This is a genomic window from Candidatus Pelagibacter sp. FZCC0015, from assembly GCF_007833635.1.
GTDB lineage: Bacteria > Pseudomonadota > Alphaproteobacteria > Pelagibacterales > Pelagibacteraceae > Pelagibacter.
On sequence record NZ_CP031125.1, the window covers coordinates 573742 to 689084 of the forward strand.

General features: G+C 30.2%; 118 protein-coding genes (2 of these 118 only partly in view). 83 read left to right on the forward strand and 35 right to left on the reverse strand.

All coding sequences use genetic code 11. The features are described 5' to 3' along the window. The 4 genes in view from DT059_RS03030 to DT059_RS03045 are tightly spaced (at most 5 nt apart) and all read left to right on the forward strand, a layout consistent with a single transcriptional unit that may run on beyond the window. Nucleotides 1–120, forward strand: partial view of a cryptochrome/photolyase family protein gene (locus DT059_RS03030; RefSeq protein WP_145596658.1) — the 3' portion only. Its footprint begins 1371 nt before the window's first position; the window shows 120 of its 1491 coding nt (coding positions 1372–1491); its start codon lies off the left edge, out of view; the stop codon is at nucleotides 118–120. Continuing rightward, nucleotides 120–248, forward strand: coding sequence for a DUF2256 domain-containing protein (locus DT059_RS03035; protein WP_145596660.1), 129 nt, complete (start codon nucleotides 120–122; stop codon nucleotides 246–248). The genes DT059_RS03030 and DT059_RS03035 overlap by 1 nt, the downstream gene beginning before the upstream one ends. A gap of 5 nt (nucleotides 249–253) precedes the next feature. Then, nucleotides 254–973, forward strand: coding sequence for a type 1 glutamine amidotransferase (locus DT059_RS03040; protein WP_145596662.1), 720 nt, complete (start codon nucleotides 254–256; stop codon nucleotides 971–973). Continuing rightward, nucleotides 970–1191 (forward strand): hypothetical protein, encoded by a 222-nt coding sequence (locus DT059_RS03045; RefSeq protein ID WP_023854586.1) that lies wholly within the window; start codon nucleotides 970–972, stop codon nucleotides 1189–1191. Before DT059_RS03040 ends, DT059_RS03045 begins: the two co-directional genes overlap by 4 nt. Here the strand turns inward: DT059_RS03045 and DT059_RS03050 are convergent. From DT059_RS03050 to DT059_RS03075, 6 genes are read right to left on the reverse strand one after another with little or no spacing between them, the layout of a single operon-like run. Beyond that, the gene (locus tag DT059_RS03050; protein ID WP_145596664.1) at nucleotides 1188–2327 is read right to left on the reverse strand and encodes an FAD-binding domain-containing protein; all 1140 of its coding nucleotides are present in this window, start codon (nucleotides 2325–2327) and stop codon (nucleotides 1188–1190) included. The genes DT059_RS03045 and DT059_RS03050 overlap by 4 nt on opposite strands. Nucleotides 2328–2333: 6 nt before the next feature. Continuing rightward, nucleotides 2334–2714, reverse strand: coding sequence for a phosphate-starvation-inducible PsiE family protein (locus tag DT059_RS03055; protein WP_023854588.1), 381 nt, complete (start codon nucleotides 2712–2714; stop codon nucleotides 2334–2336). Further along, a complete protein-coding gene (locus DT059_RS03060) occupies nucleotides 2714–3172 on the reverse strand; it encodes a hypothetical protein (RefSeq protein WP_145596666.1) in 459 nt (152 codons plus the stop codon). Before DT059_RS03060 ends, DT059_RS03055 begins: the two co-directional genes overlap by 1 nt. 57 nt (nucleotides 3173–3229) lie before the next feature. Next, entirely contained in the window at nucleotides 3230–4417 is a 1188-nt protein-coding gene (locus DT059_RS03065; protein ID WP_145596668.1) for an argininosuccinate synthase, read from the reverse strand. 4 nt (nucleotides 4418–4421) lie between these two features. Continuing rightward, nucleotides 4422–4934, reverse strand: a complete 513-nt coding sequence (locus DT059_RS03070; protein ID WP_145596670.1) for an invasion associated locus B family protein — start codon at nucleotides 4932–4934, stop codon at nucleotides 4422–4424. Then, on the reverse strand, nucleotides 4925–5959 hold the full coding sequence (locus DT059_RS03075; RefSeq protein ID WP_145596672.1) for an aldo/keto reductase: 1035 nt from the start codon (nucleotides 5957–5959) through the stop codon (nucleotides 4925–4927). The genes DT059_RS03070 and DT059_RS03075 overlap by 10 nt, the downstream gene beginning before the upstream one ends. A gap of 79 nt (nucleotides 5960–6038) precedes the next feature. Here DT059_RS03075 and DT059_RS03080 point away from each other — a divergent pair, with 79 nt between their 5' ends. Further along, nucleotides 6039–6800 (forward strand): Bax inhibitor-1/YccA family protein, encoded by a 762-nt coding sequence (locus tag DT059_RS03080; RefSeq protein ID WP_145596674.1) that lies wholly within the window; start codon nucleotides 6039–6041, stop codon nucleotides 6798–6800. Nucleotides 6801–6802: 2 nt separating this feature from the next. On the opposite strand, the gene DT059_RS03085 is transcribed toward DT059_RS03080, so the two are convergent. Together DT059_RS03085 and DT059_RS03090 are read right to left on the reverse strand one after the other, a co-directional pair. Continuing rightward, nucleotides 6803–7147 (reverse strand): DUF2794 domain-containing protein, encoded by a 345-nt coding sequence (locus DT059_RS03085; protein WP_145596676.1) that lies wholly within the window; start codon nucleotides 7145–7147, stop codon nucleotides 6803–6805. Continuing rightward, nucleotides 7140–7691 (reverse strand): septation protein A, encoded by a 552-nt coding sequence (locus DT059_RS03090; RefSeq protein WP_145596677.1) that lies wholly within the window; start codon nucleotides 7689–7691, stop codon nucleotides 7140–7142. The genes DT059_RS03085 and DT059_RS03090 overlap by 8 nt, the downstream gene beginning before the upstream one ends. Nucleotides 7692–7778: 87 nt before the next feature. On the opposite strand from DT059_RS03090, the gene hspQ reads away from it, so the two are divergent. The 15 genes from hspQ (at nucleotide 7779) to mmsB (ending at nucleotide 21235) form a co-directional block, all read left to right on the forward strand. Beyond that, nucleotides 7779–8099 (forward strand): heat shock protein HspQ, encoded by a 321-nt coding sequence (hspQ, locus tag DT059_RS03095; RefSeq protein WP_023854596.1) that lies wholly within the window; start codon nucleotides 7779–7781, stop codon nucleotides 8097–8099. A gap of 179 nt (nucleotides 8100–8278) precedes the next feature. Then, nucleotides 8279–8986, forward strand: coding sequence for a heme ABC transporter permease CcmC (gene ccmC / locus DT059_RS03100; protein WP_145596679.1), 708 nt, complete (start codon nucleotides 8279–8281; stop codon nucleotides 8984–8986). Further along, complete coding sequence (locus DT059_RS03105; protein ID WP_145596681.1) at nucleotides 8983–9210, forward strand: heme exporter protein CcmD; 228 nt, start codon at nucleotides 8983–8985, stop codon at nucleotides 9208–9210. The genes ccmC and DT059_RS03105 overlap by 4 nt, the downstream gene beginning before the upstream one ends. Before the next feature lie 10 nt (nucleotides 9211–9220). Next, nucleotides 9221–9640, forward strand: a complete 420-nt coding sequence (gene ccmE, locus DT059_RS03110) for a cytochrome c maturation protein CcmE (RefSeq protein WP_145596682.1) — start codon at nucleotides 9221–9223, stop codon at nucleotides 9638–9640. 1 nt (nucleotide 9641) lies between these two features. Continuing rightward, entirely contained in the window at nucleotides 9642–11516 is a 1875-nt protein-coding gene (locus DT059_RS03115) for a heme lyase CcmF/NrfE family subunit (protein ID WP_145596684.1), read from the forward strand. Next, nucleotides 11513–12031 (forward strand): DsbE family thiol:disulfide interchange protein, encoded by a 519-nt coding sequence (locus DT059_RS03120; protein WP_145596686.1) that lies wholly within the window; start codon nucleotides 11513–11515, stop codon nucleotides 12029–12031. The genes DT059_RS03115 and DT059_RS03120 overlap by 4 nt, the downstream gene beginning before the upstream one ends. Further along, nucleotides 12028–12390: a cytochrome c-type biogenesis protein gene (locus DT059_RS03125; protein ID WP_145596688.1), complete on the forward strand. Its 363-nt coding sequence runs from the start codon at nucleotides 12028–12030 to the stop codon at nucleotides 12388–12390. The genes DT059_RS03120 and DT059_RS03125 overlap by 4 nt, the downstream gene beginning before the upstream one ends. Before the next feature lie 44 nt (nucleotides 12391–12434). After that, entirely contained in the window at nucleotides 12435–12914 is a 480-nt protein-coding gene (locus DT059_RS03130) for an acyloxyacyl hydrolase (RefSeq protein WP_240704621.1), read from the forward strand. 12 nt (nucleotides 12915–12926) lie between these two features. Then, nucleotides 12927–14078, forward strand: a complete 1152-nt coding sequence (locus tag DT059_RS03135) for an alpha-hydroxy acid oxidase (RefSeq protein WP_145596691.1) — start codon at nucleotides 12927–12929, stop codon at nucleotides 14076–14078. Nucleotides 14079–14182: 104 nt separating this feature from the next. Then, nucleotides 14183–15346: a pyridoxal phosphate-dependent aminotransferase gene (locus DT059_RS03140; protein ID WP_145596693.1), complete on the forward strand. Its 1164-nt coding sequence runs from the start codon at nucleotides 14183–14185 to the stop codon at nucleotides 15344–15346. A gap of 3 nt (nucleotides 15347–15349) precedes the next feature. Continuing rightward, a complete protein-coding gene (locus DT059_RS03145) occupies nucleotides 15350–16846 on the forward strand; it encodes an FAD-linked oxidase C-terminal domain-containing protein (RefSeq protein WP_145596694.1) in 1497 nt (498 codons plus the stop codon). Continuing rightward, a complete protein-coding gene (locus DT059_RS03150) occupies nucleotides 16800–18071 on the forward strand; it encodes an FAD-binding protein (protein ID WP_145596696.1) in 1272 nt (423 codons plus the stop codon). The genes DT059_RS03145 and DT059_RS03150 overlap by 47 nt, the downstream gene beginning before the upstream one ends. Then, nucleotides 18071–19360, forward strand: a complete 1290-nt coding sequence (glcF, locus tag DT059_RS03155; protein WP_145596698.1) for a glycolate oxidase subunit GlcF — start codon at nucleotides 18071–18073, stop codon at nucleotides 19358–19360. Before DT059_RS03150 ends, glcF begins: the two co-directional genes overlap by 1 nt. Before the next feature lie 5 nt (nucleotides 19361–19365). Further along, on the forward strand, nucleotides 19366–20319 hold the full coding sequence (locus DT059_RS03160) for a 2-hydroxyacid dehydrogenase (RefSeq protein WP_145596700.1): 954 nt from the start codon (nucleotides 19366–19368) through the stop codon (nucleotides 20317–20319). A gap of 1 nt (nucleotide 20320) precedes the next feature. After that, nucleotides 20321–21235: a 3-hydroxyisobutyrate dehydrogenase gene (gene mmsB / locus DT059_RS03165; RefSeq protein ID WP_145596702.1), complete on the forward strand. Its 915-nt coding sequence runs from the start codon at nucleotides 20321–20323 to the stop codon at nucleotides 21233–21235. A 6-nt stretch (nucleotides 21236–21241) separates the two neighbouring features. Here the strand turns inward: mmsB and DT059_RS03170 are convergent, their stop codons facing one another. Continuing rightward, nucleotides 21242–22330: a sigma-54-dependent Fis family transcriptional regulator gene (locus tag DT059_RS03170; RefSeq protein ID WP_145596704.1), complete on the reverse strand. Its 1089-nt coding sequence runs from the start codon at nucleotides 22328–22330 to the stop codon at nucleotides 21242–21244. Between the two features lie 144 nt (nucleotides 22331–22474). Between DT059_RS03170 and DT059_RS03175 the strand changes: the two genes are divergently transcribed. The 17 genes from DT059_RS03175 (at nucleotide 22475) to DT059_RS03250 (ending at nucleotide 41462) form a co-directional block, all read left to right on the forward strand. Then, complete coding sequence (locus DT059_RS03175) at nucleotides 22475–23536, forward strand: NAD(P)-dependent alcohol dehydrogenase (RefSeq protein ID WP_023854612.1); 1062 nt, start codon at nucleotides 22475–22477, stop codon at nucleotides 23534–23536. A 35-nt stretch (nucleotides 23537–23571) separates the two neighbouring features. Then, the gene (locus tag DT059_RS03180) at nucleotides 23572–25101 is read left to right on the forward strand and encodes an extracellular solute-binding protein (RefSeq protein WP_240704622.1); all 1530 of its coding nucleotides are present in this window, start codon (nucleotides 23572–23574) and stop codon (nucleotides 25099–25101) included. Nucleotides 25102–25175: 74 nt separating this feature from the next. Beyond that, the gene (locus DT059_RS03185; RefSeq protein WP_075504876.1) at nucleotides 25176–26039 is read left to right on the forward strand and encodes a carbohydrate ABC transporter permease; all 864 of its coding nucleotides are present in this window, start codon (nucleotides 25176–25178) and stop codon (nucleotides 26037–26039) included. A gap of 3 nt (nucleotides 26040–26042) precedes the next feature. Then, entirely contained in the window at nucleotides 26043–26891 is an 849-nt protein-coding gene (locus tag DT059_RS03190; RefSeq protein ID WP_145596708.1) for a carbohydrate ABC transporter permease, read from the forward strand. Then, nucleotides 26891–27970: an ABC transporter ATP-binding protein gene (locus tag DT059_RS03195; RefSeq protein ID WP_145596710.1), complete on the forward strand. Its 1080-nt coding sequence runs from the start codon at nucleotides 26891–26893 to the stop codon at nucleotides 27968–27970. The genes DT059_RS03190 and DT059_RS03195 overlap by 1 nt, the downstream gene beginning before the upstream one ends. Then, nucleotides 27963–29036 (forward strand): ABC transporter ATP-binding protein, encoded by a 1074-nt coding sequence (locus tag DT059_RS03200; RefSeq protein WP_145596712.1) that lies wholly within the window; start codon nucleotides 27963–27965, stop codon nucleotides 29034–29036. The genes DT059_RS03195 and DT059_RS03200 overlap by 8 nt, the downstream gene beginning before the upstream one ends. 133 nt (nucleotides 29037–29169) lie before the next feature. Then, a complete protein-coding gene (locus DT059_RS03205; protein ID WP_145596713.1) occupies nucleotides 29170–30327 on the forward strand; it encodes a TRAP transporter substrate-binding protein in 1158 nt (385 codons plus the stop codon). 76 nt (nucleotides 30328–30403) lie between these two features. Next, nucleotides 30404–30988 carry a TRAP transporter small permease subunit gene (locus tag DT059_RS03210; protein WP_145596714.1) on the forward strand — a complete coding sequence of 195 codons (585 nt, stop codon included), beginning with the start codon at nucleotides 30404–30406 and terminating at the stop codon, nucleotides 30986–30988. Continuing rightward, a complete protein-coding gene (locus DT059_RS03215) occupies nucleotides 30978–32339 on the forward strand; it encodes a TRAP transporter large permease (protein WP_075504871.1) in 1362 nt (453 codons plus the stop codon). Before DT059_RS03210 ends, DT059_RS03215 begins: the two co-directional genes overlap by 11 nt. Then, nucleotides 32340–33668 (forward strand): amidase, encoded by a 1329-nt coding sequence (locus tag DT059_RS03220; protein WP_145596716.1) that lies wholly within the window; start codon nucleotides 32340–32342, stop codon nucleotides 33666–33668. Continuing rightward, nucleotides 33669–33845, forward strand: a complete 177-nt coding sequence (locus tag DT059_RS07285; protein ID WP_168189255.1) for a hypothetical protein — start codon at nucleotides 33669–33671, stop codon at nucleotides 33843–33845. 128 nt (nucleotides 33846–33973) lie between these two features. Continuing rightward, entirely contained in the window at nucleotides 33974–35098 is a 1125-nt protein-coding gene (locus tag DT059_RS03225) for a TRAP transporter substrate-binding protein (protein ID WP_075504869.1), read from the forward strand. Between the two features lie 69 nt (nucleotides 35099–35167). Continuing rightward, a complete protein-coding gene (locus DT059_RS03230) occupies nucleotides 35168–36151 on the forward strand; it encodes a TRAP transporter small permease subunit (RefSeq protein ID WP_199763732.1) in 984 nt (327 codons plus the stop codon). A gap of 3 nt (nucleotides 36152–36154) precedes the next feature. Continuing rightward, nucleotides 36155–38806 carry a TRAP transporter large permease gene (locus DT059_RS03235; RefSeq protein ID WP_145596717.1) on the forward strand — a complete coding sequence of 884 codons (2652 nt, stop codon included), beginning with the start codon at nucleotides 36155–36157 and terminating at the stop codon, nucleotides 38804–38806. A gap of 3 nt (nucleotides 38807–38809) precedes the next feature. Next, nucleotides 38810–40048 (forward strand): MFS transporter, encoded by a 1239-nt coding sequence (locus DT059_RS03240; RefSeq protein ID WP_145596719.1) that lies wholly within the window; start codon nucleotides 38810–38812, stop codon nucleotides 40046–40048. Next, complete coding sequence (locus tag DT059_RS03245) at nucleotides 40032–40850, forward strand: alpha/beta hydrolase (protein ID WP_240704623.1); 819 nt, start codon at nucleotides 40032–40034, stop codon at nucleotides 40848–40850. The genes DT059_RS03240 and DT059_RS03245 overlap by 17 nt, the downstream gene beginning before the upstream one ends. Before the next feature lie 48 nt (nucleotides 40851–40898). Continuing rightward, complete coding sequence (locus DT059_RS03250) at nucleotides 40899–41462, forward strand: hypothetical protein (RefSeq protein WP_145596720.1); 564 nt, start codon at nucleotides 40899–40901, stop codon at nucleotides 41460–41462. On the opposite strand, the gene ftsY is transcribed toward DT059_RS03250, so the two are convergent. Continuing rightward, entirely contained in the window at nucleotides 41455–42372 is a 918-nt protein-coding gene (ftsY, locus tag DT059_RS03255; RefSeq protein ID WP_145596721.1) for a signal recognition particle-docking protein FtsY, read from the reverse strand. The two genes, DT059_RS03250 and ftsY, sit on opposite strands and share 8 nt — an antisense overlap. Further along, nucleotides 42372–43196: a diaminopimelate epimerase gene (dapF, locus tag DT059_RS03260; protein WP_145596723.1), complete on the reverse strand. Its 825-nt coding sequence runs from the start codon at nucleotides 43194–43196 to the stop codon at nucleotides 42372–42374. Before dapF ends, ftsY begins: the two co-directional genes overlap by 1 nt. A gap of 160 nt (nucleotides 43197–43356) precedes the next feature. Here dapF and ffh point away from each other — a divergent pair, with 160 nt between their 5' ends. The 29 genes from ffh to atpC all read left to right on the forward strand — a co-directional run bounded on the left by ffh (nucleotide 43357) and on the right by atpC (nucleotide 76282). Beyond that, nucleotides 43357–44715: a signal recognition particle protein gene (gene ffh / locus DT059_RS03265; RefSeq protein WP_145596724.1), complete on the forward strand. Its 1359-nt coding sequence runs from the start codon at nucleotides 43357–43359 to the stop codon at nucleotides 44713–44715. 12 nt (nucleotides 44716–44727) lie between these two features. Further along, nucleotides 44728–45252, forward strand: a complete 525-nt coding sequence (gene rpsP / locus DT059_RS03270) for a 30S ribosomal protein S16 (RefSeq protein WP_145596725.1) — start codon at nucleotides 44728–44730, stop codon at nucleotides 45250–45252. A gap of 14 nt (nucleotides 45253–45266) precedes the next feature. After that, nucleotides 45267–45953, forward strand: a complete 687-nt coding sequence (gene trmD, locus DT059_RS03275; RefSeq protein ID WP_023854633.1) for a tRNA (guanosine(37)-N1)-methyltransferase TrmD — start codon at nucleotides 45267–45269, stop codon at nucleotides 45951–45953. Between the two features lie 16 nt (nucleotides 45954–45969). After that, entirely contained in the window at nucleotides 45970–46512 is a 543-nt protein-coding gene (gene rplS / locus DT059_RS03280) for a 50S ribosomal protein L19 (protein ID WP_145596727.1), read from the forward strand. An 11-nt stretch (nucleotides 46513–46523) separates the two neighbouring features. Then, complete coding sequence (gene leuC / locus DT059_RS03285; RefSeq protein WP_145596728.1) at nucleotides 46524–47927, forward strand: 3-isopropylmalate dehydratase large subunit; 1404 nt, start codon at nucleotides 46524–46526, stop codon at nucleotides 47925–47927. Beyond that, nucleotides 47928–48533 (forward strand): 3-isopropylmalate dehydratase small subunit, encoded by a 606-nt coding sequence (leuD, locus tag DT059_RS03290; RefSeq protein WP_145596729.1) that lies wholly within the window; start codon nucleotides 47928–47930, stop codon nucleotides 48531–48533. Continuing rightward, a complete protein-coding gene (gene leuB, locus DT059_RS03295; protein ID WP_145596731.1) occupies nucleotides 48526–49632 on the forward strand; it encodes a 3-isopropylmalate dehydrogenase in 1107 nt (368 codons plus the stop codon). Before leuD ends, leuB begins: the two co-directional genes overlap by 8 nt. 26 nt (nucleotides 49633–49658) lie before the next feature. After that, nucleotides 49659–51422, forward strand: coding sequence for an acyl-CoA dehydrogenase family protein (locus tag DT059_RS03300; protein ID WP_145596732.1), 1764 nt, complete (start codon nucleotides 49659–49661; stop codon nucleotides 51420–51422). Nucleotides 51423–51424: 2 nt separating this feature from the next. Further along, on the forward strand, nucleotides 51425–53041 hold the full coding sequence (locus DT059_RS03305) for an acyl-CoA synthetase (protein WP_145596734.1): 1617 nt from the start codon (nucleotides 51425–51427) through the stop codon (nucleotides 53039–53041). A gap of 7 nt (nucleotides 53042–53048) precedes the next feature. Then, nucleotides 53049–53825, forward strand: a complete 777-nt coding sequence (locus tag DT059_RS03310; RefSeq protein ID WP_145596736.1) for an alpha/beta fold hydrolase — start codon at nucleotides 53049–53051, stop codon at nucleotides 53823–53825. After that, nucleotides 53822–54931 carry a dimethylsulfoniopropionate demethylase gene (locus DT059_RS03315; protein WP_145596738.1) on the forward strand — a complete coding sequence of 370 codons (1110 nt, stop codon included), beginning with the start codon at nucleotides 53822–53824 and terminating at the stop codon, nucleotides 54929–54931. The genes DT059_RS03310 and DT059_RS03315 overlap by 4 nt, the downstream gene beginning before the upstream one ends. A gap of 15 nt (nucleotides 54932–54946) precedes the next feature. Beyond that, nucleotides 54947–55942 (forward strand): aspartate-semialdehyde dehydrogenase, encoded by a 996-nt coding sequence (locus tag DT059_RS03320; protein ID WP_145596740.1) that lies wholly within the window; start codon nucleotides 54947–54949, stop codon nucleotides 55940–55942. A 3-nt stretch (nucleotides 55943–55945) separates the two neighbouring features. Next, the gene (sdhC, locus tag DT059_RS03325) at nucleotides 55946–56326 is read left to right on the forward strand and encodes a succinate dehydrogenase, cytochrome b556 subunit (protein WP_075535934.1); all 381 of its coding nucleotides are present in this window, start codon (nucleotides 55946–55948) and stop codon (nucleotides 56324–56326) included. Then, a complete protein-coding gene (gene sdhD, locus DT059_RS03330; RefSeq protein WP_145596742.1) occupies nucleotides 56326–56655 on the forward strand; it encodes a succinate dehydrogenase, hydrophobic membrane anchor protein in 330 nt (109 codons plus the stop codon). The genes sdhC and sdhD overlap by 1 nt, the downstream gene beginning before the upstream one ends. Then, complete coding sequence (gene sdhA / locus DT059_RS03335; RefSeq protein ID WP_145596743.1) at nucleotides 56652–58427, forward strand: succinate dehydrogenase flavoprotein subunit; 1776 nt, start codon at nucleotides 56652–56654, stop codon at nucleotides 58425–58427. Before sdhD ends, sdhA begins: the two co-directional genes overlap by 4 nt. After that, the gene (locus DT059_RS03340) at nucleotides 58427–59206 is read left to right on the forward strand and encodes a succinate dehydrogenase iron-sulfur subunit (RefSeq protein WP_145596745.1); all 780 of its coding nucleotides are present in this window, start codon (nucleotides 58427–58429) and stop codon (nucleotides 59204–59206) included. Before sdhA ends, DT059_RS03340 begins: the two co-directional genes overlap by 1 nt. Nucleotides 59207–59245: 39 nt before the next feature. Next, complete coding sequence (locus DT059_RS03345; RefSeq protein ID WP_145596747.1) at nucleotides 59246–60739, forward strand: CoA-acylating methylmalonate-semialdehyde dehydrogenase; 1494 nt, start codon at nucleotides 59246–59248, stop codon at nucleotides 60737–60739. 9 nt (nucleotides 60740–60748) lie between these two features. Continuing rightward, nucleotides 60749–61711 (forward strand): malate dehydrogenase, encoded by a 963-nt coding sequence (gene mdh, locus DT059_RS03350; protein WP_145596749.1) that lies wholly within the window; start codon nucleotides 60749–60751, stop codon nucleotides 61709–61711. Between the two features lie 2 nt (nucleotides 61712–61713). Continuing rightward, nucleotides 61714–62874 carry an ADP-forming succinate--CoA ligase subunit beta gene (gene sucC / locus DT059_RS03355; RefSeq protein WP_145596751.1) on the forward strand — a complete coding sequence of 387 codons (1161 nt, stop codon included), beginning with the start codon at nucleotides 61714–61716 and terminating at the stop codon, nucleotides 62872–62874. Between the two features lies 1 nt (nucleotide 62875). Continuing rightward, nucleotides 62876–63751 (forward strand): succinate--CoA ligase subunit alpha, encoded by an 876-nt coding sequence (gene sucD, locus DT059_RS03360; RefSeq protein WP_145596753.1) that lies wholly within the window; start codon nucleotides 62876–62878, stop codon nucleotides 63749–63751. A 35-nt stretch (nucleotides 63752–63786) separates the two neighbouring features. Further along, nucleotides 63787–66705: a 2-oxoglutarate dehydrogenase E1 component gene (locus DT059_RS03365; protein WP_145596755.1), complete on the forward strand. Its 2919-nt coding sequence runs from the start codon at nucleotides 63787–63789 to the stop codon at nucleotides 66703–66705. A gap of 5 nt (nucleotides 66706–66710) precedes the next feature. Next, nucleotides 66711–68009 carry a 2-oxoglutarate dehydrogenase complex dihydrolipoyllysine-residue succinyltransferase gene (gene odhB / locus DT059_RS03370; protein ID WP_145596757.1) on the forward strand — a complete coding sequence of 433 codons (1299 nt, stop codon included), beginning with the start codon at nucleotides 66711–66713 and terminating at the stop codon, nucleotides 68007–68009. After that, nucleotides 68010–69410 (forward strand): dihydrolipoyl dehydrogenase, encoded by a 1401-nt coding sequence (gene lpdA, locus DT059_RS03375; RefSeq protein WP_145596759.1) that lies wholly within the window; start codon nucleotides 68010–68012, stop codon nucleotides 69408–69410. It begins immediately after the preceding gene. A 22-nt stretch (nucleotides 69411–69432) separates the two neighbouring features. After that, on the forward strand, nucleotides 69433–71388 hold the full coding sequence (gene priA, locus DT059_RS03380) for a replication restart helicase PriA (protein WP_145596761.1): 1956 nt from the start codon (nucleotides 69433–69435) through the stop codon (nucleotides 71386–71388). Nucleotides 71389–71496: 108 nt separating this feature from the next. Next, complete coding sequence (gene atpH / locus DT059_RS03385; protein WP_145596765.1) at nucleotides 71497–72054, forward strand: ATP synthase F1 subunit delta; 558 nt, start codon at nucleotides 71497–71499, stop codon at nucleotides 72052–72054. Continuing rightward, complete coding sequence (atpA, locus tag DT059_RS03390) at nucleotides 72055–73590, forward strand: F0F1 ATP synthase subunit alpha (protein ID WP_145596767.1); 1536 nt, start codon at nucleotides 72055–72057, stop codon at nucleotides 73588–73590. It abuts the gene before it with no gap. A 6-nt stretch (nucleotides 73591–73596) separates the two neighbouring features. Next, entirely contained in the window at nucleotides 73597–74469 is an 873-nt protein-coding gene (locus DT059_RS03395; RefSeq protein WP_145596770.1) for a F0F1 ATP synthase subunit gamma, read from the forward strand. A 2-nt stretch (nucleotides 74470–74471) separates the two neighbouring features. Continuing rightward, a complete protein-coding gene (gene atpD, locus DT059_RS03400) occupies nucleotides 74472–75890 on the forward strand; it encodes a F0F1 ATP synthase subunit beta (RefSeq protein ID WP_023854661.1) in 1419 nt (472 codons plus the stop codon). Continuing rightward, nucleotides 75890–76282 (forward strand): ATP synthase F1 subunit epsilon, encoded by a 393-nt coding sequence (gene atpC, locus DT059_RS03405; RefSeq protein ID WP_145596772.1) that lies wholly within the window; start codon nucleotides 75890–75892, stop codon nucleotides 76280–76282. Before atpD ends, atpC begins: the two co-directional genes overlap by 1 nt. On the opposite strand, the gene DT059_RS03410 is transcribed toward atpC, so the two are convergent. From DT059_RS03410 to metX, 12 genes are all read right to left on the reverse strand, one after another. Next, complete coding sequence (locus DT059_RS03410; protein WP_145596777.1) at nucleotides 76274–76747, reverse strand: RNA pyrophosphohydrolase; 474 nt, start codon at nucleotides 76745–76747, stop codon at nucleotides 76274–76276. The two genes, atpC and DT059_RS03410, sit on opposite strands and share 9 nt — an antisense overlap. 1 nt (nucleotide 76748) lies before the next feature. After that, nucleotides 76749–77888 carry a S41 family peptidase gene (locus tag DT059_RS03415; RefSeq protein WP_145596779.1) on the reverse strand — a complete coding sequence of 380 codons (1140 nt, stop codon included), beginning with the start codon at nucleotides 77886–77888 and terminating at the stop codon, nucleotides 76749–76751. Continuing rightward, nucleotides 77885–78235 (reverse strand): ribosome silencing factor, encoded by a 351-nt coding sequence (gene rsfS, locus DT059_RS03420; RefSeq protein WP_075484663.1) that lies wholly within the window; start codon nucleotides 78233–78235, stop codon nucleotides 77885–77887. The genes DT059_RS03415 and rsfS overlap by 4 nt, the downstream gene beginning before the upstream one ends. A gap of 17 nt (nucleotides 78236–78252) precedes the next feature. After that, a complete protein-coding gene (gene nadD / locus DT059_RS03425) occupies nucleotides 78253–78780 on the reverse strand; it encodes a nicotinate (nicotinamide) nucleotide adenylyltransferase (protein ID WP_240704627.1) in 528 nt (175 codons plus the stop codon). Then, nucleotides 78776–80026: a glutamate-5-semialdehyde dehydrogenase gene (locus tag DT059_RS03430; protein WP_145596783.1), complete on the reverse strand. Its 1251-nt coding sequence runs from the start codon at nucleotides 80024–80026 to the stop codon at nucleotides 78776–78778. Before DT059_RS03430 ends, nadD begins: the two co-directional genes overlap by 5 nt. Next, nucleotides 80027–81133, reverse strand: coding sequence for a glutamate 5-kinase (gene proB / locus DT059_RS03435; protein ID WP_145596785.1), 1107 nt, complete (start codon nucleotides 81131–81133; stop codon nucleotides 80027–80029). Then, the gene (gene cgtA / locus DT059_RS03440; protein ID WP_145596787.1) at nucleotides 81123–82106 is read right to left on the reverse strand and encodes an Obg family GTPase CgtA; all 984 of its coding nucleotides are present in this window, start codon (nucleotides 82104–82106) and stop codon (nucleotides 81123–81125) included. Before cgtA ends, proB begins: the two co-directional genes overlap by 11 nt. A 31-nt stretch (nucleotides 82107–82137) precedes the next feature. Next, complete coding sequence (gene rpmA / locus DT059_RS03445) at nucleotides 82138–82392, reverse strand: 50S ribosomal protein L27 (RefSeq protein WP_023854670.1); 255 nt, start codon at nucleotides 82390–82392, stop codon at nucleotides 82138–82140. A gap of 14 nt (nucleotides 82393–82406) precedes the next feature. Next, nucleotides 82407–82805 carry a 50S ribosomal protein L21 gene (gene rplU / locus DT059_RS03450; RefSeq protein WP_145596789.1) on the reverse strand — a complete coding sequence of 133 codons (399 nt, stop codon included), beginning with the start codon at nucleotides 82803–82805 and terminating at the stop codon, nucleotides 82407–82409. 64 nt (nucleotides 82806–82869) lie between these two features. Then, nucleotides 82870–83589: a hydroxyacylglutathione hydrolase gene (gene gloB / locus DT059_RS03455; protein ID WP_145596791.1), complete on the reverse strand. Its 720-nt coding sequence runs from the start codon at nucleotides 83587–83589 to the stop codon at nucleotides 82870–82872. A gap of 1 nt (nucleotide 83590) precedes the next feature. Next, the gene (gene metW / locus DT059_RS03460) at nucleotides 83591–84187 is read right to left on the reverse strand and encodes a methionine biosynthesis protein MetW (protein ID WP_023854673.1); all 597 of its coding nucleotides are present in this window, start codon (nucleotides 84185–84187) and stop codon (nucleotides 83591–83593) included. A 2-nt stretch (nucleotides 84188–84189) separates the two neighbouring features. Continuing rightward, nucleotides 84190–85305: a homoserine O-acetyltransferase MetX gene (metX, locus tag DT059_RS03465; protein ID WP_145596793.1), complete on the reverse strand. Its 1116-nt coding sequence runs from the start codon at nucleotides 85303–85305 to the stop codon at nucleotides 84190–84192. A 191-nt stretch (nucleotides 85306–85496) separates the two neighbouring features. Between metX and hisC the strand changes: the two genes are divergently transcribed. Beyond that, nucleotides 85497–86582 (forward strand): histidinol-phosphate transaminase, encoded by a 1086-nt coding sequence (gene hisC / locus DT059_RS03470; RefSeq protein ID WP_145596795.1) that lies wholly within the window; start codon nucleotides 85497–85499, stop codon nucleotides 86580–86582. Continuing rightward, nucleotides 86579–87475 (forward strand): prephenate dehydrogenase, encoded by an 897-nt coding sequence (locus tag DT059_RS03475; RefSeq protein ID WP_145596797.1) that lies wholly within the window; start codon nucleotides 86579–86581, stop codon nucleotides 87473–87475. The genes hisC and DT059_RS03475 overlap by 4 nt, the downstream gene beginning before the upstream one ends. Here DT059_RS03475 and DT059_RS03480 read toward each other — a convergent pair. Genes DT059_RS03480 through DT059_RS03490 form a run of 3 tightly spaced genes read right to left on the reverse strand, consistent with a single transcriptional unit; the run spans nucleotide 87472 to nucleotide 91056 of the window. Continuing rightward, nucleotides 87472–88215 carry a C40 family peptidase gene (locus DT059_RS03480; RefSeq protein WP_145596799.1) on the reverse strand — a complete coding sequence of 248 codons (744 nt, stop codon included), beginning with the start codon at nucleotides 88213–88215 and terminating at the stop codon, nucleotides 87472–87474. The two genes, DT059_RS03475 and DT059_RS03480, sit on opposite strands and share 4 nt — an antisense overlap. Then, entirely contained in the window at nucleotides 88205–89614 is a 1410-nt protein-coding gene (locus tag DT059_RS03485) for an AmpG family muropeptide MFS transporter (RefSeq protein WP_145596801.1), read from the reverse strand. Before DT059_RS03485 ends, DT059_RS03480 begins: the two co-directional genes overlap by 11 nt. 2 nt (nucleotides 89615–89616) lie before the next feature. After that, the gene (locus tag DT059_RS03490) at nucleotides 89617–91056 is read right to left on the reverse strand and encodes a TrkH family potassium uptake protein (protein WP_145596803.1); all 1440 of its coding nucleotides are present in this window, start codon (nucleotides 91054–91056) and stop codon (nucleotides 89617–89619) included. A gap of 91 nt (nucleotides 91057–91147) precedes the next feature. On the opposite strand from DT059_RS03490, the gene DT059_RS03495 reads away from it, so the two are divergent. The 4 genes from DT059_RS03495 to DT059_RS03510 are packed head-to-tail and all read left to right on the forward strand — an operon-like array spanning nucleotide 91148 to nucleotide 94680. Next, nucleotides 91148–92710, forward strand: coding sequence for a lysine--tRNA ligase (locus DT059_RS03495; RefSeq protein ID WP_145596805.1), 1563 nt, complete (start codon nucleotides 91148–91150; stop codon nucleotides 92708–92710). Further along, nucleotides 92710–93762, forward strand: a complete 1053-nt coding sequence (locus DT059_RS03500; protein ID WP_145596807.1) for a quinone-dependent dihydroorotate dehydrogenase — start codon at nucleotides 92710–92712, stop codon at nucleotides 93760–93762. The genes DT059_RS03495 and DT059_RS03500 overlap by 1 nt, the downstream gene beginning before the upstream one ends. Nucleotides 93763–93814: 52 nt before the next feature. Beyond that, the gene (rpmB, locus tag DT059_RS03505; RefSeq protein ID WP_023854682.1) at nucleotides 93815–94126 is read left to right on the forward strand and encodes a 50S ribosomal protein L28; all 312 of its coding nucleotides are present in this window, start codon (nucleotides 93815–93817) and stop codon (nucleotides 94124–94126) included. Further along, entirely contained in the window at nucleotides 94126–94680 is a 555-nt protein-coding gene (locus DT059_RS03510; RefSeq protein WP_145596809.1) for a queuosine precursor transporter, read from the forward strand. Before rpmB ends, DT059_RS03510 begins: the two co-directional genes overlap by 1 nt. Here DT059_RS03510 and speB read toward each other — a convergent pair. Genes speB through DT059_RS03525 form a run of 3 tightly spaced genes read right to left on the reverse strand, consistent with a single transcriptional unit; the run spans nucleotide 94677 to nucleotide 97782 of the window. Further along, complete coding sequence (speB, locus tag DT059_RS03515; protein ID WP_145596811.1) at nucleotides 94677–95552, reverse strand: agmatinase; 876 nt, start codon at nucleotides 95550–95552, stop codon at nucleotides 94677–94679. The genes DT059_RS03510 and speB overlap by 4 nt on opposite strands. A 2-nt stretch (nucleotides 95553–95554) precedes the next feature. Further along, nucleotides 95555–96598: a 1,9-bis(guanidino)-5-aza-nonane synthase gene (locus DT059_RS03520; protein ID WP_145596812.1), complete on the reverse strand. Its 1044-nt coding sequence runs from the start codon at nucleotides 96596–96598 to the stop codon at nucleotides 95555–95557. Further along, entirely contained in the window at nucleotides 96598–97782 is a 1185-nt protein-coding gene (locus tag DT059_RS03525; RefSeq protein WP_145596814.1) for a type III PLP-dependent enzyme, read from the reverse strand. The genes DT059_RS03520 and DT059_RS03525 overlap by 1 nt, the downstream gene beginning before the upstream one ends. Before the next feature lie 168 nt (nucleotides 97783–97950). Here DT059_RS03525 and DT059_RS03530 point away from each other — a divergent pair, with 168 nt between their 5' ends. After that, nucleotides 97951–98514, forward strand: a complete 564-nt coding sequence (locus tag DT059_RS03530; protein ID WP_145596816.1) for an ActR/PrrA/RegA family redox response regulator transcription factor — start codon at nucleotides 97951–97953, stop codon at nucleotides 98512–98514. Here DT059_RS03530 and DT059_RS03535 read toward each other — a convergent pair. Next, nucleotides 98507–99058, reverse strand: a complete 552-nt coding sequence (locus tag DT059_RS03535; RefSeq protein WP_145598039.1) for a biotin transporter BioY — start codon at nucleotides 99056–99058, stop codon at nucleotides 98507–98509. The two genes, DT059_RS03530 and DT059_RS03535, sit on opposite strands and share 8 nt — an antisense overlap. Nucleotides 99059–99172: 114 nt before the next feature. On the opposite strand from DT059_RS03535, the gene polA reads away from it, so the two are divergent. From polA to DT059_RS03570, 7 genes are read left to right on the forward strand one after another with little or no spacing between them, the layout of a single operon-like run. Continuing rightward, on the forward strand, nucleotides 99173–101947 hold the full coding sequence (gene polA, locus DT059_RS03540) for a DNA polymerase I (RefSeq protein ID WP_145596818.1): 2775 nt from the start codon (nucleotides 99173–99175) through the stop codon (nucleotides 101945–101947). A 50-nt stretch (nucleotides 101948–101997) separates the two neighbouring features. Then, nucleotides 101998–102705, forward strand: a complete 708-nt coding sequence (locus DT059_RS03545; RefSeq protein WP_145596820.1) for a response regulator transcription factor — start codon at nucleotides 101998–102000, stop codon at nucleotides 102703–102705. Further along, the gene (locus DT059_RS03550) at nucleotides 102705–104246 is read left to right on the forward strand and encodes a sensor histidine kinase (protein WP_145596822.1); all 1542 of its coding nucleotides are present in this window, start codon (nucleotides 102705–102707) and stop codon (nucleotides 104244–104246) included. Before DT059_RS03545 ends, DT059_RS03550 begins: the two co-directional genes overlap by 1 nt. 42 nt (nucleotides 104247–104288) lie before the next feature. Further along, nucleotides 104289–105575 (forward strand): adenosylhomocysteinase, encoded by a 1287-nt coding sequence (ahcY, locus tag DT059_RS03555; protein WP_145596824.1) that lies wholly within the window; start codon nucleotides 104289–104291, stop codon nucleotides 105573–105575. Further along, complete coding sequence (tsaE, locus tag DT059_RS03560) at nucleotides 105559–106008, forward strand: tRNA (adenosine(37)-N6)-threonylcarbamoyltransferase complex ATPase subunit type 1 TsaE (RefSeq protein ID WP_145596826.1); 450 nt, start codon at nucleotides 105559–105561, stop codon at nucleotides 106006–106008. Before ahcY ends, tsaE begins: the two co-directional genes overlap by 17 nt. Before the next feature lie 16 nt (nucleotides 106009–106024). Beyond that, nucleotides 106025–106969, forward strand: a complete 945-nt coding sequence (locus DT059_RS03565; protein ID WP_240704625.1) for a phosphotransferase — start codon at nucleotides 106025–106027, stop codon at nucleotides 106967–106969. A 4-nt stretch (nucleotides 106970–106973) separates the two neighbouring features. Then, a complete protein-coding gene (locus tag DT059_RS03570; RefSeq protein WP_145596829.1) occupies nucleotides 106974–107663 on the forward strand; it encodes a sugar phosphate nucleotidyltransferase in 690 nt (229 codons plus the stop codon). Here DT059_RS03570 and DT059_RS03575 read toward each other — a convergent pair. Beyond that, a complete protein-coding gene (locus DT059_RS03575) occupies nucleotides 107641–108348 on the reverse strand; it encodes a 2,3-bisphosphoglycerate-dependent phosphoglycerate mutase (protein WP_145596831.1) in 708 nt (235 codons plus the stop codon). The two genes, DT059_RS03570 and DT059_RS03575, sit on opposite strands and share 23 nt — an antisense overlap. A 45-nt stretch (nucleotides 108349–108393) precedes the next feature. Here DT059_RS03575 and DT059_RS03580 point away from each other — a divergent pair, with 45 nt between their 5' ends. Together DT059_RS03580 and DT059_RS03585 are read left to right on the forward strand one after the other, a co-directional pair. Further along, nucleotides 108394–108789, forward strand: a complete 396-nt coding sequence (locus tag DT059_RS03580) for a VanZ family protein (protein ID WP_145596833.1) — start codon at nucleotides 108394–108396, stop codon at nucleotides 108787–108789. Further along, nucleotides 108770–109369 carry a transglycosylase SLT domain-containing protein gene (locus DT059_RS03585; RefSeq protein WP_145596835.1) on the forward strand — a complete coding sequence of 200 codons (600 nt, stop codon included), beginning with the start codon at nucleotides 108770–108772 and terminating at the stop codon, nucleotides 109367–109369. Before DT059_RS03580 ends, DT059_RS03585 begins: the two co-directional genes overlap by 20 nt. On the opposite strand, the gene DT059_RS03590 is transcribed toward DT059_RS03585, so the two are convergent. Genes DT059_RS03590 through msrA form a run of 4 tightly spaced genes read right to left on the reverse strand, consistent with a single transcriptional unit; the run spans nucleotide 109366 to nucleotide 114748 of the window. After that, nucleotides 109366–112488: an efflux RND transporter permease subunit gene (locus DT059_RS03590; protein WP_145596837.1), complete on the reverse strand. Its 3123-nt coding sequence runs from the start codon at nucleotides 112486–112488 to the stop codon at nucleotides 109366–109368. The two genes, DT059_RS03585 and DT059_RS03590, sit on opposite strands and share 4 nt — an antisense overlap. A gap of 4 nt (nucleotides 112489–112492) precedes the next feature. Then, nucleotides 112493–113488, reverse strand: coding sequence for an efflux RND transporter periplasmic adaptor subunit (locus DT059_RS03595; protein WP_145596839.1), 996 nt, complete (start codon nucleotides 113486–113488; stop codon nucleotides 112493–112495). Continuing rightward, nucleotides 113485–114303 (reverse strand): sulfurtransferase, encoded by an 819-nt coding sequence (locus DT059_RS03600; protein ID WP_145596841.1) that lies wholly within the window; start codon nucleotides 114301–114303, stop codon nucleotides 113485–113487. Before DT059_RS03600 ends, DT059_RS03595 begins: the two co-directional genes overlap by 4 nt. Nucleotide 114304: 1 nt before the next feature. Beyond that, nucleotides 114305–114748: a peptide-methionine (S)-S-oxide reductase MsrA gene (gene msrA, locus DT059_RS03605; protein WP_145596843.1), complete on the reverse strand. Its 444-nt coding sequence runs from the start codon at nucleotides 114746–114748 to the stop codon at nucleotides 114305–114307. A gap of 34 nt (nucleotides 114749–114782) precedes the next feature. Between msrA and DT059_RS03610 the strand changes: the two genes are divergently transcribed. Next, nucleotides 114783–115343, forward strand: the 5' portion of a protein-coding gene (locus DT059_RS03610) for a DMT family transporter (protein WP_145596845.1). Its footprint extends 321 nt past the window's final position; only the first 561 of its 882 coding nucleotides appear in the window; it begins with the start codon at nucleotides 114783–114785; its stop codon lies off the right edge, out of view.

Consider the following 115343-nt stretch of genomic DNA (forward strand, 5'->3'; position numbering starts at 1 on the left):
TTTTTTTTAAAAAATCCTCGTTTGTCGATGATGGTGAGGATATTTGACAAAATGAAATCTGAAAGAAAAAAATTAATTTTATCAGAAGCTGATAAATTTATAAAACTAAATACAATTTGATGAAAAAAGAAAATTTACCAACAAAAATTTGTCCAGTTTGCAAAAGACCATTTACTTGGAGAAAAAAATGGAAGTTGAATTGGGATAAAGTAAAATATTGTTCCAAGAAGTGTTCTAAGCTAAGCTAAGCTTAGTGAATATAATAGCACTACAGCATATTAAAATAGAAGACCCAGGTTATATTAAAGATTTAATGTTAGCTGATGGGTTTAACTTAACTACCATAGAGTTAGATGAAGGTGAAAAAATACCAAACGATTTAAGTAAATTTGATGGAATGTTTTGCATGGGAGGTCCAATGGATACCTATATGGAACAAGAATATCCTTGGTTAATAGAAGAAAAGAAAAGAATTAAAGAATTTGTTGTGAATTTAAAAAAACCCTATTTAGGTTTTTGTTTAGGTTGTCAGCTTTTAGGAGAAGTAGTTGGTGGAAAAGTGGTTAAATCCAAACCAGCAGAAATAGGGATTATGGATATTAATTTCTCTAATGAAAAAGATGAAGATAAATTATTTTCAAAATTTCCTAATACGATTAAAAGTTTACAATGGCACTCTTATGAGGTTCAAGGTATTGAAAATAATAAAGATATAACTTTATTAGCTTCTTCCCCAATCACCAAGTATCAAATTTTTAAATATCAAAACCATGCTTATGGAATTCAATTTCATATAGAAATAAAAGATACCACAGTCAATGAGTGGGGATGTGTACCGGAATACAAAAAAGCTTTGGAAGATCAGCTTGGCAATGGTGCATTAGAAAGGTTTGATCAATCTGCAAAAGATAACATGAAAGATATGAATAACTATTCTACAATCCTTTATAATAATTTTAAAAAACTTTTATGAATAATAAAATCTTTGAATGGGCAGGGGTTATAACTGCAATATTATATTCTTTGTTTGTTGCTTTAAATATAGGAATAGAATTTTTTGGTTTTTGTCTATTGCTTTTATCAGCTATTTTAATTGGAATTTGGGCTTATAGAGGTGGTCATAAAGGAATTTTGTTATTACAATTTTTTTATGCAACAGCTGGAATTATCGGGATGGTTCGTTGGTTTTAGTTAAAAGTCGAAACTATTTTGGGAATATAATTTTTAAAATTAAAAAATCCTTTATTACAGTATTGCCAAGCTAATTGATCAAGATTTCTATATAAAAAATTTATCTTTAAGTTATTTGAATTTAAAAAATCTAAATTTTCACCTACTGTTGGATACAAACCATAACAATTTTCAATATTTGTTAATTCACCAATATCTACAATCTGGTAATCAATAGATTGATCTTTTAATCTTTGTCCTTGATCTTCTATTAACTGAGATTTAAATTTCACTAATTTTTCACTGAGCTTTATGGATCTATTTTCATTTTTGTTAGAAACTAAGTAAATTTTTTTAAAGCTGTTATCTTTGAAATCAGTGATTTCAAATGAGAGATTATTTTCAAAAATTAAAAGATTTTTATTCTCAATATTTTGTGGGTTTGTAAAACTTTGTTTTATTATTTGATAAGATTTTTCTGAAATTTTTGGAGGTGCATTTTCATTTAATTTTATATTTTCAAATCTATTGTTAGTGAATTTTTTAATATTCCATTCACTAGCAAGGTAGTGTTTGCCTTGTGTTTGAACACCTGCAACCCATCGCCATCCAAGAGTGTTTGATGCAGCATCCCCATCATAAAGATGTTGCATGAAAAATTCTGCTCCTAACTGCCAAGGTAATTCTAGAGTAAAAATCCAAATACTAGCAAACCACATTCTTGTGTGATTATGCAAATAATTGTTATCTTTAAGTTCATTAACCCAAGCATTAAAGCACTCAATATCTGTTTTCCCATCAGTTGCAGAAAGATAATTTTGATTATTTTGAAATTCATTTTTTATTTGATTTAATTCAGCAAGATAATCTGTCCAAACATTTGGTCTTAGTTCCAACCAGCCTTTCCAATAAGTTCGCCATAGAACTTCTTGAATAAATTTTTCATTTTTTGAAAAAGAAAATTTACTCAGCGCTTTCTGAATGACTTCTTTTTCATTAATTATTCCATGAGTTATGTATGGTGATAAACAAGATATATTGGATCTGTTTTCAGGTCCAAAATCAAAATTTCTTAATTTTGAATACTCTGCAAGATTATTCTCAACAAAATTATTTAATAGATTTAAGGCCTTAGCCCTTGAAGCTTCAAATATCATTTTAAATTATTTTGATTTTTTTTTCTTTAGACCCAATTTGTCACTATGTCTTAATCTTAAAACAACAATTGCTCCAGCGATTAATAAAATTGCAACCGCTTCATAAACAAGTGCAGTAGGATCCATTTCTTTACCTTGCAAAATAATAAATCGCGCTAGTGCGGTAATTGCAATAAGAAGTGGAAGGGTAATACTTATAGATTGTTGGCTCCAAAAAACTCTTACCATTGCTAGAACTTCTAAATATAGAAACATCAATAATAAATCTGCTAGCGTAACTGATTGGTTAGTGAACATGTTTTTAATTTCAATCCCAACAGCAATAACCGTACTGATTAAGATAATAACCATTAAAGCTAATTGTAAGTTTTTTGCTATCTTGTCCATTATTTATCTTTACTAAATGGTAGCCATTTTTCAATTGCAGATTTTAACGGACCATCATATGGAATTGAATAAGAGTTTGGATTTGGGCTAGTTAAAACTTCAATTCCTTTTGAAAATACAAATATAAATACTATTACAAATACGATGACCATAATTTTAAAAGGATCAAAATTTTTTGTTTGAAAAACACTAGCTGATTTTGCTTCTGCTTTATGAAATTGTTTAAAGGTCATGTAGACAGCAAATATTAAACCAATATGAGCTAAAAAAAGTCCAGCCCATCCAAATGCAAAAGTTGTGTACGAAAAAATATATAAACTAAAAACTGTGGTCCAAATAAAACTTAAAACTAATAAAATTTGAAGTCTAACTGTTTTAGGGAGTGCACGCAGATCATTTTTACTATCATCAAATAAAATATTTGCAGCATCTTTCATCCAGTTCTTTATTGATTCCATATGATAAGGATATAATTTTTGGTGATTTAAACAAATGTTAATTTGTCCTAAACCTACCTATGAACGAAGCTTTTTTTTGTGAAAATTGATAAATCTTTCAACATTAGATTTATTAAATGACTTATTTTCTTCAAATGAAACCTTCTTCATTGAATAAGCACTGCTATTAGTAACTCTTGATTGAATTGTAATATTTCCTTTATACAATTTAAGCTTAACTGAGCCATTAACTTTACTTCTTTTTAGATCTACAATTTTTTGAAGTTTAAATCTTTCTTTTGAATACCAATAACCATTATAAATTAATTCAGCATATCTAGACATTACTTGATCTTTTTTATGCATAGTTTCTTTATCTAAAGTAACAGACTCAATTGCTCGATGAGCATTAATTAAAAGGGTTCCACCAGGTGTCTCATATACACCTCTAGATTTGATACCTAAAAATCTATTCTCTACCAAGTCAACTCTTCCAATTCCATTTTTACCTGCTAGGTCATTTAACTTTGTTAATAATTTAGCTGGAGAAATTTTTTTTCCGTTAATTCCAAAAGGATTACCATTTTTAAAATTGATAGTAACAAACGACGGTTTGTTAGGCGCCTTTTCTGGAGAAACTGTTCGTTGAAAAATAAATTCTGGTGCAGAATTTTTTGGATTTTCTAAAACCTTACCTTCAGTTGACGTATGAAATAAATTGTCATCCACAGAAAAAGGAGGTGCACCTTTTTTATCTTTAGGAATAGCTATGCCATGTTTCTTTGCATAATTAATTAAGTCTGTTCTAGATTTTAGTTTCCAAATTCTCCACGGAGCTATGATTTTAATTTTAGGACCAAAATAATGATAACCTAATTCAAACCTAACTTGGTCATTGCCTTTACCAGTTGCTCCATGTGAAACTGCATAAGCCTTAAATTTTTTAGCTACTCTTATTTGATCTTTTGCAATTAGAGGTCTTGCTATTGATGTCCCTAATAAATAAACACCCTCATAGATCGCATGTCCTCTGATCATAGGATAAACGTAGTCCTTAACAAAAATATCTTTTAAGTCTTTAATAATTATATTTTTAACACCAAATTTTTTTGCATTAGTTATAATTTTTTTTCTATCAATTTCCTGACCTACATCTGCTGTATAACAAATTACATCTGCATCATAATTTTCTTGAAGCCATTTTAAAATTATAGAGGTGTCGAGTCCTCCAGAATAAGCTAGAACAATTTTCTTTTTTGATTTCATTGAATTAACTACAAGCTTTTCTTGAAGCGTTATAAGCTTTAGTAAATCCTAGCAATGAGTAATGATCAATTGTTTGAGAACCTTGTTGATTGTATCCTGTAATCATAATTCTAGATCCTTTTCTCATTTGTTTGATCATTTTTAGTTCAATCTTATTGTCAGCAATCCATGCAAAACCTTGTTCTTTAATATCAAATTTAAATTTGTTTTTTCCTGAAGCAGCTGTTACGGAATTATTTTTGTTGAATTCATAACCCGGGGTAACACTTACTTCATTTTTTATATTGTCGTTTGGTCTAAATGCTACAAATAATTTTGCATCTCTTTTATTAGTTTTGGGTGCTTGTAAAATAGGTAAAGATTGCGCAAAGCATACTTTACCGTCAGTATCCATAACGACCATTGCCTCCCAATCTTTATATTTACCAATTTTTTTAATTTCCTGAGCTGAAACTTGAGCAACACCACTTATAAAAAATATTCCTAACAATATTATAATTTTTTTAATTATGGACATGGATTTGGATAAATTGTTTGTATGTGGTTAATTTCTTTAATGACATCATCAGATAAGTTTACATTTACACTTTCTATATTTGTTTTCAACTGCTCCATTGTAGTTGCTCCAATTATTACACTAGTCATAAAGTCTTGTATTTCACAAAATTTAATAGACATTTGACTCATATCTAGATTAAATTTTTCACTAATTTTATAATAGTGCTCAACGGCATCCTCTGTATTTGGCTTTCTATACCTTGTCCAGAAATCAAAATCTCTCTCCATTCTTGATCCTTTAGGAAAATTTTTATTTCTATATTTTCCACTTAAATATCCACTCGCAAGTGGAGAGTAAGCCAAGCAGCCAATATTTTCTCGTATAGAAACTTCAGCTAATCCAACTTCGTAAGATCTGTTTAATAAGCTATAAGGATTTTGAATTGACATCATTCTTGGTAATTTTTTGTCTTTAGATAATTGGAGATAATTTAAAACTCCCCACGGGGTTTCATTTGACAAACCAACATATCTTATTTTTCCCTGATCAATATATTTATTTAATTCTGCAAGAACGTCTTCAAATTTATTCCATTCGTTTTCTTTATGAACATAACCAAGTCTTCCAAAATTATTTACATTTCTTTCTGGCCAATGAAGTTGATATAAATCTATGTAATCAGTTTTAAGTCTTTTAAGACTGTCATTTATAGCAGATTCTAAATTTGGACCTCTAAAACTATTTTCTCCACTTCTTAAATAATCTCTTGCTGGGCCAGCAACTTTTGTTGCAAGAATGACTTTGTCTCTTTTCTTTGTTTTTTCAAACCAGTTCCCAATAATTTCTTCTGTATCACCGTAGGTTTCTTTTCTCGGAGGTACTGCATATAATTCTGCTGTGTCCCAAAAGTTTACTCCTTGATCTAAAGCAAAATCCATTTGTTCAAATGCTTCAAGCTCAGTATTTTGCTCTCCCCACGTCATAGTACCGAGACAAATTGTACTTACTTTAATATTGGTATTACCTAAATTTTTGTAATTCATTTGAAATATTAAGTTAAAATTTTGTTAATCTTTTAAGGTATCTTGAATAATTAGTAAAAGAATATATATATTACTTATTATGAAATTTGATAAAAACGGAATACTAAATAGAGCAAAAGCAGCACAACAAACAGCTGCTGTAATGGATGAAGGCTTAAGAGCCTACATGCTAAAAGTTTATAATTACATGGCAACAGGTATATTGCTAACTGGCATAGTAGCATTATTAACTTTCAAAATGTCTGTTGTTACTAACGATGCGGGTTCAATCGTTGGTTTAACGCAGATGGGGAATGCAATTTATTTATCAGGTCTTAAGTGGCTTGTAATGTTAGCTCCTCTAGGTATCGTTTTTTACATGAGTTTTGGAATTAATAAGATGAGTGCATCAAAAGCACAAACAACGTTTTGGGTTTTCGCAGCTTTAATGGGTCTATCTTTATCTTCAATCTTATTAGTTTACACTGGAATGAGTGTGACAAGAGTTTTCTTCATTACATCTGCAACATTTGGAGCGATGAGTATCTATGGATATACAACTAAAAGAGATCTTACAAAGTTTGGATCTTTTTTAATGATGGGTCTAATTGGAATAATTATAGCTTCAATTGTTAATATCTTTATGAAATCTTCTATGATGTATTTTGTGATTTCAATTCTAGGTGTTTTAATATTTGTTGGTTTAACAGCTTATGACACTCAAAAAATCAAAAATATGTATGTTGCCTCAGACTCAGGTGAGTTAATGGGCAAGAAAGCTGTAATGGGCGCTTTAACTTTATATCTAGATTTTATCAATCTATTTATAATGTTGTTAAGATTATTTGGGCAAAGAAGATAATTTTATTTTTGAAGTTTCTTCCAGTTAGTATTTTTTAATAAAATTCTAAGATCGTGAGAATTTTTTAATATTTTACCACTTGTATCAGTAATCAAGTATTTAAGATTTTTATTTCTAGGTTTAAAATTTTTGCAAATTTTATAAAGAGCATTTTCGGTAGCATTTCTAAAAACACTAAAACCCACTTGTTTACTTGAAATACTTAAACCGTAATCTTTCCAAGAACCTTCAGAAACCATCTTAGCATATAAGTCTAATATAATTTTTAGCTCATCTTTTTCAAAAAAATGTTTTTCTTCTATTTTATTAAGAGGATTATTTACTACTAATTTTAAATTACTACGCATCAATCTTATGTTTATTAATTAAAGGGATTTGAAATCCTGTAAAAATTATTGTTATTGGAAGCATTCCCCACACTTTAAAATTAACCCAAAATTCTTCTGTTTGAGTTCTCCAAACAATTTCATTTAATAAAGCAAGACCAAAGAAAAAATACATCCATCGTTTATTTAGAATTTCCCACCCAAAATCAGTAAGAGGAATAGATTTACCCATAATTTTTTTTAGAATAGGTTCATTGGTAAAATATTTCCCAAAAAATAATGCAAGAGCAAACATAATATTAATGATAGTTGGTTTTACATAAATAAATATAGGATCATTAAAGTAGATTGTTAATCCACCAAAAAAAGTTATTAAAATTCCACTTACTAAAGGCATTGGAGGAATTTTTTTTTCAAAGAACCAAACTACTGCTAATGCAACTAAAGTTGCAACTATCAGTGGAGGTATTGCTACTGATAAATTTTTACCACTATTGTAATAATAGAAAAAAAATATTGCTAAAGGACCGAAATCAGTAACAAATTTTAAAAAAGTTTTATTCACCAAAAAGATATTAACATATTTGCCACATCACAAAACATTTATATTTTTAGCATTGATTTTTATTTCTAAATACCCATACTAAGATCAATGCCAGTTCAAAAAGCTAAATTTTCAATTGGAGACATCGTAAAGCATAAACACTTTGAATTTAGAGGTGTAATTTATGATGTTGATTTTGAATTTAATAATTCTGAAGAATGGTATCAATCTATTCCAAAAAATGTGAGACCAAGAAAAGATCAACCATTTTATCACCTATTAGCAGAAAATGATGAGATAACTTATGAAGCTTATGTTTCTGAGCAAAACTTGCTGATGGATGACTCTGATGAACCAATAAAACACCCTTTAATTGAAGAGATTTTTTCGGGAAAAAAAGGGTCTAGTTATTTCAAGCTTTCTAATTAAGGCAACCATCATTCAACCACATTTAGCTCAAATCTAGGCCATACAAATTAGCTATATTTTTAGTATCTTCTGGTCAAGAGTGTTAAAAGTTAATTTCAATCTTATTATCTCCCCTCTGCATTCTTGATCAGAAAACTATTTCATAATAGAAATCACCAAAAAAAATTCTAAATTAAAATATGTTTAAACTTTTTGAACCTAACAAGATTTTCAAAATCACTTCAAAAGCACCTAAGTACGTTTTATTTTTGTTTATTGTTGTATTAAGTGTTGGTTTAGTTGAAGCATTAGTTATATCTCCTGAAGATTACAAACAAAGTGATGCAGTTAGGATTATGTATGTTCACGTTCCTGCCGCTTGGATTTCACTTGGAATATTTTCTTCTATAACTTTGTTATCTATTTGTGGTTTTGTATTTAGAAACAAAAACTTTTTTTTAATTTCTAAAAGTTTAGCTCCTTCGGGATTTGTTTTTAATATTATAGCTTTAGTTACAGGATCAGTTTGGGGAAAACCAACTTGGGGAACATGGTGGGCTTGGGATGCAAGAATTACTTCAATGTTAATATTAGCTTTGTTCTATGCAATGTATTTAATTGTATGGAGAATTTATGATAAGGAAGAAAAAGTCTATAAGATTTCAACTTTTATAACTATTTTAGGAATTATTAATGTTCCAATTATAAAGTACTCAGTCGATTGGTGGAACACACTCCATCAACCTGCATCTATTAATATTTTGTCAAAAAGCTCAATTCATTCATCAATGCTTTACCCATTATTGATAATGACTGCGGCATTTGCTCTTTTTTCATTGTTAATTTTCTTAATGAAATATAATACAGAACTGATAAAAATTAAAAATAAAGGCTTAGATAGATTATGATAAATGAATTACTTTTTATGAATGGATATGCGGTGTACGTGTTATCTGCTTTTAGCTTTACCTTATTAAGTTTCCTAGGTTTATATTTGGTAACTAAAATGCAATTTGTTAAAGAACAAAACAAATTTGTTGCTAAATTTGGATCACTTACTGCTGAGCAAGCTAATTCTGCAAAATCACAAAGAATAAATAAAGAAATTTTAGCAAACGTAACAAATAATTAACTTTTAAACCATGTATGGTCGAAAAGTTAAATTAAGATTTCTGTTTGTAGTAATAATCTTAATTACTTTAATCCTAACAACATTTTTGATTTTAAAATCATTAGAGGAAAATGTTGTATATTTTCAATCTCCTTCTGAAATAAAATCACTTTCTGAAATAGATAAAAGTAAAATGAGAGTTGGAGGAATGGTTAAAAAAGACTCTATTTCCATAAGTTCAAATGAAGTTAATTTTATAATTACAGACTTTAAAAATGAAATAAATGTTACTTACTCAGGAGCAGTACCAAATTTATTTGCTGAAGGAAAAGGGGTTGTTGCAGAAGGTTTTTTGAAAGATAGAAACTTTTTCTCTGCAACAAAAATTTTAGCTAAGCATGATGAAAATTATATGCCACCGGAAGTAAAAGAAGCATTAGGAGAAAAATAAATTGATCTATAGTCTTATTGGATATTATTCATTAGTAATAGGATTAATTATTGGATTATCATTATTTTATTTTTCATATAAAAATTTTAACAACTCAGATATATTAGATATCAAAATATTATCATTTACATTTTTACAATTATTTTTTGTTGTTATTAGTTTTTTGAGTTTGATTTTTTCTTTTGTTATTTCGGATTTTAGTAATGAAACAGTATTTAATAATTCTCACACTACCAAACCATTATTTTATAAAATAAGTGGAACTTGGGGGAATCATGAAGGTAGTTTATTATTATGGTTACTTGTTTTAACTTTATTTATTTTCTTATTTTTAATAAGGACAAAAAATCAACCAGTAAAATACAAAATTTTAACTCTAGTTTTTCAACAAATAATAATAGTTGGTTTCTTTTTATTTTTAATCAAAACATCAAATCCATTTAATTATATTTTTCCAATACCTACTGAAGGTCTTGGATTAAACCCAATTTTACAAGACCCTGCTTTAGCGATTCATCCACCTGTTTTATATTTAGGTTATGTTGGTTCTTCAATTATTTTTTCATCTGTTTTGGCAGCAACAAGTTTAAAAATTATTTCTACTAGTTGGGCATCCCATATAAAAAATTGGATTTTAATTTCATGGATATTTTTGACTATGGGAATACTGCTTGGATCAATTTGGGCTTATTACGAATTGGGCTGGGGAGGTTTTTGGTTTTGGGATCCAGTTGAGAATGTTTCTCTAATGCCGTGGCTTGCATTAACCACTCTTTTGCATTGTATTTTAGTATTAGAAAAAAAATCTATTTTAACTTCATGGGTAATAATTCTTTCTATTACAACATTTACATTGAGCATGTGTGGAACATTTTTAGTAAGATCGGGAATATTAAATTCAGTTCATACATTTGCTAATGATCCCGAAAGAGGTTTATTTATTCTTGTTTTTCTATTCATTTTGATTTTTTTATCTATTTTAATTTTTTTCTTTTTTCATAAAGATAATGACACAAAATCTTATAGTTTTTTTTGGTTCAGCAAAGAAACTTCAATATTAATTAATAACTGGTTTATGATGTATTTTTTATCAGTTGTATTAATAGGTACCGTTTATCCAATTTTTTTAGATGTAATTTCTTCTCAAAAGATATCTGTCGGACCACCATTTTATCATAAATTGATAATTCCATTTTTAATTCCATTTTTACTTATGATGGCGATAGGTCCAAAATTAAAATGGATCAAATCTCAACTAGAAGATAAGATTTATTTAATTTCTTTTTTGATTATCTCAATTTTATTAGCATTTTTAGTATTAAAAAATTTTAATCAAAATATTTTAATAAATACAATTTTGATATCGAGTGCACTTTATTTATTCTTTATGACGTTGAGAGATTTTTTTTCAAAAACATATAAAAATATTTCACAAAACATTGCTCATTTTGGATTTAGTTTATTAATCTTAAGTATTTTATTTAATAATTTATTTGCAAGCGAAATTATAACAAATCTTAAGGTTGGTGAAACTTTTGAAAATTCGAAAACTAAGATAGTTTTTGAAAGTGTTGATCAGAAAAAAGAAAAAAATTATAATGCTATTATTGCAAATTTTTCAATAAGTAATTCAAATGGTGAAGAGGATAGATTTTCGCCAGAGCTGAGAATTTATAATCAACCTGTCATTGCTACAAGTGAAGCTGATATTAAAACAACACTTATGTCAGATAAATTTATTGTAATTAATCTGGTTCAAAATCAAGATTTTTTCAACGTAAGATACCAAGTTAAACCATTTATGCTATGGATCTGGTTATCAGTAATTCTAATATCTTTTGGGGGCATTGTCAGTTTTTTACAAAAAAAATCATGAAAAATAAAATATTATCTTTTTCAGTTATTATTATTTTTGGAATAATATTTTTTATTTTTTACAAAGGTCTAGAAGATTCAAAAATATATATTCCAGATGTTAATACTAAAAAAGAGATACCAGTATTTAATACTAAAGAATTTTTTTCTGGAGAAAATGTAAAATCATCAAGTATCTTTGAGTTAGATAAGTTTTATTTATTAAATATTTGGTCATCCTGGTGTGTACCATGTCGACAAGAGCATCCTTTTTTGATGAATTTAAATTTAGAGAATAAATTAAATATTATCGGGATGAATTATAAAGATAATTTAAAAAATGCGGAAAATTTTTTAAAAGAACTAGGAAACCCTTATAAAGAAATCTTTATTGATTTAGATGGCACAATTGCAATTGAGTGGGGAGCATATGGGGTTCCTGAATCATTTTTAATTTATAATAATGAAATTATTAAAAAATATATTGGACCTATTAACCAAGAATTAGTTGATGAAATTAATTTATTGATAAAATGAAATTTCTTAAATTTTTTTTAATTGTTATAATATTGTTCACTTTAAGCAGTGTTAATGCTGAGGAAAACGACAAAAGAAATAAAATAACTAAAAATTTACGATGTCTTATATGTCAAGGTCAATCGGTCTACGATTCAGACTCTGAATTTGCAAACAGTTTAAAAATTGTAGTTGATAAAAAGCTTCAAGAAGGTCTTTCTGAAGATCAAATTTATGAATATTTTAAAAGTAAATATGGAGAATGGATACTTTACGATCCTGGTTTAAATAAAAATACATATATTCTTTGGTTATTGCCGATATTGATATTTTTAATCGGAGGTGCAATAATCTATAAAAGCTTTATAGTTAAAAAATAAATTAATTAGTGATGAAATTAAAAAAATTTTTAATAAGTCTGTTAATGATTACATTCGCATTTTCTTCAATTGCAGAGGAAAAAGTTTTAAAAGATCAAAATACAGAATTTAGTGTTTACACAGGAATGTTTGATTTTAGTGATGATGGAAAAAAATCAACTTTAATTGGTTTTCAACATCAGAATGAAAATTTAAATAGAGATACTTTTTTAGGAAATCTTTCTCCTATAACTGGATTTTTAATTACAGCTGATAATGCAGGATATATTTATACAGGTGTTCAAGCTCAATATAAATTAGGGGCATTAAATTTAACTCCTAGCTTTACACCAGGAATATATCACGAGGGAGATGGTAAAGACTTAGGCCATTTAATTGAATTTAAAAGTGAGTTACAAATTTCACTTGATCTGTCAAAAACAAGTGAATTAGGTTTTTCCTACAATCATATATCTAATGCAAGTCTAGGAGATAAAAATCCTGGGGCAAATAGTTATATGTTTAATTTCTTTAAAAACTTTTAATAAAGATACATCATGAATATCAATGACTGTTATAATTTTGAAGATTTTAGAAAATTAGCAAAAAAGAAATTACCCGCTCCTATTTTTCATTATATTGATGGTGGAGCAGATGACGAAGTCACTTTAAATAGAAATACAGATGCTTTTAATGATTGTGATTTAGTTCCTAATATTCTTAATAGTGTCGGCGAGCCAGATTTATCCACCACTGTTTTTGGTAGAAAAATCAGTATGCCGTTATTTTTATCTCCTACGGCAATGCAAAGTTTGTATGACCCTGAAGGTGATAAAGCTTCCGCAAGAGCTGCAGAGAAATTTGATACAATTTATAGCATGTCCACAATGGCATCTTTTTCAATTGAAGAGGTTGCTAATGTTTCTAGTGGGCCAAAACTTTTTCAACTATATATTCACAAGGACAAATCAATTACTGATGATTTGATTGAAAGATGCAGTAGAGCAAATTTTGATGGAATGTGCATTACTGTAGATACGCTAGTTGCTGGAAACCGAGAAAGAGATCATAGAACAGGTTTTACGACACCGCCTAAATTTACTTTGGATAGTTTAATGAGTTTTGCAATGAGACCTGGATGGGTTTTCAAATACTTTACTAATAAAAAATTTGAATTAGCAAATATAAAAAACAAAACTGATAAAGGCACTAATATTGCAAAATCAGTTATGGATTATATTAATGAACAATATGATCCAGCAATGAATTGGAAAGATGCAGAATATTGTATCAAAAAATGGAATAAGCCTATGGCATTAAAAGGTGTAATGTCAGTAGAAGATGCTAAAAGAGCAATAGATATTGGTTGTACAGCAATTATGATTTCAAATCATGGAGGAAGACAACTTGATGGATCAAGATCCCCATTTGATCAAGTTAAAGCAATTTCAGATGCAGTTGGTGATAAATTAGAAATTATTCTTGATGGTGGTGTAAGAAGAGGAACACATGTTCTTAAAGCTTTAGCCGCAGGAGCAACAGCATGTAGTTTTGGAAAAGCATTTCTTTTTAGCTTAGGTGCCGGTGGTCAAAAAGGTGTTGAAAGACTTTTAGAAAACATGCAAAAAGAAATTAGAAGAAATATGATTTTGATGGGCTGTAAGTCTGTTAAAGATCTTGATGCGTCAAAAATAATATATAGAGACTAAAATATAGGAGATTTAACAATTAATTAATAAAATTAATCATTTTATCTAAATAGACAAAAAAGTATTTTTCGTTTACTTTGGCGACTTTAATTTAAATTTTTATTATGGAACTAGCAAAATCTTTAAGTAGACTTGGAACAGAAAGTGCCTTTTCAGTTTTAGCTGAAGCAAAAAAACTTGAAGCACAGGGCAAACCTATGATTCATTTAGGATTAGGTCAGCCTGACTTTAAAACTCCAAAACATGTTGTGGATGCAGCTAAAAAAGCTTTAGATGATGGTCATCATGGATATGTTCTTTCAAATGGAATTTTAGAATGCAGACAAGCAGTAACTAGATGGATAAAGAAACGTTACAGTGCAGAAGTAGATCCTGAAAGAATTATAATTATGCCGGGCGGAAAACCAACAATGCATTATGCAATACAATGTTTTGGTGAGCCTGGAGTTGAAATTATTCATCCAACACCTGCTTTCCCAATTTATGAGTCTATGATTAATTATACTGGCTCAACATCAGTTCCTTATGACTTAACAGAAGATAAAGATCTTAAATTTAGTGCAGATAAAATTTTATCTTTAATTACTGATAAAACTAGATTGTTAATTTTAATCAATCCAAACAACCCAACAGGAAGTTTCGTAGAAAAACCAGAAATAGATAAATTAGCTGAAGGTTTAAAAAAACATCCTCACGTAACTATTTTAAGTGATGAAATTTATAGTAGACAAATTTTTGATGAAAAAGAAATGCCTACATTTTTTAATTATCCTGAATTAAGAGAAAGATTAATTGTGTTAGAAGGCTGGAGTAAAGCTTATTCTATGACGGGTTGGAGACTTGGTTGGAGTTTTTGGCCAGAGAATTTAGTTGAGCATGTAAATAAATTATTAATCAATAGTGTTTCATGTGTAAATGCAGCAGCACAGTTTGCAGGTATTGCAGCTTTAGATGGGCCTGATGATTCAATTAACGAGATGATGGAAAAATTTACATTGAGAAGAAAATTAATTCATGAAGGCTTGAATAGCTTACCGGGTGTAGAATGTAGTTTACCAGGTGGAGCATTTTATGCATTTCCTAAAGTTATTGGAACCGGAATGGATGGAAGCGAATTCTGTAAAAGAGCTATGCATGAAGCTGGAGTTGCTATAGTTCCAGGTACTGCTTTTGGAAAAACATGTAAAGATTACGTCAGATTTAGCTTTGCAGCCTCTCGAGATAACATTTCTAACGCATTGGAAAATATCAAAAAAATGCTAGGCTAAGCTATGTCTGAAATAGCTTTGCCAAAAGTTGATAGAACAATAGTCAGTAAAAAAGACTTAATTGTTAATAATCTAAAACAATTTACCGATAAAAAAAATGTTTTAAGTGAATTAGATGAAATAAGACCTTACGAAACAGATGCACTAGCTGCGTACAAAAATTTACCTTTAGCTGTTGTACTTCCTGAAAATACTCAGGAAGTAAGTGAGATATTAAAGTTTTGCCATCGAGAAAATATTAAAGTTATTCCAAGAGGAGCAGGAACTGGTCTTTCAGGTGGAGCTCTTCCATTAAATGATGCAATTTTATTAGGACTTGGAAAATTTAATAAAATTTTAGATATAGATTTTGATAACAAATGTGTTGTTACTCAACCGGGTGTTACAAATTTATCAATTACTCATGCAGTTAAGCATAAGGGGTATTACTATGCCCCGGATCCTTCAAGTCAGTTAGCTTGTTCTATAGGTGGAAATGTTGCTGAAAATTCTGGAGGTGTTCACTCATTAAAATATGGAACAACAACAAATAATATTTTGGGTGTTGAAATGGTTATGATGGATGGAACTATTTGTAGAATAGGTGGAAAAACTTTAGATCAAGAGGGGTACGATCTATTAGGATTAATCTGTGGATCTGAAGGATTGTTAGGTGTGATTACAGAAGTGACAGTTAAAATTTTAAAAAATCCACAAACTGTTAAAGCTGCTTTAATTGGTTTTCCAACAATTGAAGATGGAGGAAATTGTGTAACAGATATTATTTCAAATGGAATTACACCAGCAGGTATGGAAATAATGGATAAAGCATTAATTGATGCAACAGAAAAATTTGTTCATGCTGGTTATCCTATGGATGCTGAAGTTTTAATGATTGTTGAACTAGATGGAACGAAATCTGAAGTAGAAGAATTGTTTAAACAAATAAAACAAATAGCAGAAAAAAATAAATCAAATAGCTTTAAGTTAAGTAAAAATGAAAAAGAAAGATTAGGATTTTGGTCAGGCAGAAAAGCAGCTTTTCCTGCATGTGGAGCAATGGCGCCTGATTATTATTGTATGGATGGAACAATCCCAAGAGGAAAACTTTCAGAAATTCTTAAAGAGATAAGTAGATTATCGAAGAAGTATAATTTGGGAGTAGCAAATGGTTTTCATGCTGGAGATGGTAATTTACACCCATTAATTCTTTTTGACGGAAGTAATAAAGAGGAGCTTAGAAGAACAGAGGAGTTTGGTGCTGAAATTCTTAAAGCTTGTGTCAGAATGGGTGGAGCATTGTCTGGTGAACATGGGATAGGAATTGAAAAAAGAGAATTAATGTGTGAAGCATTTAATGACAATGATATTCAGCAACAAATAAATATTAAAATGTCATTAGATGAAAAAAATCTTTTAAATCCCGGAAAAGTTTATCCAATATTAAGAAAATGTGCAGAGGAAGGGAGAGTTCATGTTCACAGAGGAGAAGAAAAATTCCCAGATCTTCCAAGATTCTAATTATCTGTCACCCACAAGTGAGTTAGAGGTTTCAGAACTAATCAAAGAAGCTTATAAAAAAAAATTTCCAATTGATATCCATGGAAGTAATAGTAAAAAATTTATTGGATATAATGTTCAAGCGGCAAAAAGCTTAGATTTTTCAAATTTATCTGGAGTAATCGAATATCTTCCTGAGGAGCTATATATAAAGGTTAAACCAGGAACACTAATAAAAGATATAGAAAATATTTTAGAAAAAAATAATCAAGAACTTTCATTTGAGCCAACTGATTTTGGTTACCTTAAAGATGGAAAATCAAATAAAGGGACAGCTGGTGGATGTGTCTCTTGCAATTTTGCAGGCTCAAGAAGATTTAAAGTAGGTAGTGTAAGAGATTTTATTTTAGGTTTTAGAGGGGTCAATGGAAAGGGCGACATAATTAAATCAGGAGGCACAGTTGTTAAAAATGTGACTGGATATGATTTATCTAAATTAGTTAGTGGTTCTTTTGGAACATTGGTTGCTCTTACAGAAGTCACTTTAAAAGTTTCAGCAAAAAAGCCATCTCAAAATACAATTATAATTTATGAGAAAGATCCAAAAATCATTTCAGATTTATTTAATATGGTTTTGAGTTCAAGCAATGAAATATCAGGTGCAGTGTTTGTGCCAGATGAACCTAAATCTAAAAAATTTACACCAAATAAAAGTAAAGCATTTAAATTAAATGATTTAGATCAAGAGGGTGCCTTTTTTGCATTCAGAATTGAAGGGGATCAAAACTCTATTAATGAAAGAATTAAGGATATTTCAAACGAAATGGATTTAAAAAAGTACAAAACTTCAAATTTAGATATTTATCAATCCGATCTTTTTTGGAAAAGTATAAATAGTTTACAATTATTTTCTGAGACCAAAAATAATCTTTTAAGGGCAGTTGTGCCTCCTTCAAAGTCTGAAAACATGATGAGTTTTCTGAAAAATAAATACAGATATTTTATTGATTGGTCTGGGTCATTATTTTGGATTGAGGTACCCGGTGATCAAAATATAAAAGAAGTAAAAAATATAATAATTCAAAATGATGGATATGTAACAATAATTAAAAAATCCGAGGATTTTGAATTTATAGAAAAATTATTTACGATTGATGATACAAAACTAATGATATCAAAAAAAATCAAAGAAAGTTTTGACCCTAGAGGATTATTTAATCCTGGAAAAATGTATAAGGACTTTTAATGCAAACAAATTTCACAGAAACTCAACTTAAAGATAAAGATAATCAGTCTTCTGAAAAAATATTTAAAAAATGTGTTCATTGTGGAATGTGTAACGCAACGTGTCCTACGTATGGAATTTTAGGAGATGAATTAGACGGTCCTAGAGGTAGAATTTATTTAATTAAAGACATGTTAGAAAACAATAAAAAGCCAACTGAAAAAGTTGTGAAGCACATTGATAGATGTCTTTCATGTTACAGCTGTATGACGACATGTCCAGCTGGTGTTAATTATATGCATTTGATTGATCATGGAAAAAAATATATCGAAAAAAATTATGAAAGATCTACATTTGATAAATTAATTAGATATTTTTTATCTATTACTCTTCCAAATACTAAAGTTTTCAGACTATCAAGCTTTTTAGTTAAATTAAGTAAACCTTTTAAATTTTTAATGCCTTCAAGGATTAAAGATATGATTGATTTGATGCCAAGTAGTTTTCCAAAAAAGAATTTGCCAATTAAGGAAGTTTATAAAGCTTCAGGTAAAAAGAAAGTTGCAAGGGTAGCGTTATTAACTGGTTGTGTACAAAAAGAAATATCTCCTCAAATCAATGAAGCAACAATAAGATTATTAAATAGGCATGGGGTTGAGGTAGTTGTTCCAAAAAAAATTCGTTGCTGTGGATCATTAAATCATCATTTAGGAAAAGAGGAAGATGCTCATCAAGATTTTAAAAATAATATTAATACTTGGTATGAGGAGCATCAAAAAGGTAATTTAGATGCAATTTTGTCAAACACATCAGGCTGTGGAACTACCATGAAAGATTATGGATTTATTTTTAGAGATGATAAAGAGCTTAGTAAAAAAGCTAAAGTGATATCTGATTTAACAAGGGATATATCTGAATATATTTTTGAAAGTTTAAAATTAGATATAAAATCAAAAGGAAAAAAATATAAGGTTGCATATCACTCTGCATGCTCAATGCAGCATGGGCAAAAAGTTCATACTCAACCAATATCTTTACTTGAAAAAACTAATAATGAAATAATGGAAATACCAGAGGGACATATATGTTGTGGCTCAGCAGGAACTTACAACATCTTACAATCAAAAATTGCAAAACAGTTATTAGAGAAAAAAGTAAATAATATAGAGAGTTTAAATCCTGATTTTATTTCTACAGGAAATATTGGTTGTATTACCCAAATTTCTCATGGTACTAAAGTTCCTATATTACATACAATTGAAGTTTTAGACTGGTACACAGGCGGACCAAAACCTGAAATTTTAAAATAGGATTTATGAAAAAAGTTTTAATTACAAGACGTTTAATAAGAGAAAGTGAAGATAAAGCTTCTAAATTATTTGATGCAAAGTTTAATACTAATGATGAACTTTATTCTCAAAAAAAAATAATAGAAATGAGTGAAGGATGTGATGGAATTTTATCATCATTAACTGAAAAATTAGATGCAGAAACTATTAATCAATTACCAAACTCAGTAAAAATTATTTCTAATTTTGCAGTTGGATTTGGAAACATTGATTTAGAGGCAGCAAAAAATAGAGGCATAGCAGTAACAAATACACCAGAAGTTTTATCAGATGCAACAGCAGAAATTGGAATTTTATTAATTTTAGGAGCATGTAGAAGAGCTTCCGAAGGGATTGAGTCTGCAAAAGAAGGTGGATGGAAATGGTCTGCTGATTATTTAATTGGAAAACAATTAACGGGAACAAGATTAGGAATTTTAGGTATGGGTCGTATTGGCCAAAAAATTGCAAAAATCGCAAAATCTTTAGGTATGGTTATTCATTATCATAATCGTTCAAAATTAAGTGAAGATAAAGAACAAGGTGCAACATATCATGACAGTATAAAAAGTCTTTTTTCAGTCTCAGATGTTTTATCAATTTGTTGTCCAGCCACAAAAGAAACAGAGAACTTAATTAATAAAGAGACTGTTGAGTATTTTCCTAAAGGTGCTGTCATAACTAATGTTGCAAGAGGCGATATAGTTGATGATGAAGCTTTAATTGATGCATTGAATAGAAGAAAAATTTATGCAGCAGGATTAGATGTTTATAAAAATGAACCAAATTTAAATCCTGGTTATTTAAAAATTCCAAGTGCTTTTGTTTTACCTCATCTGGGGAGTGCAACAAAAGATACAAGAATTGCAATGGGAAATTTAGCAGTTGATAATCTAGATGAGTTTTTTAGAACTGGAAACTGTATCAATAAAGTAAATTAAAATGTCTCAATCAATAGCTTTCATTGGTGTTGGCAACATGGGTTGTCCAATGGCTGAAAATTTAATGAAGGCAGGAAAATCTGTAAAAGTTTTTGATGTTTCAAAAAAAATGCTTGAGATTGCAAAAGATAAAAATCTTAAGACAATTGAAAATTTAGATGACCTAATTACACATGATGTAGAAACAGTTATAACCATGCTTCCAGAGGGTAAGCATTCTAAGGAAGTTTATTTAGGAGATAATGGAATAATAAATAAAGTATCAAAAAATTGTTTGCTTATTGATTGTTCAACAATTGATATTCAAACTTCTATTGAAATTGGAAAAAAAGCTTCAGAAATAGGAATAGAAATGATTGATGCACCAGTTAGTGGTGGAGTAATGGGAGCCCAAAAAGCAACTTTAAATATAATGGTTGGTGGATCGAAAAAAGCATTTGAAAAAGCGCTTCCTTTATTAAGAATTATGGGAAAAAATATATTTCATGCAGGTGATTTAGGTAGTGGTAATGGTGCCAAAATTTGTAACAACATGGCTTTAGGTATTGCAATGATTGCTGCTTCAGAGTCATTAATGTTAGCAAAAAGATTAAACATAGATATTAAAAAAGTTCATGAAATTATGAAAAATGCATCTGGTAACAGTTGGCCAATTTCAGTATATCCTCCTTTACCTGGTTTAATTGATGGTACACCTTCTAATAATAATTATCGCCCAGGTTTCTCTGCAGGAATGATGAATAAAGATCTTAAACTTGCAAATGATTGTGCCAAGAGTGTGAATGCAGAAACACCATTAGGAAAAATGGCTTTAGAAATTTATGACCAATTTTGCAAAGATGGAAACGATACTAAAGATTTTTCAGCTATTTCCAAAGTTATAGGTGGCAGTGCTTGGGACTATCCTATCGATTAATTTGATCTACTGTAAGTGTTTATAAATTGTTGTTCTTGAAACGCCCAATTTTCTTGATGCAGCAGAAATATTATTTGTTTCGTTAAATGTTGATCTAATCAAAACACATTTTTCTCTTTTAATTTTAGTATCTTCACAATTTTTACATGCAGATGTTTTCTTTTCTGTTTTTGCTTCAATAAATTTGTTTTCTTTAAAAATTTGACTTTTAACCACAAACACTGATGAACCCAAATGATCAGTAATTTTTAATGTCTTATTATTTAATAAATCTGATGCAATAGATGAAAATGAATTCGTAAAAATTTTATTAAAATTTTCATTTTTTAGGTCAACCAATCCATTAAGCATTATTTTTGCATTGCTATTCGCACCCACAATTAAGCCATCTCCATTTACAGCTAATAATCCAACACTTGTTGTTGATAAATACTCTTGTCTAGGATGAAAAGATAAAATCAATTCATGTTCAAATTTTTTTAAAAATAACTTTGTTTCGATACTTCTAGTTGCAAGTTTCACTAAAGCTAGAGTATGTTGTTCTCTTGACATATAGTCAGTTGAAGCATCTATAATTCCAATAGTTTTACCATCATAATTTATTATTGGACTTGCGAAACAAGATATATTTTCATGTGCTATAAAAAAATGTTCTTTACCAGAAACAATTGTTGGTTTTTTTAATTCAACAGATAACCCTAAACCATTTGTACCACAAACTTTCTCAGCCCAAATAGATCCTGGTATAACAGTTTTACCTACATCTGTTTGAAGACAAGTTTTATCATAAATTGTATCAAGCACCAAACCATTCTCGTCTGAATACGCGACCATAAAATTAGTACCTGCAATTTGAGAGTATAAAAGTTCTAATTCAGGAATAACTATTTTTCTAAGAGCATCATTTTTTTCTTTAATCTCTTTTAATTCAATTGAAGATACGACGCTTTGTTTTGGATCTTGAAACGGATTAAGCCCCTCAGCAATACACCTCGACCAGCTATCAGAAATTTCTTTGCCCATCTCATAGGACATCATTCCTCTTTTTTTTAGAATATTTTTAAATTCTTTACTTGTTGAAGATAAATTTCCCATTTTTGAAAGATAAATAAAATTAAAGTGTTCAACAACTAACCACAGGTTGTATTTGTAAACTATTTGGACACTTAAAAGCGGCATTGACTCCATCGGACTTCGATTTTTTAATAAGGTTTTGAAAATTAAAAGGGAGAGAAAACGATGAAAGCACAGGTTTTGCACAAGTATGACCCAGAAATGAAAGAAAAAGTTTGGGTTACAGGCGAAGAAATGCCAGATCCAAAAATTGAGAAGGCATCAGATGTAATTGTTAAAATTGGTGCTGCAGGAGTTTGCAGAACAGATTTACATATTATTGAAGGAGTATGGAAACATATTCAAGATCCAGATGGAACTTTATTACCGTGTGTAATGGGGCATGAAAATGCTGGATGGGTAGAGGACGTTGGTAAAGACGTAACTGATTTTAAAAAAGGTGATCCAGTTATTTTACATCCATTAATTTCAGGAACAGGTGGTACATGTTTGGACTGCAGGAGAGGTAATGATATGCATGCTGCTGCTGGAGCATTTCCTGGATTAAGTATTAAAGAAGGTGGATACTCAGAGTTATTAAAAACAAGTGTTAGAAATTTAATTAAACTTCCAAAAGTTTTAGCACCTAAAGATGTTGCACCTTTTTCAGATGCAGGTCTTACAGCTTATAGAGTTGTTAAAAAGGCAACTAGACATTTATTGCCAGGTCAAAGCTGTACGATAATTGGTGCTGGAGGTTTAGGACATATTGCTATTCAATGTTTGAAAGCGATGTGTGCAGCTGACATTATTATTGTTGAGAAATCTGAAACAGCCTTAAAACATGCAATGGAACTCGGTGGTGATCACGGAGTTTTAATTGATGGAAACGAAATTGAAAAAGTTCAAGAACTAACTAAAGGAAAAGGTTCAGAAGCTGTTATCGATTTCGTAGGTGAAAAAGGATCTACTGCCATGGGAATTCAAATGACTTCTAATGGTGGTTTTTACTACATTGTTGGTTACGGAGAAGAAATTAAATCATTAGCAGTTGATTTAATTATTTCTGAAAAAACAATCGTAGGTAATTTAGTGGGAACGTGGTCTGAGTTATATGAATTGATGGAGTTAGCTGATCGAGGAAAAGTGAAGCTATCCATGCAAGAATATAAATTAGACGATGCTAATAAAGCGCTCCATGATCTTAACGACGGTAAGGTTAAGGGAAGAGCTGTTTTAGTTCCGTAAATAAGTAAAGGAAGAGAGAGGTAATAATGAAAATAATGAAAACTTGCTTGACGGCTTTAATATCAAGTTTGATGATATTTAGTCCTATGGCATATGCTGATAAGTGGAGCGATCAGTTTCCACATATCAAAGCTACAGGAGATATTCCTGGTGACTGTTCTTATGAGAAGATGTCTAAGAAAAATTACAAAGGAAAAACTCTTAAAATAAATACTCACGCAATACCGGTAATGGGTGAGCCAACAGCTTTACACGCTGAACAGTTTGAGAAATTAACTGGTGCAAAAGTTGAAGTTACACATACACCAGCAGGTGATTTGTACTCAAAAGCAATGGTTCCTTTCCAAGCTGGACAAGCTCCTTACGATGTTGTGTTTGGATTTTCTAACTTCATTAATGACTGGAAAAGATATTTAGCACCAGTTCCTAAGAAGTATATGAACTCACCTGAGATGAAAGACGTAACAAAATCTCACATGGGTGTATCATCTTGGGATGGAACTATGTACCAATACCCAGTTGATGGTGACAGACATTATCTAAAATACAGAAAAGATGTCATTGATAATCCAGAAATGCAGAAGAAATATAAAGCTGACACAGGTAATGAGTTAAGAGTTCCAAGAACTTGGAAAGAATACGCTCAAATGGCGAAATATTTCAATGATTGGGATTGGGATGGAGATGGTGAAAAAGAATATGGTTCAGCTGAAGTTATGAAAAAAGATGACTTAATGTTTGCAGCTTTTTTCAGCAGATCAGTTGCTTATGCTAAAAACCCTAGAACTCCAGGTGGTTTCTTTTTTGATTTAGAAACTATGAAACCAAACATCAATAACCCAGGTTTTGTTGAAGCATTAACTGATTGGGTTGAAGCTACTAAATATGTTCCTCCAGGAGGAACTAACTTTGGTCTAGGTGATGAAATCGGATCATTTGGTGGTGGACAAACTTTATTTAGTTTCTCTTGGGACGATGCATTTATTGCAGCAATGCAAGATGATAGCCCAATTAAAAATAAAGTTGGCGCAGCTCCACTTCCAGGCGCTGATAGAGTTTGGAACAGAGTTACTAATAGCTGGGAAAACCAATACAACCAAGCTCCTTACATTGTTTGGGGTTGGGCTGTAGGTGTTGCTAAGAAAAGTAAAGTAAAAGATATGGCATTTGATTATCTTTGCTTCTTTTCTAATGGTGCAAACCACCAAGCTGATTTAGCTATTGGTAGATTTGGTGTTAACCCATTTAAAAACTCAGACTTTGACCCTAACATTTATATTAATAGTATGGGTTGGGATCCAGAGATCGCTAACAGTTACACTCAAACACTTTTAGATATGGAAAAAAGTAATAACAGAGTTTTCCCTCTAAGAGTTCCAGGTGTATTTGAATTTACAAGTGCTGTTGCTACAGGAACTTCAAAAGCTTTAGCAGGACAATTATCTCCTCAAGAAGCTTTAGACGAAGTTGCTAAAGAGTGGGAAGCAATTGTAAGCAGAGTAGGTAAAAAAGCAGTTCAAGATGCCTATGCTGTTGGTGTTAAAATGGAAGACAACAAGCTATAATTATAAAATACTTTACGTGGCCATTAATTAAAATGGCCACGTAATATAAAAGTAATATAATCCTTTTTATATAAATGAATTTTAAGCATAAATATTTCTTTCTGTTTCCAGGTTTATTTGTATTGATAGGAATATTAATTTTTCCAATTATTTTCGTAGTTAGATTAAGTTTATCAGGATGGAATAGTTATAATCCTGGTTTAGATTACATAGGATTAGAAAATTACATAAGATTATTCACTGATGACCCAAGATTTTGGGAATCATTTTTTAGATTAAGTTTTTTATCAGTTACAACAGTTATCTTACAATATGTGATTGGTTTTGCATTGGCACATATGGTTTGGAAAGATATTAAATTTAAAAGATTTTTTAGAGTTCTTTTTTTAGTTCCAATGATGACAACTCCAGTGATCATGACAGTTATTTGGAGAACTTTTTTTCATGAATCTTTAGGACCGGTAAATGATTTGTTATCAGTTTTTGGTGTAGCTCCCAAGTGGTTGACAGATCCAGTTATTGCAAAATTTACAGTGATAATAGTTGAGGTATGGCAATGGACACCATTTATGTTTTTACTTTTATTGGCAGGGTTGTTGTCATTACCTAAAGAACCGTTTTTGGCTGCTGCAATTGATGGTGCTAGTCCCGTTAGAAAATTCATTTATGTAACATTTCCATTGATGGCGCCCATCTCAATTGGAGCAATAATTATAAGGTTAATTGAGGCATCAAAGATTATGGATACAGTTTACGTATTGACCTCAGGTGGACCAGGTACTTCTACGGAAACTTCAAGTTTTTATATCTTTATTAAAGGATTGAGAGAATTTCAGATGGGTTATGCAGCGTCGATGTCATTTACTTACTTAATAATCATGATCATAAGTCTAACTATTATAGCAAAAGTATTAACTAAAGTTTTATTAAAAGAATAGATAATGAATAAACTATATATTTTTTTGAAATATTTTTTTATTGTCGTTTGGACAGTATTTGTAATTGCTCCTTTTCTTTGGGCTTTAACAACATCTTTTAAAGATTTCCAGTCTGTTAATGGGGGAGTAACATATATTCCATGGGTTGATTTTGAGCCGAACTTAGAAGGTTGGAAGGTTTTAATTAAATCTCCAGCTAAAGGTGGAGTAGATATAATTGAACCATATTTTAATAGTTTGTTTGTAACTTGTACTGCAAGTTTAATTAGTATTATTCTTGGAACATTGTCTGCTTACGCATTATCAAGATACACATTTAAGGCAGGGTTTGTTAAAAATAATGACATTACTTTTTTCTTTATCTCACAAAGAATTATGCCACCGATTGTTTTGTCAATTCCATTTTTTTTATTTTTAAGTTCAATAAATTTATTAGATAGTCTAACGGGGCTAATTGTTGTTTATATTGTTTTATTAATGCCAATAGCTGTTTGGATTATGGTCGACTTTTTTAATAAAGTTCCAAGAGAAATTGACGAGACAGCTCTAATTGATGGTTGTAATCCTTATCAAGCATTTTTAAAAGTGGTCTTACCGAATTCAATACCTGGTTTAATTGTAGCAGGGATGTTTTGCATAATTTTTGGATGGATTGATTTTTTCTTTGCTTTTATTTTAACATTTACAGAGGTGCAGTTATTACCTGTTAAAATTGTTGCATTAAATTCATCAGTAACTCCTTGGTGGAGCTTATCTGCATCAGCTTTAGTTTCAGTAGCACCGTTAATTATTGTTGCATTTATAGTTGAACGATATTTATCAAAAGGAAATTTGTCAGGAGCTATTAAGTAATGGATTTAGTTGCTAATAATTTATCATACAAACCAGATGATCAATATCATTTAAACGAAGTATCGTTTAATTTTAAAGAAGGGAATCTATATACAATTCTAGGAAGAACGTTATCTGGAAAGACAACTCTATTAAAGACAATAGCTGGTCTTTTAACGCCAGATACTGGTGAAATTGAATTTGATGGTAAAAACTTTTTAAAAATTCCTGTCTGGGAAAGAAATGTTGCAATGGTTTATCAGCAATTCATAAACTATCCTCATTTAAATGTTTTTGAAAACATAGCCTTTCCTTTGAAACAAAGAAAAATAGATCAAAGTATTATTAAAGAAAAAGTAATGGACGCTTTAAAATCTGTAGGCTTGTTAGGTTATGAAAATAGAAAGATCCAAGAACTTTCAGGAGGGCAGCAACAAAGAGTTTCGCTTGCAAGATCTTTAGTCAAAAACGCTAAAATACTGTTGCTAGATGAGCCATTAGTAAATTTAGACTATAAATTGAGAGAGCAACTTAGAGAAGAGTTTAAGAACCTATTTTCTAAAGGGTTAGCAGATGAAACAATACTAATTTATTCGACTACTGATCCAAGGGAAACTATGGAATTAAATGGTGAAGTTATTGTTTTAGATGAAGGCAAGGTCTTACAAGTTGGTCCAGCAAAGGAAATATTTGAAAATCCAAACTCATTAAAAGTTGCTGAAATTTCTAATGATCCGCCAATGAATATAATAGAAGCTAAAATTTTAGATAATCATATTAGATTTGAAGGCATTGATGTAGAGGCCCCACAACACTTATCTAAATTAACAGAAGATGGTTTAAAAATCGGATTAAGATCTTCTGATATTGAACTTGGTGAAAACGGACATGAATTTGAAGTTGAGCTTGCAGAAATTAGTGGTTCAGAAACATTGCTACATTTAAAAAGAGGAGACACAAAAATTATAGTTTCAATAGAAGAGGTTCTAAATTTTAAGATACACGATAAAGTAAAAATTAATTTTAAAATTGATAGAGCTTATGCGTTTCATGCTGATGGAAAATTAGCATCTTCACCTTTTGGAGGTTTGAATGGCTAAAATTGATTTAAGTAAGATATCTCACTCATACAATCCAAATGATCCAAATCCAGTTTATGCTTTGAATCCTTTCTCAATGACATGGGAAAATGGAAATCGATATGCAATCTTAGGTCCTTCTGGATGTGGAAAAACTACAATGCTAAACATTGTATCTGGTTTAGTTAGACCTTCTGCTGGAAGAATACTATTTGATGACAAAGATGTTACAGATTTAAAAACAGAAGATAGAAATATTGCTCAAGTTTTTCAATTTCCAGTTATTTATAATACTATGACTGTTTATGAAAATTTGGCATTCCCACTTAAATGTAGAGATTTTTCTAAAAGTAAAACAGATGAAAGAGTTAATTCAGTTGCCGAAACTTTAAATTTAAAATCTTTTTTAAATTCTCCTGCAAGAAAATTAACAGCTGATCAAAAACAATTAATATCTTTAGGAAGAGGTCTTGTAAGAGAGGACGTAGCTGCTGTTTTAATGGATGAACCTTTAACTGTTATTGATCCAGATTTAAAATTTAGATTAAGAAGAAATCTTAAAGAAATTAATGAGCAATACAAAACAACATTAGTTTATGTAACGCACGATCAAAACGAAGCGATGACTTTTGCAGATAACATAATAGTCATGAGCGAAGGAGAGGTAGTTCAAACCGGTTCTCCGAAAGAACTTTTTGAAAGACCTAATACAACATTTGTTGGATACTTTATTGGATCTCCAGCTATGAACTTATTTGAAAGTGAAGCTTCCTCAAACAATAGTGTAAAGATTAATAATACCTTAATTAAAACTCATACAAATTTATCTAATTTAAAAACAAAAAATATTAAATTAGGAATTAGATCGGAATTCATTAAAATTGCACAAAATCAAAATGAAAACTTAGTTGAAGTTAATGTTGAAAAGGTTGAGGATCTTGGAAACTATAAATTAATCACTGCCAAAATGGGAGATCTTATAATTAAATCAAAAGTCAACCGAGAGACTGAAATACCAAGTCAGAATGTAAAGCTCCATATACCAGCAGAGAAATGCTGCGTTTATGAAGATAACAAATTAATTTAAAAGTAAATTCTATTATTAATTGAAAATTTTTTTAAAAATTGTTCAATGTGGGTCATTTTTGTCAACAATTTAGAAAGACTCTAATCTAAATCTATGCTTAAATTATTAAAGTTAATTAACTAGAGGAGAATCTATGATTAAAAATAAAAAGTCATTGAAGAGTTCTAAAACTCCTTCAAGACGGAAGTTCTTCAAAGCAGCAGCAGCAACTGGTGCAGCAGCAGCAACAGCTGTAGCAATGCCAAACGTTGCTTTTGGTGCTCCATTAACATTAAAGATGCAAGCAGCTTGGCCTTCAGGCGCTAATATCTTTTTTGAAATGGCAGGAGATTATGCAAAAATGGTTAGCGACATGTCTAATGGAGAATTGAAGATTGATCTTCAACCAGTTGGAGCTGTTGTTAAAACTTCAGAAATTGGTCAAGCGGTAAGTTCAGGTGTAGTTGATATGGGTCACTGGGTGACTGCATATTGGTACGGAAAAAATCCTGCTGCATCACTTTTTGGAACAGGACCTTCATACGGAATGTCATCTCAAGAAGTTATGGGATGGATGGAGTATGGTGGAGGAAGAGCTTTATATGATGAAGCAGTAGCAAGTGTAGGATTCAACTACTACGGTTTCTTCCATATGCCAATGCCAGCTCAACCATTTGGTTGGTTTAAAAAGAATGTAACTAAAGTATCTGATGTTAAAGGTATGAAGTATAGAACAGTTGGTCTAGCGACTAACGTTTTAACTGCTATGGGAATGGTTGTAAGACAATTACCAGGTGGTGAAATTCAACCAGCTATGAAAACTGGTTTAATTGATGCTGCAGAGTTTAACAACCCAACGTCAGACTCACAGTTTGGAATGCAGGATGTCTCTAAACATTACCACTTAGGAAGTTTCCACCAATCACAGGAAATGTTCGAAATACCGGTAAACAAAAAGAGATTTGATAGCCTTTCACCTGCTCATCAAGCTATCTTGAGAAACGCTGCTTACGCTGCTAACTCAGATAACTATTTCAAAGCATTAGTTAGATACTCGCAAGATTTATCTAAATTAATGAATGAGCATAAGGTTAATGTTTACCAAACTTCTGACGCTATCTTAGCTGAACAATTAAAAGGTTGGGATAAAGTTATTGGTGAGTTTGCTGCAAAAGATGCTTTCTTCAAGAAAGTGGTAGACTCTCAAAAAGCATACGCTAAGAGAACAATGAAGTATCTGTTGATGAATCAACCGAACTACAAATTAGCTTATGAAAATGAGTTTGGACCAATTGAGAAAGTTCAAATCTAATTAACTTTTAAATAATTATAAAAGGGGGTCTAAAAACCCCCTTTTTTTTTATCATAAATTAATATATTTTTCTGAAATGAATTCCTTCATTAAATTTGCCGATACGTTAAGTACTTCAATGGGAAAGGCTTTTTCTTGGTGCATAGTGATTTTAATGGGTGGAACAGTTTATGAAGTTGTGATGGCTTATGTATTTAATAAGCCAACTTTATGGAATTTTGATTTTAGTATGCAAATGTATGGTGCAATACTTATGATGTCAGGAGCATATTGTTTAGCTACTGAAGCTCATGTTAGAGGTGATGTAATTTATAGATTATTTAAGCAAAAAACACAGGCTTGGATTGATCTAGTACTTTATTTTATATTTTTTTTCCCCGGCGTTGTGGCTTTAGCCTTTTACGGTTATGAGTATGCAGCTTTGGCTTGGAAAATTAAAGAAACTAGTTGGAGCAGTCCAGCGCAAATTCAAATTTACATGGTTAAAACTATGATACCTGCTGCAGGTACATTATTAGTTATTCAAGGAATTGCAGAAGTTTTTAGATCTATCATTTGCATTAAAACAGGGCAATGGCCTATGCGAATGGTCGTTGCTGAGGAAACAGAACAGATGCTAATGAGAACCGCACAAGAGGAAGATAAAAATAATGTTATTTAGTCTAACAAATCCAGAAGTGGCAATTTTAATGATGGGCATATTCTTATTTGCAGTGCTTTTAGGTTTCCCAATAGCATTCACATTAATGGCAATGGGAATTGGTTTTGGGTATTACGCTTATTACGATGCTACTATGATGGAGCATATTTTTGACAACAGAATTTTCCAATTATTTGTTCAAAATACTTATACAGTTATGGATAATAATGTCCTTACAGCTGTCCCATTATTTTTATTTATGGGTTATTTGGTTGAAAGAGCGGGAATAGTAGCAAAACTATTTTTTGCAATAAGATTAGCTGCTCACAGACTTCCTGCATCTATGGCTGTAGCTGCTTTAATTACTTGTACTTTATTTTCTACGGCAACAGGAATTATAGGAGCGGTTGTTACTTTAATGGGATTACTAGCCTGGCCTGCAATGGTTAAAGCTGGTTATGATAAAAAATTTGCTTCAGGAATAATTTGTTCAGGCGGATGTTTAGGTATTTTAATTCCACCAAGTATTATGTTAATCGTTTATTCAGTAATTGCTCAATTATCACCGTTAAGACTTTTTGCAGCTGCAATATTTCCAGGACTATTATTAGCTGGTCTTTATATTGCATATGCAGTTACAAGAGCTTGGTTAAACCCATCTATAGCACCAAGACCACCAAAAGAAGACATTCCTCCAACGGGTGAAATTCTAAAAGAGGTATTAGTATCTTTTGTTCCTCTATTTGGATTAATAATGTTGGTTTTAGGAACTATCTTAGCTGGAATAGCAACTCCAGCTGAAGCTGCAGCAGCAGGAGCATTTGGTGCTCTGATTTTATCTTGGTTTTATAAAACTTTAAAATGGCAAAACTTTAAAGAGTCTGTATTTTTAACTGCAAAAACAACTGCAATGATAATGTGGTTGTTTATTGGATCTTGGACTTTTTCGTCTGTATTTTCATACCTTGGAGGTCATGAAGTGTTTGAGCATTTCTTTACATCAATAAATATTTCAACTTGGCAATTTTTAGTGATTACTCAAATTATAATTTTTCTTTTAGGTTGGCCTCTAGAATGGACAGAAATTTTAATTATTTTTGTACCTATATTTTTGCCTTTGCTAGAAGTATTTGGAGTTAATCCGTATTTCTTTGCAATGTTAATTGCATTGAATTTACAAACATCCTTTTTAACCCCACCGATGGCAATGTCCGCATATTATTTAAAAGGTGTGCAAAAAACTAATGTTGAACTTTTAGATATCTTCAGAGGAATTATGCCTTTCTTGGCAATTGTAATTTTTGCAATGTTTTTAATGTACATGTTTCCAGCGATAGCTCTGTGGTTACCTGAAACATTATTTGCAAATTAAATGATAGATATTTTTTCTTTAAAAGTTGAAGAAATCGCCTCAAAAATAAAAGACGCACAGCTGACTTCGGTTGAAGTATGCGAGAAGTATATTGAAAGAATTAATAAATTTGAAAAAGATGTAAAAGCATGGGTACATTTTGATAAAAAACTTTTACTAGAAAAAGCTGCAGAGGCCGACGAATATAGACGATCAGGAAAACCCACAGGACCTTTGCATGGTATTCCAATAGCGGTGAAGGACATTGTTGGAACAGTTGATATGCCAACAGAATGTGGAACGGTAATTAGGAAAGGAAAATCTTATTCACAGAATGCAGAAATTATTGATTTGCTTTTAGCGGCTGGTGCAATTGTAATGGGTAAAACTGCTACAGCCGAGTTAGCTTATCTTGGTCCACCTAAAACAACTAATCCACATGATCACTCTAGAACTCCAGGCGGTTCTTCAAGCGGGTCTGCAGCTGCTGTTGCATCATTTATGGCACCCTTATCAATAGGATCTCAAACTGGTGGTTCAGTTATAAGACCAGCATCTTATTGTGGAGTGGTCGGATATAAACCAACTTATGGATTAATTTCAAGAAATGGAGTGCTTAAAACTTCTGAAAAATTAGATCACTTAGGTGTGTTTGGTAGAACAGTTGAAGATGTAGCGTTGCTTGCAAAAGTTTTAATTAAAAAAGATAAATTTGATAGCGCAACAGTTTATTATTCAGCTGATGGCATGCTAGAAGAAACAAAAAAAGGACCTTTGTTTGAACCAAAATTTATTTTTTATAAAACAGATCATTGGAAAAATGTTGAAAAAAAATCTAAAGAAGCTTTTGAATATTTTATTAAATCTTTCAAAAAAAATATCGAAATTTTTGATACACCATCTTATTTTAAAGACATTCATAAATATCATCAGATAATTTATGAAACAGATTTAGCAAACAATTTTGGATTATATTACAAAAAGTATAAAAAAAAATTATCTAAACCCATGCAGGATGCTATTGTAAAAGGTAATAAGCATTCTGCAAAAGAGTATGCCGAAGCTATAGATTTTATGAAAAGAAGTTATGAGTCTTATGAAGAAGTATTTGAGGATTATCATGGGGTATTGTCACCTTCTAGTCCCGGTGTTGCCCCTAAAAGCTTGAAGAGTACGGGCTCTGCAGAGTTTAATAAAGTATGGTCCTATTTAGGAACTCCAAGCATTTCTCTTCCACTTTTACAAGGAGAGGATAAAATGCCATTAGGCGTACAATTAATTGGTGCAAAATATGATGATCATAGATTTTTAGGTGTTGCTAATTGGCTAGAAAAGGAATGTAATAATTAAATGCAAAAGTTTACAGTATTTTTAGGAACATTACTTGCAACTGCATTTCTAGTTGGCTTGGCTACCACTTTAACAAGATCAACTATGATTGGTTTCCTAGATGTCTTGCCAGTTTATATATTGATGGCAATTGCAATTTTTATGATGGTGTACGAAGCCTTTTTTGACAAAAAATAATTTTAATTAATCTCTAATTTACTACCTCAGATTGTAATACCAGTAGCTGGAGCTATTTTTATTATAGACTTAAACTTTTATTTGTAATTAACTCGCGTAAGTTAATTAACTTATATGAGGAGAGACTAATGATTAAAGAAAAAAAATCATTGAAGGTTTCTAAATCACCTTCAAGACGTAAGTTCTTTAAAACTGCAGCTGCAACTGGTGTTGCTGCTGTTGCTTTATCTGCTCCAGCTGTTGCCAAAGAAAGAGTTGAAGCTTCTATGGTAGCTACTTGGCCTAGAGATTTTCCAGGCCTAGGAACTGGTGCACAAAGACTTGCTCAAAGATTAAGCGATATGAGTGACGGTAGAATTCAAGTTACTTATTATGCTGCTAACGAAAGGGTAAAAGCATTTGACTCATTTGACGAAGTTGCATCAGGTAACTCGCAAATGTATCACGGTGCTGATTACTACTGGGTTAAAAAACACCCTGCTTTTGGTTATTTTACTGCGGTTCCATTTGGTTTCACATATGCTGAAATGAATGCGTGGTTAAAATTTGCTGGTGGACAAGAACTTTGGGACGAATTAACTGATGATTTCGGAACACAAAGTTTTGCAGCTGGTAATACCGGAGTGCAAATGGGTGGTTGGTTTAATAAGAAAATTAGATCAGCTAATGACTTTAAAGGTTTAAAAATGCGTATGCCTGGTTTAGGTGGACAAGTTCTTGGAAAACTTGGTGGTTCTCCAATTTCACTTCCTGGTGGACAAATTTATGAAAACCTTGTGTCTGGTGCAATTGACGCAACTGAATGGGTAGGACCTTGGAACGATGAAGCTATGAAGTTCCAGGAAGCTGCTAAGTATTATTACTATCCAGGAATGCATGAACCAGGATCTACACTAGCTTGTGGAGTTAACAAATCTTGGTTTACTAGTTTGTCAAAATCAGATCAGTTAATTATTAAAACTGCATGTGATTGGGCTGACACAACTACAATGGCTGAATACAATGCTAAAAACGGAGCTGCACTAGCACGATTAGTTAACGAAAGTGGAGTTAAACTAGAGAAGTTTAACGATAAAGTTTACGATGCTTTCGCTAAAGGTGCTGCTGAAGTTTTCGATGAAGTTCAACAACATAGTGCTCTTGCTAAGAAAGTACATGCTGCCTTTGTTAAAGGTCGTAAGGAAATTGGTGCTTGGACTAACTTGTCTGACGGGCCATATGTTGCTCAAAGAAATAGAGCATTAGGAGTATAATTAATTCTAATTATTACTGAGGGCCCTTAAATGGGCCCTCTTTTTATATATCATTAAAAGATTTTTAATATGATGGCGAAAAATAACTTATCTATTTTAATAAGAATATTTAGTTATTCTATTTTAGCCTTAACATTAGTTTTTCTAATTAATAATGTTTTAACAGTTTGGTTTGATTGGCCAGGAGTTAAAAAGCTTTTTGCTCATTACGAATTATTTGGTTTTAAAAAATTAAATAAGCCTTTAGAGGGACTAGCAATAAACTTATCATATATTCAATTACTATTTTATTTTATATCTCTCATAGGAGTTATATTTTTTGTTTTGAAATCTATAAAACAAACATTACAGACAGACTCTGAGATCTTAACAAAAATTACAGCTTACGTTGTGAGATCTTCTTTCTGGGCTGTATTAATTGTTGGAGTAGCAGATTTTTTAATCTCATTTATGGTTGTAGAGAAACTAGTTGAGCCAATTTTTGGTGAACAACTTAAAATTAATTTAGTAATACCTGCCTTTAGAATTACATATATACATTTTCCTTTAATATTAGCTTCTTTTGTAATTGGTTATTTTACAAGATCTGTAGGGTTTATTTGGTTAGCAGTTTTAGTAGTTGGAAGTGAATTTTTAATTGTATTATCAAGATTTATTTTTCAATATGAACAAGCATTCCAAGGTGACTTAGTTCGTTTTTGGTACGCAGCCCTTTATTTATTTGCAAGCGCTTATGCATTAATTCACGAGGGCCATGTAAGAGTTGATGTTCTTTATACTGGTTTTAGTGAGCGTAAAAAAGCATGGACTAATGCAATTGGGTCATTAATTCTAGGAATTCCTTTATGTTTGATTGTAATATTTTTAGGCATGGGGGGCAAAGCTAGTATCATCAATGGTCCTGTAATTTCATTTGAAATTACGCAGCAAGGTTCAAACGGATTATATTTACTTTATCTGATGGCAGTTTATTTAGCTGTGTTTGCAGTAAGTATGTTAACTCAATTCACTAGCTACTTTATGAGTAGCAGTCATAAACTTTTGAAGAATTAAATAATGGAACATTTATTTTTAGCTTTACTTGTAATTATAATGATTGGAGCATTAGCTTCTGGTTTTCCAGTAGCTTTTGCATTACCTGGATCAGCAATAATTTCAATCGGGCTTGCTGCTTTTTTTGGTTACTTATTTGCAGGAGATAGTAGTGCTTATTTTGCTGTTGATGGCCCCAAAGAATGGTTAACCGCCGGTATTACAAACTTTAGAAGTAACTACTGGGATGTAGAAACTGATACTTTAATTGCAATTCCTTTATTTATTTTCATGGGGATTATGCTGCAAAAATCAAAAATTGCGGAAGATCTATTAGTTACAATGGGGCAGTTGTTTGGACCTATCCCCGGAGGTTTAGGAATATCAGTAATTTTTGTTGGGGCGTTACTTGCAGCTACCACAGGTATTGTTGGTGCAACAGTAATAGCAATGGGATTAATATCATTACCCACAATGCTTAATAATAAATACGATAAAAGTTTAGCAAGTGGTATTGTTTGTTCATCAGGAACTCTTGGGCAAATCATACCTCCTTCAATTGTATTAATTATTATAGCAGATCAATTAGCTAGCGCAGCAGACGTTGCAAATACTATGCGTCAGACTGATTACAAAATTTTAACTGGTGAATTTAATATGCCTGGAGAATTTAGAGTGGGATCTACCTCTGCAGGAGATATGTTTTTGGGGGCATTATTACCTGGTTTAGTATTGGTTGGTTTATATATGATTTATGTATTTGTTTACGCAAGACTAAATCCCAAGGCAGCTCCTCCCGTTCCATTTAAAGGAAGTTTTGACTCAAAATTTTGGATTAAGGTTTTAATAGTAATTATTCCTCCGCTTGCTTTAATTTTTGCAGTTTTAGGATCTATACTTTTAGGTATTGCAACCGTTAATCAAGCCGGATCAATTGGAGCAATAGGTGCAACCATGATGGCTGGTTATCGTTTACATAAAGGTAAAAAAGATGCTTACTATCCAATTATAATTGCAATTTTATCTGTTATTCCAATTTATATTTTGTCTAAGAATTATAATTTAAATATTAAGGCTGTAGAAACTAGAGATCTTACAGCAATTTTTATCACAGGATTTTTTACAATTACTTTTTTAATTGGAATTGTTTGGAGTTTTTGGAGAGCATACAAAATTGAGAATGTTTTAAGAGAGGTTGTTACAGAAACATGTGTAACAACTTCAATGGTTTTTATAATTTTATTAGGTGCAGCAATGTTAACCTCTGGATTTAGAGCATTTGGAGGTGAAGAGCTAGTAAGAGATTTTCTTCAAGATTTGCCAGGGGGATTTTGGACACAGTTTATTGTTGTAATGGCAGTGATTTTTTTACTAGGTTTCTTTCTTGATTTTATAGAAATAGCCGTTGTTGTTGTTCCTATCATTGCTCCGATATTATTAGCTGAACCAGGAGCTAATGTAAGTGCAATTTGGCTTGGTGTAATGATTGGGGTGAATTTACAAACCTCCTTTTTAACACCACCGTTTGGTTTTGCATTATTTTACTTAAAAGGTGTAGCTTCAAAACTTGTTACTACTTTAAATATCTGGAAAGGTGTTGTTCCATTCATTATTTTACAATTAATAGGTCTTGGAATTGTTGGTTTCTATCCATCATTAGTAAACTATCTACCAGCAAGAACATATTTAACATCGAACGTCGCTCCACCGCCGATGAATCCAAAGTTACAATATTGCTTACAAGAGTATAAATTTGCGATTTACAACACTGAAGAACAAAGAATTACTAATGCAATAAAAGACATGCAGAAATTAACTCCCGCAAATCTTCCAATGGATAAACTAGATATTTTTGAAGAGCATTTTGATAATGCGTTTGGGACTTTTGCTATTGTTAAAAAACTTCAAAAAACAGAGCAAGAATATGAATTATTTACAAAAGATTATAGGGACTTGCATTTCAATGTAAGAAAAATTGAGAAAAAAATTAGAAAAATAGACCAGAAAATTAAAAAAACAAAAGCTGAAATTAGAAATTTAGATGATGATAATTTATCAGATAAAAATAAATTAGAATTAAAGATCGAGAATTACGAGTTAGAAATTAAAGAACTTCAAAATAAAGTTCCTGAAAATTGGAAAGCTAAAAATGGAGAGTTTGATATATTGCACAAAGCAAAAAATACAAGAACTAAAAGATATAGAAAAAACGTTGATGAAGCTTATGAAACTCTGGATCAAATAGTAATGTTTATAAACGATAATGAAAAATTAAAAGAACTTTCACCAGAAATAAAAGAATTAAAATATAATATTGATAATAAAAATTACGAAAACGCAATATCAATAATTGATAATCTTTTTGAAAAACTAGGAGAAATTTCTGGAACCGAAGAATTTGCAAATAAATTAGATGACCTAATATCTGTTATAGATAATGATGAGGTAGATGAGCAAAAATTGTCTGAAGTAAGTTCAGAGACTTTTGATCTTTTTAATTTAGAAGTTTCATGGAGAGATGATGCTAATAAGAATTTGATGCCTGAATTAATCAAATATAATGATGTTATTAAACATAATATTGGTCTTAGACTTCAAAACAGATTAACTAAAGAACAAGCTAAATTTGTTGCAAGGTGTAACTCAGTTCATAGAGATATATCTTTAAACTTTTAATTAATGGAAAATTATATTTTACCAAAAAAACAGGCTATTATTGTTTTTTTTGTATTTGCATTTGGTTATTTTTTATCATGTTTGTTGCGTGCAATTACTGCAACACTTTCTCCCGTATTAACCTCAGAATTTAATTTGTTAGCAGCTGATTTAGGATTGTTAGCTGGAGGTTATTTTTTAGGTTTTGCTTGTATGCAAATACCCCTTGGATATTTGTTAGATAAATATGGACCAAAAAAAATTGTCTCTTCTTTTTTATTAATCGCATTAGTTGGAACAGGATCATTTGCTTTAGCTGAAAGTTTTTCTGGATTATTAGTTTCGCGAATTCTAATTGGTGTAGGTGTAAGTGCTTGTTTGATGGCTCCGTTAACGGGTTACAGAATATGGTATGCAGAAAATCAGCAACAAAGAGCAAACTCATGGATGCTAATGATTGCATCATTAGGTTTTTTGTCATCCACATTGCCTGTACAACTTTTATTACCTAGTTTCGGATGGAGATGGATATTTGGTGGTATCGCTATCTTAATTTTAATTAGTATTTTTTTAATGTTAGTTTTTATTCCAAAATGGAATTTAACTAAAAATAAAGAGTCAGAAGAGCCAAGAAATACTGGAACCTTATCAGAAGTTTGGAAAAATAGATTTTTTATAAGTGTAATTCCAATGGGCTTATTTAATTATGGGGGCTTAATGGCTATACAAACTTTATGGGCAGGCCCATGGATGACTAGAGTTGCTGGTTATACACCACTTCAAAGTGCTATAGGATTGTTTTGGATCAATGTAACTATGTTGGTATCTTTTTTCTTGTGGGGTTATTTTTTACCAAAAATTTCAGGTATAGGTTTTACAGCAAAAAGAATACTTAAATTAGGTTTACCAATTAGTTTTTCTGTAATGTTTGTGATTATATTGCTAGGTCCAAAAGCGGGTGCATTCTACATAACTTTATTTATTTTAAGTTCAATTTTTTTATCAGTTACACAGCCAGCTGTGGGACTATCTTTTTCAGGTTATTCTGCTGGTAAAGCACTAACTTCATTCAATTTATTAATATTTGCAGGAACATTCATAATGCAATGGTTAATGGGCTTAGTCATAGATATTGTTAAAGGTATGGGGCATACAGAAATATTTGCGTTTAAATCTGCTTTTTCTGTTTTCTTAATCTTAAGTATTATTTCTTATATATTTTTTTTAATATTAAATAGAAAAAAATATGAAAACAAAACGTAGGAATTTTTTTTTGGAATTATTTTTTGGTATTATTGCAATTTATTTAATTATATTAGTTTTCTTATTCTTTTTTCAAAGAAATTTAATGTATCATCCTGATGAGAATAATTATTCTGGAGATAATTTAGAAGTTAACATTGAAAAAGTTACTATTAAAACAACAGATAATATTAATCTTTTAGGCTGGTTTCATAATAAAAATTTAAAAAGTTATAAAACAATAGTTTATTTTCATGGAAATGCAGGGACACTTGAAAACAGAATCCATAAATTAAATCATTTTAAAGATATGGACGTTAATTTTTTAATTATTGCGTGGAGAGGGTTTAGTGGAAATAAAGGAAAACCAAGTGAGAAGGGTCTTTATATTGATGGTTCTAGTGCAATAAATTGGCTTAAAGAAAAAGGTCTAAATGAAGAAGATATAATTATTTATGGGGAGTCATTAGGAACTGGAATTGCTACTGAAATTACTCAGAATAAAAATTTTGCAGGATTAATCTTAGAAACGCCCTTCACATCAATGATAGAGGCTGCGAAAAATTTTTATCCATATATTCCAGTAGGTTTAATTTTAAAAGATAAGTATGAAAATAATGAAAAAATTAAAAATATTAATATCCCAGTTTTAGTAATGCATGGTGAGGCTGACCAAATAGTTCCATTTTGGATGGGTAAAAAAATTTTTAATTTAGCAAGTGAACCCAAATATTCATATTTTACAAAATATGACGATCATATGATGGAATATGATGATAAACTTGTATTAGCTCTTAAATCATTTGTTGATAGTTTAAATTAAGCCACAATCTAAACAAATATAACTCAAATTTTTTTTTTAAGTTACATTATGAAAAATCTTATCATATTTTTTATTATCTTGTTTTCTTTAAGTAATTTATCAAATGCTAAAGAAAATTTAGCATCTGTAGATAGCCTTTTTCATATTGATCAAATGAATTCACATGATGAAAATTTTGCATTATATTTTAAAACCCGCGAAAAAGCCGTCTTGGCTCGAGGAGAAAATTCAAATTATATTAATGATTTTCCAAAAGATCTTTATATTTATAACTATAATACAAAAGAGTCTTTGCCATTAATCTCTTATGAATGGTTTCCCAAAACTGCAAAATATTTTTTGCAAGAGTATGATTTCCCAGTTTTCCCAGATGATTTTGCATATTATCTTTTAAAAGATAATAAAACTCTGGTGATGATTAGTGCTGTAAAAAGTTTAAAAGCCAATTTTAAATTTGATATTGTTGAAAAAAAGTTAGAGCTTTATCCCGTAAATGGAAAATTTGATTTTATTATTTCTTCTATAGCTAAAAATTGTGGACATTATGAATTTAAAGAAAATTATAAGTGTAGTTTTTATAAACCTTTAATTTCTAGTACCTTAATTAATTAATTTGAGTAAATGCTTCTGCGAATTTTTCAGCATCAAAAATTTGCAAATCATCTTCTTTTTCACCTAATCCAAGGGCAATAATTGGTAGTTTATATTTTTTAGCAACTGCTAAAAGGATACCTCCTTTTGCTGTACCATCTAACTTTGTCATAATAAGACCAGTTATTGGAATAATTTTATTAAATTCTTCAACTTGATTAATTACATTTTGACCTGAAGTTGCATCCAAAACCAAAATAACATCATGTGGAGCATCAGGATCAATTTTTTTAGTAACGTTTGCAATTTTTTTATATTCTTCCATCAAATTTTTTTTATTTTGTAACCTCCCAGCTGTATCTATTAAAACTTGATTGAAATTATTGTTTAATGCCTCTTCAATAGCCTTGTAGGCAACTGATGCAGGATCAGAGCCTTGAGATGATTTTGTAATTTGAACATCAACTTTGTTTGCCCAATTTTCTAATTGTTCTATAGCTGCCGCTCTAAAAGTATCTGATGCAGCTAGCATTACTTTGTTTCCATTACCTTTTAATATTTTACTTATTTTTCCAATAGTAGTTGTTTTTCCAACACCATTAACACCTGAAATTAATGTTGCATTTAATTTTTCTTTTTTTTTAAAGAATTCAATATTTTCTAAAGGTTTCATTATTGAAATAATATAATTTTTTAAAATATTATTTATTTCTTCGGTTAAATCTTTATTGGGATCAATTTTTGTTTGAGAAATTATTTCTCTTATTTCTGAGGCCGAAACAATACCAACATCTGATTGAATTAAGTAATCTTCAATTTTGTCTAATGTTTTGTCATCAATCTCTTTTTTTACAACTATATCTCTTAAACCCGTTGTAAAAGCTGAGGCGCTTTTTTTAAAACCTGATTTAAATTTTTCAAAAATTCCCATTAAATTTTAAAATTTATCTCCTCAATATCTGAAACTGGTCCTTTCATATGAATAATATTGTTTTCATCAATTGAAATTGTCAATCTACCTGTAGAAAATTCAATATCAACTTTATCATTTATCAATCCGTTTTGTTTTGCGGCAAAAGCTGTTGCGCAAGCTGCAGTTCCACAAGCTTTGGTAAGTCCAGCTCCTCTTTCCCACACTCTAACTTTTATTAATTCTTTGTTAACAACAGTTGCTAAAGTAACATTACATTTTTCTGGAAATAGAGAGTGGGTTTCAATTTTTGGTCCAATTTTTTCTATTTCAAAATTTTCGTTGTTATCGACAAAAAAAATTACATGTGGGTTACCAACATTTACAGCTATTCCACCAGAAAATTCTTTATTATTTTTATCATTAATTTTAATTCCTAAATTATTAGTGTTTAATTCTTTGGATAATGGAATCTCATTCCATTTAGTTTTTGCAACACCTATTTCCGTAGAGACTATTTTGTCTCCAACAATATTTGATTTTAATTTTCCAGATAAAGTTGTTAGGACAATTTCTTTTTTGTTATTTTCTTTGCCTAATAAATCAGCAATACATCGTGTACCATTTCCACATGCCCCAGACATTCCTCCATCTGAATTATAAAATTCTAATGAAGCATCTGAAATATCATTTTTTTTAATCAAGATTAATTGGTCACAACCAATAAATTTTCTGTCACAAATTTTTATTATTTGCTCTTTCGTCAAATTTGTTACTGTTTGCCTATTATCTATGATGACAAAATCATTACCTAAACCGTCCATTTTAAAAGCTTTAATATCCATATATAGATATTTAACTTATTTATTGACTTTTTGAACCTCTATTATAGGTTGTTGCCGTTTCCGCAAAAACATTAACTTTGCGGTGTCTTTGGAAACAAAGAGATCGACACTAGTCAGCGAGGGTTCGCCCACTAGTGCGTTACTGCTATGCGTAATAAATATGTTTGAAAATTTAACAAATAAATTTGAAGAAATTTTTTCTTCTCTAAAAAAGTCCCCTTCACTTGATGAAGCTCAAGTAGATGAAGGCTTAAGAGGCATTAGACAAGCTTTGCTCGAAGCAGATGTTTCTTTGGATGTTGCAAAAGATTTTATCGAAAAAGTTAAACCAAAAGCATTAGGCCAAGAGATTATAAGGTCTACCTCACCAGGGGATATGGTTGTTAAAATTGTTTATGATGAGCTTGTAGACTTATTAGGTTCTACAAATAATGAAGTAAACTTAAACGCAGTACCTCCTGTACCAATGATGTTAGTTGGATTACAAGGTTCTGGTAAAACAACAACAACAGCAAAATTAGCAAAATTTTTAGAAAATAATAAAAAGAAAAAAGTAATGATGGTCAGTCTAGATATTTACAGACCAGCTGCACAAGAACAACTTAGATCTTTAGGAGAACAAAATAATATTTTAACTTTACCTATTATAGAAGGTCAGCAACCTGCTGATATTTGTAGAAGAGCAATAAGTGCTGCTAATTTAAATGGAGCTGAAATAATTTTATTTGATACTGCTGGTAGAACTCAAATCGATTTACAAATGATGAGTGAGATTAAGCAAATTGAAGCTGTCATTAATCCAACAGAAACTTTCTTAGTTGCAGACTCTTTAACAGGTCAAGTTGCAGCCTCAGTGGCAAAAGAATTTAAAAATACAGTTAATTTATCTGGAATTATTTTAACTAGGGCTGATGGTGATGCAAGAGGTGGTGCCGCAGTGAGTATGAAATATGTTTCAAACGTTCCAATTAAATTTTTAGGGATAGGAGAAAAAATAGATAATCTTGAAGTATTCCATCCAGATAGAATTGCAAACAGAATACTAGGTATGGGGGATATCGTATCCCTTGTAGAAAAGGCGGCTCAAGATTTAGGAGAAGAAAATCTTAAAAAAGCAGAGGAAAATTTAAAAAAAGGTCAATTCTCTATGGAAGATTATTTATCTCAATTAAGACAAATGAAAAAAATGGGTGGCATTGAGGGAATTATGTCTTTTATGCCTGGAGTTTCTAAAATTAAATCCCAAATGGATTCAGCGGGAATTGATGAAAGTATAATTACTAAAAATGAAGCTGTTATTTTATCAATGACAAAAAAAGAAAGAGAGAACCCAAAAATAATAGATGGTTCTAGAAAAAAAAGAATTGCTAATGGCTCTGGCACAGATCCGGCCACTATCAATAAATTGCTTAAGCAATTTAAAATGATGTCTGAAATGATGAAAAAGATGTCAAAAGGAAATCTGAAAGGTATGTCAGATAAAGGTATACCGCCAGAGCTATTTAACCAATTAAAGTAAAAAGGAGAAGAAATGTTAAAATTAAGATTATCAAGAGGTGGAACAAAAAAACGTCCTGTTTATAAAGTTGTTGTTGCCGACAGTCGTTTTGCAAGAGATGGAAGATTTATAGAAAAGGTTGGTTTCTTTAATCCTCTATTACCAAAAGAGAAAAAAGAAAGAGTAGGCCTAGAAGCTGAGAGAATTAAATATTGGCTTGGTCAAGGAGCTCAACCAACAACTAGAGTAGCAAGAATTTTAGGTGAGAACGAACTAATGCCTATGCCTGCAAATGGAAATAATCCAAATAAAGCAGTGCCAAAAAAAGAAAGAAATAAAAAAGAAGAGGATAATAAAGAAGCTCCAAAAGCAGAAGCAGCTCCAGCAGCAGAAGCTCCTAAGGAAGAAGCTCCTAAGGAAGAAACTCCAAAAGCAGAAGCTCCTAAGGAAGAAGCTCCAAAAGCAGAAGCAGCTCCAGCAGCAGAAGCTCCTAAGGCAGAAGCTCCTAAGGAAGAAGCTCCAAAAGCAGAAGCAGCTCCAGCAGAGGAAAAAAAATAATTTAAAGATTATTTATGTGGCAAGCTCAAGTGTTTACACTTTATCCAGAGGTTTTTCCTGGTCCTTTATCTAAAGGACTTTATGGAAAAGCTTTATCAAATAATTTATGGAAACTTAAAGTTGTAAACATAAGAGATGCAGCTGATGACAAACATAAAACAGTAGATGACACACCTTATGGGGGTGGTTCAGGGATGTTGTTAAAAGCAGATGTTCTTGCAAAGTCTTTAGATGAAAACAAAAATGAGAGTGAGAGAATTTTATACTTATCACCAAAAGGAAAAAAATTTGATCAAAATTTAGCAAAAGAGCTAGCTAATGAAAAATCTCTGTCTTTAATTTGTGGTCATTTTGAAGGTGTGGATGAAAGAATACTTTCAACAAGAAATATAGAGGAAATTAGTATCGGAGATTATGTTTTGTCAGGCGGGGAGTCGGCGGCATATGTAGTTATAGATAGTATTTTAAGATTGCTGCCAGGTGTATTAGGAAATGAAAACTCTAAATTAGATGAAACCTTTGAAAATGGTCTTCTAGAGTACCCTCAGTATACAAAACCTCAAATTTGGGAGGAAAAAGCTGTACCAGACGTGCTATTATCAGGTGATCATAATAAAATTAAACACTGGCGTTTATCTCAATCTGAGGCTATAACACGCGTCCGAAGACCAGATTTATGGGAAAAATATAAGAAGAATTAATTTGATAAATACTAACATGAAAACAATTGAAGAAATAAACCAGCATAACGTTAACAAAATTCTTTCAGAGAAAAAAATTCCAGAATTTCATCCTGGAGACGTTGTTAAAGTTGGTGTGAGAATTACCGAGGGTAAAAAAGAAAGAATTCAATATTTTGAGGGAGTGTGTATTGCTAAAAAAAGCAGAGATCTAAACTCATCTTTTACGGTTAGAAAAATTTCATTTGGAGAGGGTGTTGAGAGAACTTTCCCACTATTTGGAACTTTAATTGATTCAATTAAGGTTATTAGATCAGGTAAAGTAAGAAGAGCAAAACTTTATTATCTAAGAGACAGAACCGGTAAATCAGCAAGGATTGCAGAAAAAATTAGAAAAAAAATTGGTATTGATATCGAGGCAAAACCAGAAACAGTTACAGAGGAAAATGTAGCTCCCACAGTTGAAGCAACTAAAGAAGAGGCTCCTAAAGCAGAAGCAGCACCTAAAGAAGAGGCGGCTCTAGCAGCAGAGGCTCCTAAAGAAGAACAAAAATCAGAAAGCTCTACAGAAAAAAAATAATTTTTTTTTCAATGTCTACAACATTATACGATAAAATTTGGAACGATCATCTAGTTGATCAACAAGATGATGGCACATCTTTACTTTTTGTAGATAGACATTTGATTCATGAGGTGACAAGCCCCCAAGCTTTTGAAGGATTAAGAAATTCTAATAGAAAAGTTAGGCACCCAAATTTAACTTTAGCAGTTGCAGATCATAATGTTCCAACAACTGACAGATCAAAAGGTATTTCAGATGAAGAGTCAAAAATTCAAGTAGATACTTTAGAGGCAAATTGTAAAGAATTCGGTGTTCAGTTATTTGGTATGGATGATAAGAGGCAAGGTATCGTTCATATTATAGGACCTGAACAAGGTTTTACTCAACCAGGCACAGTTATTGTTTGTGGAGACAGCCATACAGCAACACACGGAGCATTTGGTGCTTTAGCATTTGGAATAGGAACATCAGAGGTTGAGCATGTTTTGGCAACTCAAACTTTAGTTCAGAAGAAAGCTAAAAATTTTAGAATCAATGTTAATGGTGAACTTCCTTTAGGAGTTACTTCTAAAGATGTAATACTTCAAATAATTGGAAAAATAGGTACAGCAGGTGGTACAGGATCTGTTGTGGAATATGCTGGAGATTTAATAAGATCTTTAAGTGTTGAACAAAGAATGACTATTTGCAATATGACAATTGAAGGTGGTGCAAGAGCAGGGTTAATTGCACCAGATGAAAAAATTTTTGAATATTTAAAAGGAAAACCAATGTCTCCAAAAGATGAAAATTGGGATAAAGCTTTGAACTATTGGGAAACTTTAAAAACAGACGCTGATGCTAGTTTTGATAAAGAAATTAGCCTTAATGCAAATGAAATTTTACCCATGATTACATGGGGTACGTCACCACAAGACGTAATAACAATTGATGGAAAAGTTCCAAATCCAAATAATGAGACCGATGAAGATAAAAAAAATTCAATTGAAAGAGCTTTAAAGTATATGGGTCTAAAACCTGACATGGCAGCCACAGATATAAAAATAGATAAAGTATTTATTGGTAGTTGTACTAATGGCAGAATAGAAGATTTGAGAGAAGCAGCAAAAATCCTAAAAAATAAAAAAGTATCATCGCATGTTAATGCTATAGTAGTTCCAGGGTCAGGCTTAGTTAAAGAACAAGCAGAGCAAGAAGGACTAGATAAAATTTTTGTTAGCTCAGGGTTTGAATGGAGAGAACCAGGTTGCTCTATGTGTTTAGCGATGAATGCCGATAAATTAAAGCCAGAAGAAAGATGCGCCTCTACATCAAATAGAAATTTTGAGGGAAGACAAGGTAGAGGTGGTAGAACTCATCTAGTTAGTCCAGGAATGGCTGCAGCAGCTGCAATTTCAGGTAATCTAGATGATGTCAGAAAGTATCAAAATTAAATGCAAAAGTTTAATAAATTAAAAAGTATCCCAGCTTATTTACCAATTGTAAATATTGATACAGATATGATAATTCCAAAACAGTTTTTAAAAACTATCAAAAGAACTGGTCTTGGAAAAAATTTGTTTTTTGAAATGAGATATGATGATCAAGGCAAAGAAATAAATGATTTTGTGTTAAACAAAGATCCATTTAATCAATCTAAAATTTTAATTGCTGGAAAAAACTTTGGATGTGGTTCATCAAGAGAACATGCTCCTTGGGCTTTATTAGATTTTGGAATTACTTGTGTAATTAGTTCAAGTTATGCAGATATTTTTTTTAGTAATTGTTTTAAAAATGGAATTTTGCCTATAATCCTTGAAGAAGAAAAAATCAAAGAGCTATCTGAATACGCAAATAGACAAGAAGAAATTTCTATTGATTTGCAAGAGGAAAAAATAGTTTATGGAAATAATGAGCTAAAATTTGAAGTTGATCCATTTAAGAAAAAATGTTTGTTAGAAGGGCTTGATGATATCGCTTTATCACTAAAAAAATCAGAAAAAATAGAGAAATTTGAAAAAAATTTAAAAAACGAAAAGCCTTGGGTATTTAATGATTAAAGTAAAAAAAAGAAAAATACTTTTACTTCCTGGTGATGGTATTGGTCCGGAGGTAATAACAGAGGTAAAAAAAATTATTAACTGGTTTAATGATAAAAAATCTTTAGATTTTGAAATTGATCAGGAGCTAGTTGGTGGTTGTTCTTACGATAAACATGGTACCCCAATCACTGATGAGGTTTTTTACAAAGCACTAGAAAGTGAAGTAATTATGCTTGGAGCAGTCGGTGGTCCTACATGGGATAACCTAGAATTTTCTAAAAAACCAGAAAGAGCATTATTAAAACTTAGAAAAGAATTAAAGCTTTTTGCTAACTTAAGGCCTGCAATTTGTTTTAAACAATTAGTCGATGCTTCAACCCTAAAGCCAGAAGTAGTTTCAGGACTAGATATAATGATAGTAAGAGAGTTAACGGGTGGTATATATTTTGGTGAACCTAGAGGAATTAAGCCAATTGAAAATGGAGAAAGAAAAGGAATTAATACTCACACTTATACGACTAGTGAAATTACTAGAGTAGCTAGGATCGCTTTTGATTTAGCTAGAAAAAGATCAAACAAGGTTACTTCGTGTGAAAAATCAAATGTGATGGAAGCAGGACAATTGTGGAAAGAAGAAGTCCAAGAACTTCATGAAAAAGAATACAAGGATGTAGAATTAAGTCATATGTTAGCAGACAATTGTGCTATGCAGCTTTTAAGAAACCCAAAACAATTTGATGTAATTGTAACAGATAATTTGTTTGGAGATATGTTGTCAGACCAAGCTTCAATGTTAACGGGATCTTTAGGTCTTTTACCATCAGCATCTTTGGGTGCAAAAAATAAAGATGGTGAGATGAGAGCGATGTACGAGCCTATACACGGGTCAGCTCCAGATATAGCTGGTAAAGGGATAGCAAATCCAATTGCTTCTATTTTGAGCTTTGCTATGGCACTGAGGTATTCTTTAGATCTTGATAAAGAAGCAGATATTTTAGAAAAAGCAGTTCAAGATGTTTTAAATGATGGGTTAAGAACTAAAGATATAATGTCAGAAGGCATGAAAGAAACTTCCACTTCAGCAATGGGTGATGCGATAATTTCAAAATTGCAATAAAACTAGAATTATTCTAAGCTTTAAATATGCCAAGTTACACCGCACCAGTAAAAGATATGATGTTTCTCTTTGAAAAATTAAGAGACAATAAAAACTATAATGAGCTTGAAAAATATAATGAGGTGAGTGCAGATCTTGTTAAAGATATTTTAGAAGAAGCAGCTAAAATAAATCAAAATTTAATTTTACCTCTTGCTAAAGCAGGTGATGAAAATCCAGCAATATTAGAAAATGGTGTTGTCAGAACACCACCGGGTTACAAAGAAGCATATCAGAAATACATTGAAGATGGTTGGACGTCATTATCTTGTGACCCCAAATATGGAGGCCAAGGAATGCCAAAAACAGTAAGTGCGTTCTTTGATGAAATGCTTTCCTCAGCCAGTTTGTCATTTAAATTATATAGTGAACTTAGTATTGGTGCCTACAATTGTATTAATCATCATGCTTCAGATGAAATTAAAGATAAATATTTACCAAAAATCGTCGAAGGTAAATGGAGTGGCACTATGTGTTTAACAGAACCAGTCTGTGGTACAGACTTAGGTTTGTTAAAAACCAAAGCCGTCAAACAATCTGATGATACCTATAAAATTAGTGGTCAAAAGATTTTTATAACTTCTGGTGATCATGACTTAACTGAAAATATTATTCATTTAGTTTTAGCAAGATCAACAGACTCTCCTGCGGGCACTAAAGGAATTAGTTTATTTTTAGTTCCAAAATTTATTGTAAATAAAGATGGTAGTGTTGGTCAAAGAAATGGAATTTCAACAGGATCTATTGAAAGCAAAATGGGAATTAAGGGTTCAGCAACATGTGTTTTAAATTTTGATGAAGCAACTGGTTATATGATTGGTAACAAAGACAAAGGTCTTAGTGCCATGTTTACCATGATGAACCTTGAGAGAATAGTGGTAGGCATTCAAGGTTTAGGAATTTCTGAAATTGCGTATCAAAACTCACTTGCTTATGCAAAAGAGAGAAAGCAAGGAAAAACAAATAATTCAAAATCTACAAATGGTGCAGACTTTATAATTGATCATGCGGATATTAGAAGATCTTTACTAAATATGAAGTCAATTATTGAGGGAGAAAGAGCATTATGTTTTTGGTTATCACAACAAACTGAGGTGAGTCTTTATCATCCTGATGAAAAGATTAAACAAGAAGCTTTGGATTATGTTTCATTGATGACACCAGTTGTTAAGTCATTATTTACAGATTTAGCTATGGAAATTACGAACGACGCGATGCAAATACATGGTGGATATGGGTACACTAAAGACCAAGGAATAGAGCAATTATATAGAGATAATCGTATTACCCCAATCTATGAAGGAACAAATTCTGTTCAGGCAGCAGATTTAGTATTTAGAAAATTATCAAATAAAAATGGCGATGTTATCAATAAGTTTTTAGATATGATTAAATCTGAATGTGATAGTAAAAATGAAAAAGTAAATACATTTTCAAAAGAATTAAATCATTATTTAGATATTTTATCTAAGTTTACCGACTGGATTAAGGATAAACATAAAATCGAAAAAGACGATGTTAGTGCTGCAGCAAATGATTATTTAAGAAGTCTGGGATATGTTTCAATTGCTTATGCTTGGATCAAAATTTTAGATGTAAGTTTTAGTGATTTTGAAAAAAATAAGGAATTTTATAGTGATAAAATAAATACAGCAAAATTTTATTTTGATAAGGTATTGCCAAGAGCTGAGTATCATTACAAATCCGCTATTTCTGGAAGTTCTAATATAATGAATTTTAAGTTTAATTAATAATGAATCATTACGAGACAAATTTAGATAAAAATAAAGCTAATTACGTACCACTTACTCCATTAACGTTTCTTAAAAGAGCAAGGGAAATTTATCCAAATTATGAAGCTATAATTTATGAAGATAGGAAATATACTTGGGAGGAAGTTTACAAAAGAGCTGTAAAATTTGCTAGCGCACTGTCAAAAATTGGAATTAAAAAAGGAGATACAGTTTCGTTTTTGGCCTTCAATACACCTGAGATTTTCGAAGGACATTACTCAGTACCTATGGCAGGTGCAGTATTGAATACAATTAATATAAGACTAGATGCAAATACAATTTCATATATTTTAGATCACAGCGATGCAAAGGTGCTAGTAGTTGATAGACAATTGCATGTAGAAGTTAAGAAAGCATTAAAAACTTTAAATAAGAAAATTACAATAATTGATATAGATGATAAAAATGCAGATCAATCGAAATCAGAAAAAATTGGCGATTTAGAATATGAAAGTTTTTTAAATACAGGTGATGAAAATTACGATTGGCAAATGCCAGAGGATGAATGGCAAGCAATATCATTAAGCTATACGTCAGGTACTACAGGAAATCCCAAAGGAGTAGTTTATCATCATAGAGGTGCATATTTAATGTCTACAGGAAGTTCTGTAGCTTGGAACATGCCAAATAGATTAAATTTTTTAACAGTGGTTCCAATGTTTCATTGTAATGGTTGGTGTTATCCATGGACAGTTCCGATGTTAAATGGAAGGACAATTTGTTTAAGAAATATTGATATTAAAAAAATTTTTCAATTAATTGAAAAATATGAAGTAACCCATTTTGGTGGTGCACCAATTGTATTAAATATGATTACCGGAGCACCAGAAAGCGACAAAAAAAAATTAAAACAAAAAGTTTATGTCTTAACGGCTGGAGCACCTCCACCAAGTATAATTTTCAAAAAAATGAAAGCATTAGGTTTTGAAGTTATGCATGTTTACGGTTTAACAGAAACTTATGGACATGTTACCCAGTGCGCTTGGAATGATGAGTGGAACAATTTTGATGAAGAAAAACAAAATGAAATTAAAGCTAGGCAAGGTGTGAGATATCCAAATACTGAAGGTGTAACTGTTTTGGATCCAGATACTATGAAAGAAGTTCCTAAAGATGGAAAAACAATTGGTGAAATTATGATTAGAGGAAATGTAGTAATGAAAGGTTACTTTAAAGACAAAGATGCTACCGATAAAGCTATGAAGGATGGGTGGTTTCATAGTGGTGATCTAGCCGTGATGCATCCTGATGGCTATGTAAAAATACAAGATAGATCAAAAGATATAATTATTTCTGGAGGAGAAAATATTTCCTCAATTGAAATAGAAAATACACTTTCTAAACATCCATCAGTTTCTATTGCTGCAGTTGTTGCTAAACCAGATGAAAAATGGGGCGAAGTTCCTTGCGCATTTATTGAAATGGTTAAAGATAAACCGGTATCTGAAAAAGAATTAATTGATTTTTGTAAGGAGACTTTAGCAGGATTTAAAGTTCCTAAAAAGGTTGTGTTCTGTGATTTGCCAAAAACTTCAACAGGAAAAATACAAAAATTTGAATTGAGAAAACAAGTTTAGGTAATTTTTGAATTTTCAATTAGAAAATAAAAATGTTTATGCTTCTGATGCAGGACAGGGCATTGATCAAAATAAAGATACAATAGTATTTCTTCATGGGAGCGGTCTTTCTCATATTGTTTGGTCTCTAACAGAACAATTTTTTTCAAATAATAATTTTAATGTTTTATCTATTGATTTGCCTGGGCATGGTAATTCCGATGGTCCTTGCTTAGATAGTATTGAAAAAATAGCTGATTGGTTAGAACGGGTTTTTAACGAACTAAATCTAAATAATTTAATTTTAATTGGTCATTCCCAAGGTTGCTTGGAGATACTTGAATATGCTCACAAATATAAAGATAGATTAAAAAAGTTAGTCTTTATTGGAGGCTCAAATAAAATGCCAGTACATCCAGATTTAATTGATCTAGCAAAAAATGGGGACTCCGATGCAGTTAAATTAATGATGAAGTGGGGTTATGAAGGTTCAAAAAGATTTATTGGAGGTAACCCAGTAGAAAAAATAATACAATCACCTCGAGATATAAGAGACATACTGGCGGTAGACCTTGTAGCATGTAACAATTACAAAAATGGTTCTGATGCTGCTAAATTAATACAATTCCCATCAATGTTTATTTTTGGCTCTTTAGATAAGATGGTAAATCTAGAAGCTGGAAAAAAATTTTCTAGTCTAATTAATAATTCATCTACACATATAATAGAGGGTTGTGGACATATGATTATGATTGAAAAAGCATTTGAAATGAGAGACAAAGTTTTAGAATTTTTGAAAAAATGAAAAACTTTTTAATCGCAAAATCAAGAAGACTTAGAAGTACTCCATATACTTCTCGAATTGAGGAACAGGGTGTTACAGCTTATACAATTTATAACCATATGTTGCTTCCAGCTGCCTTTGGTTCAATTGAAGAATCTTATCATCATTTAAAAGAGCATGTTCAGATCTGGGATGTAGCAGCTGAAAGACAGGTAGAAATTTCAGGAAAAGATTCTGCAAAACTAGTTCAGTTGATGACTTGTAGAGATTTATCAAAATCTAAAGATGGAAGATGTTATTATTGTCCGATTATAGATGATAATGCTGGTTTAATTAATGATCCAGTTGTTTTAAGAATTAACGAAAATAAATGGTGGATTTCTATTGCAGATACGGACGTAATATTATTTGCAAAAGGATTAGCAATTGGAAATAAATTTGATGTTGAAATCACAGAGCCAAAAGTTGATATCATGGCTGTACAAGGTCCAAAATCATTTAAATTGATGGAAAAAATATTTGGAGAACAGATCACAAAATTAAAATTTTTTGGTTTTGATTATTTTGAATTTGGAGGTGCAAAACACCTTATCGCACAATCTGGATGGTCTAAACAAGGAGGCTATGAAGTATATGTTCAAAATACAGAAGCTGGCTTAAAACTGTATGATCATTTATTTGAAATTGGAAAAGAATTTAATGTTAAACCAGGATGTCCTAATTTGATTGAAAGAATAGAAAGTGGACTGTTATCTCATGGTAATGATATGGATAATGGAGATAATCCTTATGAATGTGGTTTCGATAAATATATCAACATAGATAGTGATGTTATCTTTTTAGGAAAAGAAAAATTGAAGACAATTAAATCTGAAGGAATAAATAAAAAATTAATGGGAGTTAAATTTGATATAGAGAAAATAAGTTTAACAGGATCTTTAGATCTTACTGATGATCAGAACAACATCGTTGGAGAATTACGGTCAGCATGCTATTCACCACATTTTAAAAAAGTGATTGGTATTGCCATGATGAAAAAATCACATTGGAATGTAGACCAGAAGGTAAAAGCAAGCATAAATAGTGATATTTGTAGTGGTAAAGTTTGCGATTTACCTTTTATTTAGTATAACAGCTTTAAAATGAACATAGCTATAGTAGGTGCAACAGGAAATGTTGGTAGAAAAACTCTTGAAGTATTTGATAAAAAAAACTTTAAGTTTGATGATCTATATTTAGTTGCCTCAGAAAAAAGTGCAGGAAAAAAAATCTCTTTTAGAAATAAAGAGTATGTTATTGAAAATTTAGAGACATATGATTTTTCAAAAGCAGATATAACTTTTTTTGCAGCTGGAGGAAAAATTGCTGAAAAATATGCAGAAAAAGCTGCCAAGCACACAATTGTAATTGATAATTCGAGTTTTTTTAGAATGGATCCAGATGTTCCATTGATCGTCCCACAAGTGAATGCAGCTGAAATTAAAAATATGAAAAAAAATATTATTGCAAATCCAAATTGTTCTACAGCACAACTTGTTATAGCACTTAAACCACTACATAATTTATTCAAAATAAAAAGAGTTGTAGTTTCAACTTACCAATCTGTTTCGGGTGGTGGCAAAAGTCCAATGGACGAATTAATAGATCAAACTAAACAATATTTAGATGGAAAAAAAATAGAGTCAAAAAATTTTACTAAACAAATCGCTTTTAATGTTATTCCACATATCGATGTTTTTGCCGATGATGGATATACAAAAGAAGAATTAAAAATGACAAATGAAACAAAAAAAATATTAGATGATTCAATAGAACTTACAGCCACATGTGTAAGAATTCCTGTTTTAGTTTCTCATTCAGAGTCTGTTAATATAGAATTTGAAAAACCATATACTTTAGAAAAAGTGAGAGATGTTTTAAGTAAAGCAGATGGTTGTGAGGTTATTGATAAAAGAGAAAATGGAGGTTATAGCACACCATTTGAAGCAGCTGGGAGTGATGAGACATATATATCTAGAATTCGAGAAGACAAAACTAAAAAAAATTCATTAAATTTGTGGATTGTATCAGATAACCTGCTTAGAGGTGCAGCACTTAATTCTGTTGAAATTGCTGAAACAATTATTAACTCAAAATAAAATATGGAAGACAGACCTTTATCACCACACATACAGATTTATAAATGGCATATTTCTTCATTAGTATCTATTTCACATAGAATTACAGGAATAATCAATTTTTTTGCGATCACATTAATCTGTATTTGGTTTACATTAATGCTTTTAGGAGAAAGTGATTATCAAATTATTAAAATTTTTTTAGAAACTTTTTTAGGTAAGTTTATTTTAATCGGAATAACCTGGTCATTTAGTTTTCAAATGTTAAGTGAAGTAAGACACTTGATTATGGATTTAGGTTATGGATTTGAATTACAAACAACAAAAATTACAGGTTTGTTAGTTATTTTTGGTTCGATTGTTTTAACTATCTTAATTTATTTAATTGGTAGAGGATTAATATAATGCTTCCAGTAACAAAAAAATGGTTATTCTTAAAAATTAGTTCTGCAATCTTATTACCTTTAATGCTTTGGTTTATTATAAATTTAGTGAATATCTATGATAAAAGTTATTTTGAAATAGTGAATTTTTTAACAAAACAACCATCTAAATTCCTAATTGGATTATTTTTAGTTATTGCTTATTTTTTTTCAGCTTTGACTATAAGTGAGGTTTTTGAAGACTATATTAACGATAAAAAAATCAAAAATGCCGCAAACAAAATCCTAAATTTTTTTGCTATAATAATTCCAGTAATTACAATAATTGTAATTTTTAACTTAAATACATGAAAGCATATAATATTATAGACCATGAGTACGATGTTGTTGTACTTGGTGCAGGTGGATCAGGTTTAAGAGCGGCAGTAGGGCTCAGCGAAGCTGGCTTAAAAACAGCTTGTATCTCAAAAGTATTTCCTACCAGAAGTCATACATCAGCTGCACAAGGTGGAATATCAGCAGCACTAGGAAATATGGGAGAAGATGATTGGAGATGGCACATGTATGACACTGTCAAAGGTGCAGATTGGTTAGGTGATCAAGATAGTATTGAATATCTTTGTAAAGAAGCACCTAAAGCAGTTTTAGAGTTAGAGAAATATGGAGTTCCATTTAGCAGAACTGAAGAAGGAAAAATTTATCAAAGACCATTTGGTGGAATGACAAAAAATTATGGAAATGGAATAGTTCAAAGAACTTGTGCTGCAGCTGATAGAACAGGACATGCTATTTTACACACATTATACGGACAAGCGTTAAAGCATGATACAGAATTTTTTATAGAATATTTTGCATTAGATTTGTTGATGAAGAATGGAGAATGCAAAGGTCTAATTGCTTGGAATTTGAATGATGGCACAATTCATAGATTTAGAGCGCACACAGTAATTATTGCTACTGGTGGTTATGGAAAAGTTTATTATTCAGCAACATCAGCACATACTTGCACTGGTGATGGCAATGCAATGGTTTTAAGAGCTGGATTACCGCTTCAGGATATGGAGTTTGTTCAATTTCACCCAACAGGAATTTATGGCCACGGCACCTTAATAACAGAAGGTGCGCGAGGAGAAGGGGGTTATCTTACAAATTCTAAAGGTGAAAGATTTATGGAAAGATATGCTCCAAATGCAAAAGATTTAGCATCAAGAGATGTTGTTAGCAGATCTATGTCTATTGAGATTAATGAGGGAAGAGGTGTTGGAAAAGATCAAGATCATGTTCATTTGAACCTAAGTCACTTAGATAAAGATATAATTGAAAGCAGGCTTCCTGGAATTACTGATGCAGCGAGATTATTTGCAAATGTAGATGTAACTAAAGAACCAATTCCTGTTGTGCCAACAGTTCATTATAATATGGGCGGTATTCCAACAAACTATAAAGCAGAAGTATTAACTGTAAATGGCTCAGAAAAAACTGTTCCAGGTTTAATGGCTATAGGAGAAGCGGCATGTGTCTCTGTTCACGGAGCAAATAGACTTGGTTCTAATTCTTTAATTGATTTAGTAGTATTTGGAAGAGCAGCAGCAAAAAGAGCAGCTGAATTAGTTAAGCCAGGAACACCTCATGAAGAAATTCCAGAGTCAGAAACACAAAAATGTTTAGATAGATTTGATAAACTTAGAAATGCACAAGGAAATAATAGTACTGCAGAACTTAGACTTTCAATGCAAAAAACCATGCAGTCGAAATGTGCAGTTTTTAGAACTGAAAAAAATCTTAAAGAAGGTGTTGATGAGATTAAAAAAACCTATGATGGTATGGACTCAATTTCAGTCAAAGATAGGTCTTTAGTATTTAATACTGATTTAGTTGAAACATTAGAATTTGATAATTTAATAAGACAAGCAGTAACTACTGTAGAATCTGCATATCATAGAAAAGAGAGCAGAGGTGCTCACGCGAGAGACGACTATCCAAAAAGAGATGACGAAAAGTTTATGCAACACACTCTTGCTTGGTGTGATGGAAAAAATACAAAGATTAGTTACAGAGCAGTACACAAATCAACTTTAACAAACGAAGTTCAATATTTTCCACCACAAGAGCGAGTATATTAATGGTTCAGCTAAGCTTACCTAAAAATTCAGAGGTTAAAAAAGGCAAATATTTTAAAGACAAAACTGGATCTAAAAATTTAAGAAAAGTAAATATTTATAGATGGGATCCATCGACAGAGGAAAATCCTAGGATTGATACATACGAAGTTGATATGAATAATTGTCCATCTAAGGTGCTAGATATTTTAAATAAAATTAAAAACGAAATTGATCCTACATTGGCCTATAGACGGTCTTGTGCTCATGGTGTTTGTGGTTCTTGTGCTATGAATATGGGAGGAAAAAATGGACTAGCCTGCACAACTCCTCATGCAGAGATAGACGGTGACATCGATATTTATCCTCTACCTCATTTAAAAGTTAAAAGAGATTTGATTGGTGATTTAGATGGTTTATATAAACAATATCAATCTATTGAACCTTGGTTAAAAAATAACTCAACAAAACAGACAACAGAAATTTATCAGTCTAAAGAAGATAGAGCAAAACTTGATGGTGCTTACGAATGCATTATGTGTGCTTGCTGTTCTACATCTTGCCCAAGTTATTGGTGGAATGGAGATAAATATTTAGGTCCTGCAGTTCTGCTACAAGCTTATAGATGGATTATTGATAGTAGAGATGAAGAGAGAAAAGCTAGATTAAAAAAAGTTTCAGATGAATTAAAATTATATAGATGCCATACAATATTAAATTGTACAAATGCATGTCCTAAGGGCTTGAATCCAGCAAAAGCTATAGCTGAAATAAAAAAAATGTTAGCAACAGCTAATGTTTAAATAGACTATTCGATATTTTTGATCTAAAACACCGTATTCATGAAATTAATAGAACACTTCGTAAACGGTAAAATAATTCCGGGATCTTCAGATAAAAAAGGAAAAGTTTTTAATCCAGCAACTGGCGAACAAGAGTCAGAGGTAAGACTTGCCTCAAAATCTGATCTAGACAGTGCTGTTGAGGTAGCAAAAAAAGCATTTGAAACTTGGTCTTTAAAACCTGCTCTACAAAGAGCTAGAATAATATTTAAATTTAAAGAATTAATTGAAAAAAATTCTGATGAATTAACGAAGTTAATAGTTTCAGAACATGGAAAAGTTTATGAAGATGCAAGAGGCTCTTTAACTAGAGGACTTGAGGTGGTAGAATTTGCTTGTGGAATACCACATTTATTAAAAGGTGAGTTTTCAGAAAATGTTGGTACCAATGTTGATAGTTGGTCAATTAGGCAACCATTAGGAGTTGTTGCGGGTATCACACCTTTTAATTTTCCTGCTATGGTACCAATGTGGATGTTTCCAATAGCAATAGCTTGTGGAAACAGTTTTATTCTTAAACCATCAGAAAAAGACCCTTCTTGCGCAATAAGATTGGCAGAACTACTTACTGAGGCTGGTCTTCCAGAAGGAGTATTTAATGTAATAAATGGAGATAAAGAAGCTGTTGATGCAATTTTAGAAAACAAAGATATCAAAGCTGTTAGTTTCGTAGGATCTACTCCTATTGCAAAATATATTTATGAAAATTCAGCTAAAAATGAAAAAAGAGTTCAAGCTTTGGGTGGAGCAAAAAACCATTTAGTTGTTATGCCAGATTGTGATTTAGATGGTGCAGTAAATGGTTTAATGGGTGCTGCTTATGGTTCAGCTGGAGAAAGATGTATGGCTCAATCAGTTGCGGTTGCGGTTGGAGACATCGGCGATGAACTTGTATCAAGATTATCAAAAAAAGCTGAAGCTTTAAAAGTTGGTCCTGGAATGGATAAAGCATCAGAAATGGGACCTTTAGTTACAAAAGAACATTTAGAAAAAGTTACAAGCTACGTTGATTTAGGTGTCGAGGAAGGAGCTAAGCTAGTGGTTGATGGTAGAGGTTTAAAACTCCAAGGCTATGAAAATGGTTTCTATATAGGTGGATGTTTATTTGATCACGTAAATAAAGATATGAGAATTTACAAAGAAGAAATATTTGGTCCAGTCTTATCAGTTGTTCGAGTAAAAACTTTTGAAGAAGCTGCAAAATTAATTAACGACCATGAGTATGGAAATGGAGTTAGTATTTATACAAGAGACGGTGATGCAGGCAGAACTTTTGCAAGTAAAATTCAAGTAGGTATGGTTGGTATTAACGTACCTATCCCAGTTCCAATGGCATTTCATAGTTTTGGCGGTTGGAAAAGATCATTATTCGGAGATAGCGGAATGCATGGTATGGAAGGAATAAAATTTTACACTAAACTTAAAACAGTAACATCTAGATGGCCTTCAGGTGTCCGATCAAATGCGGAATTTGTTATGCCAACAATGAAATAAAGGAAATAAATGACAAAAATATCTTTAATTGGTGCAGGCCAAATAGGTGGAACTCTTGCACATTTAATAGGAACAAAAGAATTAGTTGATGAAGTTGTTTTATTTGACGTAGCTAGCGGTATTGCAAAAGGAAAAGCATTAGATATTGCACAATCTTCATCTGTAGATGGTTTCAATGTTAGGTTTTCAGGAACTGATAACTATGAGGATATAAAAGATTCAGATGTAATAATAATTACAGCAGGTGTTCCAAGAAAACCTGGAATGAGCCGAGATGACCTTCTTGGAATAAATTTAAAAATTATTAAACAAGTTGCTGAAGGGGTAAAGAAAAATGCTCCTAACGCTTTTGTGATCTGCATCACCAATCCTTTAGATGTCATGGTTATGGCATTTCAAAAATTTTCAGGTTTGCCATCAAATAAAGTTGTTGGTATGGCAGGTATCTTAGATAGTTCGAGATTTAAATTATTTTTATCATTAGAACTAAATGTGCCAGTAAGAGAAATTGAGGCAATGGTTATGGGTGGTCATGGTGACACCATGGTTCCTATGCCAAGATTTACAAAAATTTCAGGTAAACCATTGTTGGATCTTGTAAAGGATGGAAAGATTTCTTCAGAAAGAGTTGAGGAAATTAATCAAAGAACACGAGATGGTGGTGCGGAAATAGTTAAATATTTAGAAAAAGGATCAGCCTTTTATGCACCAGCAGCTTCAGGTGTTCAAATGGCAGAAGCATATTTAAATGATCAGAAAAAATTATTACCCTGCGCTGTACAATTAAATGGAGAATATGGTGTGAAAAATGTTTATGCAGGTGTTCCTGTTATCATTGGAAAAGATGGTGTAGAAAAAATTGAAGAAATTAATTTAGATGAAAAAGAAAAAAAAGAATTTATGCATTCAATAGATGCTGTAAAAGCTTTATGGGAAGCTGCATCTAAAATAGATCCTGATTTATCTAAATAATAATGAATATTCACGAGCATCAAGCTAAACAAATATTAAAAAAATATGGAGCTGAAGTTCCCGAAGGAGTATTTGCGCTTAATATTGATGAACTTATTGAAAAAGCAAAAGCACTCAAAACTGAGAAATATGTGCTTAAAGCACAAATTCACGCGGGCGGCAGAGGAAAAGCTGGTGGTGTAAAAATTTTAAACACTATTGAGGAACTAACAGTAGCAGCTAAAGAATTACTGGGTAAAACACTAGTTACTCATCAAACTGGCCCTGAAGGTAGAGAAGTAAAAAGATTATACGTAGAAGAATCATCAAATATAGATAAAGAATTTTACTTATCTTGTCTGGTTGATAGAGCAAGTTCTAAAATCGCTTTTATATCGAGTGACCAAGGAGGGATGGACATTGAAGAAGTTGCAAGCAGTTCACCTGAAAAAATTGTAACCACAAAAGTTGATATAGGTGATGAAATTTCTGAGACAGATTGTGAAAAAATAATTAATATTTTTAATTTAAATGAAGACGCAAAAAAACAAGCAATTAAATTAATTAAATCAATTTATAAAATGTTTGTGAGTACTGATGCTAACATGGTTGAAGTAAATCCATTAATTTTGACAAAAGAGGAAAAAATTGTTTGTTTAGATGCAAAAGTTAATTTTGACTCTAACGCTTTATTCAGGCATCCAGAAATTATTGAATTAAGAGATTTAAACGAGGAAGATCCTACCGAGATAGAAGCTAGCAAGCATGATCTTGCATATATCAAGCTAGATGGAAGTATTGGCTGTATGGTGAATGGAGCTGGATTAGCGATGGCAACAATGGATATAATTAAATTGTACGGTAAAGAGCCAGCAAATTTTTTAGATGTAGGCGGTGGAGCATCTAAAGAAAAAGTATCTGCTGCATTAAAGATAATTCTCTCAGATAAAAATGTTAAAGGTATTTTAATTAATATTTTTGGAGGAATAATGAGATGTGATGTCCTTGCTCAAGGAGTAGTTGATGCAGCCAAGGAAATAAATATTAGTGTTCCTCTAGTTGTACGTTTAGCAGGTACAAATTTTAAAGAGGGAAAAGAAATTCTTGATAATTCTGGTTTAGAATTAATTTCAGCAGAAAATTTAGATGATGCAGCTAAGAAAATTGTTGAGGCAATAAAATAATATGTCAGTTTTAGTAAATAAGAATACAAAAGTTATTTGTCAGGGATTTACAGGCGCGCACGGAACTTTTCATTCAGAACAGGCTATAAAATACGGCACCAATCTTGTTGGTGGAGTTACGCCAAAGAAAGGTGGACAAAAACATTTAGACAGACCAGTTTTTAACAGTGTATTAGAAGCAAAAAATGAAGTAGGTGCTGACGCAACTATGATTTATGTACCTGCAAAATTTGCTGCAGCAGCAATAATTGAAGCTATTGATGCATCAGTTGAACTTATTGTTTGTATAACAGAGGGAATTCCAATCCAAGATATGCTTAAGGTAAGACAAAAATTAATTGGCTCTAATAGCAGATTGATAGGACCTAATTGTCCAGGAATAATTACACCAGATGAATGTAAAATAGGAATCATGCCAGGTAGTATTCATAAAAGAGGAAGTGTTGGAATTGTATCAAGGTCAGGCACATTGACATATGAGGCAGTAGCTCAAACAACTGAAAATGGACTCGGTCAATCAACTTGTATAGGAATTGGTGGAGATCCTATTAACGGAACAAATTTTATAGACTGTTTAGATTTATTTTTAAATGATGATGAAACAGAGTCTATTTTAATGATAGGTGAAATTGGAGGAAATGCGGAAGAGGAAGCTGCTGAATTTGTAAAAAATCACAAGATCAAAAAGCCAATAGTTGGATTTATTGCAGGAATTACTGCTCCTCCAGGCAGAAGAATGGGACATGCTGGAGCTATAATTTCAGGTGGAAAAGGTGGAGCTGAGGATAAAATTAAAAAAATGGAAGAATGCGGTATTACTGTTGCCAAATCACCATCAATTATTGGAAAAACTTTATTTAATAAACTGTCTAATTGAAAAATAATATTAGAGGGATATATTAAATAAAAAAGATGTCTTCATCAAAAAATCTTGATTTCGAAAAAACTTCATTTTTAAATAAGTCTAATAGTGCATTCATTGAAGAAATGTATTTAAAATTCATTAATAAAGATGCAGATCTTCCAGAAAGTTGGGCAAATTATTTTGAAGGAATTGGCGAAGAATTAAATGTAATAGCAAAAGAAATTAATGGTCCATCATGGGGACCAACTAAAAAAAAGATTGATATTGATGAATTACAAAAAAAAATAGAAGAACAAGATAAAAAAGATTTTGATAATGTCAAATTAGACACTTCAGAAAAATTTAATTTTCAATTACTTGCTGACTCAAACAAAGATTCTATAAGTGCCGTAGCATTAATTAGAGCATATAGACTAAGAGGGCATTTATTAGCAGATTTGGATCCTCTAGAAATGAGAGAGTCAGAGTATTTAGATGAGCTTCATCCAGATTTTTATGGTTTTAAAAAAGAAAATTATGATAAGAAAATTTTTCTAAACGGGGTAATTAATCGTAAATATGCAAATATAAGAGAAATACTTAAGTTTATGAAGAAGACCTATTGTGGAAAAATAGGTTATGAGTTCATGCATATTTCAAACCCAGTTGAAAGAAAGTGGTTTAGAGACAGGATAGAGCAAGATAAAAATGCACTTCAATTTACAAAAAATGGTAAAGAAGCAATTTTAAATAAATTAGTACAAGCAGAAGGATTTGAAAAATTTTTAGCTACTAAGTATGTGGGAACAAAAAGGTTTGGTTTAGATGGTGGAGAAAGTTTAATACCTGCCCTTGAACAAATAATAAAAATTGGTGGGCAAAATAATATAAAAGAAGTTAAGATAGGCATGTCTCATAGAGGCAGACTTAATGTATTGGCAAATGTTTTACAAAAATCTTATAAAAGAATTTTTAACGAGTTTGCTGGTGAATTTAGTTCTGACAGCGAAGATAGCGCTGGAGATGTCAAATATCATCTTGGAGCATCATCAGATAGAGAGTTCGATGGAAACTCAGTTCATGTAAGTTTAACAGATAATCCCTCACATTTAGAGGCTGTTAACCCTGTAGTTTTAGGACAGACAAGAGCTAAACAATTTTTCCATCAAGATAAAGAGAGAAACAAAGTTATACCAATACTCATTCATGGAGATGCAGCTTTTGCTGGTCAAGGAGTTGTTGCTGAATGTTTTGCGATGTCTGGATTACCAGGTCACAATACTGGTGGAACAATTCATATTATTGTAAATAATCAGATAGGATTTACTACTAGTCCAAGATTTGCTAGGTCTTCACCTTATCCATCAGATGTTGCAAAAATGGTAGAAGCACCGATCCTTCATGTTAATGGAGATGATCCAGAAGCAGTTGTTTATTCGACTAGAATAGCAACAGAATTTCGTTTAAAATTTAACAGAGACGTTGTTGTAGACCTAATTTGTTACAGAAGGTTTGGACATAATGAGGGAGATGAGCCTGCATTTACCCAACCTTTAATGTATAAAAAAATTAGATCACACCCTAGCGTTTATAAGATTTATGGAAATAAACTTGTAAATGAAAACTCTATAACGCAAGAATTATTAAATCAAAACGTTAAATCATTTAAGGATTTACTTGATGAACAATATAAGAGTGCAAAAGACTATAATCCTAAAATAGAATGGTTTGAAGGAACTTGGTCAAGATATAAACCTGAAAGAGGCAAAGATAAAAGAGGTATAACGGGCTATGAGGAAAACAAATTAAAATTAATTTCAGATAAAATAAATATTATACCTGAAGAAAAAAATATTCATAAAACTATCTCTAAAATATTTAATGCTAGAAAAGAAAGTATTGAAAAAGGTACTGGAATTGATTGGTCTTCAGCAGAAGCGCTTGCTTTTGGATCATTGCTTGAAGAAGGATATCCAGTCAGACTTGTAGGACAAGATTCTGGTAGAGGGACATTCAGTCAACGACATTCTGTTTTAAGAAATCAACTAGATAACTCCAGGTATGTTCCTCTTAATAATATTTCTGATAATCAAAAGCATTTTGAAGTAGTAGATAGTTTTTTATCTGAACTTGCGGTTTTAGGTTTTGAATATGGTTACAGTCTTGTGGAACCAAACACTCTTACTCTTTGGGAGGCTCAATTTGGTGATTTTGCAAATGGAGCTCAAGTAGTAATTGATCAATTTATTGCATCTGGGGAGAGAAAATGGAATAGAGCATCTGGTATAGTAATGTTGTTACCTCATGGATATGAAGGACAAGGACCAGAACATTCTTCAGCAAGATTAGAGAGATTTTTACAATTATGCTCAAACGACAATATGCAGGTAATGAATTGCACAACCCCAGCAAATTACTTTCATGCTTTGAGAAGACAAATGCATAGAAGTTTTAGGAAGCCTCTAATTATAATGACACCAAAATCACTATTAAGAAATAAATACTGTGTATCAAATTTAGAAGATTTTAACAAAAACAACACCTTTCATAGAGTTCTATGGGACCATGCTATTGACCCTAAGTCTAAAGGATTTATTGAACTAAAAGAAAGTTCTAAAATTAAAAAAGTAATTCTTTGTTCTGGAAAAGTATATTTTGATTTATTAGATGCTAGAGAAAAGTTTAAAAGAGATGATGTTGTGATGTATAGAATAGAACAATTATATCCGTTTCCAGCAAAAGCTTTAGTTAAGGAGTTAAAACCATATGCTAAAAATGCTCAATTTTTTTGGTGTCAAGAAGAACCAAAAAATATGGGTGCCTGGTTTTCAGTAAGAGATTATATCCAATGGACATTAGACACTTTAAAGGCTAATAATAACAAAATTTCTTATATAGGAAGAAGCCCAGATGCAACTCCTGCAACAGGATACGCCAAAAGGCATAATTCTCAACAACAAGAAATAATTAACGAGGTGTTTGATTAATTATAATGAGTGAAAAAATAGTAGTACCAGTCCTTGGCGAAAGTATAACAGAAGCGACTGTTGCAAAATGGCTTAAAAATCCAGGAGATGCAGTTGAAGCAGATGAGCCAATTGTTGAACTTGAGACAGATAAAGTAAATTTAGAAGTGCCATCACCAATTTCTGGAATATTGACTGAAATTAATTCACAAGATGGATCGGTTGTTGAAGTAGGAGCATTATTAGGTTCTGTATCAGCAGTTAGTGGGGCGGTTAAATCTGCACCAATAAAGAAAGAGGAAATAAAGAAAGAGCAAATTACTCCTAAAGAGAGCAATGTAATAAAATTAGATGCTAGCAAAAAAGAACCAAAAATATTTGAAGAAAAAGAAATTAGAAAATCTAAAGAAAAACCTCTAGTCTTAACAGAGGAAGTTAAAACAGAAGTTGCTCCAAAAAGAGATATGAGTCCAACTTTGTCTCCAGCAGTGAGAAAAATAGTTGCTGAAAATAATATTGATATTAATTCAATTCAAGGCTCAGGCAAAGATGGAAGAGTTTTAAAAGGAGATTTAATAAGTTTGATGGGTGCAAATCCAAAACCATCTGAAAGAAAAATTCAATATGGTGAGGAAGAACGAATTAAAATGACCAGGTTGAGACAGACTATTGCAAAAAGATTAAAGCAAGCTCAAGAGAATGCTGCTCTTTTAACAACATTTAACGAAGTTGATATGAGTAGTGTAATGGAAATGAGGAAAGAAAATCAAGAGGATTTCCAATCTCGTTATGGAATAAAATTAGGATTTATGTCTTTCTTTGTAAAAGCATGTGTAGTTGCTTTAAAAAATTTCCCTGCAGTTAATGCTGAAATTGATGGTGATGAGATAATATATAAAAATTATTATAATATTAGTTTTGCAGTTGGAACAGATAAAGGCTTGGTTGTTCCAGTTTTAAGAAATGCAGATGAATTATCCTTTGCTGATATTGAAAAAAATATTAAAGAAATTTCAGAAAAAGCGCGAGATGGAAAGCTAACGATTGAAGATCTCCAGGGAGGAACATTTACAATAAGTAATGGAGGTGTGTATGGGTCCATGCTTTCAACACCAATACTAAATTTACCTCAGTCTGGTGTGTTGGGAATGCATAATATAGTAGAAAGACCTATTGTTGTAGATGGTGAAATCAAAATAAGACCAATTATGTATTTAGCATTATCATATGATCATAGAATTATTGATGGAAAAGAGTCTGTATCTTTCCTTAAAATGATTAAAGAAAATTTAGAAGACCCTAGAAGGTTGTTTTTAGATATTTAAATGTCAGAAAAATTTCAAGCTGTAGTTATTGGAGGTGGACCTGGTGGTTATGTCTGTGCAATCAGACTTGCTCAATTAGGATTAAAAACTGCATGTATAGAGTCTAGAGGGTCTTTGGGAGGTACTTGTTTAAACGTTGGTTGTATCCCATCAAAAAGCTTACTTAATCTGTCTGAAGAATTTCATAAAGTAAAAAATTTAGCAAACAAAGGTATTGAAGTTGGTGAAGTAAAATTAAATTTAGACAAAATGATGAAAAGCAAAGATAAAGCTGTAACAGTTCTTACCAAAGGTGTTGAATTTCTTTTGAAAAAAAACAAAGTTAGTTACTTTAAAGGACATGGAAGTTTTAAATCAAAAAATGAAATTTTAATAAAGGATGATAAAAATAAAGAAACTGTCATCCAATCAGAAAAAACAGTTATTGCAACAGGATCAGTTCCAGTTTCATTACCAGGAATAGAAATAGATGAGAAAACAATTGTCTCATCAACAGGTGCCTTAAAGTTAGAAAAGGTACCTAAGAAAATGGTTGTAGTAGGAGGAGGCTATATAGGATTAGAGATGGGATCTGTATGGTCTAGACTTGGAGCAGAGGTGCAAGTTGTTGAATTTTTAGATCATATTACACCTGGAATGGATAAAGAAATTTCTTCAGAATTTATGAAAATTTTAAAAAAACAGGGTATGAAATTTAATATGCAAAATAAAGTTGAAACAATTAAAAAAAATGCAGCAGGTGCAGTGGTTTCAACAGTAGATAAAGATGGTAATAAAAATAATTTTGAATGTGATGTTGTTTTAATCTCTGTTGGCAGAAAACCCAATACAGATGGTTTAAATTTAGAGTCTGTAGGAGTAGATCTTGATGAAAGAAATAGAATTAAAACTGATAAAATTTTTAAGACTAACGTTGAAAACATTTATGCAATAGGCGATGTAATTGTTGGTCCAATGCTTGCACACAAAGCGGAGGATGAAGGTATAGCAGTTGCAGAAAACATAGTTGGTCAATCTGGACATGTAAATTATGATACAATTCCAGGAGTAGTTTATACAACGCCAGAAGTAGCATCAATCGGTAAAACTGAGGAGCAATTAAAAGAATTAAATAAAAAATATAAAGTAGGGAAATTTTCGTTTATGGCCAATTCAAGAGCCAAGGCCATAGATGATGCAGAAGGTTTTGTTAAAATTTTAGCTGATGAGCAAACAGATAAAGTATTAGGTGCACATATAATTGGACCTCATGCAGGAGAATTAATTGCAGAGATTGGTGTTGCAATGGAATTTGGTGCAAGTGCAGAAGATATCGCCCGAACTTGTCATGCTCATCCAACGTTTTCTGAAGCAGTTAAAGAAGCTGCTTTATCAGTAGATAAAAGAGCAATACACTCTTAATTTTTTTTCATATTATAAAAATATGAAATATCCGATTCTCGTACCAAATATTTTTAATCATCCATTTACTTATGAAAGTAATTTAACTCTTAAAGTTGGAGATTATGTAATGGTACCTTTTGGAAAATCAAAAATTACCGGTGTTGTTTGGGACGAATTTGAAAAAAATAATAATAAAAATTTTAAGACTAAAAAGGTAATCAAGAAATTAGACGTTACTCCATTAAAAAAAAATACAATTAATTTTTTAAATTGGTTTGCAGAATATAATCTTATCCCAAAAGGTATGGCATTAAAGTTAGTGCTCTTAAGTAGTGATGCGGTAGAGAACAAAGAAACTCAACTTTATCAAATATTTGATAGCAAAATTAAGCAAAACTTAATCAAGCTGTCTAGTGATCAAAATAAATCTCTAAAAAAAATGAATGTTTCAAATAAAAAATTTAGAGTTCATGTTTTACAAGGCACAACTGGATCAGGAAAAACTTTAGTTTATTTTGAAGCATTAAAACCACTGTTAGAGAAGGATTTTCAAGGATTAATTTTATTACCAGAAATAGGTTTAACTAGCCAGTTTGAACAAAAATTTTTAGAATATTTTGGTTTTAAGCCCGCAGTTTGGCACTCAGGTATTTCAAAAAAAAAGAAAGAATTAATTTGGAGTGGCGTTTCTAATGGTAAAATAAAAATAATTATTGGTGCAAGGTCTTCATTATTTTTACCATTTAAAAAATTAGGAATGATAATTGTTGATGAGGAACATGATCAATCATTTAAACAAGATGAAGGCATAACCTACAATGCTCGTGATATGGCAATTTCTAGAGCATCTTTTGAAAACATTCCAATAAATTTGATTACTGCTGTTCCTTCAATAGAAACTTTTGAAAATATTAAAAAGGGTAAATACGAGGTTTCTAGATTAAATGAAAGATATCAAAAAGCAGCTTTACCTAATTATGAAATTATTAATTTAAATAATACCAAACTTGAAAAACAATCATGGCTATCAAATAAAATTATTGAAAAAGTTAATTTACATTTGGAAAAAAAAGATCAAGTTTTGTTTTTTTTAAACAGAAGAGGTTTTTCTCCAAATGCTTTATGTAATAAGTGTTTTACAAGTTTTACATGTCCAAATTGTAGTATCAATTTAGTTTATCATAAAAATAAAAATAACTTATTATGTCATTATTGTGGATACAAATCCGATCTTAAAAGGGACTGTACAAAAGAAGGCAATTGTGAATTTATTTTTAGCGGCCCTGGTGTCGAGAGAATTTCAGAAGAAGTAAAAAGAAAATTCCCTGGAAAAAAAATAGAGATTTTTTCAAGTGACACAATGAATAAAAAAGATTCTAAAGAAAAAATAGATAAAATTATTAATAATGAAACGCATATTTTAGTTGGAACTCAATTAATTTCAAAAGGTTTTCATTTTCCAAGCTTAAATTGCATTGTAGTTGTTGATATTGATCTTTCATCTCAAGGACATGATTTAAGAGGGGCAGAAAAAAATTTGCAGCTCTATCATCAACTTTCAGGACGTGCAGGAAGAACAGGAAAACCAGCAACGGTATATTTTCAAACTTATGAAAATAATACTAAGATGATTTCAGAAATTACAAGTAAAAATCCAGATATTTTTTTAGAAAGAGAACTAGAGATAAGAAAAAAAAATAAACTACCTCCATTTCAAAGGTTTATTTCTTTAATCTTAACAGGAGATAATGAAATTAAATTAGAAAAAGAAGCTATTAATTTTAAAAATTTCATTGAAAATAAAATTGAAGGAAAAATATTAGGGCCTGTGAATGCCCCATTATTTAGATTAAAGAGAAAATTTAGAATTAGATTTTTAATCAGAGGCTTAAAATCCATGAAACTACAAAGCTCTCTTGCAAAAATTATTCCAAAATATAAATTTTCTTCTGGAATAAAACTTTCAGTTGATGTTGATCCAATTAACTTCAATTAACCGCAAAAAAGAGGCCTTTTTTACGAATCCGCTACTTGAAGACATAAGGGTCATATGCTATTTAGGGCGTGATTTTTAAATAATCTTCAACATTATAGAGGAACCAAGTTGAGTAAAGACACCGGATTTTCAATAACTTCAGCCGAAAGGTATTCTCTTGCGCTTTTTGAACTTTCAGAGGAAAACAATCTTTTAAGTCAGATCGAAGATCAGTCTTCATCTATTCTTAATTTAATTGAGCAAAGTGAAGATTTTTCTAATTTGATTAAAGATCCAACTACAAGCCAAGAAGATTTATTAAAAGTAATCAATACAATCTCTGAAAATAATAAATTTGAGTCTTTATTTAAAAATTTTTTAAGTTTCTTAATTCAAAAAAGACGTTTCTTTTTTATTGAGCGTATCCTTAAAAGCTTTATTGAGATTTGTTCAAGAAAAAGAGGTGAACTTAAAGCAGAATTAAAATCAGCAAAAGAATTATCTAATGAAGAAATTGCAAAAATTACAGAGGAGTTAACAAAAAATTTTAGCTCAAAAATAAAATTAAACTACAAACATGACGAAAGTTTAATAGGAGGTTTGGTAGTACAAGTAGGAAGTACTATGGTCGATACCTCAATTAAAAATAAATTACAACAAATCGAAAATAGAATGATAGAGGCATAAATGGAAATAAATCCTTCAGAGGTTACAAAAATATTAAAAGAACAAATTAAAAATTTTGGTGACAAAGCAGAAGTCACAGAAGTTGGTCAAGTTTTATCAGTTGGAGACGGTATTGCTAGGATTTATGGTTTGGATAATGTTCAAGCTGGTGAAATGGTAGAGTTTGCAGATGGTTCAAAAGGTATGGCTCTAAACTTAGAAAGTGAAAACGTTGGTGTCGTAATTTTTGGTGATGACAGAAATGTTAAAGAAGGGGATGTAGTAAAAAGAACGGGTAATATTGTTGATACTCCAGTTGGAAAAGAATTATTAGGAAGAGTAGTGGATGGTTTAGGAAATCCTATTGATGGAAAAGGACCATTAGATAAAGGAATTAAAAAAAGCAGGGTTGAAGTAAAAGCTCCTGGTATTATTCCACGACAATCAGTAAGTGAACCAATGCAAACTGGTCTTAAATCAATTGACAGTCTAGTTCCGATTGGAAGAGGGCAAAGGGAATTAATTATCGGTGATAGACAAACTGGTAAAACAGCAGTTGCAGTAGATGCAATTATTAATCAAAAAAAAATCAATGAATCTGGTGATGAAAAACAAAAATTGTATTGTATATACGTTGCAGTTGGACAAAAAAGATCAACAGTAAGACAAATTCAAAAAACATTAGAAGAAGCTGGAGCTATGGAGTACACAACAATCGTTGCTGCTACAGCATCAGACTCTGCTCCTCTACAATTCTTAGCACCATATACAGGTTGTACTATGGGCGAGTATTTTAGAGATAATGGAATGCATGCATTAATAATTTATGACGATTTGTCTAAACAAGCAGTTGCTTATAGACAAATGTCATTGCTATTGAGAAGACCTCCAGGGCGTGAGGCCTATCCTGGAGATGTATTTTATCTTCATAGTAGATTACTTGAAAGAGCAGCTAAATTAAGTGACGAACATGGAGGTGGATCACTTACTGCACTGCCAATTATTGAAACACAAGGTGGTGACGTATCCGCGTTTATTCCAACTAACGTTATTTCAATTACAGACGGACAAATTTTCCTTGAAACAGAACTATTTAACCAAGGTATAAGACCTGCAATTAACGTAGGTTTATCAGTATCTAGGGTTGGCTCATCAGCTCAAACAAAAGCGATGAAAAAAGTTTCTGGTTCAATGAAACTAGAGTTAGCACAATACAGAGAAATGGCAGCTTTTGCTCAATTCGGATCTGATTTAGATGCATCTACTCAGCAGCTTTTGAATAGAGGCTCTAAACTAACTGAACTTTTAAAACAAAAACAATATTCACCGATGACTGTTGCAGAACAAGTTATTTCAGTATTTTGTGGAGTTAAAGGTTATCTGGACGATATTGATTTAAAAGACGTTGCTGAATTTGAGAGCAAGATTATTGAAAAATGTAAATCAGATATGCCTGAAATTATCGAGTCAATTTTAACTTCAGGAAAACTTGAGGAAGATAAAGAAAAATTACTTGTTGAGGTAATCACTCAATTAAAAGGAAATTTTAAATCTTAATAATTTATGGCAAGTTTAGATGACCTAAAAAAAAGAATAGCTAGTGTAAAGTCTACACAGAAAATTACTAAAGCTATGAAAATGGTCGCAGCAGCTAAATTAAGAAGAGCTCAAGAAAGCGCTGAGAAGGGAAGACCTTATTCTGAAAAAATGAATAATGTTATTTTAAATTTATCAAATGGTATATCTGATAAAGAAAATGCACCAAAGTTATTGTCAGGTACTGGTCAGGAAAAAACTCATCTTTGTGTGGTGATGACTTCTGATAGAGGTTTATGCGGCGGATTTAATTCTAATATTATTAAAAAAGCTAAAAGTTATTTTGCAAAAATTTTAGACGAAGGTAAAGAACTTAAAATCATTACAGTAGGCTCAAAAGGAAACGACCAATTAAAAAGAGTTTATGGTGATAAAATAATTGAAAATATTTCTTTCAAAGAGTCTAAAAATGCAAATTATTTTGATGCTGACAAAGTTGGAAAAATGGTAATTGAAAAATTCGAGGCAGGTGAATTTGATGTTTGTACAATTTTTTATAACCAATTTAAAAATGTAATTACTCAAATTCCTCAAGCACAGCAAATAATCCCTTTAAATAATGAGGGAGAAGAAAATAGTTCAGAAGAAAGTTACGAATTTGAACCAGATGAAGATGAAATTTTAAGCAATTTATTGCCAAAGAATATTTCTACGCAAATATTTAAAGCAATGTTAGAGAATTCAGCTAGCGAACAAGGGTCTAGAATGAGTGCAATGGATAATGCAACCCGAAACGCAGGTGAAATGGTTGACAAACTTACTATCGAATATAATAGAAGTCGTCAGGCAGCAATTACAAAAGAACTAATAGAAATCATATCAGGAGCAGAAAGTTTATAATTATGAGCAAAGGAATAATCACACAAGTTATTGGAGCGGTAGTAGACGTAAAATTTGATGGTGAACTACCAGAAATTTTAACAGCATTGGAATGTAAAAATGGTGATAACAGACTAGTTTTAGAAGTAGCACAACACTTAGGTGAAACTACTGTTAGAACAATTGCTATGGATGCTACTGAAGGATTAAAAAGAGGTGATGAAGTTACTAATACCAATGCTCCTATTCAAGTTCCAGTTGGACCTGAAACACTTGGAAGAATTATAAATGTGATTGGTGAACCAATTGATGAAAGAGGTGAGGTTAAGACTAAAGAAAGTTGGCCAATTCATAGAGCTGCACCTGAATTTAATGACCAATCAACAGAAACTGAAATACTTGTAACAGGTATTAAAGTTATTGATTTGCTTGCGCCTTATGCAAAAGGTGGAAAGATTGGATTATTTGGTGGAGCAGGAGTAGGAAAAACAGTTTTAATTATGGAATTAATTAATAACGTTGCAAAAGCTCATGGTGGTTTTTCAGTTTTCGCAGGAGTTGGAGAGAGAACTAGAGAAGGAAATGACCTTTATCATGAAATGATTGAGTCTGGAGTAATTAAAAAAGAAGGAGCTGGTTCAAAAGCTGCTTTAGTTTATGGTCAGATGAATGAACCTCCTGGAGCAAGAGCAAGAGTTGCACTTACAGGGTTAACTGTAGCTGAATATTTTAGAGATCAAGAAGGTCAGGACGTACTTTTCTTCGTAGATAACATCTTTAGATTTACTCAGGCAGGATCAGAGGTTTCGGCTTTGTTAGGAAGAATTCCATCTGCTGTCGGATATCAACCGACATTAGCTACTGACATGGGTAACCTTCAAGAAAGAATTACGACTACAAACAAAGGGTCAATTACATCTGTACAAGCAATTTATGTGCCTGCTGATGATTTAACAGATCCTGCTCCAGCGACATCGTTTGCACACTTAGATGCAACGACTGTACTTTCAAGACAAATTGCTGAAATTGGTATTTATCCTGCAGTAGATCCACTTGATTCTACATCAAGAATTTTGGACCCAAGAATTGTTGGAGATGAGCACTATAGAGTAGCAAGAGATGTTCAAAGAATACTACAATCATATAAATCACTACAAGATATTATAGCTATTCTTGGTATGGATGAGTTATCAGAAGAAGATAAATTAGTTGTAGCAAGAGCAAGAAAAATCCAGAGATTTTTATCTCAACCATTCTTTGTTGCAGAAGTATTCACTGGTTCTCCAGGAAAACTTGTTGATCTTGACTCAACTATCAAAGGTTTTGATGCAATCTGTAAAGGTGAGTATGACCACTTACCTGAAGCTGCTTTTTATATGGTTGGAACAATTGAAGAAGCTATAGAAAAAGCTAAGAAAATGGAACAAGAAGCTGCTGCTTAATGAGCGAAGAGTTTAAAATTGAAATAGTAAATCCTGAAAAATCTTTTTTAGTAAAAGATGATGTTTCAGAAGTTGTGGTCCCTGCTTTTGAAGGAGAGATGGGAATATTGAAGGATCATATTTCTATTATTTCCTTTTTAAAACCTGGGATAATTAAGATTTTATCAAAATCAGGTGATGAAAATTACTATGTTGAAGATGGGATTGTTGAGTTCAAAAATAACAATTTATCTATTTTAACAAGTACAATTTTTAATCTTGCTGATATGGATAAATCAAAGCAACAAGATTTACTTAAACAGGCAGAAGAAGAGGCTAATAAAAACGATATTAACGATCAATCTAAATATTTAGCAGATCAAAAAGTTGAAGTTTTAAAAACTCTAAATTAATTTTTTTACTTTTTCTTTAAGTTCTTTGTAAACATGATGTTTAAAATCAACAACAACATCAGTAATTAAATCTAAGTCAATCCACTTCCAATCTAAAAATTCTGGATTAGATGTATTAATATTTATTTCATTATCATTTCCAATAAATCGCATTAAAAACCATTTTTGCTTCTGACCTTTGTACTTACCTTTCCAAATAATACCTAGTAATCTATCAGGTAAATCATAGGTTAATGTACCATCTAATTCTTTTATAAGTTCTACGCTTTTGATACTTGTTTCTTCCTCTAGTTCTCTAAATGCAGCTTTTAAATTATCCTCTCCCTCATCAACACCACCCTGAGGCATTTGCCAAAAATTTTTAGGATTATCTATTCTTTTTGCTACGAATACTTTATTTTCTTTATTTAATAACACAATTCCGACCCCACTTCTCAGTGGTAAATCTTTTAAATTTTTATTCATATTATCCGTTAAGTAACTTAATAGCGTAGTTTAATTGATTATCAGTATCAGTTTTTATTCTAAAATCATCACCTTCTTCATTTACTTCAATATCTGGTCTAACACCTACTTCAGAAATAGATTTTCCAGAAGGAAGATAGTATTTTGCAACAGTTAATCTGATAGCACCACGATTTTTTAAAGGAATAATGGATTGGACAGAACCTTTACCAAAGCTATTTTCACCAACGATGATTGCTCTTTTGTGATCCTTTAAAGCTCCTGCAACAATTTCAGATGCAGATGCTGAACCATAGTTAATTAAAACCAATAGTGTTTTTCCATCGGTAATATCTCCTTTTTTTGCAAACCATTTTCTATTTTCAGATTTTTTTCTGCTTTTTGTTGAAACTATCTCTCCATTTTCCAGAAAAAAATCTGATATCTTTATTGCTTGAGATAAAAGACCTCCAGGATTATTTCTTAAATCTAAAATAAATGAATTTAAGTTTTTATCTTTTTTAAGTTTTTTAATTTGTTTTTCTATTTGATCACTGCTGTTATCATTAAATGACGTAAGCCTGATGTATCCTATACTTTCATCTATAATTTCAGATTTAACAGATTGAACCTGAATAACTTCTCTTATTATATTAAATGTTAAAGCCTTTTTTTCACCTCTTCGTCTTACTGTTAACTCTATTCCAGAACCCACAGGTCCTCTCATTAAATCAACAGCTTCACTCAATGATTTTCCTTGGACCTGAACATCATTTATTTTTACTATGTAATCACCAGCTTTTAATCCAGCTCTGGACGCAGGTGTATCATCTATTGGTGAAATTACTTTTACCACACCAGCCTCCATGCTAACCTCAATTCCTAATCCACCAAACTCACCACTGGTTTCTGTTTGCATTTCATCAAATATTTTAGGCGACATGTAGGATGAATAAGGATCTAAAGATTGTAAAAGTCCATTGATAGCAGAGTCCATACTCTCAGATTGATTGAACTCATCAACATATTCTTTATTAATTTTTTCTAGAACCTCACCGAAGAGATCAATTTTTTTATAAATATCAATTTCAGCTGAAATAACTGTTTTATTTAAATAAAAAACAGAAAAAAAAATTAATAATAAAAATTTAATTTTTTTCATATCATCACTTTTTCTTTTGGAATTAGCTCTGACCAAATTTTTTCTAATTCATAAAATTTTCTTTTTTCTGGATGAAAAATATGAACAATCAAATCAATTCCATCAACAAGTTTCCATTCTCCACTTTCTTTACCTTCAATTTTTGAGTCTTTTACACCGTTATTTTTAAGTTTTTCTAAAACTTGTTCTGACAAGGATTGAATATGTCTAGATGAAGTTCCACTTGCTATGATCATGTAATCAGCCATAGAACTTTTGTCTTTAAGATCAATAGTTACAATGTCTTGAGCTTTATTGAGATCTAGTGTGTTGATTACAATTTCTTTTAAGTCTGAAATTTTGTCCATTAATTGATTTTAGATTATCAAATTTTTCTTAATTGAGAAGATGAAATGTTGACTTTATTAAACTCAATAAACTCTAGATTGGCCTTACTAAGTTGCTTAAATGTCTTTGATTTTAAAGAATTTTTTTTATACCCATGTCGATCAAAAACTAGAATATTACATTTTTGTGAAATTAATTTAGATTTATGCCATTTATGAAAATTAATAAGGTTGTCGGCACCCATTAAAAAATAAATTTCAATGCTTTTATCTTTTTTTAAATGATTGATTAAATTAATAGTTTTATTTGACTTAATAATTTTTTCATAAAATTTAACCTTAATAAATGAATTTGTACCAATTATTTTTTTACAAAATTTAATTCTTTCAGCAACAGATGTCTCGCTCTCTATTTTAAATGGATTTTTTTTTGTAATTGCCCAAATAACTTTTTTGAGTTTAAATCTTTTTTTTGCTTCCTTAGAAATTGCCAAATGTCCTTTATGAGCAGGATCAAACGATCCACCCAAAACACCAATTTTTATTTTTCTGCTATTCAATTTAATTTCTTATTTTACCATTACTAGTGATTTCATATTTATATGAAATCAATTGATTTAAACCTACAGGACCTCTTGGTGGTAGCGTATTGGTAGAAATTCCAACTTCTCCACCAAATCCAAATTCACCGCCATCAGCAAATTGAGTTGAGGTATTATGCATTGCAATTGAGCTTTTAACATTTTTTAGGAAATATTTTGCTGTTTTTTTATTTTTTGTGATGATGGAGTCAGTGTGCATAGTTCCATATCTATTAATATGCTTAATTGCCTCTTCAGAATTTTTAACAACTTTAACAGATACAATTGATGCTAAATATTCAGTTGACCAATCTTTTTCTTTTGCAGGATATATTTGACCTTTGTAATAACTCTTTAAAATCTTATCACCAATTATTTTACAACCACTATTTTCAAGTGCCTGCAAAACAGGATTACTAAATTTTTTGACTATATTTTTATGAATAAGAATAGTTTCAGTTGCACCACAAATACTTGTATTTCTTAATTTAGCGTTATAGACAACTTCCTTAGCCATTTTTAATTCTGCATCTTTATCTATATAAGTATGACAAAGTCCCTCTAAATGCCCAATTATAGGTACCTTGGATAATTCTAAAACTTTTTTAACTAAATTTTTTCCACCACGAGGTATTATGACATCGATATATTTTTTCATTTTAGAAAGCATTATATCTACGAGTTTTCTTTGTTTTGAGTCGATAAATTGAATAAAGTTTTCATCAACTTTATTTTTTTTAAGTGCTTTTCTAAACAACTTAGCTAGAGCTTTATTTGAATTTATGGCCTCAGAGCCTCCTTTCAAAATCACTACATTTCCAGATTTAAAACAAAGACTAGCAACATCTGAAGTTACATTTGGTCTACTTTCATAAATAACACCAATAACTCCAATTGGTATTGATACTCTTTTTATGCTCAAACCATTTGGTCTTTTCCATTTTTCTAAAGTGTTATTTATAGGATCTCTTAATTTAGCTATTTTTAAAATAGAATTTATAATTCCATTCAATTTATTCTCATTTAAATGAAGTCTTTTGATTAAGTTCTCTTTTAACCCTCTTTTTCTTGCGTAATTAATATCTTTTGAATTTTGATTAATAATGAATTTTTTTTCATTCTTAATTAATTTTGCGTAATCATTTAAGACTTTATTTTTAACTTCAGTTGTAACTTTATACTCACTAGCTTTTCGCGCTTTTATTCCAATTAAATTCATATATTTAATCATTTAAATTTCCACCATATCATCTTTATGAATAACTTCTGATTTTGCAACATAGCCTAGTAATTTTTCAATTTCATTCGAGTGATGACCCATAATTTTAATTACCTCATCAGAAGTAAAGGAACTTAACCCTCTAGCACATTCGTTATTTTTTTTATCTAATACTTTAATATGATCACCTTTGTTAAATCTTCCCGAAACTTTTTTAATTCCCGCTGCTAACAAACTTTTTCCAGATTTTAATGCTTTTTTAGCACCATCATCAATTATTAAAGCCCCTTTAGGTGCTACAGAACTTATTATCCATTTTTTTCTAGCATCTAACTTTGAAATTTTTGGACTAAACCAGGTGCAGTTATTTTTTTCAAGTATTTTTGAGATAGGATTTGAATATAGTCCATTTGCAATAACCATACTAGTACCAGCAAGCTGACATATTTTTGCTGCTTCAATTTTTGTATGCATACCACCACTTCCATATTCATTTACACCTTTAATATAAATTTTTTTTAGATCTTTTTTTAGGTCATCAATTTTCTTTATTAGTTTAGCATCCTTAAAAATTTTAGGATTTTTTGTATACAAACCATCAACATCAGATAATAAAATTAAGGTATCTGCGTTTGTAATTTGCGCAACTCTAGATGCCAATCTATCATTATCTCCATATTTTATTTCACTCGTTGCAATAGTGTCATTTTCATTGACTACAGGAATAAAACCAAGTTCAAAAAGATTATCAAAAGTTCGTTTTGCATTGAGAGATCTTCTTCTTTCCTCAGTATCTTCTAATGTAAGCAAAATCTGAGAAATATTTAATTTACACTTTGCAAAAGTTTGTGAAAATAAATTCATCAGCTCTATTTGACCAATAGAAGCAATAGCTTGACTCTTATCTAATTTAATGTTTTTTTTGTTATAATTCATTTTCTTGCAACCTAAGGCTATAGCACCAGAGCTAACAATAACTACTCTTTGATTTTTATCTCTTAATTTTTTAATGTCTTTTGCAAAACTAGATAACCATTGTTTCCTAATTTTTTTATTTTGATCAACTAGTAGAGATGATCCAATTTTGACAACAATTATTTTGGAGTTTTTAAGATACATAAGACAAAAGTTTTGCTTTAATTTTTGATACAGATTCTTTTTCCAGAGTTGTCATTGTCATAATCTCACAATTTTTACCCTTTGAAAAATGATCTATAACTTCATTTGCTGTTTCTTCATCAATCAAATCAATTTTATTAAACACAATTAGTTCTTTTTTTTCTAATAACTTTGCACTGTAGCTTTTTAATTCATTTTTCACTTGATTATAAGACTCATTCAGATCTAAGTTGGTGACATCAATTAAGTGCAGTAAAGACTTACACCTCTCTATATGTTTTAAAAATTGTATCCCTAACCCTATACCTTCGTGAGCTCCCTCAACTAATCCTGGAATATCTGCAATGGTAATTTCTTTATCATCGTAAGAAGCAACACCAAGGTTTGGATTAATAGTTGTAAATTTGTAATTTGCAATTTTTGGACTTGCGTTTGTTAATGCTGCTAACAAACTTGATTTTCCTGCATTTGGCAATCCAATAATACCGATATCAGCAATTGTTTTTAATTGAAGCCATATTGTAAATTCTTCTCCGATAGTGCCTTTAGTAAATTTTCTTGGAGCTCTATTTGTAGAACTTTTAAATCTTGTGTTTCCTAAACCTCCTTTTCCACCAGCAGCTGCAACATATTCTTCACCTTTTTTATTAAAATCGAAAAGAAGAGTTTTATTATCCTCTTCAAATACCTGTGTACCTAGAGGAACTTTTAAAATTAAATCTTCACCACCTTTTCCTGTTCGATTTTGACCAGAACCGTTTTCCCCACGTTCAGCTTTGTGGTGTTGTTGATACCGATAATCAATAAGGGTATTTAAATTCTCCTCTGACTTTAAAATAATTGATCCACCTTTTCCACCGTCACCCCCATCTGGTCCACCATACTCAACATATTTCTCTCTTCTAAAACTAGGAGATCCATCTCCGCCGTTTCCAGCTTTAATATATATTTTAACTTGGTCGAGAAATTTCATAATACAACATCTATTTTAATTGGTTGTACTATTAATTGGGCTTTACAGAAACGAAAGTTCTATCTGATTTTGATTTTTTGAAGACAACTTTTCCCTTAACAACTGAAAATATTGAATGATCTTTACCCATACCAACGTTTTCACCTGGAAAAATCTTAGTTCCTCTTTGTCTAACAATTATGTTTCCAGGAATTACTGTTTCACCACCATACTTTTTTACACCAAGTCTTCTACCGGCACTATCTCGTCCGTTTCGTGATGATCCACCTGCTTTTTTTGTTGCCATAATTTACCTAATAACTATTTACTTACTGCTTCCTTAACTTCTTCTTTTTTTGAAGTTTTAGAAATTTTTTCAGCTTCAGATAACACCTTACCATCTTTTGAAAAAATTTTGTTAATTCTTATCATAGAATATTCTTGTCTATGCCCATTTTTTCTTCTTGAATTTTGTCTTCTTCTTTTTTTAAAAATTAAAATAGTTCTATTTTTACTATTTTTAATTAAATTGGCTTCTACTTTTGCACCCTCAACATTTGGGGTTCCAATTTCAATTGATTTGTCATCACCATATGCCAAAATTTCATTGAACTCTATCTTAGTCTCAGGTTTAGAATCTGGTAGTTTTTCAATCTTTAGAATTTCTCCAGATTTTACCTTATACTGTTTTCCACCTGTTTTTATTACTGCGTATGACATACTAAGATTTAATTTAAAGTTACCGCAATATAGTTGTAGTCAGCCTTTAGTCAAGCCGAATTAATTAGAAATTATCCTTAAAATCTCTTAATTTTGAAAAGGTTTCTACATCTTTTGCTCTTAAAAATATATTACAATCCAATTCCTCTTTTAAAGTTGAGGGTATAGTAGGAATTCCGTTTTCTCTTAATTTTTCTATTTTATCTATTTTTTTTTGCAAATCTTTGTTCTCAGAATCATATTTTTTACAAAATTTTGCATTGTTAAGAGTGTATTCATGACCACAATAAATTTTTGTCTCTTTTGGTAATAATTTAATTTTGTTCAAAGACTCAAACATTTCTTTATAAGAGCCTTCAAATATTCTTCCACAGCCAAGTGAGAAAAGTGTATCTCCAGTAAAAACTAATTTTTCTTTAAAAAAATTAAAACAAATATGGCCTGATGTATGTCCAGGTATATGCATAATTTTAGCTTCAAAGTTTTCAGCTTTCCATATTTGATTGTCTTCTAAGAAAATGTCTATTCCAGGTATTCTTTTTGAGTCTCCTTTAAAACCAACAACAACTGACCCATATTTTTTTTTTAATTCTTGATTTCCCCCAATATGATCATAATGATGATGGGTATTAAGAATATATTTTAATTTTATATTTTTATTTTTTAGGAAATTTATTATTGGTTCAGACACACTTGGATCTACAACACATGCAAAATTGTTACTTTCGTCTATTATTAAATAGCTATAGTTGTCTTTAAGACAGGGTATAATTTCAATACGCATTTTATTTTTCTATCAAAAATATACCTAGATCTGCAAACAAATTTTTAACTCCTAAATTACTCTCATTTATTATTGATGAATTAAGATTATTTAAAGCGAGTGATTTAAAAATTTTAATATCTTTTGATTTTACAAAGTGAAAAAAATCTTTGATTGTACACATATGTAAATTTGGCGTGTTATACCATTCATCTGGTAATGTTTTTGTAATTGGCATTGTACCTTTAAATAATAAATGAAATCTTACTTTCCAGTATCCAAAATTAGGAATCGTAACTATTGCTTTTTTTCCAACTCTTAAAAGTTCATCTAAAACTAATTCAGGATTAAGAAAAGCTTGAAGGGTTTGACTTAAAACAACATAATCAAATGATTTGTCTGGAAATTGCTTTAAATCTTTTTCAGCATTTCCTTCAATTACAGTTAAACCTTTAGCAATACATTCTTGCACTTTTTCTTTTGAAATCTCTAATCCTCTTATATTTATATTTTTATTATCCTTTAAAAATTTCATCAAAGTTCCATCGGCACAACCTACATCTAAGACCTTCTTATCTTTTTCAATTAAATCTGCTATTACCTGAAATTCATTTTTCATAATTAATTTTCTTCGTAAGATTTATCTAAAAAGTTTTTAAGTGCACTCAAGAAATCAGGAACATCCAGTAAAAAGGAGTCGTGACCTTTATCTGACTCAATTTCTACAAATCCAACATCAGCTCCTATTGAGTTTAAAGCAATCACAATATCTTTGTTTTCTTGGGTTGGATAAAGCCAATCTGAAGTAAATGAGATTATAAAAAATTTCGCTTTTGTATTTATAAATGCTTCTGAAAGATTACCTCTGAATTGCTTAGCTAAATCAAAATAATCCATAGCTCTAGTAATATAAAGATAACTATTTGCATCAAATCTATCTACAAAAACTGAGCCCTGATATCTTAAATAACTTTCTATTTGAAAGTCAGCGTCAAATCCAAATTTAAGATCTTCTCTTTCTTGTAACTTCCTTCCAAATTTTTCCTGCAAACCTTTTTTAGATAAATAAGTTATGTGAGCTGCCATTCTAGCTACCGCCAATCCCTTTCCAGGATTAGTATCGTTTGATGTATAATTCCCATCCTTCCAGTTACTATCAGCTGTAATAGCTTGTCTACCTAGCTCGTTAAAAGCAATATTTTGTGCTGAATGACTAGATGTGGTTGCTATCGGTATTACTGTTTTAGATTTATCAGGAAAGTTACTAATAAACTGAAGGACTTGCATACCTCCCATTGAACCACCAGTTATAGAAAATAGTTTATCAATACCAAAATGATCAAGTAAATTGTATTGAGCATTTACCATATCATTAATTGTGATAACGGGAAAATTTGTTCCAAAAATTTTTTGATCAGGATCTTTATGACTTGGTCCGTATGATCCCATACATCCACCAATTACGTTAGAGCAAATAACAAAATATTTATTTGTATCGATAGCTTTATCAGGACCTACTGCATAACTCCACCAACCCTCTTTGTTAGTTACAGGGTTTATTCCGGTTACAAATTGATCTCCTGTTAGAGCATGAAAAACTAATATTGCATTATCTTTTTTTGAATTAAGTGAGCCGTACGTTTCATAGGCTATCGGAAAATCTTTTATGGTCTTACCACAGTCTAATTTTAGTGGTTTCTTTACAATTAAAGTTTTTATGTTTTTCTCAGTATTCATAGTTTCAGACTGTTTCGAATTGTGAGAAAAAAAACTATTTTAGCGGTTTTTTTTAAGCGCTCGCAATTCAGTTAAATCAGCGCATAATTTTTTTACTAGAACTTATTTATTATGTCAATTTTTTAAAAAATCCTCTTATTCTCTATAAAATTTTGTAATTTTATCTATAAAGAGCACATAAATTAAAAAAAATGATAACTCCAAATTTCAAAAAATTTAAAATTGAAGCTTATAAGCCTGGTAAATCAAAAGTTAAGAAACTTAAGAACGTAATTAAGCTTTCTGCAAATGAGTCTGCTTTAGGTATGAGCCCTAGAGCAAAGAAAATAATATCAAATAAAAATCTGAATTTAGATAAATATCCAGATGGAAAATCTCAAAATTTAAGAAAAGCAATATCTAAAGCTTATAAATGTAATTCGGAGAAAATTATTTGTGGAGCTGGTTCAGATGAGGTTATTCAAATGCTCTGTCAGTTGTTTTTAAACCCAAAAGATGAGGTTGTGGTACCAGAGTACAGTTTTTTAATGTACAGAATTTACTCAAAAATTGTTGGTGCAAAAGTTGTATTTGCAAAAGAAATTAATTTTAAAGTTTCAATAAAAGAAATTTTAAAAAAAATAACAAAAAAAACTAAAATTGTCTTTATAGCCAACCCAAACAATCCTACAGGAACTTATTTAACGAAAAAAGAAGTTTTAGAATTAAGAAAAAGATTAAATAAAAAAATTTTACTAGTTATAGATGATGCCTATGCAGAATTTATGAAAAACAAAGATTATTCATCTGGGTTAGATTTGTTTAAAAATAAAGACAATGTTTTCATCCTTAGAACTTTTTCAAAAATGTTTGGATTAGCTTCCCTGAGAGTAGGTTGGGGATATGGATCAAAAAAAATAGTTGATGCGCTAAATGTTATAAAACCACCATTTAATGTAAATGGTATTGCTCAATTAGCTGCCACCGAGTCACTTAAGGATAAAGCTTTCATAAATAAATCGATTAGACATAATTTATTATATTCTGAAAAAATTAAGAAATTTCTTGAGACATATAATATTTTTTCAAATTCAGTTTCAGCAAATTTTTTATTACTTAATTTTGAAAAATGCAGATATTCAGCAAAATTCTTGTATGAAAAACTTAAAAATAAGGGAATTATTTTAAGATCAACAGAAGATGGTTATCATATAAAGAATAAATTAAGGTTAACTATTGGATCTAAAAAAGAAAACTTAAAGTTTATGAATGTTATTAAGCAAGTATTGAAAAAATGAAAAATATTTTAATTATTGGCTGTGGATTATTAGGTTCATCTTTATTAAGGCGTATTAACAAAAAAAAAATAGCAAAAAAAATATTTATTTACGAAAAATCAAAATCAAATCTTGCTAAGATAAAAAGATTAAAATTACCTGGAACAATTGTTAAATCATTAAAAGAAGGTGTAAGTAATTCTGATTTAATAATCTTTTGTACACCAATGAGTGAATACAAAAACATTATTTTAAAAATTAATAAATTTATATCACCGAAAACATTGATTACAGATATTGGTTCTTCAAAAATTGAAACTTCTAAAATTATAAATAAATTTTTAAAGAAAGGTATTCATTGGATTCAAAGTCACCCAATAGCTGGATCAGAGGTCAGTGGACCAGAGCATGGTAAAGAAAATATGTTTACTGATAGATGGTGCATAATAATTAAAGAAAAAAATATTAAAAAAAATAATATAAATATTCTAACTAAGTTTTGGAAAAAAATTGGAGCAAAAGTAGTTGTTATGAGTGCTGAAAAACATGACAAAATTTTTTCTATTACTAGTCATTTACCACACTTAATTGCATATAATCTGGTGAAATCTGCGCAAGATTTTGAGAAAAAACAAAATTATGAGCTAATCAAATATAGCGCTGGTGGATTACGAGATTTTTCTAGGATTGCAGCATCAAATGAAATCATGTGGAGAGATATTTTTTTTAACAATAAAAATAATATTTCAAAAGCGATTGATTTATTTATTAAAAATTTAAATCAATTTAAAAAAGATATTAATTCAAAAAATAATAAGTCTATCGTAAAGAAACTTATTCAGACTAAAAAAGTAAGGTCAAAAATCATCAAATTGAAACAAGATATTGACAAACCTGACTTTGGAAGAAATTAATATTTTATTCTAGATACTTTTTTTACCTTTAGCTTGGCAGTTTTTTCAATTCTATTAATTGTTTCTATAATTGGCATAATAATTACTTTTCTTTCTGGACCATAAGCGTGAATTAGTTGTTTAGAATTTAAACACATAGCAACATGACCTTTCCAAAAAATAATATCTCCTTTTTTAAATAGTCTTTTCTTTGAATTCTTTTTTGTATATTTGATCTGATCTTTTGTATCTCTTGGATAAAATGAGCTATTATAATAAAAAAATATTTGCAATAAAGCTGAGCAATCAATGCCCTGAAATGTTTTTCCTCCCCAAACATATTTTACATTTAAAAATTTTTTAAATATTTTTACAAAATCTTTTTCTTTATAGTTTAACTTTCTAAGATCTTTTTTTTTAATCCATTTATTTTTCTCAAATTCAACAAATTTTTTATTTTGATTAATTATTGAAATTTTTGCTCCAAAAGGTAAGAAATTTTTAGTTTTTTTTCTTTTTTGAAAAATATTTGCTTTTAAATTGCATATTTTATGAGTTGGATTGTGTTTATCTCTAAATTTTTCATATTTAATATAACCAACATAATTATCAAATTCATTTTTTATTTTCACCCATTCTTTATTTTTAGATAAAATTTTAAATTTTTCTCCATAGATTATTTGTGAAGCAACTTTTGAATCATAAGAAGGTTGTTCGTAAAGATTTGAAAATGTTTTTTTACAAAAAAAATTATCTTTCACTAATTCCCAACTTATCCTTTATTACCCATAAAAAAATTAATGATGGAATTACCATTAAAAAAGTAATTACAAAAAATACCGCCCAATCATTATGCAAGCTTTCGTTACTATTTAAGAATTCAAGTTTATCAACCACAAATCCTGAAAATGCTGAAAAAACATTTTTTCCAAATGTTGCTAGTGATGCCATTAAAGCGTAATGTGTAGCTGTATAAGTTCTATCAACCAAAATAGAAATAAAAGCTACAAAAACAACAGTTGAAACTGCAGACGTAATTTCGTCAAGAATTACTGCTGTTGCAAATAGTAATTCTGATTTTCCGTATAAAGCTAAGGCTGAAAAAAGTAGATTAGTGGAAGCCATAAGAATTCCAGCAATAATTATAGCTTTTACCAATCCTGAACGTATAGCAAAAAAGCTACCCACCATGGTAAATATTATTGTAATGAGGTATCCATATCCTTTTGAATAAATTGCAATGTCTCTTTTTGAAAATCCCATATCATCATAAAAAATCACAGACATCTTCCCAAGGAAAGCTTCACCAATTTTAAAAAGAAATAAAAAAGTAATAATATATATACCTACTTTAAATCCCTTACTTTTAAAGAAACTAACGAAAGGCCCTGTAATAGTTCCTATAATCCAAGCGAGTATATTACTTATTGAATTAGAGGATCCTAATTTATTTAAAATCAATTGATCTGATTTTTTTTGTTCATTTTGTCTTTCTATAGAGTTTTCTGCTGGAAAAAACATTAAAGCAATATTGCATGCAACTATTATTATTGTGAGAAAAAGAAAAGTAACTTGCCAAAAATTTTGGACATCTATTTTTTCAAGATAATCAGCAACAAATAAGGTTATAATTCCTCCAACCTTATATCCAGTAAACCAACCAATAACCATTACCCCCGCACCTGCAGACATTGAAGCTTGCTCAGTTTTTCCAACTTGCTCAATTCTTAATGCATCTGTAACAATATCTTGAGTAGCTGAAGCAATAGCTATTATTAAACCTACTAATCCAACAATCCATATATTTTCCTTTGGACTATTTAGACCCCATAAAACTAAACTAATTAAAATAATAAGCTGCATAATAACAATCCAGCTTCGACGATGACCAATTTTATCAGTCAACCAAGGAATACGAATTCGGTCAACAAGTGGAGCCCATAACCAATTAAAACCATAAGTTATACCAATTAAAGATATAAAACCTACTTGAGTTCTACTAAACTCGTTTTCTCTTAGCCAGAGACCAAGCGCAGTATATATTAGTACAAATGGAAATCCTTGAATAATTCCTAACAACAAGACTCTAGACATTCTTTTTTCAAAATAAAGAGATAGAGTTTTTAATAAAGATTGTTTTTTAATGTCTATTTCTATCATTATTAATTTCTCCAGAAAGACGGTAAGAACAACACTAATATTGCAAACAACTCAAGTCTACCTAAAATCATACCTACAGTTAAGATCCATTTAGAAATATCGGGTAAAGCTGAAAAATCTCCATTTGGTCCAATTATAGGACCTAAACCTGGACCAACATTTGATATTGATGTTGCTGCTCCTGAGATAGCAGTTATAAAATCGAGACCTGTTAATGATAATAATGCAGCTAAAATAAAAAAAATAACAAAGTAAAAATAAATAAATGAAATTATTGATGCAATAAATTTATCATCAACAGATCCTTGATCGTATTTAATTACAAATATTCCCTTGGGATAAATAATTTTTTTTAATTGATTTAATATAAATAAATATAGAATTTGAATTCTGAAAATTTTAACACCACAAGTTGTTGATCCAGCACAGCCACCAATAAACATTAATGAAAGAAATATTGTTATAGGAAAACTTCCCCAACCGTCGAATTCGGCATTTACATAACCTGTTCCAGTCAATATTGAAATTGTATTAAAAAAAATAGATCTTAAACTAAAGTTTCCATTATTATTAAATAATAAATAAATTGATAATATAATAATGCTTACAATTATTATTTTAATAAATGTTCTGATTTGAATATCGTTTAAAAATATTCTTTTATTACCACTAATGAATTTAATATATGCAATAAATGGAATACTTCCTAAAATTATAAAAATCATTGACGATATTTCTATAGGAACACTGTCAAAATATCCGATAGATTGATTATAATTAGAAAATCCACCTGTAGCTATTGTAGTCATAGAATGAGTTAAACTATCAAATTTTCCCATTCCAAATATCCAATATGATAATGCACAAAGAGCGGTTAGACCTGAATAAATATAAATAAGTCTTAAAGCTATTTCTTTCGATTTAGGAAGAATTTTTTCAGATGAGTCGTTACTAGAAATTTTAAATAATTGCATACCTCCAACATTCATTATAGGCATTAGGGTAATTGCCATTACAATAATACCAATACCGCCTAACCACTGAAGTATTGCTCTCCATAATAGAATGCCTTTTGGTGTATTCTCTAAGTTAGAAATAATTGTAGATCCAGTTGTTGTAATACCAGACATACTCTCAAAAAAAGCATCAGTAATTGAAAGCTCCATGGTCGAAAATATAAATGGTAAAGATCCAAAAATAGCAATACTTAACCAAGATAAAGCAGTTAATAAAAACGCTTGTTGTAAATTTAACTTCTTGTTGTGGTCTAGATTTGAAAGAAAAAATAATGATCCAAAAATTATAGTAACAATAGATGCACCAAAAAATGATGAATCTATTTCAGAATAAATAAATTGAGCAATTAAAGGGATGAACATTGAGACCCCTAAAATTATTTGCAAAATTCCTAGTGTAAAAAAAACAGTTTTATAATTAGACATTTTGAAAGAACATTATTTTATGGTAAATAAATTTCAACTCTATAAGAATTAATAAAATCGCCAATTTAAGATTTTTATAAAAGATATATTCGTGATTAAAAAAGAAATTTTAGACAAAACAAGTGCTTGGCCTTTCGTTGAAGCAAAAAAAATGCTTCGTGAGAGGAAATCGTTTATTGATAAAAAAGGTAAAATTACTCTTCAAACAGGATATGGTCCAAGTGGCCTTCCTCATATTGGAACATTTGGTGAAGTTGCAAGGACCTCAATGATGGTCAATGCTTTAAAGCAACTTACAGATCTTCCAACAGAGATAATTACTTTTTCTGATGATATGGATGGTTTAAGAAAAGTTCCTGATAATGTTCCTAATCAGGAATTACTACATAAAAATCTACATAAACCATTAACACAAGTTCCAGATCCATTTGAAAAATTTGCAAGTTTTGGAGAACATAATAATGAGATGTTAAAAGATTTTTTAAACAGTTTTAATTTTAAATATAGTTTTAAAAGCTCAACATCTTTATACAAAGGAGGTTTTTTCAACCCAACTTTAAAAATTATTTTAGAAAATTATGATGGCATAATGAATATTATACTTCCAACTTTAGGCAAAGAACGTCAACAAACTTACTGTCCTTTTTTACCTATTTGTCCAGATACAGGTCATGTTCTCGAAATTCCAGTTATAGAAATTGATAAAAAAAATTCTAAAATAATTTTTGATAATAAGGGTAAAAAATTAGAATCTAGTATTTTGGATGGAAATTGTAAATTACAATGGAAAGTTGATTGGGCAATGAGATGGTATGCTCTAGATATAGATTTTGAAATGTATGGAAAAGACCTTATTGAGAGTGCAATTTTATCAACTAAAATTATAAATTTAATTGGTAAAAAACATCCATCTGGATTTGCTTATGAATTATTTCTTGATGAAAAGGGTGAAAAAATTTCAAAATCTAAAGGAAATGGTATTACCATCGACCAGTGGTTAAAATATGCCTCACCTGAAAGCTTATCTTTATACATGTATCAAAATCCAAAAAGAGCAAAAAAACTTTATAAAGAAATAGTGCCTAAAGCTGTAGATGAGTACCTTGATAATATTGAAAAATCAAAAAAACAAACAGAACAACAATTAGTAATGAATCCTGTTTGGCATGTTCATAATGGTAATATTCCAAAAGAAGAAATGATTATGTCTTTTTCTATGTTGTTGAATTTAGTTGAAACAAGCAATGCTGATAACAAAGATTTATTATGGAAGTTTGTTAAAAAATATAAATCTAATATTCATGAAAAAAACTTTCCAATTTTTGATGGATTAGTTGGTTATGCAATTAAATATTTTAATGATGTTATTAAGTCTCAAAAAAAATATAAAAATCCATCTGAAAATGAAAAATTAGCTCTACAAGCTTTAGTCAAAAATTTAGAACAATGTAATGACCAAATGTCTCCAGAGGATATACAAACATTAATTTATTCAACTGGCAAAGAGAATGGGTATGCAGAAAACTTAAGAGATTGGTTTAAGTTAATTTATGAAGTGGTGTTCGGAGATGAAAATGGACCTAGAATGGGTTTTTTTATAAGTTTTTTCGGTGTTAACGAAACAAAAGAATTGATAATTAGTAAATTGAAATAATGTATTCAAATTTAAGATCTTTAATATTTAAAATAGATCCTGAAAGAGCACATTTTTTAGCAATTCAATCACTCAAACTCAATTTAGTTTCAAATATATTTGATGAAAACAAAAATGATCCCCTTTTAAAAACCAAATTATTTAATCAACATCTTGATAATCCTATCGGTATTGCAGCAGGTTTTGATAAGAATGCAGAGGTATATAACCCTTTATTTAAATTGGGTTTTGGATTTGTTGAAGTAGGTACGGTTACACCATTAAAACAATATGGAAATGAAAAACCAAGAGTATTTAGATTGGTAGAAGATCAAGCATTAATTAATAGATTAGGTTTTAATAACCATGGATCAGATACAATATTAAACAGAATAAAATCTAATAAAAAACTAGGTGTACTAGGTGTAAATGTAGGTCCAAACAAAGATTCTAATGATAGATTGAATGATTATTTAATTGGATTAGAAAAATTTTCTGAAGTTGCGGATTATATTACAATTAATATTTCTTCACCAAATACTGAAAATCTTAGAAATTTTCATGAAGAAAATAAATTGAAAGAGTTATTGAAATCTGTCTCAGAGAAAAAAAAACAATTAAAAACTGAAATTCCTATAGCTGTAAAGATTTCACCAGACATAAATGAAAATCAAATTGAATTAATTTCAGAAATACTTTTAGAAAATGAAATAAGTGCAATAATAATTTCAAACACATCTGAAGCTTCTCGGGAAACACTTCAAAATATACAGAGACATCAAAAAGGTGGTTTATCTGGAAAACCTATTGAAAAAAAATCAAATCTTTTAATAAGTAAATTTTACAATTTAATTAAAGGTAAAATTAAAATAATTGGAGTAGGTGGTGTTGACACTGGTAAAGCAGCTTATGAAAAGTTTTTATTAGGAGCAGATTATGTTCAGTTGTATACCGGCATGGTATTTCAAGGACCCAATATTGCTGGGATGATTAAAAAGGACCTAAAAGAATTACTAATAAGAGATGGTGTCAAAAATTTCACAGAAATTGTTGGAAATAAAACTGTTTCTTAAATGTATTAAACTTGACGCATTCAATATCTCCCCTTATATAGGCACTGTTATTATGTCAAAAAAATGTGAACTTACCGGTAAAATTCCTATGAAAGGTCATAATGTTAGTCACGCTAACAACAAGACTAAAAGAAGATTTTTACCTAATCTTAAAAAAGTAAAATTTACAAGTGAGCTTACTGGAAGAAGTTTAAAACTTACTGTAAGCAATTCAGGTGTAAGGTCAGTTGACAAAAAAGGTAGTTTTGATGAATTTTTAAAAACTGTAAAAAATAAAAATTTATCTCCAAGATTAAAAAAGTTAAAAAAAGTAGTTTTAATTAAATCCCCTTTTAAAAAGAAACCTGTAGCTAAATCAGCTTAATGAACAAATTATTTATCACCCTGTCTATAATGATGGGGGTTGTTGTGTTATCTTCTAATTATTTAGTTCAGTTTCCAATAAACTATTTTGGATTAAATGAGATTCTAACTTACGGAGCTTTTAGTTACCCAATAGCTTTTTTAATAACAGATTTAGCGAATAGATCGTATGGAAAATTATTAGCAAGACAAATTGTATATTTGGGCTTTTTAATAGGAATTATATTTACATTGATATTCTCAACTGATTTTGCAGATTTAATCTCTGTTAGAATTGCAATTGGATCAGGGGTTGCTTTTATCACCGCCCAATTATTAGACATTCAAATTTTTGATCGATTAAGAAAAAAAGAGTGGTTTGTTGCACCACTTACTTCATCTTTGATTGGATCAACAGTCGACACATTTTTATTTTTCTCAATATCATTTTATGCAACAGGAGTACCTTGGGTTACTTTATCTCTTGGAGATTTAGCAGTAAAAATTTTAGTTGCTATAATAATGTTGATACCATTCAGAATGTTATTAAAAATTATTAAACCAATTAAAGTTTAATATAAAAATTTATAAGACAAAATCTTATAAGCTAATTTTGCAACAAGAAAATTATAAGAATTAAATCCTTTAATCGGAGATAGTTCATTAATATCTGCACCAACAATTTTCGAGTTTTTAGCTGCAATTCTTATTATATCCAATGTTTCATCCCACAAAAGTCCTCCTGGTTCAGGTGTACCAGTTGCAGGCATAATGCTTGAATCAAGTCCGTCTACATCAAATGTAAGATAAACAGTTTTGTTTTTAATTAGTTTTTTAAATTTAGACAAATTCCATTTTTTTTTATCTTTTGCCCAAAAAATATTTATTCTTGAAGAATTCTTTTTTAAAAATGGGATTTCACTTTCAGAGATGTTTCTTATGCCAAACGAAATTAAAGAAACATTTTTATAATCCAGACACCTTCTAATTGCTGAGGCATGTGAAAATTTTTCACCATTATAGCTTTGACGTAAATCAGCATGAGCATCAAAATGCAAGAGACAAATATTTTTATATTTTTTTGTAAAAGGAACAATACATCCAGGGGTTATTGAATGCTCTCCACCCAAAGTCATTGGGAAAAGCTTTTTATCTAAAATCTCTTTATTAATCTTTGAGATTTTATTCAGAGCTTTTTGGATATTTTTATCAATTTTAAATGGTTTTAAAGTTTTAATACCTATTTTTTTATAAGGTTCGCAGTTAAGTTCTTCATCATATAGCTCAACTTGATGAGATGCTTTTATAATTTCTTTAGGCCCATTTCTTGTTCCTCCCCCATAACTAACAGTCTTTTCTAAACCAAATGGAACAATTACAGCTTTTTCTTTAAAGCTAAATTTATTATCAATTCCTAAAAATCCGTTTTTATTTGAGAGATATTTCAATTTTATTCAAAAATTTTTGTAAAGTTTTTTCTTGTTCTATTTTTCCACTCACCTTTATGATAAGCATCACTAGCAATTAATGGCAAAACACTAGTTGCTTCTGCAAACACCATCTGTTCTTTCGTAATATCTACTTTTCCCCACGAACTTGCTTCTTTTAATGTGGAGCTACTACAAGCACCGTCTCTACTATCAGCAACAGTAATTTGAACAGCATACTTATGCATGTCTACATCTTTTCCTAATAGTTCAGCACAAATAACAGTATCTTGAATAAAGTTTTTAGGCACACCACCACCAATCATAAATAATCCAGAACCTTTAGATTTGATTTTAATTTCAGTCAGTTCTCTAAATTCTCTAACCGAGTCTATTGTCATATGCTTTTTTGGATTTTGCTCTTGATGCATAACCAACCCAAATCCTGCGCTTGAGTCGGTAAAAGCAGGGCAGAAGATAGGAACATTATTGTCAAAAGCGGTTTCAATTAAAGAGTCTTTTTTTTTTGAGTTATTTTTTAAATATTTTCCCATTTCATAAATGAACTCTCTTGAAGTATAGCTTCTCACTTTTAAGTTATTTGCGATTTCACATATGATTTTATCACACATTTGAAGCTCTTCTTCATCTATGTAGGTATCGTAAATTCTATCAATATAGTTATTTCTAAGCTCAGTATCATCTTGAAATTGTGAACCTTGATAATGTTTAAAACCAAGAGCTTCAAAAAAATCCATATCTACTATTGATGCGCCAGTTGCAACAATTGCATCTACCATATTATATTTAACTAAATCTTTATAAATATTCATACATCCAGCTGCCGAAGTAGAACCTGCTAATGTGAGGAAAATTGTACAATCTTTATCTTTAAGCATCTCGTTGTAAATGTTAGCGGCATTTGCTGTTTCTCTAGAAACAAATGACATTTTTTCCATTGAGGATATAATTTTTCTACTATCAAAAGAAGTTATATCGATATGTTCAACAGGATTTTTTAAGAAATCTCTTTTGCTGTTATGACCTGGATTTTTTTGACCTGACATTAAGCTACCATGTTAGCTTTGTTAATGTCTTTATCATACATTGTCATTATTGGATTATCTTCAACTTCATAAATTTCATTTGAGTAATAACCATTAAATTCAGTTCTAAATGTCAATCCATATGCTCCAAGTTGACCAAGTTCAATATAATCATTTTCTTTAATATTATTTGGAAGCAAAAAAGGACCTTTCATATAATCCATGCTATCACATGTAGGTCCAAAGAAATCAAAAGCAGTTAATTTTTTTGAAATTATTTTATTAGAATTTTCTTTAATCATTCTAGATGGAAATACAATGTTTGGTGTACCAGCATCAAAAAGAGTACCATAGGTACCATCATTAATATAAAGCTTTTGTTTTTTTCTTAAATTAACTCTTACAACTGTTGAACCACTTTCTGCAACAATAGCTCTACCAGGCTCACAAATAATTTCAGGAAGTTTTTCAAGCTTTAAATTTTCTAAACTCTTATTTATTTCATTAAAATAACTATCTAAAGATTGTGGAATTAAGTCAGGATAGATTGTAGGGAAACCTCCACCTACATTAATGTAATCTGGAAAAATTTTTGTTTTTTTAATTATATTTCCAATTTCACTAATTCCTTTCGAATAAGAAATTGGATGCATACATTGTGAACCAACGTGAAAACTTAAACCAATCTTTTTGGCATGTTGTTTTACAAGTCTTAACAAACCAATTGCTTCTGATGTTAAAGCACCAAATTTTTTTGATAAATCAATTTCCGCATGTTCGTTTGAAACAGCAACTCTTACAAATAACTCTAAATCTTTAGCATTATTTGTACTTTCAATTATTTTAATTAGTTCATCTTTAGTATCTAATGAAAAAGTTTTTACACCATAATTAAAATATGCTTCTTTTATACTTTCTCTACTTTTAACAGTATGCATATAAGAGCATTTTGCTGTATTACTAAAAGTTCTAATATTTTTAATTTCCTCAATTGAAGCAACATCAAATTGCTCAACTCCACTTTCTATAATTGTTTTGATCACCTCAGGGTGTGGATTAGTTTTAACTGCATATAAAATTTTACCTGGAAATTCGTTTAGGAAAAATTTAACAGCAGATTTAATGGAATTCTTTCTAATACAGTAAACTGGTTTTTCAGGTTTCAGCTGATTTACTAATTCCTCAACTGATTTAAATTTTTGCATTTTAAATGCCTCCAAAAAAAATTTAATAAAAAAAAGTCTTTTTAAAAAAAAACTTTAATATTTTTTGGCATATAAAGTAAACAGCACTAAAGTAAAGCAAATAATTCAAGCCAGAAATGCGTAAAATTCATATATTGTAATATTTTGCAGAGACCCCATATAAGGATAATGAAAGAAGAGACAAAACTACAGAATCTTAGCGATTTTAAAAATAAGTCATTATTAATCGTGGATGACGATAATCCTTTCCGTGAGCGTTTAGCAAGAGCGATGGAAAAAAAAGGATTTGAGGTTTTTCAAGCTGAGAGTGTACAAAAGGGAGTTGAATCTGTAAAAATTAAAAAACCAGGTTTTGCTGTTGTAGACTTAAGGCTTGCAGATGGTAATGGACTTGAGGTTGTAAAAGAAATCCAGTCTTCAAATACTAATAGTAGGATCATCATGTTAACTGGTTATGGAAATATTCCAACGGCAGTAGCTGCAATCAAAGAAGGTGCCATTGATTATTTAGCTAAACCTGCTGATGCAGAAGATGTAGAGAAAGCATTATTGGCAGATCCTTCAAAAAAAGCGGCCCCACCAGAAAACCCGATGTCTGCTGATAGAGTTAAGTGGGAACATATACATAGAGTTTTCGAGTTATGTAATAGGAATGTTTCAGAAACAGCCAGAAGGCTTAAAATGCACAGAAGAACTCTTCAAAGAATTCTTTCTAAAAGATCACCTAGATAAATTTTTTAATTTTAATTACTTGTTTAGTCAAAAGAGCTAAAAGCATAATCTTAAAAATCTCAGCTAATAGAAACGGTTTTGCACCTAAAGCAAAAATTGGTTTATCCCATCCAATCAATGTTCCAAGCCAAATTAGACCCAAAATATAGATTGTTGAAGTTGCAATAATTAGCTTAAATAAAACAATGAAAAAATTATCATCAATCTTTATTTTAGAAGCTAAGTAACAAGCTGTTAAAAAACCAATTAAGTAACCCATAGTTGGTCCTGTAAAGTAAATTAATCCAACACCTTTTTCAGGAGAATTTGAAAATACAGGAAGCCCTGCAATTCCTTCAATTAAATACAGACCAATTGTAGCTAGTGCAATTTTATGCCCTAAACTTATTCCTAAAAATAATACAACAAATGTTTGCATAGTCATAGGAACTGGATAGAAAGGAATTTTGATCTTTGCAGATACAGTTAGTGCTATTGAACCAAGAAAAATAACAACCAGAGATTTAAATAGTTTAGCTTGCGTGAGATTTTTTGTTAATTCCATCATTAAATAATACTCAAAATATAAAAAATAATCTACTTATAATTGTTGAAATATTTGAAAGTAAATTTTTTTATATACAGAATATGTTATCATTATAATATTTAATAATACTTCATGAATAAAATTCAAAAAACAGATCATTTTTATTTGATTGATGGTTCTGGTTATATTTTTAGAGCTTATTATGCTTTGCCTCCATTGACTAGAAAAAGTGATGGACTTCCAACAGGCGCTGTAAGTGGTTTTTGCAGTATGTTATTTAAATTATTAGAGGACTCTAAATCTGATAATAACTTGCAAAAACCAACACATTTTGCAGTAATATTTGACTCAGCAAGAAAAACTTTCAGAAATGAAATTTATAGTGATTACAAAGCTAATAGGTCAGAGGCGCCTGATGATTTGGCCCCTCAATTTGAGTATATAAGAAAATCAGTACTAGCATTCAATTTACCATCTGTGGATCTTCCTAATTATGAAGCAGATGATTTAATAGCCACATATGTTGATCAAATCCTTAAAAAAGGTGCAAAAGTTACAATTGTCTCATCAGATAAAGATTTAATGCAGCTTTACAAAAAAGGGGTTCGAATTTTTGACCCCATGAAAAACAAATTTATAACCGAGGATGATGTCTTAAAAAAATTTGGAGTAGATGCTTCAAAAGTTATTGATGTGCAATCTTTAGCAGGAGATAGTAGTGATAATGTTCCTGGTGTTCCAGGGATAGGTGTTAAGACAGCTGCAGAGCTAATTAACAAATATGGCACTTTAGAAAATTTACTAAAATCTGCTAATGAGATTAAGCAAAATAAAAGAAGAGAAACATTAATAGAGAATAAGGATAAAGCATTAATAAGTAAAAAACTTGTAACACTAGATCATAACTCTCCTGTTGATAGAGAGTTAAGTGAATTTAAATTGCAAAATATAGATAAGGATAAATTATACAAATTTTTAAGAGAAATGGAATTTAACAGATTGTTAAGCTCTGCAATTTCTGCTTATGGAGAACCTGAGCTAGAAAGTAATAAGATTGTAACTCAAAATCTAGAAAAACAACAAACGATAAATAATAAAAATTATTATTTAATTAATAACTTAGACGAAATTGATAAATGGATAGAGGAGGCAGAAGAAGTTGGTGAAGTTGCTGTAGATACGGAAACCACCTCATTAGATCCTCACCAAGCAGATTTAGTGGGTATTTCTCTCTGTTCTAAAATTGGAAAAGCATGTTACATACCGGTTGGTCACAAGTCACCCAAGTGTCTAAAAAAAGATATAGTAATTAAAAAATTAAGAAAAATATTAGAAGATCCTAGTATAAAAAAAATAGGTCAAAATATAAAATTTGATTTTATCGTACTTTATAAGTGTGGAATAACGCTTTCATCAATGGAAGATACAATGCTGATGTCTTATGTCTTAGATGCAGGAAAAAATAGACATAATATGGATACTTTATCAGAAATTCATTTAGGACATAAACCTATTTCTTTTAAAGATATGGTAGGAACAGGCAAGAAAGAAATTAATTTTAGCGAGGTAGAATTAGATAAAGCAAAAGATTACGCTGCTGAAGATGCCGATATTACTTTTAGATTATACAAGAAATTTATCAAAAATTTAAAATCAGAAAAAATGATAAATATCTATGAAATTTTTGAAAAGCCATTAATTAAAATTCTTGCATTTATGGAAATAGAAGGAGTTGAAATTGATAGTAAGTTTTTAAAATCTCTTTCATCTAAATTCGAAAAAAAAATCCAAAAACTTGAAAAAGAAATATTTAAAATTTCTAAAAAAGAGTTCAATATCGCATCCCCAAAGCAATTAGGTGAAATAATTTATAATGACTTGAAAATAGCTGGTTTAAAAAAAACTAAAAAAGGAAGTTTTGCAACAAGTGCAAGTGTTTTAGAGGATTTAGCTTTTAAAGGTCACGAGTTTCCTAAATTAATTTTAGACTGGAGACAAGTTTCAAAATTAAAAAATACTTATTCAGATGCTTTACCAGAACATTTAAACCCAAATACAAAAAGAGTTCATACTTCGTTTTTGCTGGCTGCTACAACGACTGGAAGACTAGCATCTAGTGATCCCAATTTACAAAACATACCAATTAAATCAGAAGATGGAAAAGATATAAGAAAAGCTTTCACTGCAAAAAAAGGGCACCTATTAATTTCTGCAGATTATAATCAAATTGAGATGAGAATTTTAGCAGACCTAGCAGATGTAAAAGAACTGAAAAAAGCTTTTAAAAATAAAGAAGATATTCACTCTTTAACAGCCAGCCAAATATTTAATATTGATATTAAAAAAGTTAATCAAGATCACAGAAGAAAGGCTAAGGCTATTAATTTTGGAATTATTTATGGAATTTCGCAATATGGATTAGCTAAACAAATAAATGTTTCTAATTATGAAGCAGAGGAATTTTTGAATTCATATTTTGCTAAATTTCCAGAAATTAAAGTTTATATGGATAATACAATTAAATTTTGTAGGAAAAGTGGATATGTTAATAATATTTTTGGAAGAAGATCTCATTTTAATGGAATAAATGACAAAAACTTTAATGTCAGAAATTTTCAAGAACGTGCCGCAATTAATGCTCCTATTCAAGGTTCTGCCTCTGAAGTAATGAGATTAGCTATGATGAGATTAGATAAGAAATTATCAGAGGAAAAAAATTCTAATTCAAAAATGCTTTTACAAATTCATGATGAATTAATTTTTGAAATTCCAAAAAAAGACGAAAAAGTAATGATTAAATTAATTGAGAAAGAAATGACCAGTGTAGCTCAGAGTGATTATCATTCTTTTTCAACTCCTTTAACAGTTGATATTAATGTTGGAGATAATTGGGGTATGTTACATTAAATTTATAACATTGCCCAAATTAGGACAATTTAGTATTTTTAAACTACTTTATGCAAAAACAAACAATAGCTTTAATTGATGATGATAGAAATATTTTAACAAGTTTGAGTATCGCATTGGAAAAAGAGGGTTTTAAAGTTCAAACATACATTGATGGTGAAAGTGCATTAATCGGTTTGACCAGAATGCCACCTGATTTAGCAGTCATAGATATAAAGATGCCCAAGATGGATGGAGAAGAATTACTAAAAAAACTTCGAAAAAAAACTTCCTTACCAGTAATTTTTTTAACATCTAAAGATGATGAAATTGATGAGTTGTTAGGTCTAAAGCTGGGTGCGGATGATTTTGTAAAAAAATCAGGAGGTTTTTCCATAAAAGTTCTAATTGAACGAATTAGAGTGCAGTTAAGAAAAAAAGATTCAAATAATATTTTAGAGGAAAATAAAAACCTGATATCTCATGGAAGATTAAAATTACATCCATCACAACTCGAGTGTGAATGGAATGGAAAACCGTTGCCTGATAAATTGACAACAACTGAGTTTTTAATAGTTAAAGAATTAGCAAAGAGACCTGGTATAATTAAAGAAAGAGCTCAGCTTATGGATATAGCTTATCGAGAGGACACAGATATTGAGGATAGAACTATTGATAGTCATGTAAAACGAATTAGAAAAAAATTTAAAAAAGTAGATCCTGATTTTTCAGCTATTGAAACTAGGTATGGTAGTGGATATAGATGGAATGTTAGCTAATGTTTAGTAAATACTTAAAAACTCTTTCTATATTAAAGAAATTTTTATTTATAAATTTTGTTATTTTTACAATTATTGGACTATTTACATTCGTATATCTAAATAATATTCAGCCAAGTTTAATAAAAAAAAAATCTCAAAATCACTCAAACATTATTAACAACACAATTGATAATATTTTAAGGCTAGATGTAAAATTCCAATCTGATGATATTAGAAGATTTTTATTTTCTACAAGGTTTATTTTCCAAAATTTAGATAGAGTAATATTTTTTGATGATCAACTTAACCTTATTGGAGACACTGATACTTTAGATCTTGATCCAAGATCATTCTCTACACGACTTGATAAAATTGAATTTGAAAGTTTAGATAATGAGGAAATAGAAAAAACTATTGAGGAAAAAAATATAAAAATTGACGAAAAAAAATCTGTTTCATTCAAAGATATATTAAAAAATTATTCTAGTTCTGAAAATTTAGGGGCTACTTACACATTTATTCAAGAAGATTTTAATCAATTTAATGTAACAACTATTAAGAATGTTACAAAGAATGAGATTAATGTTGGTTATGTAGCTATTACAGAAAATGCTAATGAAATAAAGACAGCGATAGATGAGAGAAAAGCATTTGTAATAAGAACAGCTATATCTGTAGGATTTGTAATATTAATTTTTTCTTTTGTGTTAAGCAGATATTTTATTAAACCTATACAAAATCTCGTTGGATATACAATTCGCATTAAAGAAAAAAGTCAAGCCAAAACAGGTATTGAAAATCTTAAAAAAAGAAATGATGAATTGGGACTTTTATCAAATTCTTTAGAGGATATGACTAATGAGCTTCAAAATAGAGTTACGCATGCAGAAAATTTTTCTACAGATTTGGTTCATGAGATAAGAAATCCACTAGCATCTTTAAAAAGTGCATCAGAAATTTTACAAGACACAAATGATAGCGAACAAAGAAATAGATTATTAAATATACTTAGTCATGATGTACAAAGAATAGAAAGATTAATTACTGATTATTCACAAATGTTAAAGGATGAAGTTGCTTTAAGTAAAGAAAAAATGAAAAAAATTGATATTGAACCTATCATTCAATCAGTTGTTGATGATTATAATAACATTCATCAAGTGAAAAAAGGAATTAAAATTGAATATAAAAATGATGGAAAAGATAAATATTTAATAAATGGTATAGAAAACAGAATTGAACAAATTATTGCAAATTTATTAGATAATTCAATATCATTTAGTAAAGACGGTGCTAATGTTTTTGTTGATGTTTCTACGAATGAAAAAAATCAAATATCAATCAAAATTATTGATGAAGGACAAGGATTTAAAGAAAAAGACACATCAAGAATATTTAAAAGATTTTATAGTAATAGACCTGAAAAATTTGGAGAACATTCAGGTTTAGGTTTAAATATAGTTAAGAATTTGGTTGAATTACACGATGGTGAAATTGTAGCATCTAATCGTATTGATAAAGAAGGAGCTATGATTGAGATAAGATTTCCCAATGTTTAATCTTATGTTGATAAATAAAATCCTATATGTATAAAGCTTGCCATGGAAGATTATAAAGTAAAAGACATATCTCAAGCGAATTTTGGTAGGAAAGAAATTTCAATAGCAGAAAGTGAAATGCCTGGTTTAATGGCTTTAAGAGAGGAGTATTCTAAAGAAAAACCATTAAAGGGTGCAAGGATTATAGGATGTCTTCATATGACAATTCAAACTGCTGTATTAATAGAAACTTTAGTTGCATTAGGTGCTGAAGTAAGATGGTCTTCATGTAATATTTTTTCAACTCAAGATCATGCAGCTGCTGCAATTGCTAAGGTTGGAATCCCTGTTTATGCCTGGAAAGGTGAAACTGAAGAGGAATATTTATGGTGCATTAAACAAACTATAGTTGGAAAACCTGACTGGAAGCCTAACATGTTATTAGATGACGGTGGTGATTTAACAGCTATCATGCACAACGAATATCAGGATTTAATGAAAGATATTAAGGGTGTTTCAGAGGAGACTACCACTGGAATTAAAGCACTAAATAAAATGGAAAAAGATAATTCGCTTTTAGTTCCAGCAATAAACGTGAATGACTCTGTCACAAAATCAAAATTTGATAATTTATATGGATGCAGAGAAAGCTTAGTTGACGGAATAAGAAGAGCTACTGATGTAATGATGTCTGGAAAAATTGCAATTGTTGCTGGTTTTGGAGACGTTGGAAAAGGAAGTGCTGCATCTTTAAGACAAAGTGGAGCTAGAGTTTTAGTTACAGAAGCAGATCCAATTTGCGCTCTCCAAGCTGCAATGGAAGGTTATGAAGTGGTATTAATGGAGGAGGCTATAAGTAGAGCTGATATTGTTGTAACAGCAACAGGTAACAAAGACATTGTTACCGCAGATCATATGAGAGATATGAAAGATAGAGCAATTTTATGTAATATTGGTCACTTTGATAATGAAATACAAGTTGAAGCTCTTAGAAATTATAAGTGGACTGAAGTAAAACCTCAAGTGCATGAAATAGAGCTGCCAAGTGGTAAAAGAATTATTCTTTTAGCTGAAGGAAGATTAGTTAATCTTGGTTGTGCAACAGGACATCCAAGTTTTGTAATGAGTGCATCATTTACTAATCAAGTAATTGCTCAAATAGAACTATGGCATAATCATAAAAATTATGAGAATAAAGTTTACGTGCTTCCAAAACATTTAGATGAAAAAGTAGCAACTCTGCATTTAAAAAAGGTTGGGGCAAAACTAACAAAATTATCAAAAGAACAAGCGGATTATATAAGCGTTGGAACAGAAGGTCCTTTCAAACCAGATGCCTATCGCTATTAAAGATAGCACAATCGATATCACTTCAGAGAAGTTAACTAAAGAATTAGCTAAAGCATTTGTAAAACATCTTAAAGGTGGTGAGTTTATTTTTTTATATGGAGAGATGGGTGTTGGTAAAACAACCTTTATTAAATATTTTATAAATGAGTATCAAAAAATAAATAATTTGACACAAACAGAAATTACAAGCCCTACTTTTAGTTTATTAAATGAGTATCAGGTGAAAGATATAAGAATAAAACATTATGATTTATTTAGAATTAATAGGAAAGAAGATATCAATAATTTAGATATTTTTGAAAAAGATAATAAATTAATAACATTTATAGAATGGCCACAATTGATTGCTGATAAACAAGATATAAAATTTATAACTTTATCATTTAATTATTTAAATCAATTAAATGATAGAACTGTAGATATAAAAGTTTAAATTAAAACTTATTTTGATGAAAAGCTTAGCAAAATTGAAAAAAATAAAAGGGGACGCATCTTTTAGAGAATTTTATAGAAACAAAAAAAATAAATCCATTATTGTAGTATCTAAGAAAGAAAAGTTAAAAAATCTTTTAATTTACGATGCGATAAATAAAATTTTAATTAAAAATAAAATTTTATCACCAATTCTATTAAGTGAAAATTACATTAATAATTATATAGAAATAAATGACTTTGGAGATCAAACTTTGTTTCAAATTTTAAAAAAAAAAAAGAATAATAAATATGTCATTTTTAAAAAGATAATAAAAATTTTAAATAAAATACAATTAATAAAAGATAAAAAAGTAAAAAATTTTAAAAACAAATTATATAAAGTTCAAGAATATAATAACAAAATTTTGTTTGATGAAACTAAACTTTTTTGTGACTGGTATGCACCAAAGAAATTATCTAAATTTAAAAATATTAAATTTAAAAAGAAATTTAAATCAGAGGTAAAAAATTTATTGTCAAAATTAAATTACAAAAATGATACATTTGTTCATAGAGATTTTCATGTTTCAAATTTTATGTATCACAATAAAAAAATTGCAGTAATAGATAGTCAAGATGCACTAATTGGCAATAGAGCTTACGATTTAGCATCCTTAATTGACGACGTAAGATTAAAAACACCCAATGAATTAAAAGATAAAGTATTTAAGTTTTATGTCAAAACAAATCAAAAAATTGATTTAAAAAAATTTAAAAAAGATTTTGAAATTTTATCTGTTTTACGGAATTTAAAAATAATTGGTATATTTATGCGTTTAGCTGTTAGAGATAATAAAAAAAAATATCTTAAATTAATTCCTTACGCCTGGGAATTGATTAATTATAGAATTAAAAAGCAAAATGAATTCAATAATTTGATGTTGCTATTAAAAAATAATTTTCCAAAATTTATAAGGTAGAGTAGTGAGAATAAATACAGCTTTAATTTTATGTGCAGGTTTTGGTAAGAGATTAAACCCAATTACTTTAAATACTCCTAAACCCTTATTAGAGATTAAAGACGTAAGTATGCTGGAGAGATGTATTAATTTAATCAAAAAACTTGGTATTCAAAAAATCTTAATAAATACTTTTTATTTAAAAGATCAATTTTCAGTGTTTTTAAACAGTAAAAATTTTAATATTGATATCAAAATAATTGAGGATGGTGAGCATATTTTAGATACAGGAGGAGGTATTCAAAATATGATTAAAGACTCTAATGAAAAGGATTTTATGATTTTTAATCCAGATACAATCTGGAGTAATGACTATAAAGATGAGATATTAAAAATGGAAAAAATGTATTTTTCTGAAAAATTAGAAAACATTCTTCTTTTAGTAAATAAAAAATTTAGTTTTGATAAAAAGTTAAAAGGAGATTTTAATTTAAAAAATAAATTAATTAACAAAGAAGCTGATAAAGAATTTATTTTCATTGGATGTCAAATAATTAACAAAAAATTATTTATTAAAGAGAAAATAGAAAATTACTCAATTTTAGAAATTTGGAATAATTTATTAGATCAAAAAAAATTATTTGGTTATGAAAGCCAAAAAGATTTTTATCATTTAACTGATCTGGATATTTTTAAAAAACTAAAAGATCTTTAGCTCTTTCTTGATCAAGATATTTGCAATTAGAAATTTTGCTGTTTTCTAATTCTATTAAAAGTGGGTTTCCTGTTGGAATTTCAAGTTTAGATATCTCATTGTTATTTAAATTAAACAAATATTTGCAAAGAGCTCTAATGGAGTTTCCATGTGCAGAAATGAGAATATTTTCACTTGTTTTGTATTCTATCTCTTTGCTATAAAATTTTATTACTCTTTCATATGTATCTTTTAGTGACTCAGTGTTAGGAATATTTTCTAAAGGAATTTCTTTATAAGTTTCAATATTTAGCGGATGAAATGGATTTTTTTTATCTAAAGGGTCAGGTCTAAGATCCCAGGAACGTCTAAATTGATGAACTTTTTCTTCTCCAAGTTTTACTTTCATTTCATCTTTATTTAATCCTGTAAGAGCTCCATAATGTCTTTCATTTAATTCCCAGGCATTCTTAACTTTTTTAAAATCTTGTAATTCTTCCTGTATAATTTTTAAAGTATTTTTAGCTCTTAATTGAAAAGACGAGTAATACAGATTAATCTCAATTTTTTCTTGTTTTATTAATTTACCAGCTTTTTTTGCCTCTAATTTTCCATCTTCAGTTAGATCGACGTCGACCCATCCAGTAAATTTCTTTTTAAGGTTCCATACACTTTGACCATGTCTTATTAAAATTAAATAACTCATTTGTTTATCTTTTAAATCAATTTGATAAATAAAACTATATTATTAATGATTAATTATTTTTCGAAATATAAATTTATTTTTTATATATGCAATTTGATTTTAATTGTTTTGTATTTGTTTCCAGGTAGTTTGCTTGGCTGTTATGTTTATGATGATTGTAAAATCCAGCCTCAAATAACTGCAAACTTTATTGTTTCAACAAATCATTTGTACGCCTATATAGTGCTTTCAGTTATTGGTTTTCTAACTTACCGAAAAAGTAATCAATTCAATATTTTAAGTATATACTTAATATTTTTATCTATTGTGCTTGAAGTTTTACAATACTTTGTACCCAATAGAAGTTTTGAATTTTCAGATTTATTTGGAAATCTATCGGGTGTAATTATAGCTATAATTATATTTTATTTTTTTAAAAAAAATGAAAATTTTAAAAATTAATTATTTATTTATTTTAATAATTTTTATTTCAGGTTGCTCGTCTGTTCCAAAAAATACAGCAGATAGTTGTGCTATATTCACTGAAAGATATATGTGGTATAAACATGCAAAAAAAGCTGAAAAAAAATGGGGAACCCCAATTTATTTACAGCTTGCAATTATAAAAATGGAATCCAGTTTTGACTGGTTAGCAAAACCTGCTAGACAAAAATTATTTAAAGTAGTGCCTTATAAGAGACCATCAAGTTCTTTCGGGTATTCACAGGCTGTAAAAGGAACTTGGAAACAATATAAAGAAGAAACTGGGAATAAGCTTGCCGTCAGAACAAGATTTAAAGACAGTGTAGACTTTATTGGTTGGTATACCAATAAAACTGAAAAAATTTTAAAAATTTCAAAAAAAGATGCTTTTAAGCAGTATCTTGCTTATCATGAAGGGTGGGGTAACTTTAAAAATTATAAAAATAATAAAAAAGTAATTAATTTAGCAAAAAGAGTTGAGAAGCAATCAAATATTTATAAGCAACAATTATCAGAATGTAAAAATTTTTTATCAACTTCAAAATATATTATTTTTTAATTTAGCTGTTTTTTCAACTCAATATCAACTGCATCAATACGCTTAGTATTTTTTGCAAGAGCTAAATACATTGTTGGAGTAACATATAAAGTAAAGAAAGTTGAAATGATCATACCTCCTAAAATTGTAGAACCCACAGCTAATCTAGAGCCTTCACCTGCACCTGGGCCAATATTTCCAATAACCAATGGAAGCATTGCTATCATTGTACTAAGGGAGGTCATTATGATTGGTCGAATTCTAAGTTGGCAAGCTTTAATTATTGCATCCTGGATTTTAACACCGGTAGTTCTTATTTGGTTTGTGTAGTCTACAATCAAAATACTATTCTTTGTGGATATACCTATGAGTATTATTAAAGCTATTTGAGAAAAAATATTTACTGAACTATTTAAAAATAAAATAAATACTAAGCCACCAAATACGGCTAATGGTACCGTTAAAATAATAATAAATGGATGAACAAAAGAGTTAAATGTTGCTGCCATAACTAAATAAGCAGTTAACAAAGCAAGCGCAAAGATTAAGTATATTTCATTTGTTGTTTCTTTTAACTCTTCAGATTTTCCTTTCCAAGTGATTTGATTTTGAGGAGCAACTCTAATCATGACATCTTCAAGGTATTTTATTGCTTCTGTTAGAGTGTAATCTTCTGCAAGCGCAGCAGAAATTGTAACAGCTCTTTGACGATTATATCTTGGAAGTGCTTCAGCAGTGCCTTTTTCTTTAAATTCAACTAAACTTGCAACAGATACAAGTTTACCAGTTGTTTCAGATCTAACAAAAATTTTTGATAACCCATCTTTATCTCTTCTGTCTGCTAAATATTGCTGTAAAATAATTGGGTATTCTCTTCCCTCTTTACTAAAAGTTGTTACTCTTTTCCCTCCATAAAGAGTTTCTAAAGTTCTACCTATATTTTCTGTAGAAACTCCCAAATCATTTGCTCTATTTTTATTAGTGATTAATTTAACCTCAGGTTTATTTTTTGTATAATCACTTTCAATTCTAGACATGTTTCTATTTTTTCTTAATTCTCTTAAGACACTATTTTGAATTTCCTCTAATTCTTCGTAACTAGATCCATATATGACCATTTGAACAGGCTTATTATAACTAGATACTCTTATTGATTGTGGAGAAATTGGAAACGCAAAAGTTTCAGGTACAGAAACCACTTGTCCAATAGCTTCTCTTAATATTATTTGACTACTTTTTTCTCTATTTTTCCATTCATCAAGTAATGCAATAATTATAAAACTATTATAAGACGTTGCAGATCTTCCAAAACCAGGAACTCTCATTATTAGTCTTGCATATGGACTATCTTCTGCTTGTAATAATTTTAATATTCTTCCCTCAATTATTTGAGCTTTTTCTTGAGTATATTCAAATGAACTTCCTTCATCAGTTGACCCAATAATTAAATAAGCACCCCTATCTTCAATTGGTATCAATTCTTTTTTTGAAAAACTAAACAAATAAGCTGAAGCAGCAATAATTAAAATTATAAATATTGAAATAGTTTTTTGTTTATTCACCCAATATTTAAGGGAGTTTACATAAAATCCTGTAAAAGATTTAAATCCATTGTTGAATTTTTTTACAAAGAAATTGATTCTTTCTTTTTTGTTTAAAAATTTACTTCCTAGCATCGGAGATAATGTTAATGCCACAAAAGAAGATACAACAATTGAAAAAGATAAGGCTATTGCTGTTTCTTTAAACAAAGTTCCTGATATTCCTTTAATAAAAATTAAAGGTAAAAATACTGCTATAAGAATTAAAGTTGTTGCAATAATTGCAAATGTAATTTGTTTAGAACCCTTATAAGCAGCTACTAAAGGTGTTTCACCATTTTCAATTCTAGTATAGATCGCATCAGTCATTATCACAGAGTCATCAGTGATTATACCAATCGCTAGAATAAAACTTAGTAATACAAAAATATTAATCGATAGATCAAAAATATATAACCCCAGAAATGATCCAATAAGACTAACTGGTAAAGCAACCGCAGGAACTATCACTGCTTTAAGGTTACCTAAAAAAAGATAAATAATTAAAACAACTAATACAAACGCAATTACTAAACTTTTATATACTTCTTCTATTGCAGCACCAATATAGGTTGCTCTGTTAAATGCTATTTCTAACTTTAATCCATCAGGTAAGGATTTGTTAAGCTCTTTGATTTTAGTTTTTATTTGTTTAGAAAGCTCTACCGTAGATGCACCACTTTTGGCATAAATACCAATACCAACAGTTTTTAAATTTACTGCATTTTTTCTTTGTGCTTTAAATAAAGTTTTTTCTGAAACAGGTCCAAACTCTATATTGGCCACATCAGATAAAATGATAACTTTTTCTTTATTTTTCTTAAGTGGCAATTGTTTAATAGTATCAATATTAGAATAGGATTTATCAATGTTTAAAGTTAAGTCTTTGTTATTAGCTTCTAAGGTTCCAGCTGGAAGATTTATATTCTCATTTCTAAGAGCTCTTTCAACTTCTTGAATTGTAAGATCATTTGCAGCTAATTTTATTGGATCTATCCAAACTCTAACACTAAGCTCTCTCAATCCACCAACTAAAATTCGACCTACGTTTGGTACACTTGAGAATGCATCTATTAGATATCTTTCAGCATAATCTCCAAGATCTAAATCGTCCCAGGTAGGAGATGATAATGCTACCCACATAGTAGTTGTAAAACCTGCCGCTTGTTTTAAAATTTGAGGAGGGTTTGACTCACTTGGTAAATTATCCACAACTCTTGCAACTCTTTCTCTAATATCATTAGCAGCATCATCCAAATCAATGTCTGTGTTGAATTGAATATTAATCCTACTTCTTCCATTGAGAGAACTTGAGTCAATATTTTTGATACCCTCAGCTCCACCAATTACATCCTCTAATTTTTGAGTTATTTCTTCATCAACAATTTCAGCTGAAGCAGATTTATAATCGGTTTGAACTTGAACTACTGGAGGCTGTATACCATCAGGAAGTTCTCTTACTGGCAATTCTAAAAAGACAAAAATACCAAAAATAATTAATATTAAAGACATGACCCAAGCTACAACAGGTCGTTTAATACTAACTTCAGTTATATACATTTAATTATTTTTTCTCTTTATCTGATTTTTTAAAAATATTTTTCAGCCAATCAAATTTACCTTTTTTATCTTCAGCTTTTTTTGATTTATCTTTTTTACCCCAACTAGAGTTTCCTTGCTGTTTTTTAGCACCTTTCTCTATAGGTCTGATTGTTAAATTTGGTCTTACTTTTTTTGTTCCTTCTGCAACAATTTTATCTCCATTATTTAATCCATCTAATATTTCTACAAAGCCTAAGTATCTATCACCAATTGTTACCTTTGTTTTCATTACTTTATTTTTTTCATCTACTTTATAAATAAAAACATTTTCGCCCTCGACAATTGTACTAGTGTCAGGAGCACTTAAACCATTTCTTACATCATATTTAATTGATATTTCTAAAAATGAGCCAGGTAATATTTCACCTGATGAATTGTCCATCTTAATTCTTGTTGCTAAAGCTCTTGTATCTTCACTTATCCTGCTAGCAAAAGAGTCCACTTCACCTTTATAAATTTTATTTTTATATCCAGAAAATTTAATATCAACTGGCAGACCAACTTTAATAAAAGGTACAAAAATTTCAGGTATATCTACATCACAATATATTGAGCTATTATCTTCAACATTAATTAATATTGAAGATTTTGAAACCTCTATATCTTCTGAAAATTCTCTTTTTCCAATAACACCATCAAATTGTGCAATAACTTTTCGATTTTTAAGCTCAGCAATTACATCACCCTTCTTAACTTTTTGATTAAATTTTATAGGTTTTAATATTTCATATTTTTCAATTTTAAATGATTGTGTTTGAATTGGAGTTGCAGTCCCATAGGTACTAATAACATTTTCAAAAACTCTTTCTTGAGTAGTAGTAACTATTATTCCAGGAGGTGGTCTTTTACTGAATTTTTTTTTGAAATGATTTCCGATCATTGTTCTTCCAATAATCACTGTTGCAATTATTAGAAAAAAAATAATTACTATACTTGTTATTTTGGTAGATGTTTTCATAAGTTAATTTTTCCGTATTCGGCCCAAGAGCCATCGTAAATGGTCGGCATATATTTAGCATTTATTAAAGAATAAGCTAGTGCCAAAACACTTGCGGTTACCCCAGAACCACATGAAAATACAATGATTTTATCATGGTCAAATTTAAATGACTTAAACTTTTCAAGTATTTTGTCTTTACTAATGAAAGTGTGGTCTTCATTAATTAATTCAGAAAAGGGCAGGCAAAAAGAATTTTTTATAGAACCACTTCTAAGACCTTTCCTTGGTTCTGCAACTTTACCTTCAAATCTTTCTCTACTTCTTGCATCAACAACATTAAATTTTCTTGTTTCAATATTTTCATCTATTTGTTTTTTATTTTTAACAAGTTCTTTATTTTCTTTACATGTGTACTTAGAGGTTTGAGTGATCACTTTTTTGTTATCTGTAGATTTATTTTCTTTTTTCCATTTTTTTAATCCACCATCTAGAACATGAACTAGTTTAGGATCATGTCCATAATAAATTAAATTGTACCAACATCTACAAGAGCTAATAACATCAGAGTTATCATAAACTACTATTCGATCATTATTTTCTATACCCATGTTGTTCATTATTTTTTCCCAAGATTTACTGTCAGTAAGCATATGTGGTAAATCAGTATCTAATTTAGAATTTTTATCTAAATCAAAAAAAATAGCATTTGGAATATGTTCCTTTGTATATTCCTCAAAACCGTTTCTTTGAGTTTGAGGCATATGCCATGAGCAATCAATAATTTTTACTTTATCAATATTATTTTCTAACCAACTTGTATCAACTAATGACATTTTATCTTTTTTCCAAATATCTTTGATGATACTCTTCAGCTGGGCAATAATTTTTAACTAAAGAAGTTTTTGTTACTACTTTTCCTGATAATTTGACGTTTTCTTTTTCTATCATTTTTTCAGCAGTAATTTTTTGCTGATCATTTAAATAAAATATTTCACTTCTATATTGAGTTCCAAAATCTGGTCCTTGAGAATTTAAGGTTGTTGGATCATGAATTTCAAAAAAATATTCAAGAATTTTCTCGTAAGATATTACTTTAGGATCAAAATCTAGTTTTACTACTTCTGCATGATTTGTTGTACCTGTGCATACTTCTTTGTAATTTGTTTCAGCATTATAACCTCCACAATAACCTACTTCTGTTTTTATAACTCCATCAAGTTTACTAAACTTAATTTCTGGTCCCCAAAAACATCCTAATCCTAAAATTGCTATTTCCATTGATAATTAACTTAATTAATCTAAAGTTAATCATATGCTATCAAAAAATCAATTAGGCTTTTTTTACATGTTCATATCGGTATGTGCATTTTCACTTATGGATGTAATTGTTAAATGGTCTGATGATTATCCCGTTGGACAAGTATTATTTTTCAGAGGATTTTGTGGAATAATTCCAATTTTATTTCTTATTCCTAAAGATAGATATTTAGATTTTTACAAAACAACTAGACCCTTTCTTCATTTTAAAAGATGTTTAGCAGGATTAATTGCTTTGGTTTCTATATTTATAGCATTAAGAAATTTACCTTTAGCAACAGTTGTAAGCATTTCTTTTGCAGCACCAATATTTATAACAATATTTTCAATTTTTTTACTAAAAGAAAAAGTTGGTATTTATCGATGGTTAGCGGTCTTAGTTGGATTTTTGGGTATAATCTTCATCACTGAACCAGGTTTTAGCTCTTTAAATTTATATTATATTTATCCAATAATTTTTTGCTTAGGTTTATCTTACGTTGCTATTGCTATAAGAAAATTATCATCAACTGAGCCTGCTTGGTTGATTAGTTTTTTCTTTTCATTCTCTATAATG

Excerpts from the sequence above, each read along its gene's own strand:
- DT059_RS03250 (WP_145596720.1), top strand. The coding sequence starts at position 40,899 with ATGAAAAATCTTATCATATTTTTTATTATCTTGTTTTCTTTAAGTAAT.
- DT059_RS03225 (WP_075504869.1), top strand. The coding sequence starts at position 33,974 with ATGATTAAAGAAAAAAAATCATTGAAGGTTTCTAAATCACCTTCAAGA.
- atpD (WP_023854661.1), top strand. The coding sequence starts at position 74,472 with ATGAGCAAAGGAATAATCACACAAGTTATTGGAGCGGTAGTAGACGTA.
- DT059_RS03565 (WP_240704625.1), top strand. The coding sequence starts at position 106,025 with ATGAAAAGCTTAGCAAAATTGAAAAAAATAAAAGGGGACGCATCTTTT.
- DT059_RS03340 (WP_145596745.1), top strand. The coding sequence starts at position 58,427 with ATGGTTCAGCTAAGCTTACCTAAAAATTCAGAGGTTAAAAAAGGCAAA.
- DT059_RS03045 (WP_023854586.1), top strand. The coding sequence starts at position 970 with ATGAATAATAAAATCTTTGAATGGGCAGGGGTTATAACTGCAATATTA.
- DT059_RS03070 (WP_145596670.1), bottom strand. The coding sequence starts at position 4,934 with ATGTCCATAATTAAAAAAATTATAATATTGTTAGGAATATTTTTTATA.
- DT059_RS03180 (WP_240704622.1), top strand. The coding sequence starts at position 23,572 with ATGAAAACTTGCTTGACGGCTTTAATATCAAGTTTGATGATATTTAGT.
- DT059_RS03585 (WP_145596835.1), top strand. The coding sequence starts at position 108,770 with ATGAAAATTTTAAAAATTAATTATTTATTTATTTTAATAATTTTTATT.
- DT059_RS03060 (WP_145596666.1), bottom strand. The coding sequence starts at position 3,172 with ATGGAATCAATAAAGAACTGGATGAAAGATGCTGCAAATATTTTATTT.
- rpsP (WP_145596725.1), top strand. The coding sequence starts at position 44,728 with ATGTTAAAATTAAGATTATCAAGAGGTGGAACAAAAAAACGTCCTGTT.
- DT059_RS03320 (WP_145596740.1), top strand. The coding sequence starts at position 54,947 with ATGAACATAGCTATAGTAGGTGCAACAGGAAATGTTGGTAGAAAAACT.
- sucD (WP_145596753.1), top strand. The coding sequence starts at position 62,876 with ATGTCAGTTTTAGTAAATAAGAATACAAAAGTTATTTGTCAGGGATTT.
- DT059_RS03520 (WP_145596812.1), bottom strand. The coding sequence starts at position 96,598 with ATGTCAGGTCAAAAAAATCCAGGTCATAACAGCAAAAGAGATTTCTTA.
- DT059_RS03215 (WP_075504871.1), top strand. The coding sequence starts at position 30,978 with ATGTTATTTAGTCTAACAAATCCAGAAGTGGCAATTTTAATGATGGGC.
- metW (WP_023854673.1), bottom strand. The coding sequence starts at position 84,187 with ATGAAAAATGAATTTCAGGTAATAGCAGATTTAATTGAAAAAGATAAG.
- DT059_RS03315 (WP_145596738.1), top strand. The coding sequence starts at position 53,822 with ATGAAAAACTTTTTAATCGCAAAATCAAGAAGACTTAGAAGTACTCCA.
- sdhA (WP_145596743.1), top strand. The coding sequence starts at position 56,652 with ATGAAAGCATATAATATTATAGACCATGAGTACGATGTTGTTGTACTT.
- polA (WP_145596818.1), top strand. The coding sequence starts at position 99,173 with ATGAATAAAATTCAAAAAACAGATCATTTTTATTTGATTGATGGTTCT.
- ffh (WP_145596724.1), top strand. The coding sequence starts at position 43,357 with ATGTTTGAAAATTTAACAAATAAATTTGAAGAAATTTTTTCTTCTCTA.
- rplU (WP_145596789.1), bottom strand. The coding sequence starts at position 82,805 with ATGTCATACGCAGTAATAAAAACAGGTGGAAAACAGTATAAGGTAAAA.
- DT059_RS03175 (WP_023854612.1), top strand. The coding sequence starts at position 22,475 with ATGAAAGCACAGGTTTTGCACAAGTATGACCCAGAAATGAAAGAAAAA.
- DT059_RS03190 (WP_145596708.1), top strand. The coding sequence starts at position 26,043 with ATGAATAAACTATATATTTTTTTGAAATATTTTTTTATTGTCGTTTGG.
- DT059_RS03065 (WP_145596668.1), bottom strand. The coding sequence starts at position 4,417 with ATGAAATCAAAAAAGAAAATTGTTCTAGCTTATTCTGGAGGACTCGAC.
- mdh (WP_145596749.1), top strand. The coding sequence starts at position 60,749 with ATGACAAAAATATCTTTAATTGGTGCAGGCCAAATAGGTGGAACTCTT.
- leuD (WP_145596729.1), top strand. The coding sequence starts at position 47,928 with ATGCAAAAGTTTAATAAATTAAAAAGTATCCCAGCTTATTTACCAATT.
- DT059_RS03345 (WP_145596747.1), top strand. The coding sequence starts at position 59,246 with ATGAAATTAATAGAACACTTCGTAAACGGTAAAATAATTCCGGGATCT.
- ahcY (WP_145596824.1), top strand. The coding sequence starts at position 104,289 with ATGGAAGATTATAAAGTAAAAGACATATCTCAAGCGAATTTTGGTAGG.
- DT059_RS03135 (WP_145596691.1), top strand. The coding sequence starts at position 12,927 with ATGAATATCAATGACTGTTATAATTTTGAAGATTTTAGAAAATTAGCA.
- DT059_RS03245 (WP_240704623.1), top strand. The coding sequence starts at position 40,032 with ATGAAAACAAAACGTAGGAATTTTTTTTTGGAATTATTTTTTGGTATT.
- DT059_RS03195 (WP_145596710.1), top strand. The coding sequence starts at position 26,891 with ATGGATTTAGTTGCTAATAATTTATCATACAAACCAGATGATCAATAT.
- DT059_RS03210 (WP_145596714.1), top strand. The coding sequence starts at position 30,404 with ATGAATTCCTTCATTAAATTTGCCGATACGTTAAGTACTTCAATGGGA.
- trmD (WP_023854633.1), top strand. The coding sequence starts at position 45,267 with ATGTGGCAAGCTCAAGTGTTTACACTTTATCCAGAGGTTTTTCCTGGT.
- DT059_RS03205 (WP_145596713.1), top strand. The coding sequence starts at position 29,170 with ATGATTAAAAATAAAAAGTCATTGAAGAGTTCTAAAACTCCTTCAAGA.
- sucC (WP_145596751.1), top strand. The coding sequence starts at position 61,714 with ATGAATATTCACGAGCATCAAGCTAAACAAATATTAAAAAAATATGGA.
- DT059_RS03150 (WP_145596696.1), top strand. The coding sequence starts at position 16,800 with ATGTTCACAGAGGAGAAGAAAAATTCCCAGATCTTCCAAGATTCTAAT.
- hspQ (WP_023854596.1), top strand. The coding sequence starts at position 7,779 with ATGCCAGTTCAAAAAGCTAAATTTTCAATTGGAGACATCGTAAAGCAT.
- DT059_RS03580 (WP_145596833.1), top strand. The coding sequence starts at position 108,394 with ATGATTAATTATTTTTCGAAATATAAATTTATTTTTTATATATGCAAT.
- rplS (WP_145596727.1), top strand. The coding sequence starts at position 45,970 with ATGAAAACAATTGAAGAAATAAACCAGCATAACGTTAACAAAATTCTT.
- lpdA (WP_145596759.1), top strand. The coding sequence starts at position 68,010 with ATGTCAGAAAAATTTCAAGCTGTAGTTATTGGAGGTGGACCTGGTGGT.
- DT059_RS03415 (WP_145596779.1), bottom strand. The coding sequence starts at position 77,888 with ATGAAAAAAATTAAATTTTTATTATTAATTTTTTTTTCTGTTTTTTAT.
- DT059_RS03395 (WP_145596770.1), top strand. The coding sequence starts at position 73,597 with ATGGCAAGTTTAGATGACCTAAAAAAAAGAATAGCTAGTGTAAAGTCT.
- DT059_RS07285 (WP_168189255.1), top strand. The coding sequence starts at position 33,669 with ATGCAAAAGTTTACAGTATTTTTAGGAACATTACTTGCAACTGCATTT.
- DT059_RS03075 (WP_145596672.1), bottom strand. The coding sequence starts at position 5,959 with ATGAATTACAAAAATTTAGGTAATACCAATATTAAAGTAAGTACAATT.
- DT059_RS03475 (WP_145596797.1), top strand. The coding sequence starts at position 86,579 with ATGAAAAATATTTTAATTATTGGCTGTGGATTATTAGGTTCATCTTTA.
- DT059_RS03510 (WP_145596809.1), top strand. The coding sequence starts at position 94,126 with ATGAACAAATTATTTATCACCCTGTCTATAATGATGGGGGTTGTTGTG.
- DT059_RS03500 (WP_145596807.1), top strand. The coding sequence starts at position 92,710 with ATGTATTCAAATTTAAGATCTTTAATATTTAAAATAGATCCTGAAAGA.
- ftsY (WP_145596721.1), bottom strand. The coding sequence starts at position 42,372 with ATGGGAATTTTTGAAAAATTTAAATCAGGTTTTAAAAAAAGCGCCTCA.
- DT059_RS03525 (WP_145596814.1), bottom strand. The coding sequence starts at position 97,782 with ATGCAAAAATTTAAATCAGTTGAGGAATTAGTAAATCAGCTGAAACCT.
- DT059_RS03220 (WP_145596716.1), top strand. The coding sequence starts at position 32,340 with ATGATAGATATTTTTTCTTTAAAAGTTGAAGAAATCGCCTCAAAAATA.
- DT059_RS03160 (WP_145596700.1), top strand. The coding sequence starts at position 19,366 with ATGAAAAAAGTTTTAATTACAAGACGTTTAATAAGAGAAAGTGAAGAT.
- DT059_RS03365 (WP_145596755.1), top strand. The coding sequence starts at position 63,787 with ATGTCTTCATCAAAAAATCTTGATTTCGAAAAAACTTCATTTTTAAAT.
- DT059_RS03300 (WP_145596732.1), top strand. The coding sequence starts at position 49,659 with ATGCCAAGTTACACCGCACCAGTAAAAGATATGATGTTTCTCTTTGAA.
- DT059_RS03430 (WP_145596783.1), bottom strand. The coding sequence starts at position 80,026 with ATGATTAAATATATGAATTTAATTGGAATAAAAGCGCGAAAAGCTAGT.
- DT059_RS03305 (WP_145596734.1), top strand. The coding sequence starts at position 51,425 with ATGAATCATTACGAGACAAATTTAGATAAAAATAAAGCTAATTACGTA.
- DT059_RS03140 (WP_145596693.1), top strand. The coding sequence starts at position 14,183 with ATGGAACTAGCAAAATCTTTAAGTAGACTTGGAACAGAAAGTGCCTTT.
- DT059_RS03590 (WP_145596837.1), bottom strand. The coding sequence starts at position 112,488 with ATGTATATAACTGAAGTTAGTATTAAACGACCTGTTGTAGCTTGGGTC.
- dapF (WP_145596723.1), bottom strand. The coding sequence starts at position 43,196 with ATGGATATTAAAGCTTTTAAAATGGACGGTTTAGGTAATGATTTTGTC.
- odhB (WP_145596757.1), top strand. The coding sequence starts at position 66,711 with ATGAGTGAAAAAATAGTAGTACCAGTCCTTGGCGAAAGTATAACAGAA.
- DT059_RS03535 (WP_145598039.1), bottom strand. The coding sequence starts at position 99,058 with ATGGAATTAACAAAAAATCTCACGCAAGCTAAACTATTTAAATCTCTG.
- DT059_RS03105 (WP_145596681.1), top strand. The coding sequence starts at position 8,983 with ATGATAAATGAATTACTTTTTATGAATGGATATGCGGTGTACGTGTTA.
- DT059_RS03085 (WP_145596676.1), bottom strand. The coding sequence starts at position 7,147 with ATGCGTAGTAATTTAAAATTAGTAGTAAATAATCCTCTTAATAAAATA.
- DT059_RS03050 (WP_145596664.1), bottom strand. The coding sequence starts at position 2,327 with ATGATATTTGAAGCTTCAAGGGCTAAGGCCTTAAATCTATTAAATAAT.
- DT059_RS03200 (WP_145596712.1), top strand. The coding sequence starts at position 27,963 with ATGGCTAAAATTGATTTAAGTAAGATATCTCACTCATACAATCCAAAT.
- rpmB (WP_023854682.1), top strand. The coding sequence starts at position 93,815 with ATGTCAAAAAAATGTGAACTTACCGGTAAAATTCCTATGAAAGGTCAT.
- DT059_RS03035 (WP_145596660.1), top strand. The coding sequence starts at position 120 with ATGAAAAAAGAAAATTTACCAACAAAAATTTGTCCAGTTTGCAAAAGA.
- ccmE (WP_145596682.1), top strand. The coding sequence starts at position 9,221 with ATGTATGGTCGAAAAGTTAAATTAAGATTTCTGTTTGTAGTAATAATC.
- DT059_RS03055 (WP_023854588.1), bottom strand. The coding sequence starts at position 2,714 with ATGGACAAGATAGCAAAAAACTTACAATTAGCTTTAATGGTTATTATC.
- DT059_RS03530 (WP_145596816.1), top strand. The coding sequence starts at position 97,951 with ATGAAAGAAGAGACAAAACTACAGAATCTTAGCGATTTTAAAAATAAG.
- cgtA (WP_145596787.1), bottom strand. The coding sequence starts at position 82,106 with ATGAAATTTCTCGACCAAGTTAAAATATATATTAAAGCTGGAAACGGC.
- DT059_RS03240 (WP_145596719.1), top strand. The coding sequence starts at position 38,810 with ATGGAAAATTATATTTTACCAAAAAAACAGGCTATTATTGTTTTTTTT.
- DT059_RS03080 (WP_145596674.1), top strand. The coding sequence starts at position 6,039 with ATGAAATTTGATAAAAACGGAATACTAAATAGAGCAAAAGCAGCACAA.
- DT059_RS03575 (WP_145596831.1), bottom strand. The coding sequence starts at position 108,348 with ATGAGTTATTTAATTTTAATAAGACATGGTCAAAGTGTATGGAACCTT.
- mmsB (WP_145596702.1), top strand. The coding sequence starts at position 20,321 with ATGTCTCAATCAATAGCTTTCATTGGTGTTGGCAACATGGGTTGTCCA.
- leuC (WP_145596728.1), top strand. The coding sequence starts at position 46,524 with ATGTCTACAACATTATACGATAAAATTTGGAACGATCATCTAGTTGAT.
- hisC (WP_145596795.1), top strand. The coding sequence starts at position 85,497 with ATGATAACTCCAAATTTCAAAAAATTTAAAATTGAAGCTTATAAGCCT.
- sdhC (WP_075535934.1), top strand. The coding sequence starts at position 55,946 with ATGGAAGACAGACCTTTATCACCACACATACAGATTTATAAATGGCAT.
- ccmC (WP_145596679.1), top strand. The coding sequence starts at position 8,279 with ATGTTTAAACTTTTTGAACCTAACAAGATTTTCAAAATCACTTCAAAA.
- DT059_RS03230 (WP_199763732.1), top strand. The coding sequence starts at position 35,168 with ATGATGGCGAAAAATAACTTATCTATTTTAATAAGAATATTTAGTTAT.
- atpA (WP_145596767.1), top strand. The coding sequence starts at position 72,055 with ATGGAAATAAATCCTTCAGAGGTTACAAAAATATTAAAAGAACAAATT.
- leuB (WP_145596731.1), top strand. The coding sequence starts at position 48,526 with ATGATTAAAGTAAAAAAAAGAAAAATACTTTTACTTCCTGGTGATGGT.
- rsfS (WP_075484663.1), bottom strand. The coding sequence starts at position 78,235 with ATGGACAAAATTTCAGACTTAAAAGAAATTGTAATCAACACACTAGAT.
- gloB (WP_145596791.1), bottom strand. The coding sequence starts at position 83,589 with ATGCGTATTGAAATTATACCCTGTCTTAAAGACAACTATAGCTATTTA.
- metX (WP_145596793.1), bottom strand. The coding sequence starts at position 85,305 with ATGAATACTGAGAAAAACATAAAAACTTTAATTGTAAAGAAACCACTA.
- DT059_RS03145 (WP_145596694.1), top strand. The coding sequence starts at position 15,350 with ATGTCTGAAATAGCTTTGCCAAAAGTTGATAGAACAATAGTCAGTAAA.
- tsaE (WP_145596826.1), top strand. The coding sequence starts at position 105,559 with ATGCCTATCGCTATTAAAGATAGCACAATCGATATCACTTCAGAGAAG.
- DT059_RS03600 (WP_145596841.1), bottom strand. The coding sequence starts at position 114,303 with ATGTCATTAGTTGATACAAGTTGGTTAGAAAATAATATTGATAAAGTA.
- DT059_RS03490 (WP_145596803.1), bottom strand. The coding sequence starts at position 91,056 with ATGTCTAATTATAAAACTGTTTTTTTTACACTAGGAATTTTGCAAATA.
- glcF (WP_145596698.1), top strand. The coding sequence starts at position 18,071 with ATGCAAACAAATTTCACAGAAACTCAACTTAAAGATAAAGATAATCAG.
- atpC (WP_145596772.1), top strand. The coding sequence starts at position 75,890 with ATGAGCGAAGAGTTTAAAATTGAAATAGTAAATCCTGAAAAATCTTTT.
- sdhD (WP_145596742.1), top strand. The coding sequence starts at position 56,326 with ATGCTTCCAGTAACAAAAAAATGGTTATTCTTAAAAATTAGTTCTGCA.
- DT059_RS03120 (WP_145596686.1), top strand. The coding sequence starts at position 11,513 with ATGAAAAATAAAATATTATCTTTTTCAGTTATTATTATTTTTGGAATA.
- rpmA (WP_023854670.1), bottom strand. The coding sequence starts at position 82,392 with ATGGCAACAAAAAAAGCAGGTGGATCATCACGAAACGGACGAGATAGT.
- DT059_RS03235 (WP_145596717.1), top strand. The coding sequence starts at position 36,155 with ATGGAACATTTATTTTTAGCTTTACTTGTAATTATAATGATTGGAGCA.
- msrA (WP_145596843.1), bottom strand. The coding sequence starts at position 114,748 with ATGGAAATAGCAATTTTAGGATTAGGATGTTTTTGGGGACCAGAAATT.
- priA (WP_145596761.1), top strand. The coding sequence starts at position 69,433 with ATGAAATATCCGATTCTCGTACCAAATATTTTTAATCATCCATTTACT.
- DT059_RS03545 (WP_145596820.1), top strand. The coding sequence starts at position 101,998 with ATGCAAAAACAAACAATAGCTTTAATTGATGATGATAGAAATATTTTA.
- DT059_RS03485 (WP_145596801.1), bottom strand. The coding sequence starts at position 89,614 with ATGATAGAAATAGACATTAAAAAACAATCTTTATTAAAAACTCTATCT.
- proB (WP_145596785.1), bottom strand. The coding sequence starts at position 81,133 with ATGTATCTTAAAAACTCCAAAATAATTGTTGTCAAAATTGGATCATCT.
- DT059_RS03410 (WP_145596777.1), bottom strand. The coding sequence starts at position 76,747 with ATGAATAAAAATTTAAAAGATTTACCACTGAGAAGTGGGGTCGGAATT.
- DT059_RS03595 (WP_145596839.1), bottom strand. The coding sequence starts at position 113,488 with ATGAAAACATCTACCAAAATAACAAGTATAGTAATTATTTTTTTTCTA.
- DT059_RS03130 (WP_240704621.1), top strand. The coding sequence starts at position 12,435 with ATGATTACATTCGCATTTTCTTCAATTGCAGAGGAAAAAGTTTTAAAA.
- DT059_RS03550 (WP_145596822.1), top strand. The coding sequence starts at position 102,705 with ATGTTTAGTAAATACTTAAAAACTCTTTCTATATTAAAGAAATTTTTA.
- DT059_RS03185 (WP_075504876.1), top strand. The coding sequence starts at position 25,176 with ATGAATTTTAAGCATAAATATTTCTTTCTGTTTCCAGGTTTATTTGTA.
- DT059_RS03170 (WP_145596704.1), bottom strand. The coding sequence starts at position 22,330 with ATGGGAAATTTATCTTCAACAAGTAAAGAATTTAAAAATATTCTAAAA.
- DT059_RS03125 (WP_145596688.1), top strand. The coding sequence starts at position 12,028 with ATGAAATTTCTTAAATTTTTTTTAATTGTTATAATATTGTTCACTTTA.